Source organism: Enterobacter cloacae complex sp., from assembly GCF_900322725.1.
Taxonomy (GTDB): Bacteria; Pseudomonadota; Gammaproteobacteria; order Enterobacterales; family Enterobacteriaceae; genus Enterobacter; species Enterobacter quasihormaechei.
Map to the genome: position 1 here is coordinate 2,339,418 of NZ_LT991957.1, position 115,343 is coordinate 2,454,760.

96 protein-coding genes, 5 tRNA genes, 3 rRNA genes and 1 riboswitch (2 of these 105 cut by a window edge) are annotated in these 115,343 nt (G+C 55.5%); of the genes, 76 read left to right on the top strand and 28 right to left on the bottom strand.

Going from position 1 to position 115,343, the window contains the following annotated elements:
• Nucleotides 1–1,531: the 3' portion of a molybdopterin guanine dinucleotide-containing S/N-oxide reductase gene (locus DBR02_RS11705; protein WP_107534440.1), read on the top strand. The gene continues 797 nt to the left of window position 1, outside the view; the window shows 1,531 of its 2,328 coding nt (coding positions 798–2,328); its start codon lies off the left edge, out of view; it ends in the stop codon at nt 1,529–1,531.
• Here the strand turns inward: DBR02_RS11705 and DBR02_RS11710 are convergent.
• Together DBR02_RS11710 and tag are read right to left on the bottom strand one after the other, a co-directional pair.
• On the bottom strand, nt 1,500–1,940 hold the full coding sequence (locus DBR02_RS11710) for an N-acetyltransferase (protein ID WP_063868888.1): 441 nt from the start codon (nt 1,938–1,940) through the stop codon (nt 1,500–1,502). The two genes, DBR02_RS11705 and DBR02_RS11710, sit on opposite strands and share 32 nt — an antisense overlap.
• Entirely contained in the window at nt 1,918–2,499 is a 582-nt protein-coding gene (gene tag / locus DBR02_RS11715) for a DNA-3-methyladenine glycosylase I (RefSeq protein ID WP_107534441.1), read from the bottom strand. The genes DBR02_RS11710 and tag overlap by 23 nt, the downstream gene beginning before the upstream one ends.
• Before the next feature lie 160 nt (nt 2,500–2,659).
• Here tag and DBR02_RS11720 point away from each other — a divergent pair, with 160 nt between their 5' ends.
• The 14 genes from DBR02_RS11720 to dppF all read left to right on the top strand — a co-directional run bounded on the left by DBR02_RS11720 (nt 2,660) and on the right by dppF (nt 18,939).
• Complete coding sequence (locus tag DBR02_RS11720; RefSeq protein ID WP_107534442.1) at nt 2,660–3,202, top strand: lipase; 543 nt, start codon at nt 2,660–2,662, stop codon at nt 3,200–3,202.
• A 236-nt stretch (nt 3,203–3,438) separates the two neighbouring features.
• Nucleotides 3,439–4,641 (top strand): L-lactate MFS transporter, encoded by a 1,203-nt coding sequence (locus DBR02_RS11725; protein ID WP_107534443.1) that lies wholly within the window; start codon nt 3,439–3,441, stop codon nt 4,639–4,641.
• A gap of 353 nt (nt 4,642–4,994) precedes the next feature.
• Nucleotides 4,995–5,519 (top strand): long polar fimbrial major subunit LpfA, encoded by a 525-nt coding sequence (gene lpfA, locus DBR02_RS11730; protein WP_199023916.1) that lies wholly within the window; start codon nt 4,995–4,997, stop codon nt 5,517–5,519.
• A gap of 84 nt (nt 5,520–5,603) precedes the next feature.
• Complete coding sequence (gene lpfB / locus DBR02_RS11735; protein WP_107534445.1) at nt 5,604–6,302, top strand: long polar fimbrial biogenesis chaperone LpfB; 699 nt, start codon at nt 5,604–5,606, stop codon at nt 6,300–6,302.
• A gap of 22 nt (nt 6,303–6,324) precedes the next feature.
• On the top strand, nt 6,325–8,853 hold the full coding sequence (lpfC, locus tag DBR02_RS11740; RefSeq protein WP_107534446.1) for an outer membrane usher protein LpfC: 2,529 nt from the start codon (nt 6,325–6,327) through the stop codon (nt 8,851–8,853).
• 17 nt (nt 8,854–8,870) lie between these two features.
• A complete protein-coding gene (gene lpfD / locus DBR02_RS11745) occupies nt 8,871–9,947 on the top strand; it encodes a long polar fimbrial protein LpfD (protein WP_107534447.1) in 1,077 nt (358 codons plus the stop codon).
• 5 nt (nt 9,948–9,952) lie between these two features.
• Nucleotides 9,953–10,480: a long polar fimbrial protein LpfE gene (gene lpfE / locus DBR02_RS11750; protein ID WP_107534448.1), complete on the top strand. Its 528-nt coding sequence runs from the start codon at nt 9,953–9,955 to the stop codon at nt 10,478–10,480.
• A gap of 253 nt (nt 10,481–10,733) precedes the next feature.
• Entirely contained in the window at nt 10,734–12,428 is a 1,695-nt protein-coding gene (gene eptB / locus DBR02_RS11755) for a kdo(2)-lipid A phosphoethanolamine 7''-transferase (RefSeq protein WP_063868894.1), read from the top strand.
• A 92-nt stretch (nt 12,429–12,520) separates the two neighbouring features.
• Nucleotides 12,521–12,597, top strand: a tRNA-Pro gene (locus tag DBR02_RS11760).
• Nucleotides 12,598–13,218: 621 nt separating this feature from the next.
• Nucleotides 13,219–14,826: a dipeptide ABC transporter periplasmic-binding protein DppA gene (dppA, locus tag DBR02_RS11765; protein WP_107534449.1), complete on the top strand. Its 1,608-nt coding sequence runs from the start codon at nt 13,219–13,221 to the stop codon at nt 14,824–14,826.
• Nucleotides 14,827–15,003: 177 nt separating this feature from the next.
• Nucleotides 15,004–16,023, top strand: a complete 1,020-nt coding sequence (dppB, locus tag DBR02_RS11775) for a dipeptide ABC transporter permease DppB (protein WP_022646696.1) — start codon at nt 15,004–15,006, stop codon at nt 16,021–16,023.
• A 9-nt stretch (nt 16,024–16,032) separates the two neighbouring features.
• Nucleotides 16,033–16,935, top strand: a complete 903-nt coding sequence (gene dppC / locus DBR02_RS11780; RefSeq protein WP_063452210.1) for a dipeptide ABC transporter permease DppC — start codon at nt 16,033–16,035, stop codon at nt 16,933–16,935.
• Between the two features lie 10 nt (nt 16,936–16,945).
• The gene (dppD, locus tag DBR02_RS11785) at nt 16,946–17,929 is read left to right on the top strand and encodes a dipeptide ABC transporter ATP-binding protein (RefSeq protein ID WP_063868897.1); all 984 of its coding nucleotides are present in this window, start codon (nt 16,946–16,948) and stop codon (nt 17,927–17,929) included.
• Nucleotides 17,926–18,939: a dipeptide ABC transporter ATP-binding subunit DppF gene (gene dppF / locus DBR02_RS11790; protein ID WP_063452212.1), complete on the top strand. Its 1,014-nt coding sequence runs from the start codon at nt 17,926–17,928 to the stop codon at nt 18,937–18,939. The genes dppD and dppF overlap by 4 nt, the downstream gene beginning before the upstream one ends.
• Before the next feature lie 42 nt (nt 18,940–18,981).
• On the opposite strand, the gene coaA is transcribed toward dppF, so the two are convergent.
• Complete coding sequence (coaA, locus tag DBR02_RS11795) at nt 18,982–19,932, bottom strand: type I pantothenate kinase (protein WP_063868899.1); 951 nt, start codon at nt 19,930–19,932, stop codon at nt 18,982–18,984.
• Between the two features lie 317 nt (nt 19,933–20,249).
• Here coaA and DBR02_RS11800 point away from each other — a divergent pair.
• The 13 genes from DBR02_RS11800 to rpoC all read left to right on the top strand — a co-directional run bounded on the left by DBR02_RS11800 (nt 20,250) and on the right by rpoC (nt 34,312).
• A tRNA-Thr gene (locus DBR02_RS11800) sits at nt 20,250–20,325 on the top strand.
• Nucleotides 20,326–20,333: 8 nt separating this feature from the next.
• A tRNA-Tyr gene (locus DBR02_RS11805) sits at nt 20,334–20,418 on the top strand.
• A gap of 116 nt (nt 20,419–20,534) precedes the next feature.
• Nucleotides 20,535–20,609 (top strand) — tRNA-Gly (locus DBR02_RS11810).
• 6 nt (nt 20,610–20,615) lie between these two features.
• Nucleotides 20,616–20,691: transfer RNA gene (locus DBR02_RS11815), tRNA-Thr, on the top strand.
• A gap of 118 nt (nt 20,692–20,809) precedes the next feature.
• Entirely contained in the window at nt 20,810–21,994 is a 1,185-nt protein-coding gene (tuf, locus tag DBR02_RS11820; RefSeq protein ID WP_022651945.1) for an elongation factor Tu, read from the top strand.
• Nucleotides 21,995–22,221: 227 nt separating this feature from the next.
• Entirely contained in the window at nt 22,222–22,605 is a 384-nt protein-coding gene (gene secE, locus DBR02_RS11825; RefSeq protein ID WP_003862342.1) for a preprotein translocase subunit SecE, read from the top strand.
• Between the two features lies 1 nt (nt 22,606).
• The gene (gene nusG, locus DBR02_RS11830; RefSeq protein ID WP_003862341.1) at nt 22,607–23,152 is read left to right on the top strand and encodes a transcription termination/antitermination protein NusG; all 546 of its coding nucleotides are present in this window, start codon (nt 22,607–22,609) and stop codon (nt 23,150–23,152) included.
• Nucleotides 23,153–23,308: 156 nt separating this feature from the next.
• Nucleotides 23,309–23,737 carry a 50S ribosomal protein L11 gene (gene rplK, locus DBR02_RS11835; RefSeq protein WP_003862340.1) on the top strand — a complete coding sequence of 143 codons (429 nt, stop codon included), beginning with the start codon at nt 23,309–23,311 and terminating at the stop codon, nt 23,735–23,737.
• Between the two features lie 3 nt (nt 23,738–23,740).
• Nucleotides 23,741–24,445 carry a 50S ribosomal protein L1 gene (rplA, locus tag DBR02_RS11840; RefSeq protein ID WP_006810530.1) on the top strand — a complete coding sequence of 235 codons (705 nt, stop codon included), beginning with the start codon at nt 23,741–23,743 and terminating at the stop codon, nt 24,443–24,445.
• Nucleotides 24,446–24,734: 289 nt separating this feature from the next.
• Complete coding sequence (gene rplJ, locus DBR02_RS11850) at nt 24,735–25,232, top strand: 50S ribosomal protein L10 (RefSeq protein WP_003862338.1); 498 nt, start codon at nt 24,735–24,737, stop codon at nt 25,230–25,232.
• Between the two features lie 66 nt (nt 25,233–25,298).
• Nucleotides 25,299–25,664: a 50S ribosomal protein L7/L12 gene (gene rplL, locus DBR02_RS11855; RefSeq protein WP_002445276.1), complete on the top strand. Its 366-nt coding sequence runs from the start codon at nt 25,299–25,301 to the stop codon at nt 25,662–25,664.
• A gap of 319 nt (nt 25,665–25,983) precedes the next feature.
• On the top strand, nt 25,984–30,012 hold the full coding sequence (rpoB, locus tag DBR02_RS11860) for a DNA-directed RNA polymerase subunit beta (protein ID WP_015569976.1): 4,029 nt from the start codon (nt 25,984–25,986) through the stop codon (nt 30,010–30,012).
• Nucleotides 30,013–30,088: 76 nt separating this feature from the next.
• Nucleotides 30,089–34,312 (top strand): DNA-directed RNA polymerase subunit beta', encoded by a 4,224-nt coding sequence (rpoC, locus tag DBR02_RS11865; protein WP_006810528.1) that lies wholly within the window; start codon nt 30,089–30,091, stop codon nt 34,310–34,312.
• Nucleotides 34,313–34,368: 56 nt separating this feature from the next.
• On the opposite strand, the gene DBR02_RS11870 is transcribed toward rpoC, so the two are convergent.
• The 10 genes from DBR02_RS11870 to rsd all read right to left on the bottom strand — a co-directional run bounded on the left by DBR02_RS11870 (nt 34,369) and on the right by rsd (nt 43,155).
• Nucleotides 34,369–34,686, bottom strand: a complete 318-nt coding sequence (locus DBR02_RS11870) for a PTS lactose/cellobiose transporter subunit IIA (RefSeq protein ID WP_003862327.1) — start codon at nt 34,684–34,686, stop codon at nt 34,369–34,371.
• The gene (locus DBR02_RS11875; RefSeq protein WP_010425948.1) at nt 34,686–34,994 is read right to left on the bottom strand and encodes a PTS sugar transporter subunit IIB; all 309 of its coding nucleotides are present in this window, start codon (nt 34,992–34,994) and stop codon (nt 34,686–34,688) included. Before DBR02_RS11875 ends, DBR02_RS11870 begins: the two co-directional genes overlap by 1 nt.
• Nucleotides 34,995–35,174: 180 nt before the next feature.
• Nucleotides 35,175–36,716: a sensor domain-containing diguanylate cyclase gene (locus DBR02_RS11880; RefSeq protein WP_107534450.1), complete on the bottom strand. Its 1,542-nt coding sequence runs from the start codon at nt 36,714–36,716 to the stop codon at nt 35,175–35,177.
• Nucleotides 36,717–37,049: 333 nt separating this feature from the next.
• Nucleotides 37,050–38,183 carry a 2-iminoacetate synthase ThiH gene (gene thiH / locus DBR02_RS11885; RefSeq protein WP_107534451.1) on the bottom strand — a complete coding sequence of 378 codons (1,134 nt, stop codon included), beginning with the start codon at nt 38,181–38,183 and terminating at the stop codon, nt 37,050–37,052.
• Entirely contained in the window at nt 38,180–38,950 is a 771-nt protein-coding gene (gene thiG / locus DBR02_RS11890; RefSeq protein ID WP_028015100.1) for a thiazole synthase, read from the bottom strand. Before thiG ends, thiH begins: the two co-directional genes overlap by 4 nt.
• A 1-nt stretch (nt 38,951) precedes the next feature.
• Entirely contained in the window at nt 38,952–39,152 is a 201-nt protein-coding gene (thiS, locus tag DBR02_RS11895; protein WP_063450072.1) for a sulfur carrier protein ThiS, read from the bottom strand.
• Nucleotides 39,136–39,891: a thiazole biosynthesis adenylyltransferase ThiF gene (gene thiF, locus DBR02_RS11900; protein ID WP_064910945.1), complete on the bottom strand. Its 756-nt coding sequence runs from the start codon at nt 39,889–39,891 to the stop codon at nt 39,136–39,138. The genes thiS and thiF overlap by 17 nt, the downstream gene beginning before the upstream one ends.
• The gene (thiE, locus tag DBR02_RS11905; protein WP_107534452.1) at nt 39,878–40,519 is read right to left on the bottom strand and encodes a thiamine phosphate synthase; all 642 of its coding nucleotides are present in this window, start codon (nt 40,517–40,519) and stop codon (nt 39,878–39,880) included. The genes thiF and thiE overlap by 14 nt, the downstream gene beginning before the upstream one ends.
• The gene (thiC, locus tag DBR02_RS11910; RefSeq protein ID WP_107534453.1) at nt 40,519–42,414 is read right to left on the bottom strand and encodes a phosphomethylpyrimidine synthase ThiC; all 1,896 of its coding nucleotides are present in this window, start codon (nt 42,412–42,414) and stop codon (nt 40,519–40,521) included. Before thiC ends, thiE begins: the two co-directional genes overlap by 1 nt.
• Before the next feature lie 79 nt (nt 42,415–42,493).
• Nucleotides 42,494–42,603, bottom strand: a riboswitch (TPP riboswitch).
• 54 nt (nt 42,604–42,657) lie between these two features.
• On the bottom strand, nt 42,658–43,155 hold the full coding sequence (gene rsd / locus DBR02_RS11915) for a sigma D regulator (protein WP_107534454.1): 498 nt from the start codon (nt 43,153–43,155) through the stop codon (nt 42,658–42,660).
• A gap of 95 nt (nt 43,156–43,250) precedes the next feature.
• On the opposite strand from rsd, the gene nudC reads away from it, so the two are divergent.
• From nudC to DBR02_RS11945, 6 genes are all read left to right on the top strand, one after another.
• Entirely contained in the window at nt 43,251–44,024 is a 774-nt protein-coding gene (nudC, locus tag DBR02_RS11920; RefSeq protein WP_088204570.1) for an NAD(+) diphosphatase, read from the top strand.
• 38 nt (nt 44,025–44,062) lie between these two features.
• Nucleotides 44,063–45,127, top strand: coding sequence for a uroporphyrinogen decarboxylase (gene hemE, locus DBR02_RS11925; protein WP_028015107.1), 1,065 nt, complete (start codon nt 44,063–44,065; stop codon nt 45,125–45,127).
• 9 nt (nt 45,128–45,136) lie between these two features.
• On the top strand, nt 45,137–45,808 hold the full coding sequence (gene nfi / locus DBR02_RS11930; protein ID WP_010425928.1) for a deoxyribonuclease V: 672 nt from the start codon (nt 45,137–45,139) through the stop codon (nt 45,806–45,808).
• A gap of 41 nt (nt 45,809–45,849) precedes the next feature.
• A complete protein-coding gene (locus tag DBR02_RS11935) occupies nt 45,850–46,440 on the top strand; it encodes a YjaG family protein (RefSeq protein ID WP_022646712.1) in 591 nt (196 codons plus the stop codon).
• A 186-nt stretch (nt 46,441–46,626) separates the two neighbouring features.
• Nucleotides 46,627–46,899, top strand: coding sequence for a nucleoid-associated protein HU-alpha (gene hupA / locus DBR02_RS11940; protein ID WP_002445246.1), 273 nt, complete (start codon nt 46,627–46,629; stop codon nt 46,897–46,899).
• An 11-nt stretch (nt 46,900–46,910) separates the two neighbouring features.
• Nucleotides 46,911–47,603, top strand: coding sequence for a DUF1481 domain-containing protein (locus DBR02_RS11945; protein WP_107534455.1), 693 nt, complete (start codon nt 46,911–46,913; stop codon nt 47,601–47,603).
• 93 nt (nt 47,604–47,696) lie between these two features.
• On the opposite strand, the gene purD is transcribed toward DBR02_RS11945, so the two are convergent.
• Nucleotides 47,697–48,989: a phosphoribosylamine--glycine ligase gene (gene purD, locus DBR02_RS11950; RefSeq protein WP_107534456.1), complete on the bottom strand. Its 1,293-nt coding sequence runs from the start codon at nt 48,987–48,989 to the stop codon at nt 47,697–47,699.
• Nucleotides 48,990–49,004: 15 nt separating this feature from the next.
• Nucleotides 49,005–50,594, bottom strand: coding sequence for a bifunctional phosphoribosylaminoimidazolecarboxamide formyltransferase/IMP cyclohydrolase (gene purH, locus DBR02_RS11955; RefSeq protein WP_107534457.1), 1,590 nt, complete (start codon nt 50,592–50,594; stop codon nt 49,005–49,007).
• A gap of 563 nt (nt 50,595–51,157) precedes the next feature.
• Here purH and DBR02_RS11965 point away from each other — a divergent pair.
• The 7 genes from DBR02_RS11965 to aceK all read left to right on the top strand — a co-directional run bounded on the left by DBR02_RS11965 (nt 51,158) and on the right by aceK (nt 62,157).
• Nucleotides 51,158–52,699 (top strand): 16S ribosomal RNA (locus DBR02_RS11965).
• A gap of 198 nt (nt 52,700–52,897) precedes the next feature.
• A 23S ribosomal RNA gene (locus DBR02_RS11970) occupies nt 52,898–55,801 on the top strand.
• A gap of 65 nt (nt 55,802–55,866) precedes the next feature.
• Nucleotides 55,867–55,982: ribosomal RNA gene (rrf, locus tag DBR02_RS11975) — 5S ribosomal RNA — on the top strand.
• The 16S, 23S and 5S rRNA genes sit together here, the layout of an rRNA operon.
• Nucleotides 55,983–56,206: 224 nt before the next feature.
• Nucleotides 56,207–57,136 (top strand): homoserine O-acetyltransferase MetA, encoded by a 930-nt coding sequence (gene metA / locus DBR02_RS11980; protein WP_063865536.1) that lies wholly within the window; start codon nt 56,207–56,209, stop codon nt 57,134–57,136.
• Between the two features lie 270 nt (nt 57,137–57,406).
• Nucleotides 57,407–59,008: a malate synthase A gene (gene aceB, locus DBR02_RS11985; RefSeq protein ID WP_063449887.1), complete on the top strand. Its 1,602-nt coding sequence runs from the start codon at nt 57,407–57,409 to the stop codon at nt 59,006–59,008.
• 31 nt (nt 59,009–59,039) lie between these two features.
• Complete coding sequence (gene aceA / locus DBR02_RS11990) at nt 59,040–60,344, top strand: isocitrate lyase (protein ID WP_063449886.1); 1,305 nt, start codon at nt 59,040–59,042, stop codon at nt 60,342–60,344.
• Nucleotides 60,345–60,393: 49 nt separating this feature from the next.
• On the top strand, nt 60,394–62,157 hold the full coding sequence (gene aceK, locus DBR02_RS11995; RefSeq protein ID WP_107534458.1) for a bifunctional isocitrate dehydrogenase kinase/phosphatase: 1,764 nt from the start codon (nt 60,394–60,396) through the stop codon (nt 62,155–62,157).
• Here the strand turns inward: aceK and iclR are convergent.
• Nucleotides 62,111–62,938, bottom strand: a complete 828-nt coding sequence (gene iclR, locus DBR02_RS12000) for a glyoxylate bypass operon transcriptional repressor IclR (protein WP_129741603.1) — start codon at nt 62,936–62,938, stop codon at nt 62,111–62,113. The two genes, aceK and iclR, sit on opposite strands and share 47 nt — an antisense overlap.
• Nucleotides 62,939–63,131: 193 nt before the next feature.
• Here iclR and metH point away from each other — a divergent pair, with 193 nt between their 5' ends.
• From metH to rluF, 5 genes are all read left to right on the top strand, one after another.
• Nucleotides 63,132–66,815, top strand: a complete 3,684-nt coding sequence (gene metH, locus DBR02_RS12005; RefSeq protein ID WP_107534460.1) for a methionine synthase — start codon at nt 63,132–63,134, stop codon at nt 66,813–66,815.
• A gap of 217 nt (nt 66,816–67,032) precedes the next feature.
• Nucleotides 67,033–68,664 (top strand): Na/Pi cotransporter family protein, encoded by a 1,632-nt coding sequence (locus DBR02_RS12010; protein ID WP_102751035.1) that lies wholly within the window; start codon nt 67,033–67,035, stop codon nt 68,662–68,664.
• A 95-nt stretch (nt 68,665–68,759) separates the two neighbouring features.
• Nucleotides 68,760–69,053, top strand: coding sequence for a type II toxin-antitoxin system CcdA family antitoxin (locus DBR02_RS12015; RefSeq protein WP_063865532.1), 294 nt, complete (start codon nt 68,760–68,762; stop codon nt 69,051–69,053).
• Nucleotides 69,053–69,370 carry a CcdB family protein gene (locus DBR02_RS12020; RefSeq protein ID WP_063865530.1) on the top strand — a complete coding sequence of 106 codons (318 nt, stop codon included), beginning with the start codon at nt 69,053–69,055 and terminating at the stop codon, nt 69,368–69,370. The genes DBR02_RS12015 and DBR02_RS12020 overlap by 1 nt, the downstream gene beginning before the upstream one ends.
• A gap of 54 nt (nt 69,371–69,424) precedes the next feature.
• Nucleotides 69,425–70,303 carry a 23S rRNA pseudouridine(2604) synthase RluF gene (gene rluF, locus DBR02_RS12025; RefSeq protein WP_107534461.1) on the top strand — a complete coding sequence of 293 codons (879 nt, stop codon included), beginning with the start codon at nt 69,425–69,427 and terminating at the stop codon, nt 70,301–70,303.
• Here rluF and DBR02_RS12030 read toward each other — a convergent pair whose 3' ends face one another.
• The 3 genes from DBR02_RS12030 to lysC form a co-directional block, all read right to left on the bottom strand.
• A complete protein-coding gene (locus DBR02_RS12030) occupies nt 70,304–70,576 on the bottom strand; it encodes a DUF3811 domain-containing protein (RefSeq protein WP_017382612.1) in 273 nt (90 codons plus the stop codon).
• A gap of 50 nt (nt 70,577–70,626) precedes the next feature.
• Nucleotides 70,627–71,571: a ketopantoate/pantoate/pantothenate transporter PanS gene (panS, locus tag DBR02_RS12035; protein ID WP_107534462.1), complete on the bottom strand. Its 945-nt coding sequence runs from the start codon at nt 71,569–71,571 to the stop codon at nt 70,627–70,629.
• Between the two features lie 93 nt (nt 71,572–71,664).
• Nucleotides 71,665–73,014, bottom strand: coding sequence for a lysine-sensitive aspartokinase 3 (gene lysC, locus DBR02_RS12040; protein ID WP_063449878.1), 1,350 nt, complete (start codon nt 73,012–73,014; stop codon nt 71,665–71,667).
• A 374-nt stretch (nt 73,015–73,388) separates the two neighbouring features.
• On the opposite strand from lysC, the gene pgi reads away from it, so the two are divergent.
• The 6 genes from pgi (at nt 73,389) to psiE (ending at nt 79,733) form a co-directional block, all read left to right on the top strand.
• Nucleotides 73,389–75,038 (top strand): glucose-6-phosphate isomerase, encoded by a 1,650-nt coding sequence (gene pgi, locus DBR02_RS12045; RefSeq protein WP_107534463.1) that lies wholly within the window; start codon nt 73,389–73,391, stop codon nt 75,036–75,038.
• Between the two features lie 365 nt (nt 75,039–75,403).
• Entirely contained in the window at nt 75,404–75,646 is a 243-nt protein-coding gene (yjbE, locus tag DBR02_RS12050; RefSeq protein WP_003860341.1) for an exopolysaccharide production protein YjbE, read from the top strand.
• 63 nt (nt 75,647–75,709) lie between these two features.
• Nucleotides 75,710–76,348, top strand: a complete 639-nt coding sequence (locus tag DBR02_RS12055; RefSeq protein ID WP_107534464.1) for a YjbF family lipoprotein — start codon at nt 75,710–75,712, stop codon at nt 76,346–76,348.
• Nucleotides 76,345–77,082 (top strand): capsule biosynthesis GfcC family protein, encoded by a 738-nt coding sequence (locus tag DBR02_RS12060; RefSeq protein WP_107534465.1) that lies wholly within the window; start codon nt 76,345–76,347, stop codon nt 77,080–77,082. The genes DBR02_RS12055 and DBR02_RS12060 overlap by 4 nt, the downstream gene beginning before the upstream one ends.
• Nucleotides 77,082–79,178 carry a YjbH domain-containing protein gene (locus DBR02_RS12065; protein WP_063449874.1) on the top strand — a complete coding sequence of 699 codons (2,097 nt, stop codon included), beginning with the start codon at nt 77,082–77,084 and terminating at the stop codon, nt 79,176–79,178. Before DBR02_RS12060 ends, DBR02_RS12065 begins: the two co-directional genes overlap by 1 nt.
• 144 nt (nt 79,179–79,322) lie before the next feature.
• Nucleotides 79,323–79,733 carry a phosphate-starvation-inducible protein PsiE gene (psiE, locus tag DBR02_RS12070; RefSeq protein ID WP_063449873.1) on the top strand — a complete coding sequence of 137 codons (411 nt, stop codon included), beginning with the start codon at nt 79,323–79,325 and terminating at the stop codon, nt 79,731–79,733.
• 96 nt (nt 79,734–79,829) lie between these two features.
• Here the strand turns inward: psiE and malG are convergent, their stop codons facing one another.
• The 3 genes from malG to malE all read right to left on the bottom strand — a co-directional run bounded on the left by malG (nt 79,830) and on the right by malE (nt 83,589).
• Nucleotides 79,830–80,720, bottom strand: a complete 891-nt coding sequence (gene malG / locus DBR02_RS12075; protein WP_063865511.1) for a maltose ABC transporter permease MalG — start codon at nt 80,718–80,720, stop codon at nt 79,830–79,832.
• Between the two features lie 14 nt (nt 80,721–80,734).
• Nucleotides 80,735–82,279: a maltose ABC transporter permease MalF gene (malF, locus tag DBR02_RS12080; RefSeq protein WP_107534466.1), complete on the bottom strand. Its 1,545-nt coding sequence runs from the start codon at nt 82,277–82,279 to the stop codon at nt 80,735–80,737.
• A 119-nt stretch (nt 82,280–82,398) separates the two neighbouring features.
• Entirely contained in the window at nt 82,399–83,589 is a 1,191-nt protein-coding gene (gene malE / locus DBR02_RS12085; protein ID WP_063865508.1) for a maltose/maltodextrin ABC transporter substrate-binding protein MalE, read from the bottom strand.
• A gap of 371 nt (nt 83,590–83,960) precedes the next feature.
• Between malE and malK the strand changes: the two genes are divergently transcribed.
• The 5 genes from malK to ubiA all read left to right on the top strand — a co-directional run bounded on the left by malK (nt 83,961) and on the right by ubiA (nt 89,028).
• Nucleotides 83,961–85,070, top strand: coding sequence for a maltose/maltodextrin ABC transporter ATP-binding protein MalK (gene malK / locus DBR02_RS12090; RefSeq protein WP_063449869.1), 1,110 nt, complete (start codon nt 83,961–83,963; stop codon nt 85,068–85,070).
• 42 nt (nt 85,071–85,112) lie between these two features.
• Nucleotides 85,113–86,423, top strand: coding sequence for a maltoporin (locus tag DBR02_RS12095; RefSeq protein WP_026080558.1), 1,311 nt, complete (start codon nt 85,113–85,115; stop codon nt 86,421–86,423).
• 114 nt (nt 86,424–86,537) lie between these two features.
• Nucleotides 86,538–87,476 (top strand): maltose operon protein MalM, encoded by a 939-nt coding sequence (gene malM / locus DBR02_RS12100; RefSeq protein WP_063449868.1) that lies wholly within the window; start codon nt 86,538–86,540, stop codon nt 87,474–87,476.
• 172 nt (nt 87,477–87,648) lie between these two features.
• Entirely contained in the window at nt 87,649–88,146 is a 498-nt protein-coding gene (ubiC, locus tag DBR02_RS12105) for a chorismate lyase (RefSeq protein WP_063449867.1), read from the top strand.
• Nucleotides 88,147–88,158: 12 nt separating this feature from the next.
• Entirely contained in the window at nt 88,159–89,028 is an 870-nt protein-coding gene (gene ubiA / locus DBR02_RS12110; RefSeq protein WP_107534467.1) for a 4-hydroxybenzoate octaprenyltransferase, read from the top strand.
• Between the two features lie 89 nt (nt 89,029–89,117).
• Here ubiA and plsB read toward each other — a convergent pair whose 3' ends face one another.
• Complete coding sequence (plsB, locus tag DBR02_RS12115) at nt 89,118–91,538, bottom strand: glycerol-3-phosphate 1-O-acyltransferase PlsB (protein ID WP_107534468.1); 2,421 nt, start codon at nt 91,536–91,538, stop codon at nt 89,118–89,120.
• 154 nt (nt 91,539–91,692) lie between these two features.
• Between plsB and DBR02_RS12120 the strand changes: the two genes are divergently transcribed.
• The 4 genes from DBR02_RS12120 to DBR02_RS12135 all read left to right on the top strand — a co-directional run bounded on the left by DBR02_RS12120 (nt 91,693) and on the right by DBR02_RS12135 (nt 94,508).
• Nucleotides 91,693–92,061 (top strand): diacylglycerol kinase, encoded by a 369-nt coding sequence (locus tag DBR02_RS12120; RefSeq protein WP_063449864.1) that lies wholly within the window; start codon nt 91,693–91,695, stop codon nt 92,059–92,061.
• A gap of 108 nt (nt 92,062–92,169) precedes the next feature.
• Nucleotides 92,170–92,778: a transcriptional repressor LexA gene (gene lexA / locus DBR02_RS12125; protein WP_006810486.1), complete on the top strand. Its 609-nt coding sequence runs from the start codon at nt 92,170–92,172 to the stop codon at nt 92,776–92,778.
• Between the two features lie 63 nt (nt 92,779–92,841).
• Nucleotides 92,842–94,179, top strand: coding sequence for an MATE family efflux transporter DinF (gene dinF, locus DBR02_RS12130; protein WP_107534469.1), 1,338 nt, complete (start codon nt 92,842–92,844; stop codon nt 94,177–94,179).
• A 119-nt stretch (nt 94,180–94,298) separates the two neighbouring features.
• On the top strand, nt 94,299–94,508 hold the full coding sequence (locus tag DBR02_RS12135; protein ID WP_003860314.1) for a CsbD family protein: 210 nt from the start codon (nt 94,299–94,301) through the stop codon (nt 94,506–94,508).
• Nucleotides 94,509–94,554: 46 nt separating this feature from the next.
• Here DBR02_RS12135 and zur read toward each other — a convergent pair whose 3' ends face one another.
• On the bottom strand, nt 94,555–95,067 hold the full coding sequence (gene zur / locus DBR02_RS12140; RefSeq protein WP_006810484.1) for a zinc uptake transcriptional repressor Zur: 513 nt from the start codon (nt 95,065–95,067) through the stop codon (nt 94,555–94,557).
• A 116-nt stretch (nt 95,068–95,183) separates the two neighbouring features.
• On the opposite strand from zur, the gene DBR02_RS12145 reads away from it, so the two are divergent.
• The 4 genes from DBR02_RS12145 (at nt 95,184) to pspG (ending at nt 98,608) form a co-directional block, all read left to right on the top strand.
• Nucleotides 95,184–95,672: a cupin domain-containing protein gene (locus DBR02_RS12145; RefSeq protein ID WP_063449861.1), complete on the top strand. Its 489-nt coding sequence runs from the start codon at nt 95,184–95,186 to the stop codon at nt 95,670–95,672.
• Nucleotides 95,673–95,864: 192 nt separating this feature from the next.
• Entirely contained in the window at nt 95,865–97,151 is a 1,287-nt protein-coding gene (gene traF / locus DBR02_RS12150; protein ID WP_233157743.1) for a conjugal transfer protein TraF, read from the top strand.
• Nucleotides 97,152–97,233: 82 nt separating this feature from the next.
• Nucleotides 97,234–98,229, top strand: a complete 996-nt coding sequence (gene dusA, locus DBR02_RS12155) for a tRNA dihydrouridine(20/20a) synthase DusA (protein WP_063449859.1) — start codon at nt 97,234–97,236, stop codon at nt 98,227–98,229.
• Between the two features lie 136 nt (nt 98,230–98,365).
• Nucleotides 98,366–98,608 (top strand): envelope stress response protein PspG, encoded by a 243-nt coding sequence (gene pspG / locus DBR02_RS12160; RefSeq protein WP_017382623.1) that lies wholly within the window; start codon nt 98,366–98,368, stop codon nt 98,606–98,608.
• Between the two features lie 184 nt (nt 98,609–98,792).
• On the opposite strand, the gene DBR02_RS12165 is transcribed toward pspG, so the two are convergent.
• The gene (locus DBR02_RS12165; RefSeq protein WP_063865502.1) at nt 98,793–99,776 is read right to left on the bottom strand and encodes a quinone oxidoreductase; all 984 of its coding nucleotides are present in this window, start codon (nt 99,774–99,776) and stop codon (nt 98,793–98,795) included.
• Nucleotides 99,777–99,836: 60 nt separating this feature from the next.
• Here DBR02_RS12165 and dnaB point away from each other — a divergent pair, with 60 nt between their 5' ends.
• The 6 genes from dnaB to DBR02_RS12195 all read left to right on the top strand — a co-directional run bounded on the left by dnaB (nt 99,837) and on the right by DBR02_RS12195 (nt 105,482).
• Complete coding sequence (gene dnaB, locus DBR02_RS12170) at nt 99,837–101,249, top strand: replicative DNA helicase (protein ID WP_003860298.1); 1,413 nt, start codon at nt 99,837–99,839, stop codon at nt 101,247–101,249.
• Between the two features lie 16 nt (nt 101,250–101,265).
• Complete coding sequence (alr, locus tag DBR02_RS12175) at nt 101,266–102,345, top strand: alanine racemase (protein WP_063449857.1); 1,080 nt, start codon at nt 101,266–101,268, stop codon at nt 102,343–102,345.
• Between the two features lie 109 nt (nt 102,346–102,454).
• Nucleotides 102,455–103,648 (top strand): aromatic amino acid transaminase, encoded by a 1,194-nt coding sequence (gene tyrB, locus DBR02_RS12180; RefSeq protein WP_107534471.1) that lies wholly within the window; start codon nt 102,455–102,457, stop codon nt 103,646–103,648.
• Nucleotides 103,649–103,883: 235 nt separating this feature from the next.
• Nucleotides 103,884–104,597, top strand: a complete 714-nt coding sequence (aphA, locus tag DBR02_RS12185; protein ID WP_107534472.1) for an acid phosphatase AphA — start codon at nt 103,884–103,886, stop codon at nt 104,595–104,597.
• A 112-nt stretch (nt 104,598–104,709) separates the two neighbouring features.
• Entirely contained in the window at nt 104,710–105,126 is a 417-nt protein-coding gene (locus DBR02_RS12190) for a secondary thiamine-phosphate synthase enzyme YjbQ (RefSeq protein ID WP_063865498.1), read from the top strand.
• A 2-nt stretch (nt 105,127–105,128) separates the two neighbouring features.
• Complete coding sequence (locus DBR02_RS12195) at nt 105,129–105,482, top strand: MmcQ/YjbR family DNA-binding protein (RefSeq protein WP_107534473.1); 354 nt, start codon at nt 105,129–105,131, stop codon at nt 105,480–105,482.
• Between the two features lie 3 nt (nt 105,483–105,485).
• Here DBR02_RS12195 and uvrA read toward each other — a convergent pair whose 3' ends face one another.
• On the bottom strand, nt 105,486–108,308 hold the full coding sequence (uvrA, locus tag DBR02_RS12200; RefSeq protein WP_003860287.1) for an excinuclease ABC subunit UvrA: 2,823 nt from the start codon (nt 108,306–108,308) through the stop codon (nt 105,486–105,488).
• A gap of 251 nt (nt 108,309–108,559) precedes the next feature.
• On the opposite strand from uvrA, the gene ssb1 reads away from it, so the two are divergent.
• The gene (gene ssb1 / locus DBR02_RS12210; RefSeq protein ID WP_006810470.1) at nt 108,560–109,090 is read left to right on the top strand and encodes a single-stranded DNA-binding protein SSB1; all 531 of its coding nucleotides are present in this window, start codon (nt 108,560–108,562) and stop codon (nt 109,088–109,090) included.
• A gap of 63 nt (nt 109,091–109,153) precedes the next feature.
• Here ssb1 and DBR02_RS12215 read toward each other — a convergent pair whose 3' ends face one another.
• A complete protein-coding gene (locus DBR02_RS12215; RefSeq protein WP_022646751.1) occupies nt 109,154–109,435 on the bottom strand; it encodes a YjcB family protein in 282 nt (93 codons plus the stop codon).
• 782 nt (nt 109,436–110,217) lie between these two features.
• Between DBR02_RS12215 and DBR02_RS12220 the strand changes: the two genes are divergently transcribed.
• Complete coding sequence (locus DBR02_RS12220; protein ID WP_107534474.1) at nt 110,218–111,783, top strand: EAL domain-containing protein; 1,566 nt, start codon at nt 110,218–110,220, stop codon at nt 111,781–111,783.
• Between the two features lie 6 nt (nt 111,784–111,789).
• Here the strand turns inward: DBR02_RS12220 and soxS are convergent, their stop codons facing one another.
• Nucleotides 111,790–112,116, bottom strand: coding sequence for a superoxide response transcriptional regulator SoxS (gene soxS / locus DBR02_RS12225; protein WP_003860277.1), 327 nt, complete (start codon nt 112,114–112,116; stop codon nt 111,790–111,792).
• A gap of 98 nt (nt 112,117–112,214) precedes the next feature.
• On the opposite strand from soxS, the gene soxR reads away from it, so the two are divergent.
• The 3 genes from soxR to ghxP all read left to right on the top strand — a co-directional run.
• Nucleotides 112,215–112,673, top strand: coding sequence for a redox-sensitive transcriptional activator SoxR (gene soxR / locus DBR02_RS12230; protein ID WP_003860275.1), 459 nt, complete (start codon nt 112,215–112,217; stop codon nt 112,671–112,673).
• 362 nt (nt 112,674–113,035) lie between these two features.
• Complete coding sequence (locus DBR02_RS12240) at nt 113,036–113,707, top strand: glutathione S-transferase family protein (RefSeq protein WP_063449849.1); 672 nt, start codon at nt 113,036–113,038, stop codon at nt 113,705–113,707.
• Between the two features lie 297 nt (nt 113,708–114,004).
• Nucleotides 114,005–115,343 carry the 5' portion of a guanine/hypoxanthine transporter GhxP gene (ghxP, locus tag DBR02_RS12250; RefSeq protein ID WP_063449848.1) on the top strand. It continues 11 nt past the right edge of the window, so 1,339 of the gene's 1,350 nt are visible here — the first part of the coding sequence; it begins with the start codon at nt 114,005–114,007; its stop codon lies off the right edge, out of view.

Consider the following 115,343-nt stretch of genomic DNA (forward strand, 5'->3'; position numbering starts at 1 on the left):
TACGCGCTGCACCACGGGCTTCGATAAATTTGCCGACTACCTGACGGGCCAAACCGACGGTGTTGCCAAAACCGCAGAGTGGGCCGCCGCGGTTTGCGGCGTTGATGCCCTTAAAATCCGCGAACTGGCGGCGTTATTCCATAGCAACGTCACGATGCTGATGTCCGGCTGGGGAATGCAGCGCCAGCAGTTTGGCGAGCAAAAACACTGGATGCTCGTGACGCTCGCCGCGATGCTCGGGCAGATTGGCACACCCGGCGGCGGTTTTGGGCTTTCCTATCACTTTGCTAACGGCGGTAATCCAACGCGTAAAGCGGCGGTGCTGGCGTCCATGCAGGGCTCAGTGCAGGGTGGCGTGGACGCGGTGGATAAAATTCCTGTGGCGCGCATTGTTGAGGCTCTGGAGAATCCGGGCGGGTTTTATCAGCACAACGGTCAGGATCGCCATTTTCCGGATATTAAGTTTGTCTGGTGGGCGGGCGGGGCCAACTTCACCCATCACCAGGATACCAACCGCCTGATCCGCGCCTGGCAGAAGCCGGAGCTGGTGGTGATCTCGGAGTGCTTCTGGACCGCGTCAGCGAAACATGCCGACATCGTGTTGCCCGCCACGACATCGTTCGAGCGTAACGATCTCACCATGACCGGGGATTACAGCAACCAGCACATGGTGCCGATGAAGCGCGTCGTGGCCCCCCGGGATGAAGCGCGTGATGATTTTGACGTCTTTGCTGACCTGAGTGAATTATGGGAAGCGGGCGGGCGCGAGCGTTTCACCGAGGGCAAAACGGATCTGCAATGGCTCGAAACGTTTTACCAGATAGCCAGCCAGCGCGGGGCGGCGCAGGGCGTGACGCTGCCGCCATTTGCTGAATTCTGGGAGGCGAATCAACTCTTCGAAATGCCGGAAAGCGAGCAGAACGCGCGATTTGTGCGCTTTGCTGACTTCCGTCGCGACCCGGAAAATCACCCGCTTAAGACCGAGAGCGGGAAGATTGTGATCTACAGCGAACGCATCGCCAGCTTTGGCTACGCGGACTGCCCGCCGCATCCGGCATGGCTGGAGCCGGACGAATGGCATGGCAATGCGCAGCCGGGGCAGCTTCAACTGCTGTCTGCCCATCCTGCCCATCGCCTGCACAGCCAGCTCAACTATTCGGCTCTGCGCGAGCAGTATGCGGTGGCTGGACGCGAGCCGATCGCGCTGAATAGCGACGACGCAAAGGCGCGGGGAATTAACGACGGCGATCTCGTGCGCGTCTGGAACGCGCGCGGGCAGGTGCTGGCTGGCGCCGTGGTAAGCGACGGGATCCGCCCTGGCGTGTTCTGCATTCATCAGGGCGCATGGCCGGATCTGGCGCTGGACGAGGGCGGTATTTGTAAGAACGGTGCCGTAAACGTGTTGACCAAAGATCTCCCCAGCTCGAAGCTGGGGAATGGCTGCGCGGGGAATACGGCGCTGGCATGGGTGGAGAAATATGAGGGGCCGGCGCTTACCCTTACGGCGTTTGATCCGCCTGCCAGCTCATGATCCACGTCGGGTGTTGGGTATCATCCTGCCAGGCGCTGTCTTCAATGCGAAAACCCTGAGCATGATAGAAATTCACCGCCCGCACGTTTTTTTGATACACCTCCAGAGTTAAATACGGGTAGTGCTGCTGAACGTGGTTCAGCAGCGCACGCCCGATCCCCCTTCCGATGAACGCCGGGGCGACAAACAACGCCCCCACGAACTGGGACTGCATGACGCTGATAAAGCCGCGCAGCGTGCCGTTCTCCTCCCAGACCCAGGTTTCGGCGGCAGGAAGGTATTCATCCCGCACCAGCGCTTCGTTCGCTTTCCAGTAGCCAGCGTCGATAAACGGATGCGCCTCGGTAGTGCTCTCAAGCCACAGTCTCAGGAGCTGAGCGGTATTCTCACTGTGCCATTTGCGGATCATGGTGGCCCTCCGGGTGGCAGATGCAGCCCGTAATATGGTCATTGACCAGCCCGCAGGCCTGCATAAAGGAGTAACAGATGGTGGTGCCCACAAACTTAAAGCCGCGTTTTTTCAGCGCTTTCGACAGGGCATCCGAGGCGGGGGTCGAGGTTGGGATCTCCGCAAGCGTGGCGGCCCGCGTCACCTTTGGCTCGTTATCCACAAACGACCAGACAAATGCTGAGAAGGGTTCGCCGTTTTGCTCCATCGCCAGATAAGCGCGCGCGTTACCAATAATGGCCTGAATTTTACCGCGATGGCGGATGATACCGGGGTCCAGAACCAGCCTTTCCACGTCGTCTTCGGTCATGGCGGCCACCGCAGCCGGATCGAACCGGTGGAAGGCATTGCGGTAGTTCTCACGCTTTTTCAGAACGGTGATCCACGATAGCCCGGCCTGCTGGCCTTCAAGACAAATCATTTCAAACAGTTTTTTACCGTCGGTTTCTGGTACGCCCCATTCCTTGTCGTGATAATCGATATAAAGCTGATCCTGGCTTACCCAGCCGCAACGTTGCATAGGTCATCTCCCTTCCTGATACGGTAAACGCAAAAATTTCAATCTGCCCGGCTTGACGTGTCTGCTAAAGAGACAATAGTTAATACAGGGCTATACGCCCTAATACCTCTTCGAACAATGACATATATCGCCGAACTCGGCTCTTTCTGGAGTCGCTTTGATGATGATAAAAAAAATCAGTGGTCGCCATGCTGCTTCTGGCCTGGTGGGTGTCTCAGCCTGCCTGCTTATAGGTAACACCGCTTTTGCGTGGCAACAGGAATATATCGTTTCAGATGCACAAAGTAATACGACAGAACGCTATACATGGGACGCCGATCACCAACCTCGTTATGAAGATATTCTCGCGGAACGTATTAACCATTCGCAAAATGCTGCGGGCTTTGCCCTGAACGACCCCTCCGGTTCGGATGCGGAAACCGTTCTGAGCGTTGGCTGGAATTTTCCCGTGACGGGACATTTCACGACCGGGCCGGTCATGGCGTGGCGCTCTGATGGCACGCCTCCCGCAACGGTGATTGCGTATGGCGATACAACCACCACGCAGACGCTGACCGACCCCCTCTGGCATGCCAGCGTGAACTCGCTGGGGTGGCGTGTGGATACCCAGTACGGAGATTTACACCCCTGGGCAAAGATCAGCTACAACCAGCAGTCGGAGGAAGAATATTTGTATACCCTGGGCTTAAGCGCCAAATTTTAGGGTTGTTACTTTTTTAAACGCTGCGGTAACATATTTAATACAATAATGGCGCGGGTTGTGGCGATAGTGGTCACTCACCTTTAAGCGTTTTCTTCTCCGGCAAGGTCGTTCATTCCCGCTTCCAGGCATTTCATTCCGTTTCTCCTGCATTTCATGCCGTTTTACCCCTGGTGTTTTGGGGTTTTGTTTATCGTGTCCTCAGCGAATTTCCATAATTTCTCTTGCAGGACACTGCCATGAACACATCAACCTATAACCGCACGCGCTGGCTGACGCTCTTCGGCACCATCGTGACCCAGTTCGCACTGGGCTCGGTCTATACCTGGAGCCTGTTTAACAGCGCCCTGTCTGATAAGCTCGGCGCGCCGATAAGCCAGGTGGCATTCTCCTTCGGCTTGCTGAGTCTTGGATTAGCGATTTCCTCTTCCGTGGCGGGCAAACTTCAGGAGCGCTTCGGCGTGAAGCGCGTGACCATGGCCTCCGGGATCCTGCTGGGCGTGGGCTTCTTCCTGACGGCACACTCTAACAACCTGATGATGCTGTGGCTGAGCGCCGGGGTGCTGGTGGGGCTGGCGGACGGCGCAGGTTACCTGCTGACGCTGTCGAACTGCGTGAAGTGGTTCCCGGAGCGTAAAGGGCTTATCTCCGCGTTTGCCATTGGTTCATATGGCCTGGGCAGCCTGGGGTTCAAATTCATCGACTCCCATCTGCTGGCCTCGGTGGGGCTTGAGAAAACCTTTATGATCTGGGGCGTGATTGTGCTGGTGATGATCCTCTTCGGCGCCACGCTGATGAAAGATGCCCCGCAGCAGGAAGTGAAAACCGTTAACGGCGTGGTGGAGAATGATTTCACTCTCGCACAGTCCATGCGTAAGCCGCAGTACTGGATGCTGGCGGTGATGTTCCTGACGGCCTGCATGAGCGGTCTGTATGTTATTGGCGTGGCGAAAGATATCGCGCAGGGGATGGTAAAACTGGATGCGGCGACGGCGGCGAACGCGGTAACGGTCATCTCCATCGCTAACCTCTCGGGTCGTCTGGTACTGGGTATCCTGTCTGACAAAATCGCCCGCATACGCGTGATTACGCTGGGGCAGGTGATCTCCCTGGTGGGCATGGCGGCGCTGCTGTTTGCACCGCTGAACGAGGCGACCTTCTTTGCGGCGATTGCCTGCGTCGCCTTTAACTTCGGCGGCACCATTACCGTCTTCCCGTCGCTGGTGAGCGAGTTCTTTGGCCTGAACAACCTGGCGAAAAACTACGGCGTCATTTATCTCGGCTTCGGTATCGGCAGTATCTGCGGGTCGCTGATCGCTTCGCTGTTCGGTGGGTTCTACGTGACCTTCTGCGTGATATTTGCCTTGCTGATTATCTCGCTGGCGCTGTCGACCACGATTCGACAGCCGCAGCGCGAGGTGTTAAACGAAGCGCATGCGTAACAAATGATTGACTGACTATAAGCGCCCATCGGGCGCTTTTTTTATTTAAGCACAAATACATAACCGATTCTGACGAAAGAGAGGTTAAATAAGACATGTAATTCATTTAATGAACTTATGAATCCGCCAAAACAATATATTATTTATATTTGAATATTCCTAATAATGCGCGTGGGTACAGATTTTTTTGCGACATGGTTTTGAATTCTCAGAAATTTAATTATACCTAAAAACACCATTAACCTATTCTAATTTTATCTTCTATATTTCAGTCGATATACTCCATTTCTCACAGAATGCAGGTTATTCCTAAGGATGCGTTCTGAAATCTACCGTCATAAATGGAGTTTTTAATGAAAAAGGTTATTTTTGCACTGTCTGCTCTCGCTGTCGTTTCCACTTCCGCTTTCGCCGCTGATTCTGGTGACGGTACCATCAAATTCACCGGTGAAATCGTTGACGCGCCATGCGTAGTTTCTACTGACTCTCAGAACCAGGAAGTTGTGCTGGGTCAGGTTAAGAAATCTATCTTCAAAGCCGTTGGCGATAAGTCTGTTGCTAAACCTTTCCAGATCAAACTGGAAGACTGCGATATTTCCAGCAAAACCAAAGTTAACGTGAGCTTTAATGGCGTTGCGGATGCAGACGACGCAAAACTGGTTTCTGTTAGCACCGAAGCAGGCGCAGCATCTGGCGTAGGCATTGGTATCTACGACAACGCTAACCAGCTGGTTGATATGAACAGCGGTAAATCCTCTACCACCCTGTCTGCTGGCCAGACCGTGCTGTACTACACCGCTAACTACGTTGCGACCAAAGCAGAAGTTTCTACCGGTTACGATAACGCAGAAGTGGACTTCAACCTGTCCTACGAATAATCGACTTTCGTCAGTAGTAGATAATCACAATGGCAACGGAAACCCCGTTGCCTTTTTTTCCAGCGGAGACTCAGGGAGAGAATCATGAACCGCTCACGTTTGATATCTTGCGCAGCACTTGCGCTGGCGCTGATTTCACAAAACAGTTTTGCAGGCGGTGTGGCATTAAGCAGCACGCGTGTTATTTATGACGGTAGCAGAAAGGAAGCTTCCCTGACGGTCAATAACAGAAGCACCACCGATGAATTTCTGATTCAGTCATGGATCGATGATGCGAACGGCAATAAGAAAACGCCCTTCATCATCACCCCACCATTATTTAAGTTAAGCCCGACAAAAAATAACGTCTTACGTATTGTGAATACGTCTAATACGTTACCGCAGGATCGCGAGTCCGTTTATTGGGTTAACGTGAAAGCTATTCCTGCCAAAAGTGAAGGCGCGGAAGGTAAAAACGTGCTGCAAATTGCCGTGCGTACCCGCCTGAAACTGTTCTATCGCCCGGCTGGTCTGAAAGGCAACAGCATGGACGGCTGGAGCAAACTGCGGTTCACCCGCGCAGGGGCTAACCAGATCAAAGTGGAAAACCCGTCCGCCTTTAACCTGACGTTTAATAAATTTTATGCCAGCGGTCGAGATATTGAAAAAGCGGGAATGGTCCCGGCAAAAGGCGCATTGAATATAGAACTGCCCGCCGGCACCGGCAAGGTAAGCGAAGTGAAATACAACATTATTAATGACTTCGGCACGGCTGGCGACATGCTGACACAGCGCGTTAATTAAAACGTTTTAAAGGTTAATTACTATGCCATGGACGCATCTTCCTCTGGTCAATAAGACCCCGCGCTTTTCGCTGTCTGCGCTTGCGCTGATGATCGCGGGCACGCTCTCCGCCCATGCAGGGAAATTTAACCCGCGCTTTCTGGAGGATGTGCCGGGTATTGATCAGCACGTTGACCTTTCAATGTATGAATCCCAGAAAGCCGATCAGCTGCCGGGTAAATACCGCGTGTCGGTAGTGGTCAACGATCAAAAAATGGCGTCTCGCACCCTTGAATTTAAGGCCGCAACAGAGGCTCAGCGCGCAAAAATGGGCGAATCCCTGGTGCCGTGCTTAAGCCGCGTGCAGCTAGAGGAAATGGGCGTGCGTATCGATAGCTTCCCGGCGCTGAAAATGGCGCCGCCGGAAGCCTGTGTCGCTTTTGATGACATTATTCCTCAGGCCGCCAGCCATTTCGATTTTGCAGACCAGACGTTGATCATGAGTTTCCCGCAGGCCGCGATGAAGCAGACGGCGCGTGGTACCGTACCTGAATCGCAGTGGGACGAAGGGGTGAATGCCCTGCTGCTGGATTATAACTTCACCGGGAGCAACGCCAGCTATGACGCGCACGACGGTGAAACCAGCTACAGCAGCGACAGTTACTACCTAAACCTGCGCAGCGGCGTGAACCTTGGGGCATGGCGGTTACGTAACTACAGTACCTGGACGCGAAACGATGGCGATAACAAATGGGATAACATCGGCACCTCGTTGAGCCGTGCCATTGTGCCGCTGAAATCACAACTGACGTTGGGGGATACCTCCACTGCGGGTGATATTTTTGACAGCGTGCAGATGCGTGGGGCGCAGTTAACCTCTGACGAAGAAATGTTGCCTGACAGCCAGCGCGGATTTGCGCCCGTTATCCGCGGTATTGCTAAAAGTAACGCCGAAGTCACCGTTGAGCAGAACAACTACGTCATTTACCGCACGTTTGTTCAGCCAGGTGCGTTTGAAATTAATGACCTGTACCCAACCTCAAACAGCGGCGACCTGACTGTCACCATTAAAGAGGCGGACGGCAGCGAGCAGAAGTTCGTTCAGCCATTCTCCGCGGTGGCGATCCTTCAGCGTGAAGGCCATCTTAAATACAGCCTCTCCGCTGGTGAATATCGTGCGGGTAACTATGACAGCGACGAGCCGAAGTTCGGGCAGCTGGATGCCATGTACGGTCTGCCGTATGGTTTTACCGTTTATGGTGGTTCGATTTTCTCTGAAAACTATTACGCGCTGGCCGGCGGTATCGGTAAAAACTTCGGTTATATCGGTGCGGTCTCCATCGACGTGACCCAGGCGAAAAGCAACCTGGCAAATGATGAAAGCTCGGAAGGTCAGTCTTATCGTTTTCTCTACTCCAAGAGCTTTAACAGCGGCACCGATTTCCGTCTGCTGGGGTACAAGTATTCGACCAGCGGCTATTACACCTTCCAGGAAGCGACGGATGTACGCAGCGATGCGGACAGCTCATATAGCCAGTATCACAAACGTAGCCAGATTCAGGGCAACGTGACGCAGCAGCTGGGCACCTGGGGCTCTGTCTATTTTAACGTCACGCAGCAGGACTACTGGAACGATGAAGGTAAACAGCGCTCGCTGAACGCCGGTTACAACGGTCGTGTTGGTCGCGTGAACTACAGCATTGCCTACACCTGGACGAAAAGCCCGGAATGGGATGAGAGCGATCGTCTGCTGTCATTCTCCATGTCGATCCCGCTGGGACGTATGTGGAGCAACTACCACCTTACGACCGATCAGCATGGCCGCACCAGCCAGCAGCTTGGCGTGAGCGGTAGCGCGCTGGAAGACCGCAACCTGAACTATAGCGTGCAGGAAGGCTACGGCAGCAACGGTGTGGGTAACAGCGGCAGCGTGAACCTGGATTACCAGGGCGGCGTGGGTAGCGCTAGTCTGGGTTACAACTACAACCGTGACGGCCAGCAGGTGAACTATGGTCTGCGCGGCGGTGTGATTGCCCACAGCGAAGGCATTACGCTTTCTCAGCCGCTGGGCGAGTCAATGGCCATTATCTCCGCACCGGGCGCGCGCGGTGCGCACGTGATCAACAACGGCGGTGTGGAGGTGGACTGGATGGGTAACGCGGTTGTGCCTTACCTCACTCCGTATCGTGAAACGGAAGTGTCACTGCGAAGCGACAGCCTGAACAACAAAGTTGACCTGGATACCGCGTCCGTCAACGTAGTGCCGACACGCGGCGCCATTGTACGTGCCCGCTTCGATACCCGTGTGGGCTACCGCGTGCTGATGAACCTGACCCAGGCCAACGGCAAAGCGGTGCCGTTTGGTGCGACCGCCACGCTGCTGGACACCAAAAAAGAGTCCAGCAGCATCGTGGGTGAAGACGGGCAGCTTTATATCAGCGGGATGCCGGATAAAGGGGCGCTTCAGGTGAACTGGGGTAAAGGCCAGGAACAGCAATGCCGCGTGGCGTTTACGCTGCCGGAACAACAGGATAATACCGGCGTAGTGATGGCGAATGCCGTTTGCCGGTAACAGGGAAGGATAATTTCATGTTTAAAAAGTTAATTACGTTTGCTGGTCTGTTGGGGGGAGCAGCATTATTTTCCGGGCAGGCAATTGCGGCGGCAGACTGGGGGCCGTGCTCACCGACTAACGGGACACAGCACTTCAGTGCCGTCATGAATGAGACTGTTACGAACGTTGAAAAAAACGCTACTGGTGAGATCTTCCCTGATTTCTTCACATGGAATCTGGGAGGAATGTATCCTGGCATTTGTGAATGCCCTCCCGGTGATGATACGAGTGTGACCTTCTACAAGTCGGTTTCAACTCTGGCGATTGGGCATATCACTAGCGATCGTACTTTTTACGTTGTTAACAATAATATTCAGATAGCATCTGAAATTTATATTGGTGGAAATTTTGCTAAATACAAAGCAGTACCTTTCGAAAATGCCCCCAACGAGCGATCTGGGCGCTCCTTATGTGATGTGAACAATACAAATCCAGCAGAGGGCTTCTCTACCGGCTCGAAGGGCAAACTGACCCTGTATATCAATCGACCTTTCGTAGGCGAAATGGTCATTCCACAAACCAATATTGTTAGCGTATACGGTACTCGTAAGGAAAATGTTTATGGCACCATCCCTATTTCAGAGGTGAGTATAAGTGGCACAGTTATTGTCCCTCAGGGTTGCGAACTCTCCAACGGCAGCACGCTGGAAATACCGTTTGGTGATTTTAAAGCCAGTGATTTTAAAGATCGTAAAGGCCAAACGCCGCAAGGTTCCTCGAAATACATTAAAGATTTGCAGTTTAAATGCACCAATATTTCTGATGGTGTGAAGATCTCCTTGCGTATTGAGGGGACGCCAAACGCCAATGATTCAAATGCCATTGATATGGGTAATCCAGATATCGGGGTTGTGATTGAAGGCGAGACGGGTAACATTCTTGTACCCAATGATGCCAACTCGAACCAAGTGCTGGTCGTGTCTCCTCTGGTCGATGATATACACCGTGTCGCCAAGACGACGATTACGGCCTATCCGATCAGTACCACCGGTAAAGTGCCGGCGGCAGGAGATTACGAAGGGATCGCCACCATGCGTATTGATGTGGAGTAAGCCGGATGAAAACCATTAATGCGTTTTTACCAGCGTGTTTGCTGCTCACCGCCTCAGCGATGGCGGCACCGGTAAATATCGGTTCCGCAGGGGATATCCACTTTACCCTCACCATTAAGGCAGCCACCTGTGAGCTGGAAAAGGACAGTATTGACGTCGATATGGGTACCGTGGTGCTCCAGCGCCCGGTGAAAGTGGGTAAAGAGTTGAACGAGAAAAGCTTCAGCATCGGCTTAAAAGATTGCGAGTTTGCCACGAAGGCCTACGTCACGATGGACGGTACGGCAGATGCAACTAACCCCTCACTCTTCGCCCTGGAGAGCGGCGGCGCGACCGGCATGGCGTTAAAAATCAAAACGTCGGGTGGGGTGCAGCAATACCCTTCCAGTACCGACTCGACGCCCGTGGGCCATGCCATCTGGTTTGATGGGACGAACAAGCTGAGCTACATCGCCAGCTATGTTCCTGTTAAACCGGATGCCACCGTGGGCGCGGCAAATGCGACGGTGAATTTTAGCGTTGTATACGAGTAATCACTGAGGGCCAGTTCGCTGGCCTTTTACCCGTTTTGCGGGGTTGCATCAGCGCACTGTCTCTCCAGACGCTGATTTTTTGTAAAAATCTTCCTCGATCACACTCTCTGCTGCCACTTTTCTTTCCCGCTGTGGTCTACTTATCGCGCTTGTAGACGTTTCTTATAACGGTTTCGCTCGCACCTACTTACTCTGTCAGCTTTCTCACTGAGATTCGGCGGGTTTTTATACCCCTTCCCCCAGGGTTGTTTGCATGAAATATATTAGGTCTCTTACCCAGCAAAGATTGTGTCTGATGCTGGCTGTCTATATCGGTTTGTTTCTGAATGGCGCGGTACTGTTCAGACGCGTGGAAGGTTATTTCGAACATCTCACCGTAAGAAATGGAATTTTTGCCGTCATTGAAGTGTTTGGCTCTATCCTGGCAACCTTCTTCCTGTTACGCCTGCTCTCGCTTTTTGGCCGACGTACATGGCAAATTCTGGCCTCGCTGGTGGTGATTATCTCTGCCGCCGCAAGCTATTACATGACATTCATGAACGTGGTCATTGGCTACGGTATTGTCGCCTCGGTGATGACCACGGACATCGACCTCTCGAAAGAGGTGGTGGGTCAAGGGTTCATCATGTGGACGATTTTGACCTGCCTGATCCCGCTCTTCTTTATCTGGAGCAATACCTGCCGCTATACCCTGTTACGCCAGCTGCGTACCCGGGGACAGCGCATCCGCAACGTCGCCGTCGTTCTGCTGGCAGGCCTGCTGGTGTGGGCGCCGATTCGCCTGATGGAAAAACAGCAAAAACGCATCGAAAAAGCGACGGGCGTGGATATGCCAAGCTATGGCGGCGTGGTGGCTAACTCGTATCTGCCGTCCAACTGGCTGTCCGCGTTAGGTCTTTACGCCTGGGCACAGGCGGACGAATCCAGCGATGTGAAATCACTGATTAACCCGACCAAAAAGTTCACCTACCAGGCGCCGGCTGACGGGCTGGATGATACATACGTGGTCTTCGTTATCGGCGAAACGACGCGCTGGGATCATATGGGTATGCTCGGCTATGACCGCGATACCACGCCGAAACTGTCGCAGGAGAAGAATCTGGTGGCTTACCGCGGCTATTCCTGCGATACCGCCACGAAGCTCTCGTTGCGCTGTATGTTTGTGCGTGAAGGCGGGGCGAGCGATAACCCACAGCGTACCCTTAAAGAGCAAAACGTGTTTGCGGTTCTGAAGCAGCTTGGATTTAGCTCCGATCTGTTCGCCATGCAAAGTGAAATGTGGTTCTACACCAACACCATGGCGGATAACATCGCCTATCGTGAGCAGATTGGCGCCGAGCCGCGTAACCGCGGTAAGAACGTTGATGACATGCTGCTGCTCTCTGAGATGGAACAGTCGCTGAAAAACCATCCGCAGGGTAAGCACCTTATCGTTCTGCATACCAAAGGATCACACTACAGCTATTATCAGCGTTACACGCGTGATTTCGCCAAATGGACCCCTGAGTGCGTCGGCATTAACAAAAACTGTAGCAAGCAGGAGCTGATTAATGCCTATGATAACTCGATTCTGTATGTGGATACCTTCCTCAGCCGGGTGATCGACCAGCTTCGCGATAAGAAAGCGATTGTGATTTACGCGGCCGATCACGGCGAATCCATCAACGAGAAAGAGCATTTGCACGGCACGCCGCGCAAGCTGGCGCCGCCTGAGCAGTTCCGCGTGCCGATGATCATGTGGATGTCGGATAAGTACCTGGAAAACCCGGACAAAGCCAAAATGTTTGCCCATCTGAAGCAGCAGGCAGAGATTAAGGTTCCGCGCCGTCACGTCGAGCTCTACGACACCATTATGGGCTGTCTCGGCTACACCTCACCGAACGGTGGGATTAACGAAAACAACAACTGGTGTAAACTCCCTGATAACACCACAAAAGCCGCGCAGTAGCTGGTCTGGCGAGAATATCGCCAGTTGAATGGCTTTTTGAAAATAAGGGATTGACGAGGGGCGCACCTCAGCAGTAAGATGCGCTCCGCATTCGGCGAGTAGCGCAGCTTGGTAGCGCAACTGGTTTGGGACCAGTGGGTCGGAGGTTCGAATCCTCTCTCGCCGACCACATTCTAAAAAGGGCTAACCGCAAGGTTAGCCCTTTTTGCATTAACGCGTTACCCCGCCCGAGCCCCCAAAATATCCCTTAGCGCTGCTTCCCCCTGCCTGCTTGCGGTTTTGTGACATAATCCATTGTATTTTTTTATATATAGTTTGATCTTTTTTCGCGTTGCTTATGGATAACCTCAGCATTTTTCGCTGTGCGTTTTAACGTTCGCGGTATTTAGTGCTCAGATAATCACCATTCCGTAAGAAAATTTACCCAATCTGAATAAAACTTAATCACTGAGTGTTGCGAAATATGAAGTTAATTGTGCTGCATCATGGCGAGTAGCATAAATTTCTCTGCTGAAAACTGGCATTCAGGGTTTTTTTAATCTTTGTTTGCGGTTTCTCACACTCCACGTAAATCCCCGCCACCTGTATTGACGTTTTCACATTCTGTTGACAGATTGTAGGGCACGAGGGGCATTTCAGGGAGGATCTGCGCTGCAACTCAAACGCTCTTCTGAAAGGATTCTCTATCCCTTTTAACGCCTTCGGGCATCACCGACCGGACCGGGTAAAAAATAAATAAAGGTCAGGCGGCGTAACACAACAAAGCAAAACATCACATTGGAGCACAATAATGAGTATTTCCTTGAAGAAGTCAGGGATGCTGAAGCTTGGTCTGAGCCTGGCGGCCATGACCGTTGCAGCAAGCGTACAGGCAAAAACCCTGGTTTACTGTTCTGAGGGCTCTCCGGAAGGCTTTAACCCACAGCTCTTTACCTCTGGTACGACTTACGACGCAAGCTCAGTACCGATCTATAACCGTTTGGTTGAATTTAAAACCGGCACCACGGAAGTCATTCCTGGCCTGGCTGAAAAGTGGGATATCAGCGAAGACGGTAAAACCTATACCTTCCACCTGCGCCAGGGCGTGAAGTGGCAGGACAGCAAAGAATTTAAACCTACGCGCGACCTTAACGCCGACGACGTGGTGTTCTCCTTCGACCGTCAGAAAAATGCCCAGAACCCGTACCATAAGGTCTCTGGCGGCAGCTATGAATACTTCGAAGGGATGGGCCTGCCGGACCTGATCGCTGAAGTGAAGAAAGTGGACGATAAAACCGTTCAGTTCGTGCTGACGCGTCCGGAAGCGCCATTCCTGGCTGACCTGGCCATGGACTTCGCCTCTATTCTCTCTAAAGAGTACGCGGACAACATGCTGAAAGCCGGCACCCCGGAAAAAGTGGACCTGAACCCAATCGGTACCGGCCCGTTCCAGCTGCTTCAGTACCAGAAAGATTCGCGTATTCTGTATAAAGCCTTCTCGGGTTACTGGGGCACCAAGCCGCAGATCGACCGTCTGGTCTTCTCCATCACGCCTGATGCATCCGTGCGTTATGCAAAATTGCAGAAAAACGAATGTCAGGTGATGCCGTATCCAAACCCGGCTGACATCGCGCGCATGAAGCAGGACAAAAACATCAACCTGATGGAGCAGGCGGGCCTGAACGTGGGTTATCTCTCCTTCAACACCGAGAAGAAACCGTTCGATGACGTGAAAGTGCGTCAGGCGCTGACCTACGCGGTGAACAAAGAAGCGATCATCAAAGCCGTTTACCAGGGCGCGGGCGTTGCAGCCAAGAACCTGATCCCACCAACCATGTGGGGCTATAACGACGACATCAAGGACTACACCTACGATCCTGAGAAAGCGAAAGCGCTGCTGAAAGAAGCGGGCCAGGATAAAGGCTTCACCGTGGAGCTGTGGGCGATGCCGGTACAGCGTCCATACAACCCGAACGCACGCCGTATGGCGGAAATGGTTCAGGCTGACTGGGCGAAGATTGGCGTACAGGCCAAGATTGTGACCTACGAGTGGGGCGAGTACCTGAAGCGCGCCAAAGCGGGTGAGCACCAGGCGGTCATGATGGGCTGGACCGGTGACAACGGGGATCCGGACAACTTCTTCGCCACCCTGTTCAGCTGTGCGGCAGCGAAAGACGGTTCCAACTACTCTCGCTGGTGCTACAAGCCGTTTGAAGACCTGATCCAGCCGGCGCGTGCGACCGACGATCACAACAAACGTATTGAACTGTACAAGCAAGCGCAGGTTGTCATGCACGATCAGGCTCCGGCGCTGATTGTTGCTCACTCCACCGTGTACGAGCCAGTGCGTAAAGAAGTCAAAGGCTACGTGGTTGATCCACTGGGCAAACACCACTTCGAAAACGTGTCTGTTGAATAACTAAAAGCAACGCCAGGCGGCGCTGCGCTTGCACTGGCCTACGGTATGTAGGCCGGGTAAGCGTAGCGCCACCCGGCAGCAGTGCTTTATTCCCTCTCCATCAGGTGAGGGGATAAGATTTGTGAGCAATACAGACGTCACGCCACTGGGCGTGCGTCATCAGAGAGAATCCGGGTTATGTTGCAGTTCATCCTCCGACGTCTGGGACTGGTTATCCCGACGTTTATCGGTATCACCCTTCTCACTTTTGCCTTCGTCCATATGATCCCGGGTGATCCGGTGATGATTATGGCGGGCGAGCGTGGTATCTCCCCTGAACGTCATGCGCAACTGCTGGCTGAACTCGGCCTTGATAAGCCGATGTGGCAGCAGTACCTCCACTATATCTGGGGCGTCTTGCACGGCGATTTAGGCATTTCACTGAAAAGCCGACTTCCGGTGTGGGACGAGTTCGTGCCGCGTTTCCAGGCGACGCTTGAACTGGGCATCTGCGCCATGATCTTTGCGACCGCGGTGGGGATTCCCGTTGGCGTACTGGCTGCCGTTAAGCGTGGCTCTATTTTCGACCACACCGCCGTTGGCCTGGCACTGACCGGCTATTCCATGCCTATCTTCTGGTGGGGCATGATGCTGATCATGCTGGTATCGGTGCAGTGGAACCTGACGCCGGTCTCCGGGCGCGTCAGCGACATGGTCTTCCTTGATGACACCAACCCGTTAACCGGCTTCATGCTGATTGATACGGCGATCTGGGGCGAAGAGGGCAACTTCATTGATGCGGTTGCGCACATGATCCTGCCCGCAATGGTGCTGGGCACCATACCTCTGGCGGTGATCGTGCGTATGACCCGTTCTTCCATGCTGGAAGTGCTGGGCGAAGACTATATTCGTACTGCCCGCGCCAAAGGCCTGACCCGTATGCGCGTCATCATCATTCATGCCCTGCGTAACGCGATGCTGCCGGTGGTTACCGTTATCGGTTTGCAGGTGGGTACGCTGCTGGCGGGGGCGATCCTGACCGAAACCATCTTCTCCTGGCCGGGCCTCGGACGCTGGCTGATTGACGCGCTGCAACGCCGTGACTATCCGGTGGTGCAGGGTGGTGTACTGCTGGTCGCGACGATGATTATCCTCGTCAACCTGCTGGTCGATTTGCTGTACGGCGTGGTGAACCCGCGTATTCGTCATAAGAAGTAAGGGGCCATCATGTCACAAGTTACTCAAAATAAAGCGGTCTCTGCGCCGGTGCCTATGACGCCAATGCAGGAGTTCTGGCACTACTTCAAGCGCAACAAAGGCGCGGTCGTCGGGCTGGTGTATGTTTCCATCATGATCCTGATTGCGGTGTTTGCGAACTTCCTCGCCCCGTATAACCCGGCGGACCAGTTCCGCGATGCGCTGCTCGTGCCGCCAGTCTGGCAGGACGGCGGCAGCGTTGCCCATCTGCTGGGCACCGATGACGTGGGCCGCGATGTGCTGTCGCGCCTGATGTACGGCGCGCGCCTGTCGCTGCTGGTTGGCTGCCTCGTGGTGGTGTTGTCGCTGATCATGGGCGTGGTGCTCGGCCTGGTGGCGGGCTACTTCGGCGGCATCGTTGATAACGTCATCATGCGTATCGTCGATATCATGCTGGCATTGCCTAGCCTGCTGCTGGCGCTGGTGCTGGTGGCGGTCTTCGGCCCGTCGATAGGTAACGCCGCGCTTGCGCTGACGTTTGTTGCGCTACCGCACTACGTGCGTTTAACCCGTGCGGCGGTGCTGGTGGAAGTGAACCGCGATTACGTTACCGCGTCTCGCGTGGCGGGTGCCGGTGCGATGCGCCAGATGTTCATTAATATCTTCCCGAACTGCCTTGCGCCGCTGATCGTTCAGGCGTCGCTCGGTTTCTCTAACGCCATTCTCGATATGGCCGCTCTTGGCTTCCTTGGCATGGGTGCGCAGCCGCCAACACCGGAGTGGGGCACCATGCTCTCCGACGTGTTGCAGTTCGCGCAAAGCGCCTGGTGGGTCGTCACCTTCCCGGGTCTGGCGATTCTGCTGACGGTGCTGGCATTTAACCTGATGGGTGATGGTCTGCGTGATGCGCTTGATCCCAAACTGAAGCAGTAAGAGGCACGAGATGGCGTTATTAAATGTAGATAAATTATCCGTGCACTTCGGCGACGAAGGCACACCGTTTCGCGCCGTGGACCGCATTAGCTACAGCGTAAATCAGGGCGAAGTGGTTGGTATTGTTGGGGAGTCTGGCTCGGGTAAATCCGTCAGCTCGCTGGCGATCATGGGGCTGATTGATTACCCCGGCCGCGTGATGGCGGAAAGTCTGGCGTTCAACGGTCAGGATCTGAAGCGTATTTCCGAGAAGCAGCGCCGCCAGCTGGTGGGCGCGGAAGTGGCAATGATCTTCCAGGACCCCATGACCAGCCTGAACCCGTGCTACACCGTCGGTTTCCAGATTATGGAAGCCATTAAGGTGCATCAGGGCGGCAATAAGAAAACCCGACGTCAGCGCGCTATCGATCTGCTGACGCAGGTGGGTATTCCCGATCCGGCATCGCGTCTGGACGTTTACCCGCATCAGCTCTCCGGCGGGATGAGCCAGCGCGTGATGATCGCCATGGCTATCGCCTGTCGGCCAAAGCTGCTGATTGCGGATGAACCGACAACCGCGCTGGACGTGACCATCCAGGCGCAAATCATCGAGTTGCTGCTGGAGTTGCAGCAGAAAGAGAACATGGCGCTGGTGCTGATTACGCACGACCTGGCGCTGGTGGCGGAAGCGGCACACAAAATCATCGTGATGTATGCGGGCCAGGTGGTGGAGACCGGAAGTTCGCACGATATCTTCCGCGCGCCACGTCATCCGTATACGCAGGCACTGCTGCGCGCGCTGCCGGAGTTTGCTCAGGATAAAGCGCGTCTGGCGTCGCTGCCGGGCGTGGTTCCGGGCAAATACGACCGTCCGCAGGGCTGTCTGCTTAATCCGCGCTGCCCGTATGCCACGGACAAATGCCGCGCTGAGGAGCCAGAGCTGAATCTGCTGGCCGACGGTCGACAGTCAAAATGCCACTACCCACTCGATGATGCCGGGAGGCCAACACTATGAGTACGCACCAGGCCACCACGCAACAGCCGCTGTTGCAGGCTATCGACCTGAAAAAACATTACCCGGTGAAGAAGGGGATTTTTGCCCCTGAACGCCTGGTGAAAGCGCTGGACGGCGTCTCCTTTAGCCTCGAACGCGGTAAAACGCTGGCGGTAGTAGGGGAGTCAGGCTGCGGGAAATCCACGCTGGGCCGTCTGTTGACGATGATTGAAACGCCCACCGGCGGTGAGCTTTACTATCAGGGCCAGGATCTGCTCAAGCACGATCCGCAGGCGCAGAAGCTGCGTCGTCAGAAAATCCAGATCGTGTTTCAGAACCCGTACGGCTCTCTGAACCCGCGAAAGAAAGTCGGGCAAATTCTGGAAGAGCCGCTGCTGATTAACAGCAGTCTGAGCAAAGAGCAGCGTCGTGAAAAAGCGCTGGCGATGATGGCGAAGGTGGGCCTTAAAACCGAGCATTACGATCGCTACCCGCACATGTTCTCTGGCGGCCAGCGCCAACGTATTGCCATCGCCCGCGGTTTGATGCTTGATCCGGACGTGGTGATTGCCGATGAGCCCGTCTCGGCGCTCGACGTGTCCGTGCGCGCGCAGGTGCTTAACCTGATGATGGATTTGCAGCAGGATCTGGGGCTGTCGTACGTGTTCATCTCGCACGATCTGTCCGTGGTTGAGCACATTGCCGATGAGGTGATGGTGATGTACCTGGGGCGCTGCGTGGAGAAGGGAACGAAAGATCAGATCTTTACTAACCCGCGTCACCCGTACACCCAGGCGCTGCTGTCTGCGACGCCGCGGCTTAATCCGGATGACCGCCGTGAGCGTATCAAACTGACCGGCGAGCTGCCGAGCCCGCTGAACCCGCCGCCGGGCTGCGCGTTCAACGCCCGCTGCCGTCGCCGCTTTGGTCCGTGCACGCAGTTGCAGCCACAGCTGAAGGATTATGGTGGACAGCTGGTGGCCTGCTTCGCGGTCGATCAGGATGAAAACGGCGAAAAGCCGCAGGCATAAAGAAAAAAACCGGCGATAAGCCGGTTTTTTTTCGTCTGAGGACTACTTCCGTAAACGAATCTGGTCGACGGCGTGTTTCTCGCTCTTGGTGAGGATCAGGCTTGCACGTTCGCGCGTCGGCAGGATGTTCTCTTTCAGATTTACGTAGTTGATCTCATTCCATAGGCCTGTCGCCACGTTGATAGCTTCTTCTTCAGAGAGCTGGGCGTAGTTATGGAAGTAGGAGTCCGGGTCGGTGAACGCCCCTTCGCGGAACTTCAGGAAGCGGTTGATATACCAGCGTTGCAGCAGTTCTTCCGGCGCATCCACATAAATTGAGAAGTCGACGAAGTCAGAGACAAACACGTGATGCGGATCGTGAGGATAATCCATCCCGCTTTGCAGAACGTTTAACCCTTCCAGAATCAGGATGTCGGGCTGCACAACCGTTTTGTCGCCATCCGGGATACGGTCGTAAATCAGATGCGAGTAAACCGGTGCGGTGACGTTAGGCACGCCCGATTTTAAATCAGAGACAAACTTCACCAGGCGGTGCATATCATAAGAGAGCGGGAAGCCCTTCTTCTTCATCAGGCCGCGTTCTTTCAACACCTCATTGGGATGCAGGAAGCCATCGGTGGTGATCAGCTCCACGCTGCGGTGCTCCGGCCAGCGGCTCAGCAGCGCCTGTAGCACGCGCGCGGTGGTACTTTTACCCACTGCCACGCTGCCCGCAATACTGATGATATAAGGAATACGTTGACCGTTCGTGCCGAGGAACTGTTCCAGCACGGCCTGACGACGCAAATTGGAGCTGATATAGAAGTTAAGCAAGCGGGAGAGGGGGAGATAGATTTCTGCCACCTCTTCAAGGGAGAGATCTTCGTTTATCCCTTTTAGCCGTGCGATTTCACCTTCCGTCAGCGTCATAGGGACGGAGTCACGCAGGGCTGCCCACTGGCTACGGTTAAACTGAAGATAGGGCGTCATTAACGTTTGCTCTTTTTTGCTCATAAGCATGCTTCTGTGAACCATCACGAAACGGCGGGTGCGGGCTCATCACATAGTTAATTTTGGACAATGGGCAGGAGGTTAACACCAGATGAGAGGAATAATAAGAAAAAATATGGGAAAGCGATGCTTAACCGGATAGGTATCACCTGGGGCTAAAGCGTGCCGAAATCAGCCGTTCATGTTGAATTTTTAACCGTGAGCGGATGAATTTACAGCGGTTAGCCCTGGTTTCGAATAAAATGTGAGCGAAAGAACGTTTTATGCAATTTTTTAGTTGCATGACTGCGCAGGTCTCCATAGAATGCGCGCTACTTGATGCCGACTTAGCTCAGTAGGTAGAGCAACTGACTTGTAATCAGTAGGTCACCAGTTCGATTCCGGTAGTCGGCACCATCAAGTCCGGTGGGGTTCCCGAGCGGCCAAAGGGAGCAGACTGTAAATCTGCCGTCACAGACTTCGAAGGTTCGAATCCTTCCCCCACCACCACTTTCTGGCAGCGTCAACGCCGCCGGAGCTGGTTGGAAAAATTGACCAGCTCGAACAGAAAAGAGAGAAATCTCTTTTTTTGTTACAGAAAGAACTGGGTAGCCGAGTTTCAGGATGCGGGCATCGTATAATGGCTATTACCTCAGCCTTCCAAGCTGATGATGCGGGTTCGATTCCCGCTGCCCGCTCCAATACGTGCTGATATGGCTCAGTTGGTAGAGCGCACCCTTGGTAAGGGTGAGGTCCCCAGTTCGACTCTGGGTATCAGCACCACTTCACTTCTCCCTCCCTTTCTCTCTGTTTCAATGTAAATGTATTCAACAGTTCAGGCATTTTCGCCTGGTTGATGTGGTGATATCACCGATTTATCCGTGTCTTAGAGGGACAATCGATGTCTAAAGAAAAGTTTGAACGTACAAAACCGCACGTTAACGTCGGTACTATCGGCCACGTTGACCATGGTAAAACAACGCTGACCGCTGCAATCACTACCGTACTGGCTAAAACCTACGGCGGTGCTGCTCGTGCTTTCGACCAGATCGATAACGCACCAGAAGAAAAAGCTCGTGGTATCACCATCAACACCTCTCACGTTGAGTATGACACCCCGACTCGCCACTACGCACACGTAGACTGCCCAGGCCACGCCGACTATGTTAAAAACATGATCACCGGTGCTGCGCAGATGGACGGCGCGATCCTGGTTGTTGCTGCAACTGACGGCCCTATGCCTCAGACTCGCGAGCACATCCTGCTGGGTCGTCAGGTAGGCGTTCCTTACATCATCGTGTTCCTGAACAAGTGCGACATGGTTGATGACGAAGAGCTGCTGGAACTGGTAGAGATGGAAGTTCGTGAACTGCTGTCTCAGTACGATTTCCCAGGCGACGACACTCCAATCGTTCGTGGTTCCGCGCTGAAAGCGCTGGAAGGCGAAGCAGAGTGGGAAGAGAAAATCATCGAACTGGCTGGCTACCTGGATTCTTACATCCCAGAACCAGAGCGTGCGATTGACAAGCCATTCCTGCTGCCAATCGAAGACGTATTCTCCATCTCCGGTCGTGGTACCGTTGTTACCGGTCGTGTAGAGCGCGGTATCATCAAAGTGGGTGAAGAAGTTGAAATCGTTGGTATCAAAGAGACTGCGAAGTCTACCTGTACTGGCGTTGAAATGTTCCGCAAACTGCTGGACGAAGGCCGTGCTGGTGAGAACGTTGGTGTTCTGCTGCGTGGTATCAAACGTGAAGAAATCGAACGTGGTCAGGTTCTGGCGAAGCCAGGCTCAATCAAGCCACACACCAAGTTCGAATCTGAAGTGTACATTCTGTCCAAAGACGAAGGCGGCCGTCATACTCCGTTCTTCAAAGGCTACCGTCCACAGTTCTACTTCCGTACAACTGACGTGACCGGTACCATCGAACTGCCAGAAGGCGTAGAGATGGTAATGCCAGGCGACAACATCAAGATGGTTGTGACTCTGATCCACCCAATCGCGATGGACGACGGTCTGCGTTTCGCAATCCGTGAAGGCGGCCGTACCGTTGGCGCGGGCGTTGTTGCTAAAGTTCTCGGCTAATCGCTGATAACATTTGACGCAATGCGCAATAAAAGGGCATCATTTGATGCCCTTTTTGCACGCTTTCACATCAGAACCTGGCTCATCAGTGATTAATTTTGTCATAATCATTGCTGAGACAGGCTCTGCGGAGAGCGTATAATACGAAAAGCGAATAGCATTTCGATTGGTTTGCCTCGCACTCGCGGGGTGAAAATGTTTGTAGAATACTTCTGACAGGTTGGTTTATGAGTGCGAATACCGAAGCTCAAGGGAGCGGGCGCGGCCTGGAAGCGATGAAATGGGTAGTTGTAGCCGTGCTGCTGATTGTGGCGATTGTCGGCAACTATCTTTATCGTGACATGATGCTGCCGCTACGCGCGCTTGCAGTGGTAATTCTGATTGCTGCGGCGGGTGGTGTCGCGCTGTTGACGACAAAAGGCAAAGCGACCGTTGCGTTTGCCCGCGAAGCGCGTACCGAAGTCCGCAAGGTCATTTGGCCGACTCGCCAGGAAACATTGCACACCACGCTGATTGTAGCGGCGGTAACCGCTGTAATGTCACTGATCCTGTGGGGACTGGATGGTATTCTGGTTCGCCTGGTATCCTTTATCACTGGCCTGAGGTTCTGAGATGTCTGAAGCCCCTAAAAAGCGCTGGTACGTCGTTCAGGCGTTTTCCGGTTTTGAAGGCCGCGTAGCTACGTCGCTGCGTGAGCATATCAAATTACACAATATGGAAGAGTTATTTGGCGAAGTCATGGTGCCGACCGAAGAAGTGGTCGAGATCCGTGGCGGTCAGCGTCGCAAAAGCGAGCGTAAATTCTTCCCGGGTTACGTGCTGGTTCAGATGGTGATGAACGACGCGAGCTGGCACCTGGTGCGCAGCGTACCGCGCGTGATGGGCTTTATCGGCGGCACATCTGACCGTCCGGCGCCAATCAGCGACAAAGAAGTTGATGCGATTATGAACCGCCTCCAGCAGGTTGGTGATAAGCCGCGTCCGAAAACGCTGTTTGAACCGGGTGAGATGGTTCGTGTTAATGACGGTCCGTTTGCTGACTTTAACGGCGTCGTCGAAGAAGTGGACTACGAGAAGTCCCGCCTGAAAGTTTCCGTTTCTATCTTCGGTCGTGCGACCCCGGTAGAACTGGACTTTGCCCAGGTAGAAAAAGCCTAAGCAGCGATCAAAAAAGCGACGATTTAATCGTTGCACAGGGCGCGAGATTGGAATACAATTTCGCGCCTTTTGTTTTTATGGGCCCCGGCCCGTAAAACGAATTTTATTCACGGGGAGCCTCTCCGAGGCGTTATTACCCAATCAGAGGATTTTAGAATGGCTAAGAAAGTACAAGCCTACGTCAAGCTGCAGGTTGCAGCAGGTATGGCGAACCCAAGTCCACCAGTTGGTCCAGCTCTGGGTCAGCAGGGTGTGAACATCATGGAATTCTGTAAAGCGTTCAACGCCAAAACCGAATCCATGGAAAAAGGTCTGCCAATTCCAGTTGTAATCACTGTTTACGCTGACCGTTCTTTCACTTTCGTTACCAAAACCCCTCCAGCAGCAGTTCTGCTGAAGAAAGCGGCTGGTATCAAGTCTGGTTCCGGTAAGCCGAACAAAGACAAAGTGGGTAAAATTTCCCGCGCTCAGTTGCAGGAAATCGCGCAGACCAAAGCTGCCGACATGACTGGTTCCGACATTGAAGCGATGACTCGCTCCATCGAAGGTACTGCACGTTCCATGGGCCTGGTAGTGGAGGACTAAGAAATGGCTAAACTGACCAAGCGCATGTCCGTGATCCGTGACAAAGTTGATGCGACCAAACAGTACGACATCAACGAAGCTATCGCTCTGCTGAAAGAACTGGCTACTGCTAAGTTCGTTGAAAGCGTTGACGTTGCCGTTAACCTGGGCATCGACGCTCGTAAATCCGATCAGAACGTTCGTGGCGCAACTGTACTGCCACACGGTACTGGCCGTTCCGTTCGCGTAGCTGTATTTGCTCAGGGTGCAAACGCTGAAGCTGCTAAAGCTGCCGGCGCTGAACTGGTAGGTATGGAAGATCTGGCTGATCAGATCAAGAAAGGCGAAATGAACTTTGACGTTGTTATTGCTTCTCCAGATGCAATGCGCGTTGTTGGCCAGCTGGGCCAGGTTCTGGGTCCACGCGGCCTGATGCCAAACCCGAAAGTGGGTACTGTAACCCCTAACGTTGCTGAAGCGGTTAAGAACGCTAAAGCAGGTCAGGTTCGTTATCGTAACGACAAAAACGGCATCATCCACACCACCATCGGTAAAGTGGACTTTGACGCTGACAAACTGAAAGAAAACCTGGAAGCTCTGCTGGTTGCGCTGAAAAAAGCTAAACCAACTCAGGCGAAAGGCGTGTACATCAAGAAAGTTAGCATCTCCACCACCATGGGTGCAGGTGTTGCAGTTGACCAGGCTGGCCTGAGCGCTGCTGCAAACTAATGCCTTTACGTGGGCGGTGATTTTGTCTACAATCTTACCCCCACGTTTGCTAACAAACGTTAGCGGCTAAAAGAATTGTTCGTTGGAGCCTGGCCTATCCAGGCCTCCGTCGAAGACCGCAGGTGTTTCGCAAGAAACTTAATCCCCTGCGTAGACGGTGACAGAACGCTAAGATTATTTTAAATACTCTGGCTTGTTTCTGCTCACCGTATTAAGACGCTCTTCCCGTTGGGTTGAGTGAAGTGAGTTCCGGAACATGAGTTCCGGCAAACATCCAGGAGCAAAGCTAATGGCTTTAAATCTTCAAGACAAACAAGCGATTGTTGCTGAAGTCAGCGAAGTAGCCAAAGGCGCGCTGTCTGCAGTAGTTGCGGATTCCCGTGGCGTTACTGTAGACAAAATGACTGAACTGCGTAAAGCAGGTCGTGAAGCTGGCGTATACATGCGTGTTGTTCGTAACACCCTGCTGCGTCGCGTAGTTGAAGGTACTCAGTTCGAGTGCCTGAAAGACACGTTTGTTGGTCCGACCCTGATTGCATACTCTATGGAACACCCGGGCGCTGCTGCTCGTCTGTTCAAAGAGTTCGCGAAAGCGAATGCAAAATTTGAGGTCAAAGCTGCAGCCTTTGAAGGTGAGTTGATCCCGGCATCGCAAATCGATCGCCTGGCAACCCTGCCGACCTACGAAGAAGCAATTGCACGCCTGATGGCAACCATGAAAGAAGCTGCGGCTGGCAAACTGGTTCGCACTCTGGCTGCTGTACGCGATGCGAAAGAAGCTGCTTAATCGCAGTTATCTTTATAAAGCATTTGCTTACGTATAAACTTATTCTGATTTTCAGGAACAATTTAAATGTCTATCACTAAAGATCAAATCATTGAAGCAGTTGCAGCTATGTCCGTAATGGACGTTGTAGAGCTGGTATCTGCAATGGAAGAAAAATTCGGTGTTTCTGCTGCTGCTGCTGTAGCTGTAGCTGCGGGCCCGGCTGAAGCTGCTGAAGAAAAAACTGAATTCGACGTAATTCTGAAAGCTGCTGGCGCGAACAAAGTTGCTGTAATCAAAGCAGTACGTGGCGCAACTGGCCTGGGTCTGAAAGAAGCTAAAGACCTGGTAGAATCTGCTCCAGCTGCGCTGAAAGAAGGCGTGAGCAAAGACGACGCAGAAGCACTGAAAAAATCTCTGGAAGAAGCTGGCGCTGAAGTTGAAGTTAAATAAGCCAACTTTTCTGGTTGCAGCCTAAGCAATTAGGCTGATGGCTGGTGACTTTTTAGTCACCAGCCTTTTTGCGCTGTAAGGCATCAGCAGCATTTCACACTGTTTGACTGCTGGTTGTCCTGACAATGCTTGTTTCTATCGACGACTTAATATACTGCGACAGGGTGCTCGCTCTGTGTAAATCGCAATGAAATGGTTTAAGCGTGATAGCAACAGGTATTGCGGAAAGTATTCAATTTTCCGGTCCACAAAATGGTGTTGCACAAACTGTCCCTTCGTCGGACAGATGGGTCGACTTGTCAGCGAGCTGAGGAACCCTATGGTTTACTCCTATACCGAGAAAAAACGTATTCGTAAGGATTTTGGTAAACGTCCACAAGTTCTGGACATTCCATATCTCCTTTCTATCCAGCTTGACTCGTTCCAGAAGTTTATCGAGCAAGATCCTGAAGGGCAGTACGGCCTGGAAGCAGCCTTCCGTTCCGTGTTCCCGATTCAGAGCTACAGCGGTAACTCCGAGCTGCAGTACGTCAGCTACCGCCTTGGCGAACCGGTGTTTGACGTTCAGGAATGTCAGATCCGTGGCGTGACCTATTCCGCACCGCTGCGCGTAAAACTGCGTCTGGTGATCTACGAGCGCGAAGCGCCGGAAGGCACCGTAAAAGACATTAAAGAACAAGAAGTCTACATGGGTGAAATTCCACTCATGACGGACAACGGTACTTTCGTTATTAACGGTACTGAGCGTGTTATCGTTTCCCAGCTGCACCGTAGCCCGGGCGTCTTCTTCGACAGCGATAAAGGTAAAACGCACTCTTCCGGTAAAGTACTGTATAACGCACGCATCATTCCTTACCGTGGTTCATGGCTGGACTTCGAATTCGATCCAAAAGACAACCTGTTTGTCCGTATCGACCGTCGTCGTAAACTGCCTGCAACCATCATTCTGCGTGCACTGAACTATACCACTGAGCAGATCCTGGACCTGTTCTTTGAGAAAGTGATCTTTGAAATCCGCGACAACAAGTTGCAGATGGAATTGGTGCCGGAACGTCTGCGTGGTGAGACCGCGTCGTTCGACATCGAAGCCGACGGCAAAGTGTATGTGGAAAAAGGTCGCCGTATCACCGCGCGCCACATCCGCCAGCTGGAAAAAGATGATATCAAACACATCGAAGTTCCGGTTGAATACATTGCAGGAAAAGTAGCCGCGAAAGATTACGTTGATGAATCAACTGGCGAGCTGATCTGCCCAGCGAACATGGAGCTGAGCCTGGATCTGCTGGCTAAGCTGAGCCAGTCTGGCCACAAACGTATCGAAACGCTGTTCACCAACGATCTGGACCACGGTCCGTACATCTCTGAGACTGTACGCGTCGACCCAACCAACGATCGTCTGAGCGCGCTGGTAGAAATCTACCGCATGATGCGTCCTGGTGAGCCACCAACTCGCGAAGCAGCTGAAAGCCTGTTCGAGAACCTGTTCTTCTCCGAAGACCGCTACGATCTGTCCGCGGTAGGTCGTATGAAGTTCAACCGTTCTCTGCTGCGCGACGAGATCGAAGGTTCCGGTATCCTGAGCAAAGACGACATCATCGAAGTGATGAAGAAGCTCATCGATATCCGTAACGGCAAAGGCGAAGTGGACGATATCGACCACCTCGGCAACCGTCGTATCCGTTCCGTTGGCGAAATGGCGGAAAACCAGTTCCGCGTTGGCCTGGTACGTGTAGAGCGTGCGGTGAAAGAGCGTCTGTCTCTGGGCGATCTGGATACCCTGATGCCTCAGGATATGATCAACGCCAAGCCGATTTCTGCGGCAGTGAAAGAGTTCTTTGGTTCCAGCCAGCTGTCTCAGTTCATGGACCAGAACAACCCGCTGTCTGAGATCACGCACAAACGTCGTATCTCTGCACTCGGCCCAGGCGGTCTGACCCGTGAACGTGCAGGCTTTGAAGTTCGAGACGTACACCCGACTCACTACGGTCGCGTATGTCCAATCGAAACGCCTGAAGGTCCAAACATCGGTCTGATCAACTCCCTGTCCGTGTACGCACAGACAAACGAATACGGTTTCCTTGAGACCCCGTATCGTAAAGTGACCGACGGTGTGGTTACCGACGAAATTCATTACCTGTCTGCTATCGAAGAAGGCAACTACGTTATCGCTCAGGCGAACTCCAACCTGGATGACGAAGGCCACTTTGTAGAAGATCTGGTTACCTGCCGTAGCAAAGGCGAATCCAGCTTGTTCAGCCGCGACCAGGTTGACTACATGGACGTTTCCACCCAGCAGGTGGTATCCGTCGGTGCGTCCCTGATCCCGTTCCTGGAACACGATGACGCCAACCGTGCATTGATGGGTGCGAACATGCAACGTCAGGCCGTTCCAACTCTGCGTGCTGATAAGCCGCTGGTTGGTACCGGTATGGAACGTGCTGTTGCCGTTGATTCCGGTGTTACGGCAGTGGCTAAGCGTGGCGGTACCGTTCAGTACGTTGACGCATCCCGTATCGTTATCAAAGTTAACGAAGACGAGATGTATCCGGGCGAAGCGGGTATCGACATCTACAACCTGACCAAATACACCCGTTCTAACCAGAACACCTGTATCAACCAGATGCCTTGCGTATCTCTGGGTGAGCCAGTTGAGCGCGGCGACGTGCTGGCAGACGGTCCGTCCACCGACCTCGGTGAACTGGCGCTCGGTCAGAACATGCGCGTAGCGTTCATGCCGTGGAACGGTTACAACTTCGAAGACTCCATCCTCGTCTCCGAGCGTGTGGTTCAGGAAGATCGTTTCACCACCATCCACATTCAGGAACTGGCCTGTGTGTCCCGTGACACCAAGCTGGGGCCAGAAGAGATCACTGCCGACATCCCTAACGTGGGTGAAGCTGCGCTCTCCAAGCTGGATGAATCCGGTATTGTTTACATCGGTGCGGAAGTCACCGGCGGTGACATTCTGGTAGGTAAGGTGACGCCGAAAGGTGAAACCCAGCTGACTCCAGAAGAGAAACTGCTGCGTGCAATCTTCGGTGAGAAAGCGTCTGACGTTAAAGACTCTTCTCTGCGCGTACCAAACGGTGTTTCCGGTACGGTTATCGACGTTCAGGTCTTCACTCGTGATGGCGTTGAGAAAGATAAGCGTGCGCTGGAAATCGAAGAGATGCAGCTCAAACAGGCGAAGAAAGACCTGTCTGAAGAATTGCAGATCCTCGAAGCAGGTCTGTTCAGCCGTATCTATGCGGTTCTGGTTGCCGGTGGCGTTGAAGCTGAGAAGCTCGACAAACTGCCACGCGATCGCTGGCTGGAACTGGGCCTGACCGACGAAGAGAAACAAAATCAGCTGGAACAGCTGGCTGAGCAGTATGACGAACTGAAACACGAGTTCGAGAAAAAACTCGAAGCGAAACGCCGTAAAATCACTCAGGGCGACGATCTGGCACCAGGCGTGCTGAAGATCGTTAAGGTCTATCTGGCTGTGAAACGTCAGATCCAGCCTGGTGATAAGATGGCAGGTCGTCACGGTAACAAGGGTGTTATCTCTAAGATCAACCCGATCGAAGATATGCCGCACGATGCTAACGGTACGCCGGTAGATATCGTACTGAACCCACTGGGCGTACCGTCTCGTATGAACATCGGTCAGATTCTGGAAACCCACCTGGGTATGGCTGCGAAAGGTATCGGCGACAAGATCAACGCCATGCTGAAACAGCAGCAGGAAGTCGCGAAACTGCGCGAGTTCATCCAGCGTGCCTACGATCTGGGTACCGACGTTCGTCAGAAAGTCGACCTGAACACCTTCAGCGATGAAGAAGTGCTGCGTCTGGCAGAGAACCTGCGCAAAGGTATGCCAATTGCAACGCCGGTATTCGACGGTGCAAAAGAAGCTGAAATCAAAGAGCTGCTGCAACTGGGTGGTCTGCCAACGTCTGGTCAGATTACGCTGTTTGACGGCCGTACCGGTGAACAGTTCGAGCGTCCGGTAACCGTAGGTTACATGTACATGCTGAAACTGAACCACCTGGTCGACGACAAGATGCACGCTCGTTCTACCGGTTCTTACAGCCTGGTTACTCAGCAGCCGCTGGGTGGTAAGGCTCAGTTCGGTGGTCAGCGCTTCGGGGAGATGGAAGTGTGGGCGCTGGAAGCATACGGCGCAGCATACACCTTGCAGGAAATGCTCACCGTTAAGTCTGATGACGTGAACGGTCGTACTAAGATGTATAAAAACATCGTAGACGGCAACCATCAGATGGAGCCGGGCATGCCAGAATCCTTCAACGTACTGTTGAAAGAGATTCGTTCGCTGGGTATCAACATCGAACTGGAAGACGAGTAATTCTCGCTCAAACAGGTCACTGCTGTCGGGCTAACGCCCGACAGCAGAGTGTGCTAACTCCGACGGGAGCAAATCCGTGAAAGACTTATTAAAGTTTCTGAAAGCGCAAACTAAAACCGAAGAGTTTGATGCGATCAAAATTGCTCTGGCTTCGCCAGACATGATCCGTTCATGGTCTTTCGGTGAAGTTAAAAAGCCGGAAACCATTAACTACCGTACGTTCAAACCTGAGCGTGACGGCCTTTTCTGTGCGCGTATTTTCGGGCCAGTAAAAGACTACGAGTGCCTGTGCGGTAAGTACAAGCGCCTGAAACACCGTGGTGTGATCTGTGAGAAGTGCGGCGTTGAAGTGACCCAGACCAAAGTACGCCGTGAGCGTATGGGCCACATCGAGCTGGCGTCTCCGACCGCTCACATCTGGTTCCTGAAATCTCTGCCGTCCCGTATCGGCCTGCTGCTGGATATGCCGCTGCGCGATATCGAACGTGTTCTGTACTTCGAATCTTATGTGGTTATCGAAGGCGGGATGACGAATCTGGAACGTAACCAGATCCTGACCGAAGAACAGTATCTGGACGCGCTGGAAGAGTTCGGTGACGAATTCGACGCGAAGATGGGTGCGGAAGCTATTCAGGCCCTGCTGAAGAGCATGGATCTGGAGCAAGAGTGTGAAACGCTGCGCGAAGAGCTGAACGAAACCAACTCCGAAACCAAGCGTAAAAAGCTGACCAAGCGTATCAAACTGCTGGAAGCGTTCGTTCAGTCTGGTAACAAGCCAGAGTGGATGATCCTGACCGTTCTGCCGGTTCTGCCGCCAGATCTGCGTCCGCTGGTTCCGCTGGATGGTGGTCGTTTCGCAACGTCAGATCTGAACGATCTGTACCGTCGCGTAATCAACCGTAACAACCGTCTGAAACGTCTGCTGGATCTGGCTGCGCCGGACATCATCGTACGCAACGAAAAACGTATGCTTCAGGAAGCAGTCGATGCCCTGTTGGATAACGGTCGTCGCGGTCGTGCGATCACCGGTTCGAACAAACGTCCTCTGAAATCTTTGGCCGACATGATCAAAGGTAAGCAGGGTCGTTTCCGTCAGAACCTGCTCGGTAAGCGTGTTGACTACTCCGGTCGTTCTGTAATCACCGTAGGTCCATACCTGCGTCTGCATCAGTGCGGTCTGCCGAAGAAAATGGCACTGGAGCTGTTCAAACCGTTCATCTACGGCAAGCTGGAGCTGCGTGGCCTCGCCACCACCATCAAAGCCGCTAAGAAAATGGTTGAGCGTGAAGAAGCTGTCGTTTGGGATATCCTGGACGAAGTGATCCGCGAACACCCGGTACTGCTGAACCGTGCACCAACCCTGCACCGTCTGGGTATCCAGGCATTTGAGCCGGTACTGATCGAAGGTAAAGCTATCCAGCTGCACCCGCTGGTTTGTGCGGCTTATAACGCCGACTTCGATGGTGACCAGATGGCTGTTCACGTACCGCTGACGCTGGAAGCCCAGCTCGAAGCGCGTGCGCTGATGATGTCTACCAACAACATTCTGTCTCCAGCGAACGGTGAACCAATCATCGTTCCTTCTCAGGACGTTGTACTGGGTCTGTACTACATGACCCGTGACTGTGTTAACGCCAAAGGCGAAGGCATGGTGCTGACTGGCCCTAAAGAAGCTGAGCGTATTTATCGCGCTGGCCTGGCCTCTCTGCATGCGCGCGTTAAAGTGCGTATCACTGAATACGAAAAAGATGAAAACGGCGAATTCGTTGCGCACACCAGCCTGAAAGACACGACCGTTGGCCGTGCGATTCTGTGGATGATCGTACCGAAAGGTCTGCCTTTCTCCATCGTCAACCAGGCGCTGGGCAAGAAAGCGATCTCCAAAATGCTGAACACCTGTTACCGCATTCTGGGTCTGAAGCCGACCGTTATCTTCGCTGACCAGACAATGTACACCGGCTTTGCTTATGCAGCGCGTTCAGGTGCATCTGTTGGTATCGATGACATGGTCATCCCAGAGAAGAAACACGAGATCATCTCTGAAGCGGAAGCTGAAGTTGCTGAAATCCAGGAGCAGTTCCAGTCTGGTCTGGTAACCGCAGGCGAACGTTACAACAAAGTTATCGATATCTGGGCAGCGGCGAACGATCGTGTATCCAAAGCGATGATGGACAACCTGCAAACCGAAACCGTGATTAACCGTGACGGCGTCGAAGAGCAGCAGGTTTCCTTCAACAGCATCTACATGATGGCCGACTCCGGTGCGCGTGGTTCTGCGGCACAGATTCGTCAGCTGGCAGGTATGCGTGGTCTGATGGCGAAGCCAGATGGCTCCATCATCGAAACGCCAATCACCGCGAACTTCCGTGAAGGTCTGAACGTACTCCAGTACTTCATCTCCACGCACGGTGCGCGTAAAGGTCTGGCGGATACCGCACTGAAAACTGCGAACTCCGGTTATCTGACGCGTCGTCTGGTTGACGTTGCGCAGGATCTGGTTGTGACCGAAGACGATTGTGGCACCCTCGAAGGTATCACCATGACCCCAGTTATCGAGGGTGGTGATGTTAAAGAGCCGCTGCGCGATCGCGTACTGGGTCGTGTGACCGCGGAAGACATTCTGAAGCCGGGCACCGCAGACATTCTGGTTCCACGCAACACCCTGCTGCACGAACAGTGGTGTGACCTGCTGGAAGCGAACTCTGTTGACTCCGTGAAGGTACGTTCCGTTGTATCCTGTGACACCGACTTTGGTGTGTGTGCGCACTGCTACGGTCGTGACCTGGCGCGTGGCCACATCATCAACAAAGGTGAAGCCATCGGCGTTATCGCGGCACAGTCCATCGGTGAGCCGGGTACACAGCTGACGATGCGTACGTTCCACATCGGTGGTGCGGCATCTCGTGCGGCTGCTGAATCCAGCATCCAGGTGAAAAACAAAGGTAGCATCAAGCTCAGCAACGCGAAGTCTGTTGTTAACTCCGCAGGCAAGCTGGTTGTGACCTCTCGTAACACCGAGCTGAAGCTGATCGACGAATTCGGTCGTACCAAAGAGAGCTATAAAGTGCCTTACGGTGCGGTTATGGCGAAAGGTGATGGCGAGCAGGTTGCCGGCGGTGAAACCGTTGCAAACTGGGATCCACACACCATGCCGGTAATCACCGAAGTAAGTGGTTTCATCCGCTTTACTGACATGATCGACGGCCAGACCATTACTCGTCAGACCGACGAGCTGACCGGTCTGTCTTCTCTGGTGGTTCTGGATTCTGCTGAACGTACTACCGGTGGTAAAGATCTGCGTCCTGCACTGAAAATCGTTGATGCTCAGGGTAACGACGTTCTGATCCCTGGTACCGATATGCCTGCGCAGTACTTCCTGCCGGGTAAAGCGATTGTACAGCTGGAAGATGGCGTACAGATCAGCTCTGGTGACACCCTGGCGCGTATTCCTCAGGAATCCGGCGGTACCAAGGACATCACCGGTGGTCTGCCACGCGTTGCGGACCTGTTCGAAGCACGTCGTCCGAAAGAGCCTGCAATCCTGGCTGAAATCAGCGGTATCATCTCCTTCGGTAAAGAGACCAAAGGTAAGCGCCGTCTGGTTATCACGCCTGTAGATGGCAGCGAGCCGTACGAAGAGATGATTCCTAAGTGGCGTCAGCTCAACGTGTTCGAAGGTGAACGCGTAGAACGTGGTGACGTGGTTTCCGACGGTCCAGAAGCGCCGCACGACATCCTGCGTCTGCGTGGTGTGCATGCTGTTACTCGTTACATCGTTAACGAAGTACAGGACGTATACCGTCTGCAAGGCGTTAAGATTAACGATAAACACATCGAAGTTATCGTTCGTCAGATGCTGCGTAAAGCCACCATCGAAAACGCGGGCAGCTCCGACTTCCTGGAAGGCGAGCAGGTTGAATACTCACGCGTTAAGATCGCTAACCGCGATCTGGAAGCGAACGGCAAAATCGGTGCGACCTTCGCACGCGATCTGTTGGGTATCACCAAAGCGTCTCTGGCAACCGAGTCCTTCATCTCCGCAGCATCGTTCCAGGAAACCACGCGTGTCCTGACCGAAGCGGCTGTTGCGGGTAAACGTGATGAACTGCGCGGTCTGAAAGAGAACGTTATCGTGGGTCGTCTGATCCCGGCCGGTACTGGTTATGCGTACCACCAGGATCGTATGCGTCGTCGCGCAGCGGGCGAACTGCCAGCTGCACCGCAGGTAACTGCCGAAGATGCATCCGCGAGCCTGGCAGAACTGCTGAACGCAGGTCTGGGCGGTTCCGACAACGAGTAATCGTTGATGCCGTAAATAAAAAACCCGCCTCGGCGGGTTTTTTTATATCTGCATTTTCAGTTTACCAGCGGGATGCGTCGATAAAGCTCAATCATGTCGCCCGCCAGATCCTGGATAACCATCGCGTTCATCAGGTGGTCCTGAGAGTGAACGGTGATCAGGTTAACCGGAAGTTTTCCTGTCCCTTCATCGAGCCCGATGAGCTGCGTCTGGATCGTATGCGCATGTTTCACATACTCGCGCGACTCTTCCATCGCTTTTTCGGCTTCGTCAAAGTCGCCTTTTCGTGCCATTTGCAACGCTGTCAGGGCCGCACTGCGCGCCGCACCTGCATTGACCAATAGCTCCATGATGGTGGTTTCTAAGTCTTCCATTATGACTCCAGCAGTTTAAGCGCTTTTTCCAGTACGGCATCACCTTTCATCATGCCGTAATCCATCATGTCGATGACCGCGACCTTTTTCCCGAGCGGATCGGCCTGCGCCTGGAGTTTTGCCTGTTCGTATTTCACCTGTGGCCCCAGTAATACGATATCAGCCGTCGCGATGTTGTCTTTAAATTCCGCGACCGGAACGGCTTTAATGGTTACTTCGACTCCTTTTTTCTGCGCGGCATCTTTCATACGTTGAACCAGCATGCTGGTTGACATTCCCGCTGCACAGCATAAAACGATGTTCTTCATAGTCAGCCTCGATCTACATGTGTTTATTGATAATTATCCCGTTCAGAGCGCTTCAACAACCGCTTTACCGCGATTGTGTGTCAGGCATCACAAAGAAATCGGCATTTTTCTGAAACCGGTTACAATTTAACGCAGGAGAGCATTCTGCCCGTCAGAACGGGCAGAATTTCAGGAGGGAGATTATCGGCTGGCCGTGCTTATGATGCGGTTTTTACCCTGTTGTTTAGCGGTATACAGCGCTTCATCTACGCTACCGACAAATTGTTCCAGCGGTTCGAAGTGCCATTCACCCAGCCCCGCGCTGAAGGTCACCCGCAGGTTCTCTTCCCGCCAGGTCCGTTTTTCCACGGCGGTGCGCCAGGCTTCCAGTAGCGCGTGCGCGGAGTTCATCAGCTCGGCCGGGAAAATCACCCCGAACTCTTCTCCACCGTAGCGATAAACCGAGACGTGGTGCGGCTGCATGATCTGAATGCCTTCGCGCGCCACGTTACGCAGAACGATATCCCCGCTCAGGTGGCCCCAGGTGTCGTTAATGGATTTGAAGTTATCAATGTCGACCAGCGCCAGAGCGAAGGGTTGATGAGCGGCCATCAACGCATCCACATCGTTGTCGAAGGCTCGGCGGTTTTTACAGCCTGTCAGCGCATCATGGGTGGCCTGACGGACATAGGCCAACTCCCGTTCTTTATTGGTTCGAATGGTATGGCTGAGCATCGCCTCAAGACGTGGCGCCTGGTTGACGTCGCCGGTTTTGATGGCGTTGATAATGTTCATCAGCACTGAACGTGAGGCATGACGAAGATACAGTCCGAACAGAATGATGATGATTGCCGCCAGCGCAAATCCCCACCCGACGACGGTGGTTTCATGCCGGGTGATGACGGATAGCGTGGCATCGGAAACCCGATAAATCACAAACCAGTCCGGATTGGTGAACGAGTAGTAGTAATACCAGGTCTTGCTTCTGGAATCGAAGAGATAGCCTTCGCCGCTGGTCATTTTGTCCATCAGCGCTTCGCTGACGTACTGCTTAAAGAGCGCCCCCGTGTCCGGATGAAGCACAACGGCGCCGTCACGTTCGACGACGAAAAACTCACCCTGTACGGGAGCTACCATCTGGCGCAGGGTATATCCCATGGAGGTTAAATCAAGGTGGAAAGCGAGCGTGCCCTTCAGACGGCCTTCCGGTGAAATGACCGGCTTATAGAGGGTGACGGTGGGATGTTGGGTGAAATAGTCCAGATAGGGGCGGGTGTAGTGCGGAAAGTTACTGGCTTCCGCTTGCCCGATAAACCATGGGCGGGTGCGTGCATCGAACGTCTGACTCTTCTCCGTTGGCAGGACTTCCGGCGCGCGCAGATGGCGCCCCTCCGTGTCCGCCAGAGAGATAGACGACACCGTCGGCATCAGATTCTGCAAATGCATTAACATCTGCAAACCGTGTGCCGGATCGATATTTAACGTCTGATTCACTCTGTCATTACGGGCGAAGTACATCGCCGCGCGACCAAGAATATAGTCATTTTCCCGCAGAATGGACTCGGTATAGTTCACCGCCAGATTATGGGTGAAGTTACCATTAATTTTATGATAATCCTCAAGAAAATCCTTTCGCTGTGAAAGGATGACCAGGATCGCGATCAGCACGAAGCTGAAGAGGATCCCCGCGAAGCTGACCATAATGGGGCGGGTAAAAGAGAGCTTTTTACTGTGGAGTGCCATGAGTTGTACATCAGTCCAGATGGTAGGCGCGTAGCGTCTGTCGATATCCTCAGCATAGTCGCTGTCCGGTTGCTGGTAGTAAATTATACAGAAGGCGACTTCCAACGAGATGATTTATCTTAAGAGTAGCTAAGAAAAGTCGCATTTATTTTAACGATTGAAATTTTTTTTAAGAGGCGGAGGGCAGGGCGAAACGAGGAAGAAGCATTTTCACCCTGGTCAGCGTCCGTTGCTGACGGGGTTAATCATAAGAAAACCGGACGGATTTCCTCAATCGCCCGGTTTTGATCTCACGAGCCGCCTCGTAACCTTTTCGCGATTTTGCAGGCGGTTTCAGCGCAAATGCGAGGCTCTTCCCAGCCAGCTGTCCCAGTCTTTCCACACCGGCTGTAGGCCCTGTGCCGCCAGTGCTTCCGCCACCGCTTCGGGCCGTCGTCCGTCGTGAGGCGTAAACTGTTCCAGTTCCGGGCGATCGTCCGCGTAACCGCCTGGCTGCGTTTTGGAAAAGGCGCTGACGTTGTTGATCGCCAGCGGGATCGCGCGGTCGCGAAACGCCGGGGATTCACGCGTGGAGAGCGACAGTTCCACTTCCGGCGCGAACAGGCGAAAGGCGCATATTGTTTGCACCAGCTGGCGCTCATCCATTATCGAGGCAGGTTCAACGCCTCCCGTACACGGACGCAGCCGCGGGAACGAGATGGAATAGCGGCTTTGCCAGTAGTGCTGCTGTAGCCACAGCAGATGCTCCGCCACCATATAGCAATCCACCCGCCAGCTGTCAGACAGACCGATAAGCGCGCCCAGCCCAATTTTGTCGATGCCGGCGCGCCCCAGCCTGTCCGGGGTTTCCAGCCGGAAAAAGAAATCCTGCTTCTTCCCTTTCAGGTGATGCCGGGCATAAGTCGCCTCATGGTAGGTTTCCTGATAAACCATTACGCCGTCCAGCCCGAGGGTTTTCAGCTCCGCGTACTCCTCCTGCGACAGCGGCTGTACTTCCATCTGCAATGAGGCAAATTCGCGGCGAATGGCCGGAAGATGCTGGCGAAAATAGTCCATCCCCACTTTGCTCTGATGTTCACCCGTCACCAGCAAAAGATGTTCAAATCCCATCTCACGAATAGCGTCACACTCGCGGGCGATCTCATGCTCATCCAGCGTTTTACGCTTAATGCGGTTGCTCATGGAGAAGCCACAGTAGGTACAGTCGTTGGCGCACAGGTTCGAAAGATAGAGCGGCACGTAAAAGCTCACCGTGTTGCCAAAGCGCTGGCGGGTAAGGCGTTGAGCGCGCTGCGCCATCGGTTCAAGGTATGCGCTGGCTGCCGGAGAAAGCAGGGCCATCAAATCCTCACGGGTCAGATGGCGGGCATTCAGCGCACGCTCCACGTCAGCGGCCGTTTTGCTGTTAATGCGCAGGGCTATATCGTCCCAGTTAAGCTCGCGCCAGCGCTCGGTAAACGTGCTCATGAGAGCGCCTCCAGAAAACCGGTCAGCGGGCTGGTGGCCTGCGCCTGAAAACTGCGCGAGCCGGGGCCTGATTCTCTGGCCAGCACGCCAGCCTCCACGGCCAGACGGAACGCGCGCGCCATCATCACCGGATCGTCAGCCACCGCAATGGCGGTGTTGACCAGCACCGCATCGGCACCCATTTCCAGCGCCTGCGCGGCGTGGCTGGGTACGCCGATGCCCGCATCCACCACCACGGGCACGGTAGCCTGCTCAATAATGATCTCCAGCATCGCGCGGGTTTCAAGCCCCTGATTGGAGCCAATGGGTGCCCCCAGCGGCATAACGGCGGCACAGCCGACCTCTTCCAGACGCTTACACAGCACGGGATCCGCGCCGCAGTAAGGCAGAACGGTAAACCCCTGCTGCACCAGCTTTTCTGCGGCTTTCAGGGTCTCTATCGGGTCCGGCAGCAGCCAGCGCGCATCCGGGTGAATTTCCAGCTTCAGCCAGCGGGTGCCGAGCGCTTCCCGGGCCAGCTGTGCGGCGAAAATCGCCTCCTCGGCCGTTTTCGCACCGGAGGTATTAGGCAGCAGCGTCACGCCGGCTTCCAGCAACGGTGCAAGAATGGCATCGTTGTGCTGGCGAAGGTCCACGCGCTTCATCGCCAGCGTCACCAGCTGGCTGCCGCTTTCGCGAATGGCATCCACCATCAGCTGCGGGGAGGCGAACTTTCCGGTTCCGGTAAACAGATGTGAATCAAAGACTTTATCGGCAATACGTAACATCTCAGCCCCCTGCGATAACCTGAAACAGCAGGATCTGGTCGCCTTCATTGACCTGCTGACGTTCCCACTGCTCGCGCGGCAGGATCTGTTGATTGAGCGCCAGCGCCGTTCCCGGCTTCAGCTGGCGCAGCGTGTCGAGCAGGGCGGCAACGGTGAGACCGTCGTCGCACGTCATCGGCTCATCGTTAAACAGAATGCGCATTGCGGCCTCCGCATACCGGGCAGTGGCTGGCGCGGCTTAACGCCAGATGGCGCCAGCCGCCGGAACGGGCGTCGAACAGCCGGAGCGTGTTGCGCGCTGTCTCCATGCCGCTGAGCAGCTTGATGGCCTCCAGTGCCTGAAGGGTGCCCATCACGCCCACCACCGGGCCAAGAATGCCTGCCGTGCGGCAGTTACGCTCCGGTTCAGCCTCGTCCGGCCACAGGCAGCGGTAGCAGCCCTGCGCCCACGGCGGCGTAAGCACCATTATCTGCCCGCCGAAACCGACCGCGCTGGCGGTGATCAGCGGCGTGTTCTGTGCAACACAGGCCGCGTTGATGGCCTGACGCGTCGCCATGTTGTCCGTGCAGTCCAGCACCGCGTCGGCAAGGGCAACTTCGCGTTGCAGCTCGTCCCCGCTAAGCCGCGTCTGGAGCGCAACCAGTTCGATATCGGGGTTAAGCTGGTTCAGCCGCTGGCGCGTCACCTGCGCCTTAGGCTGGTTAACATCTTCTGTCGTGAAGAGGATTTGCCGTTGCAGGTTGCTGAGGTGTACTTCATCGTCATCGGCCAGTACCAGCGTACCCACGCCCGCACCGGCCAGATACAGCGCGGCGGGGGCGCCTAATCCGCCCAGGCCGACAATCAGTACCCGGCTGGCGAGCAGCTTTTGCTGCCCGTCAATAGCGATATCCTCCAGCAGGATCTGGCGGCTGTAGCGCATAAAATCACGATCTTTCATCGCCTGCTCCTGCCAGTTGTAAAAGCCGTGCGGTGGCGGCCTGCCAGTCTGCCGCCTGGGTGATAGCGCTGACGACGGCGATACTGCCGACGCCGGTTTCCAGCACGGCGGGCGCGCGTTCAAGGCTGATCCCGCCGATGGCGACGGTAGGATAATCGGCAAGGCGCTTAACGTGCGCCGCCAGCTGCGTCAAACCCTGCGGGGCAGACGGCATCTGCTTGGTTTGCGTCGGGAAAACGTGACCGAGGGCGATGTAAGAGGGACGGGCTGCCAGCGCCACGTCGATCTCCATGTCATCGTGTGTTGAAACGCCAAGGCGCAGGCCAGCCTGGCGGATGGCGTTCAAATCGGTGGTTTCCAGATCTTCCTGACCCAGATGGACGCCGTACGCCCGGTGCTTGACGGCCAGCCGCCAGTAGTCGTTGATAAACAGGCGAGCAGTGTAGCGATGCCCCAGCGCGATGGCGGCGGCGACGTCGGCCTCCACCTCTTCATCGCGCTTATCCTTGATGCGCAGCTGGAGGGTGCGAACGCCGGCCTCCAGCAGGCGGGCGATCCACTCCACGCTGTCCACCACCGGGTAAAGCCCTAAGCGGAAGGGCACGGAGGGGAAATCGGGCTGGTACATTACGCCTCCTCTTTTTTGAGGTAAATTTCGCCGCCTCTGGCGCGGAAGGTTTCCGACATGTCCGCCATACCGACTTCAATGGTCTGCGCAGCGGCGTAGTCCCGCACCTCCTGGCTGATTTTCATCGAGCAGAATTTTGGCCCGCACATGGAGCAGAAGTGCGCCACCTTGCCCGACTCCTGCGGCAGGGTTTCATCGTGATAGGCGCGGGCGGTAAACGGATCCAGCGCCAGGTTGAACTGGTCTTCCCAGCGGAATTCAAAGCGCGCTTTGGACATGGCGTTGTCGCGGATTTGCGCGCCCGGATGGCCTTTCGCCAGATCCGCCGCGTGGGCGGCAATCTTGTAGGTAATCAGCCCCTGCTTCACGTCCTCTTTGTTGGGCAGGCCGAGGTGCTCTTTCGGCGTCACGTAGCAGAGCATGGCGCAGCCGAACCAGCCGATCATCGCCGCGCCGATCCCGGAGGTGAAGTGGTCGTAGCCCGGTGCGATATCGGTGGTCAATGGCCCCAGAGTGTAGAACGGCGCTTCGTGGCAGTGCTCCAGCTCCTCGGTCATGTTGCGGCGGATCATCTGCATCGGCACGTGGCCCGGGCCTTCAATCATCACCTGCACGTCATACTCCCAGGCGATTTTGGTCAGCTCGCCCAGGGTGTGCAGCTCGGCAAACTGCGCCTCGTCGTTGGCGTCGCGGATGGAGCCCGGACGCAGGCCGTCGCCCAGCGACAGGGAGACGTCGTACGCGGCGCAGATTTCGCAGATTTCGCGGAAGTGCTCGTAGAGGAAGTTTTCCTGATGATGGGACAGGCACCACTTCGCCATGATGGAGCCACCGCGTGAGACGATGCCGGTCAGACGTTTCGCCGTCATCGGCACGTAGCGCAGCAGCACGCCCGCATGGATGGTGAAGTAGTCCACGCCCTGTTCCGCCTGCTCCAGCAGCGTATCGCGGAACGCTTCCCAGGTGAGGTTTTCGGCGATGCCGTTAACCTTCTCCAGCGCCTGGTAAATCGGGACGGTGCCGATCGGCACCGGGCTGTTACGCAGGATCCACTCGCGGGTTTCGTGGATGTAGCGGCCAGTGGAGAGATCCATCACCGTGTCCGCGCCCCAGCGCGTCGACCAGACCAGCTTTTCCACCTCTTCTTCGATGGACGAGGTGACGGCAGAGTTGCCGATGTTGGCGTTAACCTTCACCAGGAAGTTGCGGCCGATAATCATCGGCTCCGATTCCGGGTGGTTGATGTTGGCGGGGATAATGGCGCGCCCGGCAGCCACTTCATCACGCACAAACTCCGGCGTGATGTTTTCCGGCAGGCGAGCGCCGAAGCCTTCGCCAGGATGCTGGTGGCGCAATATTTCGCTGCGGATGCGCTCGCGCCCCATGTTTTCACGGATGGCGATGAACTCCATCTCCGGCGTGACGATCCCCTGGCGCGCGTAGTGCAGCTGGGTTACGCATTTGCCCGCTCTGGCGCGTTTTGGCGTCAGCAGGCCGGTAAAGCGCAGCTCGTCCAGGCCGTCGTCGGCCAGACGTTCTTTGGTGTACGCAGAACTGCGCACGCTTAGCTCTTCGCAGTCGTTACGCGCGTCAATCCACGGCTGGCGCAGTTTTGCCAGCCCCTGCTGGACGTTGATGGCGACAGAGGGATCGCCGTACGGGCCGGAAGTGTCGTACACCGGCACGGCTTCGTTGTCTTCATACTGCGGGTTCTCTTTGCTGCCGCCGATAAGCGTCGGGCTGAGCTGGATTTCGCGCATTGGCACGCGAATATCGGCCTGTGAACCGGTGATGTAGATGCGTTTCGAATTCGGGAAAGCGGTGCCTTCCAGGGTATCGATGAAGCGTTGCGCGTGTTCGCGCTGTTCGCGGCGGGTCAGTTTTGTTGTAGACATAGCTCATTCCAGAAGTGAAGGACATGGCTTGTCAGACGACGGATGAAGCAAGAGGAGATCGCCCCAGGGGCGATACAACAGCAGCGTGACTCTTGTTCCCTTCGCAGGTATTAACCTGATCAGGTTCCGCGGATCCCGAATTAACGGTCTCAGCCCGTGCTTACACACTGGGCACTCCGACAAGAAAAATCCCCCTCCGCAGAGGGGCGACTGGTTGTAAATTACTCGTTAACGATTAAGAACTCAAGCAGGGCGCACAACGTTATCGCTGTTGCTGATATTCAGGTTGTTATCCAGCACGAGGACGATGAGCTTGTCTTCCAGCGTGAATCGCTCTTCCAGTGCTTCGCCCAGGTCGGACAGCGCCTGCTGGAACTCAAGATAGTTATCGTGATCGATAGCGTTCTCAAGCGTGGAATCGTAGTAGTCCATGATGTTCTGGGTGTTGGCTTCCAGCTGCGGACAGAGTTTGCTGGCCGCTAAATACGGCGTTGTCCCTTCCATTTCGCGGATAATGCGTTCATAAATGTTGAAATGGCCGTCGGAGAGGTAGTCGACTAGGCTCTGACAAAAATCATCCAGCGCTTTTTCATTCAGCCGCATAAAGGATTCTTTGCCAGGCTTAAGACCGACCAGATTGTAATACGCCACAAGGAGATGCTTGCGCACATGTAGCCAGCGATCCACCAGGGTGTTACTTCCTCCAACGCGCTCAGTCAGGCTTTCCAGCTGGTTTAACATGGTCGACTCCATAAGGTTTAGAATGGGATCTGCTTATCCAAAATGTAACCACAATGCTAACAACATGTCAGTGAAGCGAAGGTAGTGCAATAGATATGGATCGTATTATTGAAAAATCAGATCTGGGTTGGTGGATCGTCAGCCACGAACAAAAATTATGGCTGCCCTCAGGAGAGTTGCCCTACGGTGCCGCGGAAACGTTCGATCTGGTGGGCCAGTCCGCGCTGAAGATCGGCGAGTGGCAGGGCGATCCCGTGTGGTTGATCCAGCAGGCGCGCCGTCAGGATATGGGATCTGTACGTCAGGTGTTAGATCTGGACGTCGGCCTGTTCCAGCTGGCGGGGCGCGGCGTACAGCTGGCGGAGTTTTACCGCTCGCACAAATACTGCGGTTACTGCGGGCACACCATGCACCCAAGTAAAACCGAATGGGCGCTGCTCTGCGGCCACTGCCGAGAACGTTACTATCCGCAAATTGCGCCGTGCATCATCGTCGCCATCCGCCGTGATGATTCCATCCTGCTGGCGCAGCATACCCGTCATCGCAACGGCATTCATACCGTCCTCGCCGGGTTCGTGGAAGTAGGCGAAACGCTGGAGCAGGCGGTGGCGCGCGAGGTGATGGAGGAGAGCAGCATCAAGGTGAAGAACCTGCGCTACGTGACTTCCCAGCCGTGGCCGTTCCCGATGTCCCTGATGACCGCGTTTATGGCGGAATACGACAGCGGCGAGATCGTTATCGACCCGAAAGAGCTGCTGGAGGCGAACTGGTACCGCTACGACAATTTACCGCTGTTACCCCCGCCGGGAACGGTGGCGCGTCGCCTGATAGAAGATACCGTGGCAATGTGTCGGGCCGAGTATGAGTAGTGTTACACTGACGGCCTGACGCAATAAGGAACTGCAAAATGACCGAACTGAAGAACGATCGTTATCTGCGTGCGCTGCTGCGCCAGCCCGTTGATGTCACCCCGGTGTGGATGATGCGCCAGGCGGGACGCTATCTGCCAGAGTACAAAGCCACGCGCGCGCAGGCGGGCGATTTTATGTCGCTGTGCAAAAACGCCGAGCTGGCCTGTGAGGTGACGCTCCAGCCGCTGCGCCGCTTCCCGCTGGATGCCGCCATTCTCTTTTCGGACATTCTTACCATTCCGGACGCGATGGGCCTGGGACTCTATTTCGAAACCGGCGAGGGCCCGCGCTTCACCTCCCCAATTAAAAGCAAAGCCGACGTCGATAAACTGCCGATCCCCGATCCGGAAGGCGAGCTGGGCTACGTGATGAACGCCGTGCGCACCATTCGCCGCGAGCTGAAGGGCGAAGTGCCGCTGATTGGTTTCTCCGGCAGCCCGTGGACGCTGGCCACCTATATGGTTGAAGGCGGCAGCAGCAAAGCCTTCACCATGATTAAAAAGATGATGTACGCCGAACCGCTGGCGCTGCATGCGCTGCTCGACAAGCTGGCGAAGAGCGTCACCCTTTACCTCAACGCGCAGATTAAAGCGGGTGCGCAGTCGGTGATGATTTTCGACACCTGGGGCGGCGTGCTGACCGGGCGTGATTATCAGCAGTTCTCCCTGTACTACATGCACAAAATCGTCGATGGCCTGCTGCGTGAAAACGACGGTCGCCGCGTGCCGGTAACGCTGTTCACCAAAGGCGGCGGCCAATGGCTGGAAGCGATGGCGGCCACCGGCTGCGACGCGCTGGGCCTCGACTGGACCACCGATATTGCCGATGCGCGCCGTCGCGTGGGCGACAAAGTGGCGCTACAGGGCAACATGGATCCGTCCATGCTCTATGCTCAGCCTGCCCGCATCGAAGAGGAAGTGTCGACTATACTGTCTGGTTTCGGCCAGGGTGAAGGCCACGTCTTTAACCTCGGCCACGGCATTCATCAGGATGTGCCGCCTGAACACGCAGGCGTATTTGTGGAGGCGGTGCATCGGCTTTCTGCCCAGTATCACAAGTAAGGAGTGGTTATGGATCTCGCGTCGCTACGCGCTCAGCAAATCGAACTGGCTTCATCGGTGATCCGCGAGGATCGTCTGGATAAGGATCCCCCGCAGTACATTGGCGGGGCGGACGTCGGGTTTGAGCAGGGCGGTGAAGTGACGCGGGCGGCGATGGTGGTGCTGAAATACCCGTCGCTGGAGCTGGTGGAGTACAAGGTGGCGCGTATCGCCACCACCATGCCCTATATTCCCGGCTTTCTCTCCTTCCGCGAATACCCCGCGCTGCTGGCCGCGTGGGAGCAACTCTCGCAAAAACCTGACCTGCTGTTTGTCGATGGGCACGGTATCTCCCATCCGCGCCGCTTAGGCGTCGCCAGCCACTTTGGTCTGCTGGTGGACGTGCCAACCATCGGCGTGGCGAAAAAACGCCTGTGCGGCGCGTTTGAGCCGCTCTCTGCCGAACCGGGCGCGCTGGCGCCGCTTATCCATAAAGGCGAGCAGCTGGCGTGGGTCTGGCGCAGTAAAGCGCGCTGTAATCCGCTGTTTATCGCCACCGGGCACCGGGTGAGCATGGACAGCGCGCTGGCGTGGGTGCAGCGCTGCATGAAGGGCTATCGATTACCGGAGCCAACCCGCTGGGCTGACGCCGTTGCCTCTTCACGTCCGGCATTCATTCGTTGGCAGGAAATTCAGCCGTGATTCAGGTAAACTGCGGCTAATTTTCGATTCGAGACATCATCATGTTACAAAACCCGATTCATCTGCGCCTTGAGAAGCTGGAAAGCTGGCAGCACGTGACGTTTATGGCTTGCCTGTGCGAGCGCATGTATCCCAACTATGCCGCGTTCTGTAAGCAAACGGAGTTTGGCGAAGGCCAGATTTATCGACGTATCCTGGATTTGATCTGGGAGACGCTGACGGTGAAAGACGCAAAGGTGAACTTCGATTCACAGCTCGAAAAGCTGGAAGAGGCGATCCCGGCGGCGGACGATTACGACCTGTACGGCGTTTATCCGGCTATCGATGCCTGCGTGGCGTTGAGCGAGCTGATCCACTCCCGTCTGAGTGGTGAAACGCTGGAGCACGCCATTGAAGTCAGTAAGGCGTCCATCACGACCGTCGCGATGCTGGAAATGACGCAGGAAGGCCGCGAAATGACCGACGAAGAGCTGCGTGCTAACCCGGCGGTTGAACAGGAATGGGACATTCAGTGGGAGATTTTCCGCCTGCTGGCAGAGTGTGAAGAGCGTGATATTGAGCTGATCAAAGGCCTGCGCGCGGACCTGCGTGAGGCCGGCGAGAGCAATATTGGTATAATTTTTAACCAATGAGACAACAAAACGTGATTTAACGCCTGTTTTGTCACTCCTCGACTCTTCCCTTTCGCCCCCCGTCTGGTCTACATTTGGGGGGCGAAAAAAAGTGGCTATCGGTGCGTGTATGCAGGAGAGTGCTTTTTTGGCATTTTCGTCGCACTCGATGCTTAGCAAGCGATAAACACATTGAAAGGATAACTTATGAACAAGACTCAACTGATTGATGTAATTGCGGACAAGGCTGATCTGTCTAAAGTGCAGGCTAAAGCTGCTCTGGAATCTACCCTGGCTGCTATTACTGAGTCTCTGAAAGAAGGCGATGCTGTACAACTGGTTGGTTTCGGTACCTTCAAAGTGAACCACCGCGCTGAGCGTACTGGCCGCAACCCGCAGACCGGTAAAGAAATCAAAATCGCCGCAGCTAACGTGCCGGCATTTGTTTCTGGTAAAGCACTGAAAGACGCAGTTAAGTAAGACGCGTGGCAGTGAACAGTTTTAACGAAGGGGCGGCAACGCCCCTTTTGTCATTCTGGCGTGGAACGCTCGCGCTGGCAGGCGTACTGTTGCTGTCTGCCTGTAGCCATGATTCCTCACTCCCCCCGTTTACCGCCAGCGGCTACGCTGACAACCAGGGCGCGGTCAGGATCTGGCGCAAAGATTCCAGCGATGAAGTCCATATGCTTACCGCGTTCAGCCCGTGGCATAACGGCAACACCTCGACCGCAGAGTACCGCTGGCAGGGCGATGCGCTGTCGCTGATTGAACTGAACATCTACAGCAAGACCCCCGAACACGTGAAGGTGCGTTTCGACGACCACGGCGAGCTGAGCTTTATGCAGCATGAAGTCAGCGGGTTGAAACAGCAGCTTTCCAGCGATCAGGTTGGCCTTTACCGCTACCGCGCCGAACAGCTCCGTCAGACCAGCGACGCGCTGCGACAGGGCCGCGTGGTGCTGCGCCAGGGGCGCTGGCATGCCGATGGCACGGTGACCACCTGCGAAGGGCAGACGGTGAAGCCTGAGCTTGAATCCTGGGCAACCGAACACATTCAGCGCCGTCAGCGGCATTCGTCTATGGAAGTGAGCGTGGCGTGGCTTGAGGCGCCGGAAGGCTCTCAGCTGCTGCTGGTGGCGAACGAAGACTTCTGCACCTGGCAGCCGACGGAAAAGAGTTTTTGAGTTCTGAGGATTAAGCCGGATGGCGCTAACGCTTATCCGGCCTACGAACGATCCCCTCGCCCCTTTGGGGAGAGGATGAGGGTGAGGGGGAAATTACTCCCCCTGCTCCCGCGCAATGGCACGATAACCGATATCCTGACGGCTGAAGCTGCCGTCCCAGTGAATATCCGCCATCAGCGCATAGGCGCGTTTCTGCGCTTCTGCCACGGTCTGGCCCAGTGCGGTCGCACACAGCACGCGGCCGCCGTTGGTGAGCACGCGGTCGTCGTCAGCCAGCTTTGTCCCGGCGTGGAACACCTTCGCGCCGTCAATCTCTTCCAGCGGCAGGCCGTGGATCTCATCTCCGGTGCTGTAGTTCCCCGGATAGCCACCCGCAGCAATCACCACGCCCAGAGACGCGCGCTCGTCCCACTCTGAGGTTTTCTCGTCCAGCTTGCCTTCGCAGGCCGCCAGGCACAGATCCACCAGGTCGGATTTCATGCGCAGCATGATCGGCTGGGTTTCCGGATCGCCAAAGCGGCAGTTGAATTCGATCACCTTCGGGTTGCCCTGCTTGTCGATCATCAGGCCTGCGTAGAGGAAGCCGGTATAGGTGTTACCTTCCGCCGCCATCCCTTTCACGGTAGGCCAGATGATGCGGTCCATGGTGCGCTGATGCACCTCATCGGTGACAACGGGAGCAGGGGAGTAAGCGCCCATCCCGCCGGTGTTGGGGCCGGTATCGCCATTGCCCACGCGCTTGTGATCCTGGCTGGTGGCCATCGGCAGAACGTGCTCGCCGTCGACCATCACGATAAAGCTCGCCTCTTCGCCGTCGAGGAATTCTTCGATCACGATGCGGTGGCCCGCATCGCCAAAGGCGTTGCCTGCCAGCATATCCTGGACTGCCGCTTCGGCTTCTTCGAGCGTCATCGCCACGATAACGCCTTTCCCGGCGGCCAGACCGTCGGCTTTGATGACAATCGGCGCGCCTTTTTCACGCAGGTAAGCCAGCGCGGGCTCGACGTCGGTGAAGTTCTGATACTCCGCCGTCGGAATGTTATGACGCGCGAGGAAATCTTTGGTGAAGGCTTTTGAGCCTTCCAGCTGCGCGGCACCTTCCGTTGGGCCGAAGATTTTCAGGCCAGCGGCGCGGAAAGCGTCTACGACGCCAATCACCAGCGGCGCTTCCGGGCCAACGATGGTCAGATCGATCTTCTCGGTCTGGGCAAAGCTCAGCAGCGCCGGGATATCGGTTACGCCGATGGCGACGTTTTGCAGCGCGGGTTCCAGCGCCGTACCGGCGTTACCCGGTGCCACAAAGACGGTTTCCACCTGCGGGGACTGCGCCGCTTTCCATGCCAGCGCGTGCTCGCGCCCGCCATTACCAATCACTAATACTTTCATTTTCTGCTCCGGGAATTAATGGCGGAAGTGGCGCATGTCGGTAAAGATCATTGCGATGCCGTGTTCGTCGGCAGCGGCAATCACCTCGTCGTCGCGGATAGAGCCGCCAGGCTGGATCACACAGGTGATGCCCACCGCAGCCGCAGCGTCGATACCGTCACGGAACGGGAAGAAGGCGTCAGAGGCCATGGCGGAGCCTTTCACTTCCAGGCCTTCGTCGCCTGCTTTGATACCGGCAATTTTCGCAGAGTAAACGCGGCTCATCTGGCCTGCGCCTATCCCGATGGTCATGTTCTCTTTGGCGTAAACAATGGCGTTAGACTTCACGAACTTCGCCACTTTCCAGCAGAACAGCGCGTCGCGCAGCTCCTGTTCGGTCGGCTGACGTTTGGTCACCACGCGCAGGTCGGCTTCTGTCACCATACCCAAATCGCGATCCTGAACCAGCAGACCGCCGTTCACGCGCTTGAAGTCCAGGCCCGGCACGCGTTCCGCCCACTGACCGCAGACCAGCACGCGCACGTTCTGTTTTGCCGCAGTGATTTTCAACGCTTCTTCTGATGCGGACGGCGCGATGATCACTTCGACAAACTGGCGGGAGATGATGGCCTGCGCGGTTTCGGCATCCAGCTCGCGGTTTAAGGCGATAATGCCGCCGAACGCGGAGGTCGGGTCGGTTTTGTAGGCGCGATCGTAGGCATCCAGAATAGAAGTGCTTACCGCAACGCCGCACGGGTTGGCGTGCTTGACGATAACGCAGGCCGGCTCGCTGAACTCTTTCACGCATTCCAGCGCGGCGTCGGTGTCGGCAATGTTGTTATAGGAAAGGGCTTTGCCCTGAACCTGCTGGGCGGTCGCAACGGAGGCTTCTTTTACCTCTTCTTCTATATAGAAGGCAGCCTGCTGATGGCTGTTCTCACCGTAACGCATATCCTGCTTCTTAATGAAGTTCAGGTTCAGGGTGCGCGGGAAGCGGCCAGAGGGATCTTTGCTTTCTCCGTGGTAGGCAGGAACCAGGCTACCGAAGTAGTTGGCGATCATGCTGTCGTACGCGGCGGTGTGTTCGAACGCCTTAATCGCAAGGTCGAAGCGGGTTTCGAGAGTGAGGGAGCCGTCGTTAACATCCATCTCATTAATAATGGCGCTGTAGTCGCTGCTCTTCACCACGATGGCCACATCTTTATGGTTCTTCGCCGCGGAGCGCACCATGGTTGGGCCGCCGATATCAATATTCTCAACCGCATCTTCCAGAGAGCAGCCTTCGCGGGCGACGGTCTGGGCGAACGGGTAGAGATTAACAACGACCATATCGATAGGCGCGATATCATGCTGTTCCATAATGCCGTCGTCCTGACCGCGACGGCCCAGAATGCCGCCGTGCACTTTCGGATGCAGGGTTTTGACGCGTCCATCCATCATTTCCGGGAAACCGGTGTAGTCGGACACTTCGGTTACCGGCAGACCTTTATCTGCTAACAGGCGAGCGGTACCGCCTGTAGAAAGCAGCTCCACACCCCGTGCGGAAAGTGCCTGAGCGAATTCGACGATACCGGCTTTATCAGAAACACTGAGCAGAGCGCGGCGGACTGGACGACGTTGTTGCATGGTAAATCCCCTGGATTTCACGATTACAGAGAGCGTTAGATGAATTTTCCAGCGAAAAACTCATCTAACACACCTGACGAGGCCTCCTTGTTAAGCGCGAGTATTTTAACGAAAACGTTTGCGCAACGCTCGCATATTTTCACTTTTTCGAAGCGCTGTGGGTAACTCTGTGTGTAAAAGGGTATAAGGCGGGGTTTTGCTGGGGAATGCAGCAGTCAGTCATTTTTCTGTCATTTAGCGGTTGCGGCCTGCGGAGAACTCCCTATAATGCGCCTCCATCGACACGGCGGATGTGAATCACTTCACAGACAACGCGGTCGGCTGAAGAGAAAAAATCCTGAAATAACGGGTTGACTCTGAAAGAGGAAAGCGTAATATACGCCACCTCGCAACGGTGAGCGAAAGCCGCGTTGCACTGCTCTTTAACAATTTATCAGACAATCTGTGTGGGCACTCAAAGTGACATGGATTCTTAACGTCGCAAGACGATAAATGAATACCAAGTCTCAACGAGTGAACACGTAATTCATTACGAAGTTTAATTCATTGAGCATCAAACTTTTAAATTGAAGAGTTTGATCATGGCTCAGATTGAACGCTGGCGGCAGGCCTAACACATGCAAGTCGAACGGTAACAGGAAGCAGCTTGCTGCTTCGCTGACGAGTGGCGGACGGGTGAGTAATGTCTGGGAAACTGCCTGATGGAGGGGGATAACTACTGGAAACGGTAGCTAATACCGCATAATGTCGCAAGACCAAAGAGGGGGACCTTCGGGCCTCTTGCCATCGGATGTGCCCAGATGGGATTAGCTAGTAGGTGGGGTAACGGCTCACCTAGGCGACGATCCCTAGCTGGTCTGAGAGGATGACCAGCCACACTGGAACTGAGACACGGTCCAGACTCCTACGGGAGGCAGCAGTGGGGAATATTGCACAATGGGCGCAAGCCTGATGCAGCCATGCCGCGTGTATGAAGAAGGCCTTCGGGTTGTAAAGTACTTTCAGCGGGGAGGAAGGTGTTGAGGTTAATAACCTCAGCAATTGACGTTACCCGCAGAAGAAGCACCGGCTAACTCCGTGCCAGCAGCCGCGGTAATACGGAGGGTGCAAGCGTTAATCGGAATTACTGGGCGTAAAGCGCACGCAGGCGGTCTGTCAAGTCGGATGTGAAATCCCCGGGCTCAACCTGGGAACTGCATTCGAAACTGGCAGGCTAGAGTCTTGTAGAGGGGGGTAGAATTCCAGGTGTAGCGGTGAAATGCGTAGAGATCTGGAGGAATACCGGTGGCGAAGGCGGCCCCCTGGACAAAGACTGACGCTCAGGTGCGAAAGCGTGGGGAGCAAACAGGATTAGATACCCTGGTAGTCCACGCCGTAAACGATGTCGACTTGGAGGTTGTGCCCTTGAGGCGTGGCTTCCGGAGCTAACGCGTTAAGTCGACCGCCTGGGGAGTACGGCCGCAAGGTTAAAACTCAAATGAATTGACGGGGGCCCGCACAAGCGGTGGAGCATGTGGTTTAATTCGATGCAACGCGAAGAACCTTACCTACTCTTGACATCCAGAGAACTTAGCAGAGATGCTTTGGTGCCTTCGGGAACTCTGAGACAGGTGCTGCATGGCTGTCGTCAGCTCGTGTTGTGAAATGTTGGGTTAAGTCCCGCAACGAGCGCAACCCTTATCCTTTGTTGCCAGCGGTTAGGCCGGGAACTCAAAGGAGACTGCCAGTGATAAACTGGAGGAAGGTGGGGATGACGTCAAGTCATCATGGCCCTTACGAGTAGGGCTACACACGTGCTACAATGGCGCATACAAAGAGAAGCGACCTCGCGAGAGCAAGCGGACCTCATAAAGTGCGTCGTAGTCCGGATTGGAGTCTGCAACTCGACTCCATGAAGTCGGAATCGCTAGTAATCGTGGATCAGAATGCCACGGTGAATACGTTCCCGGGCCTTGTACACACCGCCCGTCACACCATGGGAGTGGGTTGCAAAAGAAGTAGGTAGCTTAACCTTCGGGAGGGCGCTTACCACTTTGTGATTCATGACTGGGGTGAAGTCGTAACAAGGTAACCGTAGGGGAACCTGCGGTTGGATCACCTCCTTACCTTAAAGAACCTGCCTTTGTAGTGTCCACACAGATTGTCTGATGAATGATGAACTTCTGAATGTACTTTCGAGTGCATTAAGAAGTTTTGCTCTTTAAAAATCTGGATCAAGCTGAAAATTGAAACGACACACAGCTCATGTGTGTTCGAGTCTCTCAAATTTTCGCAATCAGAAGTGAAACATCTTCGGGTTGTGAGGTTAAGCGACTAAGCGTACACGGTGGATGCCCTGGCAGTCAGAGGCGATGAAGGACGTGCTAATCTGCGAAAAGCGACGGCGAGGTGATATGAACCCCTGACCCGTCGATGTCCGAATGGGGAAACCCAGTGCAATCCGTTGCACTATCGTTAACTGAATACATAGGTTAACGAGGCGAACCGGGGGAACTGAAACATCTAAGTACCCCGAGGAAAAGAAATCAACCGAGATTCCCCCAGTAGCGGCGAGCGAACGGGGAGCAGCCCGGAGTCTGAATCAGCTTGTGTGTTAGTGGAACGGTCTGGAAAGTCCGACGGTACAGGGTGATAGTCCCGTACACGAAAACACACTTGTTGTGAACTCGAAGAGTAGGGCGGGACACGTGGTATCCTGTCTGAATATGGGGGGACCATCCTCCAAGGCTAAATACTCCTGACTGACCGATAGTGAACCAGTACCGTGAGGGAAAGGCGAAAAGAACCCCGGCGAGGGGAGTGAAAAAGAACCTGAAACCGTGTACGTACAAGCAGTGGGAGCCTCTTTATGGGGTGACTGCGTACCTTTTGTATAATGGGTCAGCGACTTATATTCTGTAGCAAGGTTAACCGTATAGGGGAGCCGAAGGGAAACCGAGTCTTAACTGGGCGTTAAGTTGCAGGGTATAGACCCGAAACCCGGTGATCTAGCCATGGGCAGGTTGAAGGTTGGGTAACACTAACTGGAGGACCGAACCGACTAATGTTGAAAAATTAGCGGATGACCTGTGGCTGGGGGTGAAAGGCCAATCAAACCGGGAGATAGCTGGTTCTCCCCGAAAGCTATTTAGGTAGCGCCTCGTGAATTCATCTTCGGGGGTAGAGCACTGTTTCGGCTAGGGGGCCATCCCGGCTTACCAACCCGATGCAAACTACGAATACCGAAGAATGTTATCACGGGAGACACACGGCGGGTGCTAACGTCCGTCGTGAAGAGGGAAACAACCCAGACCGCCAGCTAAGGTCCCAAAGTCATGGTTAAGTGGGAAACGATGTGGGAAGGCACAGACAGCCAGGATGTTGGCTTAGAAGCAGCCATCATTTAAAGAAAGCGTAATAGCTCACTGGTCGAGTCGGCCTGCGCGGAAGATGTAACGGGGCTAAACCATGCACCGAAGCTGCGGCAGCGACACTATGTGTTGTTGGGTAGGGGAGCGTTCTGTAAGCCGTTGAAGGTGGCCTGTGAGGGTTGCTGGAGGTATCAGAAGTGCGAATGCTGACATAAGTAACGATAAAGCGGGTGAAAAGCCCGCTCGCCGGAAGACCAAGGGTTCCTGTCCAACGTTAATCGGGGCAGGGTGAGTCGACCCCTAAGGCGAGGCCGAAAGGCGTAGTCGATGGGAAACAGGTTAATATTCCTGTACTTGGTGTTACTGCGAAGGGGGGACGGAGAAGGCTATGTCAGCCGGGCGACGGTTGTCCCGGTTTAAGCATGTAGGCGGAGGTTCCAGGTAAATCCGGTACCTTTTAACGCTGAGGTGTGATGACGAGGCACTACGGTGCTGAAGTGATAAATGCCCTGCTTCCAGGAAAAGCCTCTAAGCATCAGGTAACACGAAATCGTACCCCAAACCGACACAGGTGGTCAGGTAGAGAATACCAAGGCGCTTGAGAGAACTCGGGTGAAGGAACTAGGCAAAATGGTGCCGTAACTTCGGGAGAAGGCACGCTGATATGTAGGTGAAGTCCCTGCGGACGGAGCTGAAATCAGTCGAAGATACCAGCTGGCTGCAACTGTTTATTAAAAACACAGCACTGTGCAAACACGAAAGTGGACGTATACGGTGTGACGCCTGCCCGGTGCCGGAAGGTTAATTGATGGGGTTAGCGGCAACGCGAAGCTCTTGATCGAAGCCCCGGTAAACGGCGGCCGTAACTATAACGGTCCTAAGGTAGCGAAATTCCTTGTCGGGTAAGTTCCGACCTGCACGAATGGCGTAATGATGGCCAGGCTGTCTCCACCCGAGACTCAGTGAAATTGAACTCGCTGTGAAGATGCAGTGTACCCGCGGCAAGACGGAAAGACCCCGTGAACCTTTACTATAGCTTGACACTGAACACTGGTCCTTGATGTGTAGGATAGGTGGGAGGCTTTGAAGCGTGGACGCCAGTCTGCGTGGAGCCAACCTTGAAATACCACCCTTTAATGGCTGGTGTTCTAACGTAGACCCGTAATCCGGGTTGCGGACAGTGTCTGGTGGGTAGTTTGACTGGGGCGGTCTCCTCCCAAAGAGTAACGGAGGAGCACGAAGGTTGGCTAATCCTGGTCGGACATCAGGAGGTTAGTGCAATGGCATAAGCCAGCTTGACTGCGAGCGTGACGGCGCGAGCAGGTGCGAAAGCAGGTCATAGTGATCCGGTGGTTCTGAATGGAAGGGCCATCGCTCAACGGATAAAAGGTACTCCGGGGATAACAGGCTGATACCGCCCAAGAGTTCATATCGACGGCGGTGTTTGGCACCTCGATGTCGGCTCATCACATCCTGGGGCTGAAGTAGGTCCCAAGGGTATGGCTGTTCGCCATTTAAAGTGGTACGCGAGCTGGGTTTAGAACGTCGTGAGACAGTTCGGTCCCTATCTGCCGTGGGCGCTGGAGAATTGAGGGGGGCTGCTCCTAGTACGAGAGGACCGGAGTGGACGCATCACTGGTGTTCGGGTTGTCATGCCAATGGCACTGCCCGGTAGCTAAATGCGGAAGAGATAAGTGCTGAAAGCATCTAAGCACGAAACTTGCCCCGAGATGAGTTCTCCCTGAGACTTTAAGTCTCCTGAAGGAACGTTGAAGACGACGACGTTGATAGGTCGGGTGTGTAAGCGCAGCGATGCGTTGAGCTAACCGATACTAATGAACCGTGAGGCTTAACCTTACAACGCCGAAGATGTTTTGGCGAAGAGACACGATTTTCAGCCTGATACAGATGAACAGAATTTGCCTGGCGGCTTTAGCGCGGTGGTCCCACCTGACCCCATGCCGAACTCAGAAGTGAAACGCCGTAGCGCCGATGGTAGTGTGGGGTCTCCCCATGTGAGAGTAGGGAACTGCCAGGCATCAAACAAGAAGAACCCCGTACCGTAAGGTACGGGGTTTTTTGCTTTTGTTTTTCTCCTTTACCCTGTGGCAGAGGGCCGGGGTGAGGCCATCAAACCGCACCATCCCCTCCTTGAAACTTTCTCACCTTCTGCTTGCGGACTCGACATTAAGCCCGTTTCTGGGTATCGTTAGCTGTCTGGATGTCTAAACGTTTATACGTATGCTGTGAGGATTTTAGGTTATGCCGATTCGGGTGCAGGACGAGCTACCAGCCGTCAATTTCTTGCGTGAAGAGAACGTCTTTGTCATGACAACTTCACGTGCTTCTGGTCAGGAAATTCGCCCGCTGAAGGTGCTGATCCTCAATCTGATGCCAAAGAAGATCGAAACGGAGAACCAGTTCCTGCGTTTGCTTTCGAACTCTCCGCTTCAGGTTGATATCCAGCTGCTGCGCATTGATGCACGTGAGTCACGCAACACGCCCGCCGAGCATCTGAATAACTTCTACTGTAATTTTGCGGACATCCGCGATGAGAACTTCGACGGACTGATCGTCACCGGCGCACCGCTGGGTCTGGTGGAATTTAATGACGTTGCCTACTGGCCGCAGATCAGGCAGGTGCTGGAGTGGGCAAAAGATCACGTTACATCCACCTTGTTTGTCTGCTGGGCGGTACAAGCCGCGCTCAATATTCTCTATGGCATCCCTAAGCAAACCCGTAGCGAAAAGCTTTCTGGTGTGTATGAACATCACATCCTTCATCCTCACGCGCTGCTGACGCGCGGCTTTGATGACACTTTCCTTGCGCCTCACTCCCGCTATGCCGATTTCCCGGCACAGCTGATCCGCGATTACACCGACCTGGAAATTCTGGCCGAAACGGAAGATGGCGATGCCTACCTGTTTGCCAGTAAAGACAAACGTATCGCGTTCGTTACCGGCCATCCTGAGTATGATCCCGACACCCTCGCGTCAGAGTATTTTCGTGATGTCGAGGCGGGTCTTAATCCGGATGTCCCGTACAACTATTTCCCGAAAAACGATCCGCAAAACAAACCAGGAGCCACCTGGCGCAGCCACGGAAATCTGCTGTTCACTAACTGGCTCAACTATTACGTCTACCAGATTACGCCGTACGATCTTCGCCACATGAATCCGACGCTGGAGTAATCGTCTGCATTAAACAATCCTAAAGCGTTTCAGCTATTCAGATCAGGCACCTTCGGGTGCCTTTTTTATTTCCGAAATTCTGTTCAACATGTCAGGAAACTTTAACTCTATATTAATCATCAAGTTGCGTTGAAATTAAAATTAAAATGGAAATTGTTTTTGATTTTGGAAAATTTATAGATAGTCTTAATTCTGCTGAGCGAAAACTACACAACGATCTTTCGTTCGCATTGGGGGCGTGATTTTGGATCTTTGATGAGGAGCAGAACGATGACTCAACAGGCAACCACGGTCGATGAATTGACCTTTACCCAGCCGAATGGTGAGCAAGAACAGCAGATTTTGACGGCCGAAGCGGTAGAGTTCCTGACTGAACTGGTGACCCGCTTTACGCCACAGCGCAATAAACTGCTGGCGGCACGCATTCATCAGCAGCAGGAAATCGATAACGGCAAGTTGCCAGGCTTTATTTCGGAAACCGCTTCCATTCGTCATGGTGAGTGGAAAATTCGCGGAATTCCTGAAGATTTACAGGATCGTCGCGTGGAGATCACCGGCCCGGTAGAGCGCAAAATGGTGATCAACGCCATGAACGCCAACGTCAAAGTCTTTATGGCCGATTTTGAAGACTCGCTGGCACCGGACTGGCGGAAAGTGATCGACGGGCAGATCAATCTGCGCGACGCCGTCAACGGCACCATCAGCTACACCAACGAAGCCGGGAAAATCTACCAGCTCAAACCGAATCCGGCGGTGCTGATCTGTCGCGTACGCGGTCTGCACCTGCCTGAAAAACACGTCACCTGGCGCGGAGAAGCGATTCCGGGGAGCCTGTTCGACTTTGCGCTCTACTTCTTCCACAACCACAAAAGCCTGCTGGCGAAAGGCAGCGGCCCTTATTTCTATCTGCCGAAAACCCAGTCCTGGCAGGAAGCGGCGTGGTGGAGTGAAGTATTCAGCTACGCAGAAGACCGCTTCAGCCTGCCGCGCGGCACCATTAAAGCCACGCTGCTGATTGAAACCCTGCCCGCCGTATTCCAGATGCATGAGATCCTCCATGCGCTGCGCGACCATATTGTGGGCCTGAACTGTGGCCGCTGGGATTACATCTTCAGCTACATCAAGACGCTGAAAAACCATGCCGACCGGGTATTGCCGGATCGTCAGGTTGTCACCATGGATAAACCGTTCCTCAGCGCCTATTCGCGCCTGCTGATCAAGACCTGCCACAAACGCGGGGCGTTTGCGATGGGCGGCATGGCGGCGTTTATCCCGAGCAAAGATGCTGAGCGAAACAATCAGGTGCTCAACAAGGTGAAAGCCGACAAAGAGCTGGAAGCGCGTAACGGCCACGACGGAACGTGGATCGCGCACCCCGGTCTTGCCGATACGGCGATGGAGGTCTTTAACCGCGTGCTGGGCGACAACAAAAACCAGCTGTTTGTCACGCGCGAGGATGATGCCCCAACGGCTGAAGAACACCTGCTGGCACCGTGCGCGGGTGAACGCACGGAAGAGGGGATGCGCGCTAACATCCGCGTCGCCGTGCAGTACATCGAGGCATGGATCTCAGGCAACGGTTGCGTGCCGATATACGGCCTGATGGAAGATGCTGCCACGGCGGAAATTTCGCGCACCTCTATCTGGCAGTGGATCCACCATCAAAAAACGCTCAGCAACGGCAAACCGGTCACCAAAGCCCTGTTCCGTCAGATGCTGGCCGAAGAGATGCGGGTCATCCAGGACGAACTGGGCGAGCACCGCTTCAGCAGCGGGCGCTTTGACGACGCTGCGCGCCTGATGGAGCAAATCACCACCTCAGATGACTTAATCGACTTCCTGACCCTGCCGGGCTACCGCTTCCTGGCGTAACTCACCACATAACAATATGGAGCATCTGCACATGAAAACCCGTACCCAACAAATCGAAGAATTACAGAAAGAGTGGACTCAACCGCGCTGGGAAGGCATCCGTCGCCCGTACAGCGCAGAGGAAGTGGTGAAGTTACGCGGCTCGGTAAACCCGGAATGTACGCTGGCGCAGAATGGCGCGGCGAAAATGTGGGATCTGCTGCACGGGGGATCTAAAAAAGGCTATATCAACAGCCTCGGTGCACTGACCGGCGGTCAGGCATTGCAGCAGGCGAAGGCCGGCATAGAAGCCATCTACCTTTCCGGCTGGCAGGTCGCGGCGGATGCCAACCTGGCCTCCAGCATGTATCCGGATCAATCTCTTTATCCGGCTAACTCGGTGCCGTCGGTGGTGGATCGGATCAACAATACCTTCCGCCGCGCGGATCAGATCCAGTGGGCCGCAGGCATCGAGCCCAACGATCCGCGTTTTATTGATTACTTCCTGCCGATCGTGGCGGATGCGGAAGCGGGTTTCGGCGGCGTGCTTAACGCCTTTGAACTGATGAAATCGATGATTGAGGCCGGTGCAGCGGCCGTTCACTTCGAAGATCAGCTGGCGTCGGTGAAGAAGTGCGGGCATATGGGCGGAAAAGTTCTCGTCCCGACCCAGGAAGCGATTCAGAAGCTGGTTGCCGCGCGTCTGGCTGCTGACGTGCTCGGCGTGCCGACGCTGGTGATTGCCCGTACCGATGCGGATGCGGCGGACCTGATCACCTCTGACTGCGATCCGTACGACAGCGAATTTATTACCGGCGAGCGCACCAGCGAGGGGTTCTATCGCACGCATGCCGGTATCGAACAGGCCATCAGCCGCGGTCTGGCCTATGCCCCTTACGCCGACCTGGTCTGGTGTGAAACCTCCACGCCGGATCTGGCGCTGGCGAAGCGTTTTGCCGATGCGATTCATGCGAAATATCCGGGCAAGCTGCTGGCCTATAACTGTTCGCCGTCCTTCAACTGGCAAAAAAATCTGGACGACACGACCATTGCCAGCTTCCAGCAGCAGCTGTCGGATATGGGCTACAAGTACCAGTTCATCACCCTGGCGGGTATCCACAGCATGTGGTTCAACATGTTCGACCTGGCGCACGCCTACGCGCAGGGTGAGGGCATGAAGCACTACGTTGAGAAGGTACAGCAGCCAGAATTTGCAGCAGGAAAAGAGGGCTATACCTTCGTTTCTCACCAGCAGGAAGTGGGAACCGGCTACTTCGACAATGTGACCACGATTATTCAGGGCGGCACTTCCTCCGTCACGGCATTAACGGGTTCAACCGAAGAAGCACAGTTCTAATTTTTCCCCCTCTCCCCTTTGGGGAGAGGGCCGGGGTGAGGGGGAATCTATGTCGCGTGGTCTGGAATTATTGATTGCCCAAACCATTCTTCAGGGCTTTGACGCCCAGTATGGCCGTTTTCTGGAAGTGACCTCCGGCGCGCAGCAGCGCTTTGAGCATGCCGACTGGCATGTGGTTCAGCAGGCCATGAAGCAGCGTATCCATCTTTATGACCACCACGTAGGCCTGGTGGTGGAGCAACTGCGTTGTATTACCGACGGTAAAAGTCCGGATGCGGCATTTTTACTGCGCGTGAAAGAGTGTTACACCCATCTGTTACCCGACTACCCTCGCTTCGAGATTGCGGAGAGCTTTTTCAACTCCGTCTATTGCCGGTTATTTGACCACCGCTCATTATCTCCTGAGCGGTTATTTATCTTCAGCTCCCAGCCTGAGCGCCGCTTCCGTACCATTCCGCGTCCGCTGGCGAAAGATTTCTTTCCCGATCGCGGGTGGGAAAAGCTCCTGCATCGCATCTTAACGGATTTGCCGCTGCGCCTGCCGTGGGAGAACAAACTCCGGGATATCGGCTATATCCACGCTCATCTCAATGAAACCTACGGCGAGGAGGTGCTCAGCCGCAGCCATGTGCAGGTGGCTAACGAGCTGTTCTACCGGAATAAGGCCGCCTGGCTGGTGGGCAAACTGATTACGCCGACGGCCATTGTGCCGTTTCTGCTGCCCATTCACCGTACCGACGACGGCGAACTGTTTGTCGATACCTGCCTGACCACCAGCGCCGAGGCCAGCATCGTTTTTGGTTTCGCCCGCTCCTATTTCATGGTTTATGCTCCGCTGCCGGCCGCCCTGGTGGAGTGGCTGCGCGAGATCCTGCCGGGCAAAACCACCGCCGAGCTGTATATGGCGATTGGCTGTCAGAAGCATGCCAAAACGGAAAGTTATCGGGAGTATCTGCGCTATGTCATCGCGGCGGATGAGCAGTTTATCGAAGCGCCAGGTATCCGCGGCATGGTGATGCTGGTCTTCACGCTGCCGGGCTTCGATCGGGTGTTTAAGGTGATTAAGGATAATTTCGCTCCGCAGAAAGAGATGACCGCCGCCCACGTCCGCGCCTGCTATCAGCTGGTAAAAGAGCACGATCGCGTCGGCCGAATGGCCGATACCCAGGAGTTTGAAAACTTTGTGCTGGATAAGCAGCAGATCGATCCGGCGCTCATGTCGCTGTTAATGCAGGAAGCGCCAACGAAAATCACCGATCTGGGCGATAAAATAGCGATTAGCCATCTCTACATTGAGCGCCGTATGGTGCCGCTCAACATCTGGCTGGAACAGTCAGAGGGCCAGGCTTTGCGTGATGCCATCGAAGAGTACGGCAACGCCATCCGCCAACTCGCCGCCGCCAATATTTTTCCCGGCGATATGTTGTTTAAAAACTTCGGCGTCACCCGTCACGGGCGGGTGGTGTTCTACGATTACGATGAAATTTGCTACATGACCGAGATAAACTTCCGCGACATACCGCCGCCGCGCTACCCGGAAGACGAGCTGTCCAGCGAGCCGTGGTACAGCGTTTCGCCGGGCGATGTGTTTCCCGAGGAGTTTCGCCACTGGCTGTGTGCGGACCCACGCATCGGGCCGTTATTTGAAGAGATGCATGAAGATCTGTTCCACGCCAGCTACTGGCGCGGGCTACAAACGCGGATCAAAAACGGACATGTGGAAGATGTGTACGCTTACCGCCGCAAGCAGCGGTTTTGTGTGCGGTTTAACGAATCCCACCATACGCCAGCGTCACCTCTTTCGCGGCCTTAATCACCAGCGCGCCCAGCTCGGTGACGCGATCGTCGGTCATGCGCGAAATCGGCCCGGAAATCGAGATCGCGGCGAACGGCTCGCGGTGCTCGTCGAAAATACAGGACGCGAGGCAGCGCAGGCCAAGGGCGTGTTCTTCGTCATCAAACGAATAGCCGCGCTTGCGGGTCAACGCCAGATCTTCTTTCAGATGCACCGGCGACACCAGGGTGGCGTGGGTGTAGGCGTGCAGCCCTTTACGGTGCAGCAGCCCCGTCACCTGCTCTTCGCTCAGCTGCGACAGAAACGCTTTACCCGCCCCGGAGGCATGCATCGGCAGCTTGCCGCCAATCGGTGCGGACATGCGCATCAGCTGCGTGCACTGTACCTGGTCGATAATAATGGCCTGATGATCGCTCTGGTCCAGCACCGCAAGGTTGACCGTCTCGCCGGACTCTTCCATCAGCTTGCGCAGGATCGGGTGAACAATCGCCAGCAGGTTGCGGCTTTGCAGAAAACTGCTGCCGACAATAAACGCATGCGCGCCCACTGCCCAGTGTCCCAGCTCGCCCACCTGACGCACGAAACCCAGCTGCTGCATGGTCGTCAACAGACGGTGGGTAGTGGAGTTCGGTAATCCCGCCTGTTGCGCCAGCTCCGTCAGGGCCACGCTACCATGCGATTCGGCTATCCATTCCAGCAGCTTCAGGCCGCGCGTCAGGGACTGAACCTGTCCGCCGGGCTGTGTGGCAGGGTTGGCAGCAGGTTTTCTGCCGCGTTTAGCGGGAACGGTCGTAACCATGACGAACTCCTTTTTCTGTATCGTGGAAATCATTTTCGTTTTATTTGGTGAATTTGCAACCGCTTTCCTGACTGATCGGAGGAGTGATGGTGAACATGTCTCATGTTCCCGCCGTGTGGCTTTTCGGCCCTGCGAGATTATGCCAGTATGGAACGCAGCCTTTTGGCCATGTTGAGCGTTGTCGGGAGCAAGTGTGAGCAGCAAAGTAGAGCAACTGCGTGCGCAGTTAAATGAACGAATTCTGGTGCTGGACGGCGGCATGGGCACCATGATCCAGGGCTATCGTCTGAGCGAAGACGATTTCCGCGGTGAGCGCTTTGCCGACTGGCCTTGTGACCTGAAAGGAAACAATGACCTGCTGGTGTTGAGCAAACCGTCCGTCATCCGGGATATCCACAACGCCTACTTTGAAGCGGGTGCGGATATTGTAGAAACCAACACCTTCAACTCGACAACCATCGCCATGGCGGATTACCAGATGGAATCCCTGTCGGCGGAGATCAACTTTGAGGCGGCCAGGCTCGCCCGCGCCTGCGCCGACGAATGGACCGCCCGTACCCCGGATAAACCGCGCTACGTTGCCGGGGTGCTTGGCCCGACGAACCGCACCGCGTCAATTTCACCGGACGTCAACGATCCGGCGTTTCGTAACATCACCTTCGACCAGCTGGTGGCCGCCTATCGTGAGTCTACTAAAGCGCTGGTGGAAGGCGGTTCCGACCTGATCCTGATTGAAACCGTATTCGACACCCTCAACGCCAAAGCCGCGATTTACGCGGTGAAAGAGGAGTTCGAGGCGCTGGGCGTTGACCTGCCGATCATGATTTCCGGCACCATCACCGACGCCTCGGGGCGCACGCTTTCCGGCCAGACCACCGAAGCCTTCTATAACTCGCTGCGCCACGCTGAAGCCCTCTCCTTCGGCCTGAACTGCGCGCTGGGGCCGGACGAGCTGCGCCAGTACGTGCAGGAGCTTTCGCGCATCGCCGAATGCTACGTCACCGCCCACCCGAACGCCGGTCTGCCGAACGCGTTTGGCGAATACGATCTGGATGCCGACACCATGGCAGCGCAAATCCGCGAGTGGGCCGAGTCTGGCTTCCTGAACATTGTTGGCGGCTGCTGCGGCACCACGCCGGAGCACATCGCCGCCATGAGCCGCGCCGTTTCCGGGCTGCCGCCGCGCAAGCTGCCCGAGCTTCCGGTTGCCTGTCGCCTTTCCGGCCTTGAGCCGTTGACTATCGGTGATGACAGCCTGTTTGTGAACGTGGGTGAACGTACGAACGTCACCGGTTCCGCAAAGTTTAAGCGCCTGATCAAAGAAGAGAAGTACAACGAAGCGCTGGACGTTGCCCGTCAGCAGGTCGAGAGCGGCGCGCAGATTATTGATATCAACATGGACGAAGGGATGCTCGACGCCGAAGCGGCGATGGTGCGTTTTCTCAACCTGATTGCCGGTGAGCCGGACATTGCCCGCGTGCCAATCATGATTGACTCCTCCAAATGGGACGTCATCGAAAAAGGGCTGAAATGCATTCAGGGTAAAGGCATCGTCAACTCCATTTCGATGAAGGAGGGGGTCGATACTTTTATTCACCACGCGAAGCTGGTGCGCCGCTACGGGGCCGCCGTGGTGGTGATGGCCTTCGATGAAGTGGGCCAGGCTGATACCCGCGAGCGCAAAACTGAGATATGCCGCCGCGCCTACAAGATTTTGACCGAAGAGGTGGGCTTCCCGCCGGAAGACATCATTTTCGACCCGAACATCTTCGCCGTCGCGACCGGTATTGAAGAGCACAACAATTACGCCCAGGACTTTATCGGCGCGTGTGAAGACATTAAACGCGAGCTGCCGCATGCGCTGATCTCGGGTGGCGTGTCGAACGTCTCGTTCTCGTTCCGTGGTAACGACCCGGTGCGTGAGGCGATCCACGCCGTGTTCCTCTACTACGCCATCCGCAACGGAATGGATATGGGGATCGTTAACGCGGGCCAGCTGGCGATTTACGACGATCTGCCTGCCGAGCTGCGCGACGCCGTCGAGGACGTGATCCTCAACCGTCGTGACGACGCCACCGAGCGCATGCTGGAACTGGCGGAAAAATATCGCGGCAGCAAGTCGGATGAATCAGCCACCGTTCAGCAGGCCGAGTGGCGCGCCTGGGACGTGAAAAAGCGTCTGGAATACTCGCTGGTGAAAGGGATTACCGAGTTCATCGAGCAAGATACCGAGGAAGCGCGTCAGCAGGCAGCCCGCCCGATTGAGGTGATCGAAGGGCCGCTGATGGACGGCATGAACGTGGTCGGCGATCTGTTCGGCGAGGGCAAGATGTTCCTGCCGCAGGTGGTGAAATCCGCCCGCGTCATGAAGCAGGCTGTGGCTTATCTGGAACCCTTTATCGAAGCCAGCAAAGAGAAGGGCTCCAGCAACGGTAAAATGGTTATCGCCACCGTGAAGGGTGACGTGCACGACATCGGCAAAAACATTGTTGGCGTGGTGTTGCAGTGTAATAACTACGAGATTATTGACCTCGGCGTGATGGTTCCGGCGGATAAAATCCTCAAGACCGCACGCGAAGTCAACGCTGACCTGATTGGTCTTTCAGGGCTGATCACGCCGTCGCTGGACGAAATGGTCAACGTGGCGAAAGAGATGGAGCGTCAGGGCTTCACCATTCCGCTGCTTATTGGCGGGGCCACCACCTCGAAAGCCCACACGGCGGTGAAAATCGAGCAAAACTACAGCGGGCCGACGGTGTATGTCCAAAACGCCTCGCGCACCGTGGGAGTGGTCTCCGCGCTGCTTTCCGATACCCAGCGCGATGAGTTTGTCGCCCGCACCCGCAAAGAGTACGAAACCGTCCGCATTCAGCACGGCCGTAAGAAACCGCGCACGCCGCCGGTGACGCTCGCCGCCGCGCGCGATAACGACCTGGCCTTCGACTGGGCAAGCTATACGCCGCCGGTCGCGCACCGTCTGGGCGTGCAGGAGGTGGGCGCCAGCATTGAGACGCTGCGCAACTACATCGACTGGACGCCGTTCTTTATGACCTGGTCGCTGGCGGGCAAATATCCGCGCATCCTGGAAGACGAGGTGGTAGGCGAAGAGGCGAAACGCCTGTTTAAAGATGCCAACGACATGCTCGACAGGCTGAGCGCAGAGAAAGCCCTCAATCCGCGCGGCGTGGTGGGGCTGTTCCCGGCAAACCGCGTGGGCGACGACGTGGAAATCTATCGCGATGAAACCCGCACCCACGTGCTGGCCGTGAGCCATCACCTGCGCCAGCAAACGGAGAAAGTGGGCTTTGCCAACTACTGCCTGGCGGATTTTGTTGCGCCAAAGCTGAGCGGGAAAGCCGACTATATCGGCGCGTTTGCCGTCACCGGGGGTCTGGAAGAAGATGCGCTGGCGGATGCGTTCGACGCACAGCATGATGATTACAACAAAATCATGGTGAAAGCGATTGCCGACCGTCTGGCGGAAGCCTTTGCTGAATACCTGCACGAACGCGTACGTAAGGTGTACTGGGGCTACGCGGCGAATGAGAACCTCAGCAACGAGGAGCTGATCCGCGAAAACTACCAGGGCATTCGTCCGGCACCGGGGTATCCGGCCTGTCCGGAACATACCGAGAAGGGCACTATCTGGAAACTGCTGGACGTAGAAGCGCATACGGGCATGAAGCTCACCGAGTCATTTGCTATGTGGCCGGGCGCGTCCGTTTCCGGATGGTACTTCAGCCACCCGGACAGCAAGTACTTCGCCGTGGCGCAGCTTCAGCGCGATCAGATTGAAGATTACGCCCAGCGTAAAGGCATGAGCGTGTCAGAGGTAGAACGCTGGCTGGCGCCGAATTTAGGCTACGACGCAGACTAACGTCACTTTTCCTTACAACAAACAGGGCACCTCCAGGGTGCCCTGTCTCTTTCTTACGTTTAAACCCTTATACTGGAAGAAGGTTCTTACCACATTGCCCGGTGGCGCTGCGCTGACCGGGCCTACGCGTAGGCCGGATAAGGCGTAGCCGCCATCCGGCAAGACAACGCGCAACAAACCTCAGGAAAACAGATAACGATAAGGAGGAAAACCAACCGTGTTGACGTTGTTACACCTGCTCTCCGCAGTCGCACTGCTGGTATGGGGCACCCATATCGTTCGTACCGGCGTAATGCGCGTGTTTGGCGCACGTTTACGTACCGTTCTCAGCGGCAGCGTTGAGAAGAAGCCGCTCGCCTTCTGCGCGGGTATTGGCGTCACGGCGCTGGTGCAAAGCAGTAATGCTACCACCATGCTCGTCACTTCGTTTGTGGCGCAGGATCTGGTCGCCCTCGCTCCGGCGCTGGTGATCGTTCTCGGCGCTGATGTGGGGACCGCGCTGATGGCGCGTATCCTGACCTTCGATCTCTCCTGGCTGTCGCCGCTGCTGATTTTTATCGGCGTCATTTTCTTCCTCAGCCGTAAGCAAAGTCGTGCCGGGCAGCTCGGACGCGTCGGCATCGGCCTCGGGCTGATCCTGCTGGCGCTGGAGCTGATTGTGCAGGCGGTTACGCCGATCACCCAGGCCAACGGCGTGCAGGTCATCTTCGCCTCGTTAACCGGCGATATTATGCTGGATGCGCTGATTGGCGCGGTGTTTGCCATCGTCAGCTACTCCAGCCTGGCAGCCGTTCTGCTGACGGCGACGCTCACCGCTGCGGGGGCCATCTCTTTCCCGGTGGCGCTGTGCCTGGTGATCGGCGCCAACCTCGGTTCTGGCCTGCTGGCGATGCTCAACAACAGCGCCGCCAATGCTGCCGCCCGCCGCGTGGCGCTGGGAAGTTTACTGTTTAAGCTGGTGGGCAGCCTGATCATTCTGCCGTTTGTGCATCCGCTGGCCAACCTGATGGATAACATCTCTCTGCCGAAAGCGGAGCTGGTGATCTACTTCCACGTCTTCTATAACCTGGTGCGCTGCCTGGCGATGGTGCCGTTTGCTGCTCCAATGGCCCGCTTCTGCGAACGTCTGATTCGTGATGAACCGGAGCTGGACGCGCGCCTCAAGCCGAAGCATCTCGATACCTCGGTGCTGGACACGCCCGCGCTGGCCATCGCCAACGCCGCCCGCGAAACGCTGCGCATGGGCGACGCGATGGAAACCATGCTCGAAGGGCTGAAAAAGGTGATGCACGGCGAGCCGCGCGAGGAGAAGGAGCTGCGCAGGCTGGCGGACGATATCAACGTGCTGTACACCGCCATCAAGCTCTATCTGGCACGCATCCCCCAGGACGAGCTGGCGGAAGAGGAGTCCCGCCGCTGGGCGGAAATCATTGAGATGTCGCTTAACCTGGAGCAGGCCTCGGACATCGTCGAGCGTATGGGCAGCGAAATCGCGGACAAATCCCTGGCTGCGCGTCGGGCGTTCTCCGTAGAAGGGCTGAAGGAGCTGGAAGCGCTGCACGAAAAGCTGGTGAGCAACCTGAAGCTGGCGATGTCGGTGTTCTTCTCCAGCGACGTGCCGAGCGCGCGCCGCCTGCGTCGCAACAAGCATCGCTTCCGCATTCTTAACCGCCGATACTCGCACGCCCACGTTGAGCGTCTGCACCAGCAGAACGTTCAGAGCATCGAGACCAGCTCCCTGCACCTGGGGCTGCTGGGGGATATGAAGCGTCTTAACTCGCTGTTCTGCGCGGTGGCGTATAGCGTGATGGAACAACCGGATGAAGACGACGAGCGGGATGAGTATTAATCTCTGAAAGCGCCTCGCAAAACCCATTTGCGAGGCGTGACACACTCTAAAGAGCATTTTACTCTTCAGACCTTACATTTTTAAGGGAATAGAAAATGCTCGTTTATTACGCTACACTTCGCCAATTCATGCGCATTCCAATGGGGGTTATCATGCGCACTACTAACGGCATAAAAAAATCCGTCAATGTTTCGTTAGCACCTGACATTCTTGAAGAAGCGCGACGTCTCAAACTTAATCTCTCTGCTGTACTCACTGCCGCCCTACAGGAACAGTTTCGTGCGCACCAGCGCGCAGAGTGGTTAGCAGAAAATAAAGCGTCTATAGAGGCCATCAACCAGTGGGTTGATGAAAACGGCTCTTTCAGCGACTTTCAGAGGTCATTCTGATGGAGCAATATTTTGCTTATGAGAATGCAGGGAATGGGAAAAATGCCTATCCATGGCTTATCAATATGCAGCACCCTGTTGCTAATGTGATGAAACATGTACTGGTTGCTCCCGCCGTAGAATTAAGCCAGCTGGGCGGCATTCGTCCGCCTGCGAAAGTGTGCCCTGTCGTTGAAATCGCGGGTAAGCCCTGCGTGGTCATGATGCATATGCTGTCAGGCATCTCTTCAAAAGAGTTAGGTGAACGCGTTTCCGATCTCACTGACAGCAGTGCTTCATTGCGTGATGCACTCGATTTTCTGATCAACGGTTACTAGGTCTTTTTTGTCAGCCGCAAGGTAAGGTATATTTCGCCCTTCACAGGAGAAACTATGCTGCCAACTCAATCAACCCGATTAAACAAATACATTAGCGAGAGCGGGATCTGCTCACGTCGCGAGGCTGACCGTTACATTGAACAGGGTAACGTGTTTCTCAACGGCAAACGCGCCACCATCGGCGATCAGGTGGTGCCTGGCGATGTGGTTAAAGTGAATGGTCAGGTCATCGAACCGCGTGATGCCGAAGACCTGGTGTTTATCGCGTTGAACAAACCGGTTGGGATTGTCAGCACCACGGAAGATGGCGAGCGGGACAACATCGTTGATTTCGTTAACCACAGCAGCCGTATCTTCCCGATTGGTCGCCTGGATAAAGACTCTCAGGGGTTGATTTTCCTTACCAACCACGGCGACCTGGTGAACAAAATTCTGCGTGCCGGTAACGACCACGAGAAAGAGTACATCGTGACGGTGAACAAGCCGGTGACGGACGAGTTCATTCGCGGGATGGGCGCAGGCGTGCCGATTCTGGGCACCGTGACGAAGAAGTGTAAGGTCAAAAAAGAAGCGCCGTTTGCCTTCCGTATTACCCTGGTGCAGGGCTTAAACCGCCAGATCCGCCGCATGTGCGAGTATTTTGGTTATGAAGTGACGAAGCTGGAACGCACGCGCATCATGAACGTCAGCCTGACCGGGATCCCGCTGGGCGAGTGGCGCGACCTGACGGACGACGAGCTGATTGAGCTGTTCAAGCTTATCGAAAACTCCTCGTCCGAAGCGAAGCCGAAAGCCAAAGCCAAAGCCAAACCGAAAACGCAGGCGATTAAACGTCCGGTGGTTAAGGCACCGCAGGCGGAAGAGAAAGGGCGAGGCAAGCCGGGCAACGGAAAACGCTTTACCCAGCCGGGGCGCAAAAAGAAAGGGCGCTGATTAGCGCCTTCCACGGGTTGATGTGCTGGCGGACCAGGAAAAGGTTGCCTCTGCATCCGGTTTATAAGCCTGCTCTTTTTTCAGCTTGCGGGCTTTTTTCGCCGCGGCATCACGTTGTGCCATCAGCTTATCGATGTACTCTTTTTTAACCTGATTGGTTTCGGCATTCGTCAGCGTGCGGCCATGCGCGATGCGGGCGCGGTCAAGAAGCGTTTTCAGTTCGCGCTGCTCGGCTTCCGTCATGTCTTTCTGGGTCAATCGTGGTGTCGCCATTGCTGAAGCCTCCTGATGGGGAGGCTCCAGTGTAAAGCAAGCCGGGTTAATTAACCCTGTTTCAGCGCATCTTTTTTCGGTTGTTCATCAATCGGCTTACCGGACCAGTAGCCCGCCAGCAGCGAACCAGACAGGTTGTGCCAGACGGAGAACAGCGCGCCCGGCAGGGCTGCAAGCGGCGAGAAGTAAATTTTTCCGAGCGCCGCCGCCAGGCCGGAGTTCTGCATTCCCACTTCGATCGCCAGCGTGCGGCAGGTGGATTCGTCAAAGCCAAACAGCTTCCCGCCCCAGTATCCGCCCAGCAGGCCGATGGTGTTGTGCAGCACCACCGCGACGATCACCACAAAGCCCACCGAGGCAATGTGCGAGGCGGAACCGGCTACCACGGCGCTGATGATCGCCAGAATGCAGACCATCGAAAACGCGGGCAGGTACGGCTCAACCGCTTTCACCACGCGTGGGAACAGATGGTGGATAATCAGCCCCAGCGCAATCGGGATCACCACGATTTGCAAAATGCTGAGCAGCATGCCCATCACGTCCACCTGAATATGCGCGTCCACGTACAGGCGGGTTAATAGCGGTGTGGCAATCACGCCCACCAGCGTGGAAACGGACGAGATGGTGACGGACAGCGCCACGTCGCCTTTCGCCAGGAAGATCATCACGTTAGATGCCGTACCGCTGGCAACGCTGCCCACCAGCACCATCCCGGCGGAAAGGTCCGGTGGCATTTTGAAGGCCATCGCCAGCAGCCACGCCGCGAGCGGCATCACCAGGTAGTGCAGGAAAATACCCGCGGCAACCGGCGCCGGGCGAGACAGCACGCGTTTAAAATCGTCGATTTTCAGGTGTACGCCCATGCCGAGCATAATCAGCATCAGCAGCGTGGTGACCCACGGACCAATGCCCGTGAACGTGCTAGGGGTGTAATACGCGAGTATGGAGAGCAGCAGCGCCCATAGCGGGAACAGCCGGGTGATAGCGGATAACATAGTGAATTCCTTGCAGTATTGTCGTGTTGTTTTGTAATAAAAAAGCCGGGTCTGTGCCCGGCTTATTGGTATTGTTTATCGTGCTAACGAATTTTATTCAAACAAATTCTGATGAAGTTTCTGCACGACCTGCTCGGCCTGATCGGCAGGGACCAGGAAGCAGAGGTTATAGCTGGAGGCGCCGTAGCAAATCATGCGGATGCTGAACGGGTCGAGCACGCCGAAGACCTCTTTGCCCACGCCGCAGGCGCGCGACAGCTTGTTACCGATGATGGCAACCAGCGCCAGATCTTCTTCCACTTCCACGCGGCACAGTTCGGACAGCTCAATCAGCAGCGATTGCGTCAGCAGGGTATCGCCGGTAGAGGTGGAGCCGGTGGTGTCGAGCGTCAGTGCGATGCTCACTTCCGAGGTGGTGATCAGATCCACGGAGATATTATGGCGCGCCAGGATACCAAACACTTCTGCCAGGAAGCCGCGGGAGTGCAGCATATTATGGCTGTGCAGGGTAACCAGCGTCTGCTTGCGGCGCAGGGCCAGCGCGCGGAACAGCGGTGGGTTCTCGGTTTTCTTGCAGACCAGCGTCCCGCCCGCCTTTGGATCTTTACTGGAACCAACGAAAACCGGAATGTCGCTGCGCACGGCAGGCAGCAGCGTGGCCGGATGCAGCACTTTCGCGCCGAAGGTGGCCATTTCCGCCGCTTCTTCAAAGGCGATCACGTCAATACGTTTTGCCGCAGACACCACGCGCGGGTCGGTAGTGTAAATACCCGGCACGTCCGTCCAGATATCCACGCGGGTCGCGTGCAGGGCTTCGCCCAGCAGGGCGGCGGTGTAGTCGCTGCCGCCGCGGCCCAGCGTAGTGGTGCGTCCTTTGGCTTCGCTACCGATAAAGCCCTGGGTGATCACAATGCCTTCATCAAGGCGCGGGGCAAGCTGCTGGCTGGTCAGCTCGGCCAGCGCTTCCACGTCCGGCTCGGCGCGGCCAAAGCGGTCGCTGGTGCGCATCACTTTGCGCACGTCAAACCACTGCGCCTGAATATTGCGCTCGCGCATGATCTCAACGAACAGCAGGGTGGACATCAGCTCGCCGTGGCTGACCAGCTCGTCGGTCAGCGCGGTTGAGGTGGCCAGCGACGCGGCTTCTGCCAGGGTGGTAATATTTTCCAGCAGGCGTTCCACTTCCTCACGAATGACGTTCGGGTTTTGCAGACGCTCAAGGATGTCGAACTGAATTTTGCGTAGCGCATCCAGCTTCACGAAACGCTCGGTCGCCTCCAGTCCTTCAGACAGCGAAACCAGCAGGTTCGTCACGCCGGCTGAGGCGGACAGCACCACCAGGCGGGTATTCGGATCGGCCAGCACCACATCGGCGCTGCGGTTCATGGCAGCGTAGTCTGCCACACTGGTGCCGCCAAACTTGGCGACCACAAAACTCGTCATAACAACCTCGTGTCAGGGAATGAATAGAGCGACCTTGGCACAAGAGTGAAGCGAGGACAGGTGCAGGCGCAAAATACGGCCCTATAAATAAAATGCGGGGGAGGTCCTGTCAATGCTGGGATTATGCGGATTTTTCATGGGGGGGTACCCCTCAGAAACAGGACTTATAACAGGCCCATATTTTATGCTCCTTTTTACCCCCTTTTGACCGACATTTCGCCACGCCGGAAGGGCGCGACAGCAGCTATACTTTTCGGGTCTTTTCACCTGCGTTTGATGCAGACCAGGGCAATGGCATAAAAACCATCACAATTTTTATTTGCAGGCGCTACAATCGACCGTAGTCACAATTCTCAAATCAGAAGAGTATTGCTATGAAAAACATCAACCCAACGCAGACCGCTGCATGGCAGGCACTACAGAAACATTTTGATGAAATGAAAGACGTCACCATCGCGGATCTGTTCGCGAAAGATGCCGATCGTTTCAGCAAGTTCTCCGCCACCTTCGATGACCTGATGCTGGTGGATTTCTCCAAGAACCGTATCACCGAAGAGACGCTGGCGAAGCTGCAAGATCTGGCGAAAGAGACCGAGCTGGCTGATGCCATCAAATCCATGTTCTCTGGTGAGAAGATCAACCGCACCGAAGATCGTGCCGTACTGCACGTGGCGCTGCGTAACCGTAGCAATACTCCAATCATCGTTGACGGCAAAGATGTGATGCCGGAAGTGAACGCGGTGCTGGAAAAGATGAAAACCTTCTCTGAAGCGATCATCTCCGGCAGCTGGAAAGGCTACACCGGCAAAGCAATCACCGACGTGGTGAACATCGGTATCGGCGGCTCTGACCTCGGCCCGTTCATGGTGACCGAGGCGCTGCGCCCTTACAAAAACCACCTCAACATGCACTTCGTCTCTAACGTCGATGGGACTCACATCGCCGAAGTGCTGAAAAAAGTGAACCCGGAAACCACCCTGTTCCTGGTGGCGTCCAAAACCTTCACCACCCAGGAAACCATGACCAACGCCCACAGCGCGCGCGACTGGTTCCTGAAAACCGCGGGTGATGAAAAGCACGTCGCGAAACACTTCGCGGCGCTCTCCACCAACGGTAAAGCGGTAGGCGAGTTCGGCATCGATACAGCGAACATGTTCGAGTTCTGGGACTGGGTTGGCGGCCGCTACTCTCTGTGGTCTGCAATCGGCCTGTCCATCATTCTGTCCGTCGGCTTCGATAACTTCGTTGAGCTGCTCTCCGGTGCGCACGCGATGGACAAACACTTCTCCACCACCGCGCCTGAGAAAAACCTGCCGGTGCTGCTGGCGCTGATCGGTATCTGGTACAACAACTTCTTCGGTGCTGAAACCGAAGCGATCCTGCCGTACGACCAGTATATGCACCGCTTTGCGGCCTACTTCCAGCAGGGCAACATGGAATCCAACGGTAAGTACGTTGACCGTAACGGCAACGCGGTGGATTACCAGACTGGCCCAATCATCTGGGGCGAGCCGGGCACCAACGGCCAGCATGCGTTCTACCAGCTGATCCACCAGGGTACCAAAATGGTACCGTGCGATTTCATCGCCCCGGCGATTACGCACAACCCGCTGTCCGACCACCATCAGAAGCTGCTGTCTAACTTCTTCGCCCAGACCGAAGCGCTGGCGTTCGGCAAATCCCGCGAGGTAGTTGAGCAGGAGTATCGTGACCAGGGTAAAGATCCGGCCACGCTGGACCACGTTGTGCCGTTCAAGGTGTTCGAAGGCAACCGTCCAACTAACTCCATCCTGCTGCGCGAAATCACCCCGTTCAGCCTGGGCGCGCTGATTGCGCTGTACGAGCACAAGATCTTCACCCAGGGCGCTATCCTCAATATCTTCACCTTTGACCAGTGGGGCGTTGAGCTGGGCAAACAGCTGGCAAACCGCATTCTGCCGGAGCTGGACGACGATAAAGCAATCGACAGCCACGACAGCTCCACCAACGGTTTGATTAACCGCTATAAAGCATGGCGTGGGTAATAAATATGTCATGAAAAATGCCGGCGCTATGCCGGCATTTTTTTATCGGATAATTCCTGATGTCTGTTAGTTAACTCAAATTTCGGGTCTGAGTTTAATCCGAAAAACGTGTCTAACCCGTTAATTGCTGCGGTTTATTTTAAGAAAATACGCAGAAATACTTTAGCGTGTTTATATTATAACTAGCTGATTTATAGTGGTTATATATTTTATCTATTCTTCTTTCGTTTCATTTTTATCCATTAGTCCGAAAACCCTTTCCCTATTTCCCCGTACGGTAAACCCTCAGCGTTAGTTGTGTATACTCGAATCCGCCTGAATTTCTTTCGGGCAAATCTCCATTCATTCATTGAAGGGAAATTGTTATGAAGAAAGTACTGTATGGCATTTTTGCCATATCTGCACTTGCGGCGACGTCTGTCTATGCAGCTCCGGTCCAGGTCGGGGAAGCAGCAGGGTCGGCAGCGACGTCTGCGTCTGCGGGAAGTTCTACCGCAGCCAGCACCAGCGCCGTAAGTTCAGCCGTGGGTGTCGCGCTGGCGGCAACCGGTGGCGGTGATGGCTCCAATACCGGAACCACGACCACTACGACGACCAGCACCCAGTAATACCGGGTGTTTTAATCATAACCACACTTCGGTGTGGTTATTTCGCCCCTTCGGAGAAGAGTCGTGAAGCGACCTGCAATCATCCTGATTTGCCTGCTGTTGCAGGCGTGCTCAGCTACCACTAAAGGGCTGGGCAACTCACTGTGGGACAGCATGTTCGGCACGCCGGGCGTGCATCTGACCGATGACGAACTTCAGAACATGCCGTATGCCAGCCAGTACATGCAGCTAAACGATGGTCCGCAACTGTTTGTGGTGCTCGCTTTCGATGAAAACGGGCAGCAGAAATGGGTGACGCAGGATCAGGCCACCATCGTCACGCAGCATTCCCGAATCGTGAAAACGTTGCTCGGCGGCGACAACCTGATCGAGGTGAACAACCTGGCTGAAGATCCGCTCATTAAGCCGAATCAGATTGTCGATGGCGCAAGCTGGACGCGCACGATGGGCTGGACCGAACACAAACAGGTGCGTTATGCCACGGCCCGCTCCACTTTCCGCTGGGACGGTACGGACAGCGTAAAGGTGGGCAGCGACGAAACGCAGGTTCGCGTGCTAGATGAAGAGGTGACAACCGACCAGGCCACCTGGCATAACCGCTTCTGGGTGGACGAAGAGGGGCAAATCCGCCAGTCCTTGCAGTATCTCGGTGCCGGTTTCTTCCCGGTGAAGACCACCCTGATCAAGGCGGCGAAATCATGAAAACGCTCATCCACGTTGCGCTTCTCGCCAGCCTTGCCTCGCCGCTGGCGTGGTCTGCGGGAACGGTACAGGTCTACACCCCGGACAGCGAAAAACCCAAAACCTTAACCAATGCCGGGCATCTGCTCGATCTGGTGGGTCAGCCGAGACTGGCGAAAAGCTGGTGGACCGGGGGCGTTATCAGCGAGCGTCAGGCGACGATTGTCGCGGAACAAAGACATCAGGCGCTGCTCGCCAGATTATCCGGGCTGGCACAGCAGGAAGACGCCGACGATGCCGCGGCCATCAACAGCCTGCGCCAGCAGCTTCAGGCCCTGAAGGTGACGGGCCGGCAGAAGGTGAACCTCGATCCGGATGAGGTGCGCGTCGCGGAAAACGGCAATCCGTCGCTGGAGGGGGGCTATACCCTGTGGCTTCCGGCTCAGCCTTCCACCGTCACCGTGATGGGGCTCATCAGCAGCCCTGGCATTAAGCCGTTTACGCCGGGCCGGGACGTCGCGAGCTATCTTGACGAACAAAGCCTGCTCAGCGGTGCCGATAACAGCTATGCCTGGGTGGTCTATCCGGACGGGCATACGCAGAAAGCGCCGGTGGCTTACTGGAATAAACGCCATATCGAACCCATGCCGGGCAGCATCATTTTTGTCGGTTTTGCCGACCATTTCTGGACGAAAGCGTATGACGGGCTTAATGCCGATATCCTTCGCTCCCTGATACAGCGGATACCGGAATAATGAAAAAAACCTATCTCTACAGCATGCTTGCACTGTGCGTGAGTGCCGCCTGTCATGCAGAAACGTATCCGGCACCGATTGGCCCGTCGCAGTCCGATTTTGGCGGCGTGGGCTTACTGCAAACCCCGACCGCGCGGATGGCGCGCGAGGGGGAAATCAGCCTTAACTATCGCGATAACGATCAGTACCGCTACTATTCTGCGTCCGTGCAGCTGTTCCCCTGGCTGGAGACCACGCTGCGCTACACCGACGTGCGAACGAAACAGTACAGCAGCGTCGACGCCTTCTCCGGCGATCAGACCTATAAAGACAAAGCCTTCGACGTGAAGCTGCGCCTGTGGGAAGAGAGCTACTGGATGCCGCAGGTCTCCGTCGGTGCAAAAGATATCGGCGGTACCGGCCTGTTTGATGCGGAATACATCGTTGCCAGTAAAGCCTGGGGGCCGTTTGATTTCTCGCTGGGTCTCGGCTGGGGTTATCTTGGTACCAGCGGCAACGTAACCAATCCGTTCTGCTCCTACAGCGACAAATACTGCTACCGCGATAACAGCTACAAAAAAGCGGGCTCCATCAACGGCGACCAGATGTTCCACGGCCCGGCCTCGCTGTTTGGCGGCGTAGAGTATCAAACGCCCTGGCAGCCGCTGCGCCTGAAGCTGGAGTATGAAGGCAATAACTACAGCGAAGATTTTGCCGGCAAGATTGAGCAGAAGAGCAAGTTTAACGTCGGCGCCATTTACCGCGTGACCGACTGGGCCGACGTTAACCTCAGCTACGAGCGCGGCAATACCCTGATGTTTGGCTTCACGCTGCGCACCAACTTTAACGATATGCGTCCGCGCTACAATGACAACCCGCGGCCTAAATACCAGCCGGAGCCGCAGGATGCGATCATTCAGCACTCCGTGGTGGCGAATCAGCTGACGCTGCTGAAATATAACGCGGGGCTGGCGGATCCGAAGATCCAGACCAAAGGCGATACGCTGTACGTCACCGGCGAGCAGGTGAAATACCGTGATTCCCGCGAAGGGATCGAGCGTGCCAACCGGATCGTTATGAACGATCTGCCGGAGGGGATCCGCACGATCCGCGTGACGGAGAACCGTCTCAACATGCCGCAGGTCACAACCGAAACCGACGTTGCCAGCCTTAAGCGTCATCTTGAAGGCGAGCCGCTGGGACATGAAACCGAGCTGGTGCAAAAACGCGTTGAGCCGGTGGTGCCGGAGAGTACCGAGCAGGGCTGGTATATCGATAAGCCCCGCTTCGATTTCCATATCGATCCGGTGCTGAACCAGTCCGTCGGCGGGCCGGAAAACTTCTACATGTATCAGCTGGGCGCGATGGCGACGGCCGATCTGTGGGTGACCGACCACCTGTTGACCACCGGTAGCCTGTTCGGCAACCTTGCCAACAACTACGACAAATTTAATTACACCAACCCGCCGAACGATTCAAAACTGCCGCGCGTGCGTACCCGCGTGCGTGAATACGTGCAGAACGATATCTACGTGAATAACCTCCAGGCCAACTACTTCCAGTACTTCGGCAACGGTTTCTACGGCCAGGTTTACGGTGGCTATCTGGAAACCATGTTTGGCGGCGCGGGGGCGGAAGTGTTGTATCGTCCTGTCGACAGCAACTGGGCCTTCGGGATTGACGCCAACTACGTGAAACAGCGTGACTGGCGCAGCGCGCAGGACATGATGAAGTTCACCGACTACAGCGTCAAAACCGGTCACCTGACCGCCTACTGGACGCCGTCGTTCGCGCAGGACGTGCTGGTGAAAGCCAGTGTCGGGCAGTATCTGGCGGGCGATAAGGGCGGCACGCTGGATATCTCCAAACACTTCGACAGCGGCGTCGTGGTGGGCGGCTACGCCACCATCACCAACGTTTCGCCGGACGAATACGGGGAAGGGGACTTCACCAAAGGGGTGTACGTGTCGATTCCGCTGGATCTGTTCTCATCCGGTCCGACCCGCAGCCGTGCGGCAGTGGGCTGGACGCCGCTGACGCGTGACGGTGGTCAGCAGCTTGGACGTAAGTTCCAGCTGTATGACATGACCAGCGATAAGAACATTAACTTCCGCTGATGCTTGTTTGCCCGGCCTACGGTTTTTGTAGGCCCGGTAAGCGCAGCGCCACCGGGCGAATGCGCCAAACATAAACAAAAAATATAGATCCCCGTCACATTTTTGCGTTATACAGGAACCTCGCCCTGGAGAATGAGGTGCTGTATGACATCCCTGACTCGCCCGCGCGTTGAGTTCATCTCAACGATACTCCAGACCGTGCTGAACCTCGGTCTGCTGAGCCTTGGCCTGATCCTGGTCGTCTTTCTCGGCAAAGAGACGGTACATCTGGCTGATGTGCTATTTGCCCCTGAGCAAACCAGCAAATATGCGCTGGTGGAAGGGCTGGTGGTCTACTTCCTCTACTTCGAGTTTATTGCCCTGATTGTGAAGTACTTCCAGTCCGGCTTTCACTTCCCGCTGCGCTATTTCATCTACATTGGCATCACCGCCATTGTGCGGCTGATCATCGTCGATCATAAATCCCCGCTCGACGTGCTGATCTACTCGGCGGCGATCCTGCTGCTGGTGATCACCCTCTGGCTGTGCAACTCGAAGCGGCTGAAACGCGAATAAAAAAAGGGCGCTCCGAAGAGCGCCTAACAACAGTCACAAGTTGGTTCAATACAATACGTCTAAAGTTGAGGGTTGCAGTGGCATAACAGATGAAACTTAACCTTTCACACCGCCCGCCGTCAGGCCGTTGACCAGCCAGCGCTGGGCCAACAGGAACACTACGGTAATCGGGATGGCAGAGAGTACCGCCGCCGCGGCAAAGTCGCCCCACAGGTAGTTTTGCGGGTTGAGGTATTGCTGCATGCCAACGGCCAGGGTGTAGCTGTTCACATCGCGCAGCAACAGTGAGGCGACCGGTACTTCGGTGATCGCCGCGATAAACGACAGGATAAACACCACCGCCAGAATCGGCACAGACAGCGGCAGCAGCACCAGACGGAACGCCTGCCACGGGGTGGCGCCATCCAGCGCGGCGGCTTCTTCCAGCGAACCGTCGATGGTTTCGAAATAGCCTTTAATGGTCCACACATGCAGGGCGATACCGCCAAGATAGGCGAAGATCACGCCGCCGTGGGTGTTCAGACCGATAAACGGCACATACTGACCCAGACGGTCAAACAGGGCGTACAGCGCCACCAGCGACAGCACCGCCGGGAACATCTGGAAAATCAGCATCCCTTTCAGCAGCGTCGCTTTGCCCGGGAAACGCATGCGGGCGAAAGCGTAAGCGCAGGTGGTGGAGAGCGTGACGATGCCAATCGCGGTGATGGTCGCCACTTTCACCGAGTTCCACAGCCACAGCAGCACCGGGAACGGCGGCGGAGTAACGCGGCCATCGGCGTGCTCAACGCTGAAGCCCAGCGCGAGCTTCCAGTGCTCCCAGGAGATTTCATCCGGGATCAGGCTCCCGGTCGCAAAGTTACCCGAGCGCAGTGAGATGGCGATAACCATCAGCAGCGGGAACATGATGGCTGCGATGAACATCAGCAGGCCTAAGTGCGTCGCGAGGAGGCGCAGCTTCTGAGATTTGGGTTGTACCATAGCCATGATCGATGCCCTCCTTAGTCAAATTTCATACGTGTGGCTTTCAGGTTCACAATCGCCAGGGCGCCAACCAGCAGGAAGATCAGGGTGGCAATGGCCGCTGCCAGACCAAAGTCCTGGCCGCCGCCGCCTTCAAAGGCGATACGGTAGGTGTAGCTCACGAGCAGGTCGGTATAGCCCGCCGGCGTGGTGGTGCCGAGACGGTCCGGGCCACCGTTGGTCAGCAGCTGAATCAGCACGAAGTTGTTAAAGTTAAAGGCGAAGCTGGCGATCATCAGCGGCGTCAGCGGCTTAATGAGCAGCGGCAGCGTGATCTTGAAGAAGTTCTGGAACGGGCCCGCGCCGTCCATTGCCGAGGCTTCGTACAGGTCGTCCGGAATCGCCTTCAGCAGCCCCATGCACAGGATCATCATGTACGGATAACCCAGCCAGGTGTTCACGATGATAATCATCGAACGGGCGGTGGTCGGGTCGCTGAACCAGGCCGGTTTGATGCCGAACAGCGCGCTCAGCATCATGTTGATTTCACCGAAGCTCTGGTTAAACAGCCCTTTGAAAATCAGAATCGAGATAAACGACGGTACGGCGTACGGCAGAATCAGCAGCACGCGGTAAATCGCTTTCCCTTTCAGGGATTCCCACTGCACGAGGCAGGCCAGCACCATGCCCACGGCAACGGTCAGGATCACGGTCAGGATGGAGAAGACTACCGTCCAGACGAAGATGGCGAAGAACGGCTTCTGGATGCCTTCGTCGGTAAACACGCGGGTAAAGTTATCCCAGCCGATGGTGACGGTATAGCCCGGGCTGAGCTTGTCGTCTCCCCAGCTGCCGTCGGCATTCACAGACTGATAAAAACCGATATCGTTGTTCGGACGATACTTCACACCGCTCTGGTTGTTGGTCAGCGTGCCGTCATCCGCCAGGGTGTAAAGCGGCTGCGTACCGGAGAACTGGCGCAGCGAGCTCATGGTTACTTTGCTGTCATCGGGCAGCACGGCGGTGAGCTGCGTCAGCGCCTGGCGATTCTGGGTAATGATACGCAGGTTCGCGCGTTCGCCTACCGGCAGGGCTTCGGCCTCTTTTAAGACCAGCTCTTGCTCGCCGCCAAATTTGAACGCGTCGGAAAGATAGTTTTTGCCGCTCTCACCGTCAGTGAGCGCTAACTTCCACTCGTCTCCCTCAGGATACAGACCGAAGTTAAAGGTCTTACCGGCCTGATAAGAACGATCCAGAAGCACCTGGGTGGCGCGCTCTTGCGCGAGCTGGTTGGTGCTGCTGTAGTTGGTAAAGGCAATGGCAATGGTGCAGATCAGCGGAAAGAGGACAAACAGCCCCATCCCGGCCACGCCAGGGTAAACATAGCGCCACGCGTACGCTTTACGGTTGGCGAAAATATACAGGCCAACCGAGCTTAAAATCAGCGTCATGATGGCAAAAAGGTATTCCCCTTGCACGTACATTAAAACAACAAGGTAACCCACCAGCAGACACAGCAGACCTATCGCTGACCACTTCAGCGCGTCGCTTTGCCACCAGCGTTTCTTTTTAATGACATCCATGGGGTTCTTCCTCTACAACGGTGGAAACTTTTCGTCAGGTGGCGCTGCGCTTACCTGACCTACGGATCGTGCCGTAGTTGTAGGGCGGGCAGCGTACGCGCCACCCGCCGTTCTTCTGCTTACTTGGTAATACGACCCTGAGCATCTTTCAGCGCGGCATCAACAGTCTGGCGACCGCTGGCAGCATTGATGACGGCGGTACGGGTGGCGTACCAGAACGCGGCCATCTGTGGGATGTTCGGCATGATTTCGCCTTTCTGGGCGTTATCCATGGTGGCCGCAATGCGCGGATCTTTCGCTAACTGATCCTGGAATGATTTCAGCGCCACGGCGCCCAGCGGTTTGTCCTTGTTCACATCACCCAGACCTTCATCGGTCAGCAGGTAGTTTTCCAGGAACTCTTTCGCCAGCTCTTTGTTCGGGCTGGCGGCGTTGATACCCGCGCTCAGCACGCCAACGAACGGTTTAGACGGCTTGCCGTTAAAGGTTGGCAGCAGGGTCACGCCGTAGTTGATTTTGCTCTTGTCGATGTTGGTCCAGGCCCACGGACCGTTGATGGTCATCGCGGTTTCGCCTTTGTTGAACGCCGCTTCCGCGATGGAGTAGTCGGTATCCGCGTTCATGTGTTTGTTCTTGATCAGGTCAACCAGGAAGGTCAGGCCTGCTTTCGCGCCCGCGTTGTCTACGCCCACGTCCTTCACGTCATATTTGCCGTTTTCAAACTTGAACGCGTAGCCGCCGTCGGCAGCAATCAGCGGCCAGGTGAAGTACGGCTCTTGCAGGTTGAACATCAGGGCAGATTTACCTTTCGCCTTCAGCTCTTTATCCAGGGCAGGGATCTCTTCCCAGGTTTTCGGTGGGTTTGGCACCAGGTCTTTGTTGTAAATCAGTGACAGGGCTTCAACCGCGATTGGGTAAGCGATCAGCTTGCCGTTATAGCGCACGGCGTCCCAGGTGAACGGGAACAGTTTGTCCTGGAAGGCTTTATCTGGCGTGACTTCAGCCAGCAGGCCAGACTGCGCGTAGCCCCCGAAACGGTCATGCGCCCAGAAGATAATGTCCGGACCGTCGCCCGTGGCCGCAACCTGCGGGAACTTCTCTTCCAGCTTGTCCGGGTGCTCTACGGTCACTTTGATACCGGTGTCTTTCTCGAATTTTTTGCCCACTTCGGCCAGGCCGTTATAGCCCTTGTCGCCGTTAATCCAGATAACCAGCTTACCCTCTTCAATTTTGGCGAGAGCCGGTGCGGAAATCATCATTGCTGCGAGGGCGGACAATGCGAAAACGCGTGCGCCAGTCTTGATCTTCATATCTGCCATCCTTTATTGGTGATGTGCTCGTGGATACATAAGGTGGTTCAACGTGACTCAGTCTCCTTATTTGACATCCTCTTTCCATCCTCCCAGTCCCTACGCCCCACCCCCCGTTTGTGTGATCCCTGTAACATAAATTTAAGTTATGAGTGCTGGCGCACATAAAAACCCACTGAATTTTGCAGGCCGCTTCACGATTTTCGCCTCAGCCCCTCCGCTGCGGTCGCAGAGCCTGCTCTCTCATCCTCCCGCCTCCTCCCCCACAAAAAAGCCGGGGGGTGGAGGATTCACGAAAGTAATGGAACACGCATAGTGAACTTATCTTGAATGTTTCTGTCGGTGACAGGTTGTAACGAAGGGAGAAGGGCATGGCGAGCGTACAGCTGCGTAATGTAACGAAAGCCTGGGGCGACGTAGTGGTGTCAAAAGACATCAATCTGGACATCCACGAAGGTGAGTTTGTGGTGTTCGTGGGTCCATCAGGCTGTGGTAAATCGACTCTGCTGCGTATGATTGCCGGTCTTGAAACCATCACCAGTGGCGATCTGTTTATTGGTGATACCCGAATGAACGACATCCCGCCTGCCGAACGTGGCGTAGGCATGGTGTTCCAGTCTTATGCGCTTTATCCGCATCTTTCCGTTGCCGAGAACATGTCCTTTGGCCTGAAGCTGGCCGGCGCGAAAAAAGAGATTATTAACCAGCGCGTCACTCAGGTGGCGGAAGTGCTCCAGCTGGCGCACCTGCTGGAGCGTAAGCCGAAAGCGCTTTCCGGCGGTCAGCGTCAGCGCGTGGCGATTGGCCGTACGCTGGTGGCCGAGCCGCGCGTCTTCCTGCTCGATGAACCTCTCTCTAACCTGGATGCCGCCCTGCGCGTCCAGATGCGTATCGAAATCTCCCGTCTGCACAAGCGCCTTGGCCGCACGATGATTTACGTCACCCACGATCAGGTCGAAGCGATGACGCTGGCCGACAAAATCGTGGTGCTGGACGCCGGTCGCGTGGCGCAGGTGGGTAAACCGCTGGAGCTGTATCACTACCCGGCAGACCGCTTTGTAGCGGGCTTCATTGGCTCGCCAAAGATGAACTTCCTGCCCGTCAAAGTGACCGCGACGGCGATTGAACAGGTACAGGTGGAGCTGCCAAACCGTCAGCAGGTCTGGCTGCCGGTCGACAGCGCCAACGTACAGGTGGGGGCCAATATGTCCCTTGGTATCCGTCCTGAGCATCTACTGCCAAGCCACATTGCGGATGTGACGCTGGAAGGTGAGGTTCAGGTCGTCGAACAGCTTGGTCACGAAACACAGATTCATATCCAGATCCCCGCCATCCGTCAGAACCTGGTCTACCGCCAGAATGACGTGGTGTTGGTAGAAGAGGGTGCCACATTCGCTATCGGTTTGCCGCCAGAGCGTTGCCATCTGTTCCGTGAGGATGGCACAGCATGTCGTCGGCTGCACAAAGAGCCAGGCGTTTAAGCATTCCAATTACAAAGAAAAGCAATGATCTCAGGAGATAGAATAATGATTACTCTGCGCAAAGTCCCTCTGGCTGTCGCCATTGCGGCAGGCATCCTGTCTGCCCAGGCGGGCGCCGTAGACTTTAAAGGTTATGCTCGTTCCGGCATCGGCTGGACCGGAAGTGGCGGTGAACAACAATGTTTCCAGGCAACAGGTGCACAAAGTAAATACCGTCTCGGTAACGAATGTGAAACCTACGCCGAGCTGAAGCTGGGCCAGGAAGTGTGGAAAGAAGGCGACAAGAGCTTCTATTTCGACACCAACGTAGCGTACTCCGTTTCTCAGCAGAACGACTGGGAATCCACCAGCCCGGCCTTCCGTGAAGCTAACGTGCAGGGTAAAAACCTGATTGAATGGCTGCCAGGCTCTACCATCTGGGCCGGTAAGCGTTTCTATCAGCGTCATGACGTACACATGATCGACTTCTACTACTGGGATATCTCTGGTCCTGGTGCCGGTATTGAAAACATCGATCTGGGCTTTGGTAAGCTCTCTCTGGCCGCCACCCGTTCTTCTGAGTCCGGCGGTTCTGCAACCTTCGCCGATCGTGACGCGAACGGTGACCGTATTTATGACAACGTGGTACCAAACGACGTCTTCGACGTTCGCTTAGCCGGTCTGGAGACCAACCCGGGCGGTACGCTGGAGCTGGGCGTTGACTACGGTCACACCAACATTCCTGACGACTACTATCTGCAACCTGGCGCCTCTAAAGATGGCTGGCTGTTCACCGCTGAACACACCCAGAGCATGATGAAAGGCTTCAACAAGTTCGTGCTGCAATACGGTACGGACTCCATGACCTCTAACGGTAAAGGTATTCCGCAGGGCGGCAGCATCGATAACGACGGCTCTATGTGGCGCGTGCTGGACCACGGTGCAATCACCCTGGCAGACCGTTGGGACCTGATGTATGTCGGTATGTACCAGAACATCGATCGTGATAACAACAACGGTACCGAGTGGTGGACCGTGGGCGTTCGTCCAATGTTCAAATGGACGCCGATCATGAGCACCCTGCTGGAAGTGGGCTACGACAACGTTAAGTCTCAGAAAACTGACGACAAAAACAGCCAGTACAAAATCACCCTGGCGCAGCAGTGGCAGGCAGGCGACAGCATTTGGTCCCGTCCGGCTATCCGCGTCTTCGCAACCTACGCGAAGTGGGATGAGAAATGGGGCTACGCGAACAACGACTCAGGTGCAGGTTACACCTCTGGCGTAGCGTATAGCGACACGTCCGCGAAAACCTTCAGCCGTGGCGACAACGATGAGTGGACCTTCGGCGCCCAGATGGAAATCTGGTGGTAATTCGTCAAGCCTGACGTAATAACCTGAAAAGAGGGGCGTAAGCCCCTCTCTCCTTAGGGTGCTGCGCGCTATTGCCTGGCCACCGCAGCGCTCACGCTATCAGAGGTAATAACAATGAAAATGAAGAAAAGTCTCGTCGCGCTGTGCCTCTCTGCGGGGCTGCTGGCCTGTGCGCCTGCGGTCACCTTTGCAGATGTGAATTTTGTTCCTCAAAATACCAGCGCTGCGCCAGCGATTCCGGCGGCGGCGCTTCAGCAGCTGGTGTGGACACCAGTCGATCAATCAAAAACGCAAACCACTCAGCTTGCTGCGGGCGGCCAGTCGCTGAACGTTCCCGGCATCAGCGGCCCGGTTGCGGCGTTCAGCGTGCCCGCTAACATCGGCGAGCTGACCCTGACGTTGACCAGCGAAGTGAATAAACAGACCAGCGTTTTTGCGCCGAACGTGCTGATCCTCGATCAGAACATGACGCCATCGGCCTTCTTCCCGAGCACCTACTTTAGCTATCAGGAGCCGGGCGTAATGAGCGCTGACCGGCTGGAAGGCGTTATGCGCCTGACGCCAGCCCTGGGCCAGCAGAAGATCTACGTTCTGGTGTTCACAACCGAAAAAGATTTGCAGCAAACCACGAAGCTGGTCGATCCGGCAAAAGCCTATGCGAAAGGCACCGGTAACGCCGTCCCGGATATTCCAGACCCGCATGCCCGTCATACCACCGATGGCCTGATTAAGCTGAAAGTCTCTACCAACAGCGCCTCCAGCGTACTCGTAGGCCCGCTGTTTGGTTCATCTGGCCCGGGCCCGGTAACGGTGGGCAATACTGCCGCGCCTGTTTATGCCGCACCAGCCGCAGCGCCTGCCGCAGCCCCGGCTCCGACGAAAAAAGCCGAGCCGGTGCTTAACGATACTGAAACGTACTTTAACAACGCCATCAAGCAGGCGGTCAAAAACGGCGATGTCGACAAAGCGCTGAAGCTGCTTGATGAAGCCGAGCGTTTAGGTTCAACCACTGCCCGTTCCACCTTTATCAGCAGTGTAAAAGGCAAGGGGTAACCGTCTCCCCACAGTGCTGATTTTGTCAGTAGTTTAGTGCGCCTTAACGGGCGCACTTTTTTTGGCTTAGTTGCATCATTGTTGCGATAGTGATCGCTAAATTTGGTTTGCTCGTCCTCATTTCGCCAATCTGCGATACAATGCCTTTACGTTATGTATCGGAGAGTCTGGCATGTCACACCCCGCGCTAACGCAGCTGCGTGCGCTACGCTATTTCGACCAAATACCCGCGCTTGATCCGGAGCAGCTTGACTGGCTGCTGCTGGAAGATTCCATGACAAAACGTTTTGAGCAACAGGGTAAAACGGTCACGGTGACGATGATCCAGGAAGGATTTGTCTCGCCTGAGGAGATTGCCAGCGAGTTGCCGCTCCTGCCGCAAGAAGAACGCTACTGGCTGCGTGAAATTTTACTGTGTGCGGATGGCGAGCCGTGGCTTGCCGGGCGAACGGTGGTTCCCGAGTCTACACTTTCCGGGCCGGAGCTGGCACTGCAACGCCTCGGCAAGACGCCGCTTGGGCGTTATCTGTTCACCTCGTCTGAACTGACCCGTGATTTTATTGAAATTGGTTGCGATGCCGATTTATGGGGGCGCCGTTCCCGTCTTCGTTTGAGTGGCAAGCCGTTAATACTGACGGAACTCTTTTTGCCTGCATCGCCGTTGTACTAAGAGGGAGAGAAAATGGAGTGGAGTCTGACGCAGAATAAGCTGCTGGCCTATCACCGCTTAATGCGTACCGATAAACCGATTGGCGCGCTGCTGCTGCTGTGGCCGACCTTATGGGCGCTGTGGGTTGCCACGCCGGGCATACCGCCGCTGTGGATCCTGGCGGTGTTTGTGGCGGGCGTCTGGCTGATGCGCGCTGCGGGCTGCGTGGTAAACGACTATGCTGACCGAAAATTTGATGGGCATGTTAAGCGCACCGCGAATCGTCCTCTGCCGAGCGGTCAGGTGACCGGGAAAGAGGCGCGCATCCTGTTTGTCGTGCTGGTGCTTCTCTCTTTCATGCTGGTGTTAACGCTTAACACCATGACTATTCTGCTGTCCGTTGCGGCTCTGGCGTTGGCCTGGGTCTACCCGTTTATGAAGCGATACACCCATCTGCCGCAGGTGGTATTGGGTGCGGCATTTGGCTGGTCGATCCCCATGGCATTTGCTGCGGTCAGCGAGTCTGTTCCGCTCAGCTGCTGGCTGATGTTCCTGGCAAATATTCTGTGGGCCGTTGCGTACGACACCCAGTACGCGATGGTCGATCGCGATGACGATCTCAAGATCGGCGTTAAATCGACGGCGATCCTGTTTGGCCGTCACGACAAACTGATCATCGGCATATTGCAGGTGGCGGTGCTGGCGCTGATGGTGGCGATTGGTCGCCTGAACGGGCTGAACTGGGAGTTTTACTGGTCCGTGCTGGTGGCGGGGCTGCTGTTTGCGTATCAGCAGAAGCTGATCGCGAAGCGCGAGCGTGAAGCCTGCTTTAAAGCGTTTCTGAATAACAACTACGTCGGGCTGGTGCTGTTTATGGGGCTGGCGATGAGTTACTGGTCATAAAAAAGCCGGGTGGCGGCTTCGCCTTACCCGGCCTACGATTTAGCAGAACATGTAGGCCGGGTTAGCGTTAGCGCCACCCGGCTTTAACATCATTCGCCCTGCGTCGAACTCTCAATCGTCAGACGCACATCCGAGGTAATCAGCTCTGCCAGCATCTGGTAAACCTTTATCGTCTCTTCCGGCTCGGCATCGCCCGTATCGCTAATATACCCTTCGTCGCGCAGCGTCAGCACCAGGGAGCTGAATACCGCTTTGTCGAAGAATTCCGGAGCGTTAATGCCGTGCAGAACGGAGAGGCGCTGAGCCAGCGTCCGGCTCTCTTTTTCCAGCGTACCGCGGTTGATTGACGGATTTGCACTCAACAACCAGAAGGTGATGGCGTAGCGCTGCAACGTCTCACGCGCGCCGGATGCCAGTAGCTGCAAGGTACGAGAACGTGACGGATTGATATGCAGTTCATCATCACTGATGGTAATCAGCCCCTGACGATGCATTTCTGCGGTCATTTTATCGAGCTCTGCCGCCAGCTCATCTTCACCCCAGCGCAGGAACAGCTCCGCTTTCAGCATCGGATAGATGGTCTGAATATGGCGCAGCAACTCCTGACGCGAAATGCGGCGGTGCTGGGTAATGATGGCTGCCATCAGCGACGGCAACATCAGCATATGCGTGATGTTGTTACGGTAGTAGGTCATCAGCACGGCCTGCTCACGCGGCAGAATGATGATGTCACCGATGGTATCTTTCTCCACTTCGAACTTGTTCATCTGCAACGCGTGATCGATAAGCTCGCTGGCGGTAGCAGACGGCACGGTCGAATCCACGGAGTACGGCACGTTACGCATGATATAGAGGTAGCAATCAATCTGCTCGGTCAGCTGCTCGCGGGTCAGTGAACGCTGGCGAGAAGCCAGAAGCGCGGTACAGCACAGGTTCATGGCATTCGCCGCACCGGCATTGTTGATGCGTACCATCAGTTCGGATGCGATGCCGTTGACCGTCGGCGTCAGCCAGGCCGGACGCACCGCTTCGATAGGATCGATAGATTCGCGCCACTCCGGAACATGATGGTTCAGATACGTCATCAGCGGCAGGGGCTCGCCAAAGTTCACGTAGCCCTGACCGAGGTTGCGCAATTTGCTCAGCCCACGCAGCATCTGCGGCAGACTCTCTTTCTCTTTGGTCGCACCGCGCAGCTCTTTCGCATAGGTACCCACTTCCATCACGTGTTCATAGCCGATGTAGATAGGCACCAGCGTGATAGGACGCGTACCGCCGCGCAGCATCGCCTGAATGGTCATCGACAGCGTGCCGGTCTTCGGATCGAGCAGTCGGCCCGTACGGGAGCGCCCGCCCTCCACGAAGTACTCAACGGAATAGCCGCGGCTAAACAGTTCGCCAAGGTATTCACGGAACACGGTGGAGTAGAGCTTGTTGCCCTTGAAGGTACGACGAATGAAGAACGCCCCCAGACGGCGGAAAATCGGGCCTGCTGGCCAGAAGTTCAGGTTGATACCGGCGGCAATGTGTGGCGGCACCAGCCCCTGGTGATAGAGCACGTAAGAGAGCAGCAGGTAGTCCATGTGGCTGCGGTGGCAGGGCACGTAGACAATCTCGTGGCCGTCATGCGCGAGCTGACGCACGCGCTCGGCGTTGTGGACGTTAATCCCCTGGTAGAGGCGGTTCCACGTGAAGCCGAGGATACGGTCTGAGAGACGAATCATCTCGTAGGAGAAGTTCGCGGCGATCTCTTCCATCAGCGCGATCGCGTTCTGCTGCGCTTTCTCGTGTGAAATTTTCTTGCTGCGCGCTTCGTCTTCTACGGCACGGGCAATCGCTTTGGAAGCGAGCAGCTTGTTGAACAGATCCTGACGTGCCGGGAGACGTGGACCAACGGCCGCCAGGCGCTGACGTGCAAAGTGCATACGCGCAACGCGCGCCAGCTTTTGCGCAATGATCTTATCGGTGCCGTGTTCATCCGCCATGCGGCGCAGTGAAACGGAAGGCGAGAAGCGGACAAAGCTGTCGCGTCCCAGCCAGGAGACGGCGAAGAACTTCTGAATGCCGTTGAGCATACGCAGAGGCGGGTTCTCTTCCCCTTTTTCGCGCCCCGGACGACGACCAAACATCACCGACACCGGCACCATCTGTACGTCCAGATCGGGGTTGCTGCGGTGCAGATCGAGGTAATCATGGAACAGCTTAATGGACTCTTCTTTCGGCGTGTAATAGGTGAACACGCGCGGCCCGCCATGGATGAACACGTAGCGCGGCAGTAGCGTACCGTCGACTTCCAGGGGTTCAAGCGGGTCAGGTAAATCGTGCGCCAGACATTGAGCGCGAAGCGTAAGCAGGTCTGCCTTCGAGTTATAAGGCAAAACGTACATAATAGGGCGTGACGTATCGAGCCCTAATTCCAGCGCGGGTTCTGCTGGGATAGACTTACTTTTTACCAGTACGCTTAATGGTAAATTAAGTAATTTGTAGTAAATTCGTGGCCAGCCGGACATAAACGATGTAAAGCCTCTGGTTAATAATGCAATTGCGGCGCAAGGATAACAGAAAGCGCGCAAAATTTCTGTTGTTACCCGTCATACTTCAGGTTGCAGCAAAACGCGCTGAAGCTTTAGTTACTGACGCTATTTCTCATAAAAGGTTCTTTAGATGGCCAATAATACCACTGGGTTAACCCGAATCATTAAAGCTGCCGGTTATTCATGGAAAGGCTTTCGCGCCGCATGGGTTAATGAAGCCGCCTTCCGCCAGGAAGCGGTTGCCGCGATCGTTGCAGTTATCATCGCCTGCTTCCTTGATGTTGATGCTATCACCCGCGTGCTTCTCATCGGTTCTGTCCTTCTGGTGATGATAGTGGAAATTCTTAATAGCGCTATTGAGGCCGTTGTTGACCGGATAGGGTCGGAATTCCATGAACTGTCTGGCCGGGCGAAAGACATGGGTTCCGCTGCCGTGCTGCTGTCGATTATCACCGCGGCGATCACCTGGGTCACGCTGCTTTGGTCGCATTTCCGATGAGCCTCGAGGAATAATTAAGTCCCTGGTTTTTTGTGCAGTTTTTGGTTCCAAAATCGCCTTTGACTGTATATACTCACAGCATAACTGTATATACACCCAGGGGGCGGTATGAAAGCGTTAACGACCAGGCAGCAAGAGGTGTTTGATCTCATTCGGGATCATATCGGCCAGACGGGTATGCCACCCACGCGTGCAGAAATTGCACAGCGTCTGGGCTTCCGTTCTCCTAATGCTGCCGAAGAGCACCTTAAAGCGCTGGCGCGTAAGGGCGTGATTGAGATTGTTTCCGGTGCCTCACGCGGTATTCGTCTGCTGGTGGAAGAAGAGACCGGTATTCCGCTGGTGGGCCGCGTCGCCGCAGGTGAACCCCTGCTGGCACAGCAGCATATTGAAGGGCACTATCAGGTTGACCCAGGCATGTTCAAGCCGAGCGCCGATTTCCTGCTGCGCGTTAGCGGAATGTCCATGAAAGATATCGGTATTCTGGATGGCGATCTGCTTGCGGTACACAAAACGCAGGACGTGCGTAACGGGCAAGTCGTGGTAGCGCGCATTGATGATGAAGTGACGGTTAAGCGCCTGAAAAAACAAGGTAATACCGTTCAGCTTCTGCCAGAAAACAACGAATTCTCCCCAATTGTGGTGGATCTCCGCGAGCAGAGCTTCTCCATTGAAGGCCTGGCGGTAGGCGTTATCCGCAACGGTGAATGGCTGTAATCTCTTCCTGACAGGCTGTAGCTCCTCTACAGCCTGGCCTATTTTCTGATTCCGGTAATTTCCATGGCATTGCTAACTTCTGCCGATAAGGCGTTGTGGCGTCTTGCGCTACCGATGATTTTTTCCAATATTACCGTTCCCCTGCTGGGGCTGGTGGATACGGCGGTAATCGGGCATCTGGATTCGCCGATTTATCTGGGCGGCGTCGCGATCGGCGCAACGGCGACCAGCTTCCTCTTTATGCTGCTGCTCTTTTTGCGCATGAGTACAACAGGCCTGACGGCCCAGGCGTATGGTGCAAAAGATCCCCTGCGTCTGGCGCGTGCGCTGGTTCAGCCGCTCATGCTGGCGTTCGGTGCCGGCGCGTTAATCGTCCTGTTGCGTACGCCGCTCATTGATCTGGCGCTCCATATTGTGGGCGGCAGTGATGCCGTGCTGGAGCAGGCCCGGCGCTTCCTCGAAATTCGCTGGCTCAGCGCGCCCGCTTCCCTGGCAAACCTGGTCCTCCTGGGCTGGTTACTGGGCGTGCAGTACGCCCGCGCGCCGGTGATCCTGCTGGTGGTGGGCAACCTGCTTAACATTGTGCTCGATCTCTGGCTGGTAATGGGACTGCACATGAACGTTCGCGGCGCGGCGCTGGCCACGGCGATTGCTGAGTACGGTACGCTGCTGATCGGTTTGTGGATGGTCTGGCGCGTGCTGACGATGCGCGGCATCACCCTCGATCTTCTGAAAACGGCCTGGCGCGGCAATATGCGTAAGCTGCTGGCGCTTAATCGCAACATCATGCTGCGCTCGCTCCTGCTGCAACTCTGTTTTGGTGCGTTAACCGTTTTTGGTGCGCGGCTTGGGCCAGAAATCGTCGCGGTCAACGCAGTGCTCATGACCTTACTGACCTTTACCGCTTACGCGCTGGATGGTTTTGCTTACGCCGTGGAGGCGCATTCCGGGCAGGCATACGGCGCGCGTGAAAGCGGCCAGCTACGCGAGGTGTGGCGGGCTGCCTGCCGTCAGGCGGGTCTGGTGGCGCTGATCTTTGCCCTGGTTTACGCCTGTTTTGGTGGGCATATTGTCGCGCTACTTACCTCGCTGCCCGCGCTTCAGGCGCTTGCCGATCGCTACATCCTCTGGCAGGTGGTATTACCGGTGGTGGGCGTGTGGTGCTATCTGCTGGACGGCATGTTTATTGGCGCCACGCGAGGGGCGGAGATGCGCAACAGCATGGCCGTCGCGGCGGCGGGCTTCGGCCTTACGTTGCTGTCCGTGCCGTATCTTGGCAATCATGGCCTGTGGCTGGCGCTGGCGGTTTTTCTCGCATTGCGTGGCCTTTCGCTGGCCGTTATCTGGCATCGTCACTGGCGAAACAATACCTGGTTTCCTGCCCGACACGATATATCGTAGCGGTTAAAGATTCCGAATATAAAAATAACTTCCGAATCCTTAACTACAATAATAATCACGTCCAGCAGAAAAGAACGAAGCGGACGATACTCATAGACGCTTAACACGAGGACACGATTATGAATAAAGACGAAATCGGCGGCAACTGGAAGCAATTCAAAGGTAAAGCGAAAGAACAGTGGGGTAAGCTGACGGATGACGATATGACCGTCATTGAAGGTAAGCGCGATCAGCTGGTAGGTAAAATCCAGGAGCGCTACGGTTACGAAAAAGATCAGGCGGAAAACGAAGTCAAAGACTGGGAAACCCGTAACGACTACCGCTGGTAACCGGCACTATCCCCAAGGGCGGCCATGAGCCGCCTTTTCTTTGGCCTTAACGCGGCTTTTTCTTCACCAGGATTGAGTGATCGTGCTGACAGGCATCCTGATGGCGGCATGACTCCACCTCCACGCAGGCAGAACATAAACCGTGTGCTTCGATTACGTTATGGCGCAGGGCAAAGCCCATTCTGGCCGCCAGCGTATGCATAATATCTTCCACCCCTTCCGCACACTCCTCCTTCACCACGCCACAGCGATCGCAGATAAACATGGCGGACGTGTGGGTCGGCTGGTCAAAAAGATGGCACAGCACATAGCTGTTTGTTGACTCCACCTTATGCACAAACCCTTGTTCCAGCAGAAAATCCAGCGCCCGATAGACGGTTGGCGGTTTTGCCTGCGGCTCGCTTTCACGTAACAGGTCGAGCAGGTCGTAGGCGCTGATGGCACCCTGTTGCAGGCTCATCAGACGCAGGACCTCAAGGCGCTGTGGGGTCAGGCGCACATTGCGTTGCGCGCACAGCTTTTCAGCTTGCGCTAACAGCTCTTTTGTGGACTTGTCCATCGGTCACCTCGGATGTGGTAAGGGGTTAAACCCTCACTTTATCATGTTCTGGTAAAAACACCGAGATCCGCCAGGCTGTGCTATACCTGACGCATCGTAAATCGGGAGATCGCGCAATGAAAAGACCTGACTGTATTCGGCACTGGCGGGACGTGGAAGGTGCCGATGACGCCACTTATCCTGACAGCAACGAACGTTTCTCAATTGGCGCGCCGCTGGCCCGCAAGCTGGGTCTCGGCCGCATTGGTATTCACCATGAACGGCTGCCGCCCGGACGCCGTACGTCTTATCCGCATGCGGAAAGTGATGAAGAAGAGTTTGTATACGTTCTGGAGGGTTATCCTGAGGCCTGGATCAATGGCTATCTGTGGAAGCTCGAACCTGGCGACAGCGTCGGGTTTCCTGCCGGCACGGGTGTGTGCCATACCTTTATCAACAATACCGAGGAAGAGGTGCGCTTACTGGTAGTGGGCGAGGCCAATAAAAAGCACAACCGCATCTACTATCCGCTTAATCCGGTTTATGCCGCAACGCGCGAAGACCGCTGGGTAGACCATCCGCCTCAGTTTTTTGGGCCGCACGATGGAAAACCTGGGCGAAAATAATTTCCTCTTCTATAAATATTGATGGTCGTCACACATTAGAACAGGCCGGGATGGAATTTAACTTAGGGAAATAGCGGGTCTTTTTGTACTTATTCACAGCAATAGTTCGTTCCTGTTTGGGTGATAACAGACAGGGTTAACTAATAACAAACTATTTACGAGCACACTGTGAAAAAACATTTTGAATTTTCGATGGTTAGCATCGCTGTCTCCTTTTTTATGGCAAATCAGGCGGGAGCAGCCAATACCTGGACGGAAGCGCGTAGCGACGCAATGGGTGGCACGGGCGTAGCGGCCGGAAGTTATGGCAGCGGCGCCTTGATCAACCCGGCGCTGCTGGCAAAGTCAAAACCTGAGGATGACGTGACGGTTATTTTGCCGTCCGTCGGCGTGCAGGTGACCGATGAGGACAATCTTCAGGACGAGATTGATACCATCAATGACAAAATCAATCGCTATCAGGACGTGGTGGATAGCCTGACGCCGATTGAAATCATCACCAACCCGTTAGGCTCAATCAACCAGTTCCAGGGCGCAGCGAAAGATCTCGCGGATGAGCTGGACTACCTGAAAGGCAAAACCGCGCACGCCACCGCAGGGGCGGGGATTGCCGTCAGCATTCCTAACGACGTGCTTTCCGTGGCCTTTATGGCGAAAGGCTATGCCCACGGGCGCGTGAGCACTTCTATCGACCAGCAGGACATTGATTATCTGCGTGGCATCCAGCGAAGCGACGCGGTGGCGGCCGGTGTGGCGCTTGACGCTGCGCTAAACGGTACCGATCAAATCACCAAAAACCTCAACTCGACGGCCTCTGGCCGGGCGGCGATTGTGTCCGACTACGGTATTGCGGTGGCCCGCCAGTTCGATCTTGGCGGCGTTCCGGTTTCCGTTGGCGTTATGCCAAAGCTGCAAAAAACCTGGCTCTATAACTACACCACCTCAATCTACGATTACGACAGTAATAAGTGGAACGACAGCCGCTACCGTACCGACGACACCGGCTTCAACGTCGATGCCGGTATTGCCGCTGATTTCGGTGAAAACTGGACGGTCGGCGTGAGCGGGCAAAACCTGATGTCCCGCGATATCGATACCAAAGATATCCGCATCCGCAACGGGCGCACGGGAGAGGTGGTGAGTTATAAAGACACCTACCAGATCCGTCCGCTGGTGACCGCCGGAGCGGCCTGGCATAACGATCTGGTGACCCTGACCGCAGACGGCGACCTGACCGAGACCAAAGGCTTCAAAAGCGAAGATACGTCCCAGTACGCTGGCATTGGTGCAGAAGTCACACCGCTGAGCTGGCTGGCGGTGCGCGCCGGTTATCGTGCGGACATGAAAGGTAACGACAGCAACGTCTTTACCGGCGGCCTCGGTTTTGCGCCGTTCAGCTCCGTTCATGTTGACCTGATGGGGCTTTATGGCGAAGACGAGACCTGGGGCGCAGGGGCACAGTTGAGTATGACGTTCTAAAGTACACCGGAGGCGCTGCGCCTCCGGCTTTTCTTTGTGCTATAGTAGCGCCCCTTTTCCACCAGATGCTTAAAAGTTCGCCATGTCGTCAGAATTCCAGACCGCTTTCCCTGCGCACCGTTTCTCCATCGCGCCGATGCTCGACTGGACGGACAGACACTGCCGCTATTTCCTGCGTCAGCTCTCCCGCCATACGCTGCTCTACACCGAAATGGTCACTACCGGCGCAATTATTCACGGCAAGGGAGACTATCTGGCGTACAGCGAAGAAGAGCATCCGGTTGCGCTGCAACTCGGTGGCAGCGATCCGGCTGCGCTGGCGCAGTGTGCGAAGCTGGCTGAAGCGCGCGGCTATGACGAGATTAACCTCAACGTTGGCTGCCCGTCCGACCGTGTGCAAAACGGTATGTTCGGCGCGTGCCTGATGGGTAATGCAAACCTGGTGGCGGACTGCATCAAAGCGATGCGCGACGTCGTCTCTATTCCGGTCACGGTCAAAACCCGTATCGGCATCGACGACCAGGACAGCTACGAATTTCTGTGTGATTTCATCAACACGGTGTCCGGGAAGGGCGAGTGCGAGATGTTTATCATCCACGCCCGTAAAGCCTGGCTCTCTGGCCTTAGCCCGAAAGAGAACCGCGAGATCCCGCCGCTGGACTACCCGCGCGTGTATCAGCTGAAGCGCGACTTCCCGCACCTGACTATGTCGATCAACGGCGGCATTACCTCGCTGGACGAGGCCAAAGCGCATCTTGAACATATGGATGGCGTGATGGTCGGACGCGAGGCGTATCAGAATCCGGGCATTCTGGCGACGGTCGACCGGGAAATTTTCGGCATTGAAGGTGCCGATACCGATCCGGTGGCCGTGGTGCGCGCTATGTATCCGTACATTGAGCGCGAGCTGAGTAAGGGTACGTACCTGGGCCATATTACCCGCCATATGCTTGGCCTGTTCCAGGGCATTCCTGGCGCGCGCCAGTGGCGTCGTTACCTCAGCGAGAACGCGCATAAAGCCGGTGCGGACATTGAGGTTCTGGAACACGCGCTGCGTCTGGTTGCGGATAAACGTTAAATTTCGCTAAAAGATGGTCAATTACGCCACGCCCTGCAAGAGATTGCAGGGCGTTTTGCTTTCAGAACAATAACTTATTTTTGGCACGTTTCTTGTAATGATCGCAGCATCATTCGGGAACTCGTGGGAGAGCACCATGCTGGAACTACTTTTTGTGATTGGCTTTTTTATCATGCTGATGGTCACGGGCGTGTCGCTGCTCGGTATTCTGGCCGCGCTCGTTGTGGCCACGGTGGTAATGTTTGTCGGCGGCTTATTTGCCCTGACGATTAAGCTCCTGCCGTGGTTACTTCTGGCGATTGCGGTGGTATGGGCGATACGGGCGATTAAATCACCAAAACTGCCCACTTATCAGCGTAATAACCGCTTCCGTTACTAAGGTATTGAGGGGTTCGTCACATACCTGCAACTTTTCCGGCAGCAATCCTTAGAACAGAATAGGATTTACTTATCGAATCTGTCACTATGGCTGCCGCTAAAGAATTCATCGAGCTGTACCCTACATACAGCCGAACTAAAAAAAGAAAGGGCTTCCCACGGGAAGCCCAATTTCTTTTTATGGCTCAGGGAATTAACAGGCTTGATCCCTGCGTTGCCCGACTCTCCAGCACTTCATGCGCGCGTTGTGCATCGGTTAGCGCGAATTTCTGCGCATCCGCCACGTCTACTTTGATGACGCCGCTGGCAATCAGCGAGAACAACTCATTGCTGGCTTCCTCAAGTTCTTCCCGGTTGGTGATGTAACCTTGCAAGGAAGGGCGTGTGACGTACAGCGACCCTTTCTGATTCAGAATGCCGAGATTGACGCCGGTGACAGCGCCAGAGGCGTTACCGAAGCTCACCATCAGCCCGCGACGTTGCAGGCAGTCCAGCGAAGACTCCCACGTATCTTTCCCCACCGAGTCATACACGACGCGCACCTTTTTGCCGCCGGTGATCTCTTTTAGCCGCTCAACGATGCTCTCTTCCCGGTAGTTGATCACCTGCCAGGCGCCCGCGTCCAGCGCACGCTGCGCTTTTTGCGCGCTGCCCACGGTGCCGATCAGCTTCGCGCCCAGTGCTTTCGCCCACTGGCAGGCAATCAAGCCCACGCCACCAGCGGCAGCATGGAACAGAAACTGCTCATCGGGCTTAATTTCATAGGTTTTGCGCAGCAGATAATAGACCGTCAGCCCTTTGAGGAATGAGGCGGCGGCCTGCTCGAAGCCAATCGCATTCGGCAGAAGCGCCGCTTTCTCGGCCGGAACATTGTGGACGGAGCTGTAAGCGCCCAGCGCAGACTGCGCGTACACCACGCGATCGCCTTCTTTGATGTGCTTGACCCCGCTACCCACTTTGCTGACGATACCGGCCGCCTCGGTGCCCAGCCCGCTCGGCATCGACGGAGGCGGATAGAGGCCGCCGCGAATATAGGTATCGATGTAGTTAATGCCAATCGCTTTGTTTTCAACCTGGATTTCATTTTCACCAGGCGCGGCGGGGGTGAACTCCACCGCGTTGAGTACGTCAGGGCCACCATGCTTGTGAAATTCAATACGTGTTGCCATGCTTCCTCCAGAATGTGGTAATCTTTCGACCCACTCTTTATCTCGGTAACTCCATTCACTATGGCAGGAAACAAACCCTTCAACAAACAGACTGAACCCCGTGAACGTGATTATCAGGTCGCCGGGTTAAAAGTCCCGCCGCACTCGATTGAAGCGGAACAGTCGGTGTTGGGCGGTTTAATGCTGGATAACGAACGCTGGGACGATGTTGCCGAGCGCGTCGTTGCAGAAGATTTCTATACCCGTCCGCACCGTCATATCTTCACGGAAATGGCGCGTTTGCAGGAGTCGGGCAGCCCGATTGACCTGATTACGCTCGCAGAATCGCTGGAGCGCCTGGGGCAACTGGACAGCGTCGGCGGCTTTGCCTATCTGGCAGAACTGTCAAAAAACACGCCAAGCGCCGCGAACATTAGCGCTTATGCTGACATCGTCCGCGAACGCGCGGTTGTCCGCGAGATGATTTCGGTGGCGAACGAGATCGCCGAGGCCGGTTTCGACCCGCAGGGCCGCACCAGCGAAGATCTACTCGACCTGGCGGAATCCCGCGTCTTTAAAATCGCCGAAAGCCGAGCCAACAAAGACGAAGGCCCGAAAAACATTGCCGACGTGCTCGACGCCACCGTTGCGCGTATAGAGCAGCTTTTCCAGCAGCCGCACGATGGCGTGACGGGGGTGAACACCGGCTATGACGATCTCAACAAAAAAACGGCGGGTCTTCAGCCATCGGATTTGATTATCGTCGCGGCGCGTCCGTCGATGGGTAAAACGACATTTGCGATGAACCTCGTCGAAAACGCGGCGATGTTGCAGGATAAGCCGGTGCTTATCTTCAGTCTTGAGATGCCCTCGGAACAGATTATGATGCGTTCTCTGGCATCCCTGTCGCGCGTGGATCAGACCCGCATCCGTACCGGCCAGCTGGACGACGAGGACTGGGCGCGTATCTCCGGCACCATGGGCATTTTGCTGGAAAAACGGAACATCTACATCGATGACTCCTCCGGCCTGACGCCGACGGAAGTGCGCTCCCGCGCGCGCCGCATCGCCCGTGAACACGGCGGCATCGGCCTTATCATGATCGACTACCTTCAGCTGATGCGCGTCCCGTCGCTCTCCGACAACCGTACGCTGGAGATCGCCGAGATTTCCCGCTCGCTCAAGGCGTTAGCTAAAGAGCTGCACGTTCCGGTGGTGGCGCTGTCGCAGCTTAACCGCTCCCTGGAACAGCGTGCAGACAAACGCCCGGTCAACTCCGACCTGCGTGAATCCGGCTCCATTGAGCAGGATGCCGACTTAATCATGTTCATCTACCGTGATGAGGTCTATCACGAGAACAGCGACCTGAAAGGGATCGCCGAAATTATTATTGGTAAGCAACGTAACGGCCCCATCGGTACGGTGCGTCTCACCTTTAACGGCCAGTGGTCGCGTTTCGACAACTATGCCGGTCCTCAATATGATGATGAGTAATTTCTAAGGAATTCAAATGCAAGCGGCAACTGTTGTGATTAACCGCCGCGCTCTGCGACACAACCTGCAACGTCTGCGAGAACTGGCGCCCGCCAGCAAGCTCGTTGCAGTCGTGAAAGCGAACGCTTACGGACACGGTCTTCTTGAGACCGCGCGAACGCTCCCCGATGCCGACGCCTTTGGTGTCGCCCGTCTCGAAGAAGCCCTTCGCCTGCGCGAAGGCGGCATTACGCAACCGATTCTGCTTCTTGAAGGCTTTTTTGAAGCCTCGGATCTGCCGACCATTGCAGACCAGCAGCTGCACACGGCGGTCCATAACGAAGAACAGCTGGCCGCGCTGGAAACGGCTGAACTGAGCGAGCCGGTCACCGTCTGGATGAAGCTCGATACGGGCATGCACCGTCTGGGCGTGCGCCCGGAAAACGCGGAGGCGTTTTATCAGCGTTTGTGCCAGTGCAAAAATGTGCGTCAGCCAGTCAATATCGTCAGCCACTTTGCCCGTGCCGACGAACCTGAATGCGGCGCCACCGAGCAGCAGCTTGATATCTTCAACACCTTCTGCGAAGGCAAGCCGGGAATGCGCTCCATTGCGGCGTCCGGCGGCATTCTGCTGTGGCCGCAGTCCCACTTCGACTGGGCGCGTCCGGGCATTATCCTGTATGGCGTTTCCCCGCTTGAGAACAAACCCTGGGGACCGGACTTCGGCTTTAAGCCGGTGATGTCGCTGGTTTCAAAGCTGATTGCCGTGCGTGAGCACAAAGCAGGCGAGCCGGTAGGTTACGGCGGCACCTGGACCAGCGAGCGCGACACGCGGCTTGGCGTGGTGGCGATGGGCTACGGCGACGGCTATCCCCGCGCCGCACCAACGGGCACGCCGGTGCTGGTTAATGGCCGCGAAGTGAAGATTGTCGGCCGCGTGGCGATGGACATGATTTGTGTCGATCTGGGACCCGACGCGCAGGATAAAGCGGGCGACGATGCGGTGATGTGGGGTGAAGGGCTGCCCGTCGAGCGCATTGCTGAGATTACAAAAGTGAGTGCTTACGAACTTATTACGCGTCTGACGTCGCGGGTGGCGATGAAATACATCGACTGAGCTTTAACGGGATGCGATGCATCCCGCTTCTGTTAACATCCCCTCGATCTTCTCCTGCTTCCGGTTTATTGTTGAAAACCCTGCCTCATAATAATCCGGAGAACATCGCGTGTTTCAGAAAGTAGACGCCTACGCCGGCGACCCTATTCTCTCCTTGATGGAGCGTTTCAAAGAAGATCCTCGCAGCGATAAAGTGAACCTCAGCATTGGTCTTTATTACAACGAGGACGGCATCATTCCTCAACTGAAAGCCGTTGCCGAAGCCGAAGCGCGTCTTAACGCAACCCCGCACGGGGCTTCGCTTTATCTGCCGATGGAAGGGTTAAATACCTACCGTAATACCATTGCGCCGCTGCTGTTTGGTGCGGACCACGCGGTGCTCGCGCAAAAGCGCGTGGCGACTATCCAGACGCTGGGTGGCTCGGGTGCGCTGAAGGTAGGCGCAGATTTCCTGAAAAAGTATTTCCCGGATTCAGGCGTGTGGGTCAGCGACCCGACGTGGGAAAACCACGTGGCCATCTTTGAAGGCGCGGGCTTTAAGGTTGCGACCTATCCGTGGTTTGACAGCGAAACTAACGGCGTGCGCGTTGACGCGCTGCTGGAAAAACTGAACACCCTGCCGGCGCGCAGCATCGTGCTGCTGCACCCGTGCTGCCATAACCCGACCGGAGCCGATCTCACCAATCCACAGTGGGATGCCGTAATTGAGGTACTGAAGTCGCGTGACCTTATCCCGTTCCTCGACATCGCCTATCAGGGCTTTGGCGCGGGCATGGAGGAGGACGCCTACGCCATTCGCGCGATTGCCAGCGCGGGTCTGCCGGCGCTGGTCAGCAACTCTTTCTCAAAAATCTTCTCCCTTTACGGCGAGCGCGTCGGCGGTCTGTCCGTGGTGTGTGAAGACGCCGAAGCCGCGGGGCGCGTACTCGGCCAGCTGAAAGCGACGGTCCGCCGTATCTATTCCAGCCCGCCGAACTTTGGCGCGCAGGTGGTGGCGACCGTTCTGGGCGACGAACAGCTGAAAGCCACCTGGCTTGCGGAAGTGGAAGCGATGCGCAAGCGCATTCTGTCGATGCGTCAGGAGCTGGTTAACGTGCTGAAAGAGGCGGTGCCGGGGCAGAACTTCGACTATCTGCTTAAGCAGCGCGGGATGTTTAGCTACACCGGACTGAGCGCTGCACAGGTCGATCGCCTGCGTGACGAGTTCGGCGTCTACCTGATCGCCAGCGGACGTATGTGCGTGGCGGGGCTAAATGCTGGCAACGTCCAGCGCGTGGCGCAGGCCTTTGCATCCGTAATGTAAGTATTCACCTACTTGCATGCTATATGTAGGCCGGGTAAGGCGCAGCCGCCACCCGGCTTTTTTGTTCGCGCCGGTGCCAGTCATGTCCCGTCCACGCTTTGTGATCGTCTTCTTTTTATTCAGCTTCATAACTAAAAACTCCTTTCCTTCCCCTCCCGCTGGGGTTATGGTCGGATAGTTTTTTGACCATCCGCTCAAAATAAAACGATAACAAACTGAATATTCAGGGGAAAATATGCGCAAGATCACACTGGCGCTCAGCGCCGCCTGCTTATTGTTCTCGCTTAATAGTACCGTTGTTGCGCGGGCTTCTGCCCCGACGCCGCTTTACACCGGAACCACCGCCGCCATTCTTGCCGAACAGGCGCCCATTCACTGGGTTTCCGTGGCACAAATCGAAAACAGCCTGACGGGCCGCCCGCCCATGGCCGTGGGCTTCGACATTGACGATACCGTGCTCTTCTCCAGCCCCGGTTTCTGGCGCGGCAAAAAAACCTACTCGCCGGACAGCGAAGCCTATCTGAAAAACCCGGAATTCTGGGAAAAGATGAACAACGGCTGGGATGAGTTCAGTATCCCGAAAGAGGTTGCCCGCGCGCTGATCGCCATGCACGTAAAGCGCGGCGACAGCATTTACTTCGTGACCGGACGTAGCCAGACCAAAACGGAAACCGTCTCGAAAACGCTCCAGGATGATTTCCTGATCCCGGCCTCCAGCATGAACCCGGTCATTTTTGCCGGCGATCGTGAAGGGCAAAACACCAAAACCCAGTGGCTGGAAAAGAAAAACATCAAAGTGTTCTACGGGGATTCCGATAATGACATCACGGCGGCGCACGACGTGGGGGCCAGAGGCATCAGGGTGTTACGCGCCTCGAACTCTACCTACCGGCCGCTGCCGATGGCCGGAAAATTTGGCGAAGAGGTGATCGTTAACTCCGAATACTGATGCGTTAACGGCGGGATGGGTGCTTTTTTAAGCAAATCTCGCCGCGCGGGTTTTACCTTTCGCTTTCTTGCTGCACACTTAGAAAGATTCACCTTTCATAATGGAGCAGCATATGTGGTATCAACAGACCCTGACCTTAAGCGCAAAATCACGCGGTTTTCACCTGGTGACGGACGAAGTCATCGGGCAAATCCGCGACCTGTCGCGCGTCAAAACGGGTTTGCTGCATCTGCTGCTCCAGCACACGTCTGCTTCTCTCACGCTCAATGAAAATTGCGATCCCACCGTCCGGTCTGACATGGAGCGGCATTTTCTGAAAGCCGTCCCGGATAACGCCCCGTATGAGCATGATTACGAAGGGGCGGATGATATGCCTTCGCATATCAAATCCTCTTTGCTGGGCGTCTCGCTGACGCTGCCGGTTCACAACGGGCGGTTACTGCTGGGCACGTGGCAAGGGATCTGGCTGGGAGAACATCGCATTCACGGTGGTTCGCGTAAAATTATCGCAACGCTACAAGGGGAATAAAGATGACAATTTCGGAGATACTTCAGTACTGCATGAGCAAGCCGGGCGCGGAACAAAGCGTTCACAGCGACTGGAAAGCCACGCAGATCAAAGTGGGTGATGTTCTGTTTGCGATGGTGAAAGAGGTGGAGGCGCGGCCTGCGGCATCACTGAAAACCAGTCCGGAACTGGCCGATTTACTGCGCCAGCAGCACAATGATGTCAGGCCAAGTAAGCATCTTAACAAAGCGCACTGGAGTACGGTGTTTCTCGACGGCTCGCTGCCAGATTCGCAAATTTACTACCTGGTGGATGCGTCGTATCAACAGGCGGTGGAACTGCTGCCGGAAACGATCCGACAGCAGCTCTCCGTGTGACGATTACAGCAACGGTTTAAGGAAGCGCGCGGTGTGCGAGGCTTCGCACTCTGCAACGGTCTCTGGCGTACCGGAGACGAGAATTTCACCGCCGCCGCTGCCGCCTTCCGGGCCGAGATCGACAATCCAGTCCGCGGTTTTAATCACGTCCAGATTGTGCTCAATCACCACGATGGTGTTGCCCTGATCGCGCAGCTGGTGCAGCACGTCCAGCAGCTGCTGGATATCCGCAAAGTGCAGGCCGGTGGTCGGTTCATCCAGAATGTACAGCGTCTGGCCGGTGCCGCGTTTGGAGAGCTCACGCGCCAGCTTCACGCGTTGCGCCTCACCGCCGGACAGGGTTGTTGCTGACTGCCCCAGGCGAATGTAGGTCAGGCCCACGTCCATCAGGGTTTGCAGCTTACGCGCCAGCGCAGGGACGGCGTCAAAGAACTCGCGCGCCTCTTCGATGGTCATATCCAGCACTTCGTGGATGGTCTTGCCTTTGTACTTAATTTCCAGCGTTTCGCGGTTATAGCGCTTGCCTTTGCACTGGTCGCACGGCACGTAGATATCCGGCAGGAAGTGCATCTCAACCTTGATCACGCCGTCGCCCTGGCACGCTTCACAGCGGCCGCCGCGCACGTTAAAGCTGAAACGACCTGGCGTATACCCGCGTGAACGCGCTTCCGGTACGCCAGCGAAGAGTTCACGTACGGGCGTAAAGACGCCGGTATAGGTCGCCGGGTTGGAACGCGGGGTGCGGCCAATCGGGCTCTGGTCAATGTCGATAACCTTGTCGAAATGCTCCAGCCCCTGAATGTCGCGGTACGGTGCAGGCTCGGCCAGCGTCGCGCCGTTCAGCGCCGTCTGCGCTATTGGGAACAGCGTATCGTTGATCAGCGTCGATTTACCGGAACCGGACACGCCGGTAATGCAGGTAAACAGCCCGACAGGCAGCGTCAGGGTGACGTCCTTCAGGTTGTTGCCGCGCGCCCCGGTCAGCTTCAGCACTTTTTCCGGGTTCGCCGCGACGCGCTGTTTTGGCACTTCAATCTTGCGCTTGCCGCTCATGTACTGGCCGGTCAGCGACTCGGGCACCGCCATAATGTCCTTCAGCGTCCCTTCCGCCACCACCTGACCGCCGTGCACGCCCGCGCCCGGGCCGATGTCGATCACGTGATCTGCCGCGCGAATGGCGTCTTCGTCGTGTTCCACCACGATCACCGTGTTGCCGAGGTTGCGCAGGTGTACCAGCGTGCCGAGCAGCCGCTCGTTGTCGCGCTGGTGCAGGCCGATAGAGGGCTCATCGAGCACGTACATCACGCCCACAAGACCGGCGCCAATCTGGCTCGCCAGACGGATACGCTGGGCTTCACCGCCGGAGAGCGTTTCCGCCGAGCGGGAAAGCGTCAGGTAGTTCAGGCCGACGTTCACGAGGAACTTGAGGCGGTCGCCGATCTCTTTCAGCACTTTTTCGGCAATTTTCGCGCGCTGGCCGGAAAGCTTCAGGTTGTTGAAGAAGTCCATCGCGTGGCCGATGCTCATGTCTGAGATGGTCGGCAGCGCCGTATTTTCAACAAACACGTGGCGCGCTTCGCGACGCAGACGCGTGCCCTCACAGGTGGCGCAGGAGCGATTGCTGATGAACTTCGCCAGCTCCTCGCGCACCGCGCTGGATTCGGTCTCTTTGTAGCGGCGCTCCATATTGTGCAGCACCCCTTCGAACGGGTGGCGACGCACGGAGGTATCGCCGCGATCGTTCATATATTTGAACTCAATGTTCTCTTTACCGGAACCGAACAGGATCACTTTGTGCACGTTCGCGCTCAGGCTGGCCCACGGCGCTTCAACGTCGAATTTGTAGTGCTCCGCCAGCGACTTCAGCATCTGGAAGTAATAGAAGTTACGCTTATCCCAGCCGCGAATCGCACCGCCCGCCAGCGACAGCTCCGGGTTCTGGATCACGCGGTCCGGATCGAAATACTGCTGAACGCCAAGGCCGTCACAGGTCGGACACGCGCCCGCCGGGTTGTTGAATGAGAACAGGCGCGGTTCCAGCTCGCGCATGCTGTAGCCGCAAATCGGGCAGGCAAAGTTGGCGGAGAAGAGCAGCTCTTCCGCTTTGGCGTCGTCCATATCGGAGACCACCGCCGTGCCGCCGGAGAGCTCCAGCGCCGTTTCAAAGGATTCCGCCAGACGCGTCGCCAGATCTTCACGCACCTTAAAGCGGTCAATCACCACTTCAATGGTGTGCTTCTTTTGCAGCTCCAGCTTTGGTGGATCCGACAGGTCACACACTTCACCGTCGATACGGGCGCGGATATAGCCCTGGCTTGCCAGGTTTTCCAGCGTTTTGGTGTGCTCACCCTTACGCTCTTTAATGATTGGCGCCAGCAGCATCAGGCGCTTGCCTTCCGGCTGCGACAGCACGTTATCCACCATCTGGCTGACAGTCTGAGCCGCCAGCGGGACGTCGTGGTCCGGGCAGCGCGGCTCGCCTACGCGCGCATACAGCAGGCGCAGGTAGTCGTGGATTTCGGTAATGGTACCGACCGTGGAACGCGGGTTATGCGACGTGGATTTCTGCTCAATGGAGATAGCAGGGGATAACCCTTCAATGTGGTCGACATCCGGTTTTTCCATCAGCGACAGGAACTGACGCGCGTACGCCGAGAGCGATTCAACGTAACGACGCTGTCCTTCGGCATACAAGGTGTCGAAAGCCAGTGAGGATTTGCCAGACCCCGAAAGCCCGGTCACGACGATGAGTTTGTCGCGAGGGATTATGAGGTTGATATTCTTGAGATTGTGGGTGCGGGCGCCCCGAACTTCGATCTTATCCATTCACCTTTCCCGGTTGGAACACGGATTGCCTGATTTGTTTGAAGGACAAACGGCTGTCAGAAACGGCTAATTATGACACAAAATGACCTGTTTGAATATACAGTATTGGAATGCATTTTCTGATTCACTGTGTAACAATGTCGAGTCCGCGAGAGAACTCTGGAACATGCTACGCAACTATCAAAGTGTCGCATGGAAATGGTACACTCGCGCGTTTACACTATTAAGAAACGTATTCAGGAGACACGAACATGGCCAGCAGAGGCGTAAACAAGGTGATTCTCGTCGGTAATCTGGGCCAGGACCCGGAAGTACGCTACATGCCGAGTGGTGGCGCAGTTGCCAACATTACGCTGGCTACTTCCGAATCCTGGCGTGATAAAGCGACCGGTGAAATGAAAGAGCAGACCGAATGGCACCGCGTTGTGCTGTTTGGCAAACTGGCTGAAGTGGCCGGGGAGTATCTGCGTAAAGGTTCTCAGGTCTATATCGAAGGCCAACTGCGTACCCGCAAATGGACTGACCAATCCGGTCAGGAAAAATACACCACGGAAGTGGTGGTGAACGTGGGCGGCACCATGCAGATGCTGGGTGGCCGTCAGGGCGGTGGCGCACCGGCAGGTGGCGGTCAGAACCAGCAGCAGGGTGGTTGGGGTCAGCCTCAGCAGCCTCAGGGCGGCAACCAGTTCAGCGGCGGCGCGCAGTCTCGTCCGCAGCAGCAGTCTGCTCCGGCACCGTCTAACGAACCGCCAATGGATTTCGACGACGATATCCCGTTCTGATATCCAGACGCGTAAAGCACAAAAAAACCCAGACACCAGTCTGGGTTTTTTATTAACAGGCGATCAGGTAATCACCATCGGCCAGTCTGGTGGGGTATGGCTCATGGCTTCAACCATCACTACTTTGATGTTTTCCCAGACGGCGGCCATATCCACCAGCGTAATGCCGAGCAGACCTGTCGCGAACCAGCATGCGGCGCCCAATCCCAACAAGGTGCTAATTACAGCAAGACCTGCATAGTCGGACTTTCGGAACTGAATGTTTAACGTGCTGGCCAGGAACATCAAAACCGCGCTCAACAACGGCCAGCGCAGGAGCACCATGCTGGTGGTAATGGTTGCCATATAACCCATCCTCGACAAAACAGACGAACTGAAATGAAACAATGTTTCTCGTTACATAAGATGTGTGAACTATATCACATTTGCTGTTTTATTCGCCAGTGTCTGCGTGGAGTAAAAGTGGTTTTATAACTCAGGAAAATATATCGTCGACGCTCACTTCAGCGTCTGCGGTGAATTTTTATATTTAATTCATTCAGATAGCAAAACCTTTGCAATACACGATCGGCTGTAAAGGGTTTACAGCAGTCAGTCTATCGATTAATGACCTGTGAAAGATAAAGGCGCGAGATGACTAACGACAGCATGCTGGCCCTGGCGAAGCTGACGTCGCAACGCAACGTGCACTGGGGGCAAGCCCCTCCTGAGTCAGTGTTGAGTCCGCTGACGAGCCGCGCATGGCTGAAGTGTGTCAGGGGCAACGGGATACTTCAGCCATAGTGATGCGTGCCGATAAACCATTATATGACGCCAGGCGTACGGGAAGAGGAAAATCGATTCTGGCATCTGATTATTTATAAATCAGCAAAAGAAAAAATAGCAGGCTATTTCAGTTAGGGAACTTTAACGCCCATCGCGAAGAATTATTCTTCTTATCGAAAACGAAACCAATACTTTTAGTTTGGCTTACGGGAGAATATTATCGGCATCACGAATTTTAGGATTTTTAATAGCAAAAGTCAGTTGCTAACTTCCTGTGATTCATGCAACGTAATCGCCTGTTTATCAAAGCAGCCGGCCTTCATTGCTACAGGCGTACATCATGCAGGGATACAGAGCGGGAAATGAATCGTAGCGCGCAGCGCAAGATGCTCAAAGTGGCAGGGATTATCATGGTAGTTATGCTGCCGGTGATGCTTGCGCTATGGTTTGCCCAGCTAAGAGCCGAGTCGGAAATCAGCTCCCAGCTGCGCACGTTCGCTGAACTGGCTTTAAACAAAACTGAACGGGTTATTCAACAGGTTGATCTGGCCCGGGAAGACGCGGAAAAATATCAGGGCAAAGTTTGTACGCCAGCGCATCGTCAATATATGTTGAACGTTTCCCGCGGTCGTCTTTTTGTTGCTGATTTAATATATGCTGAAGGTCAGAATTTTCTCTGTTCAACCATTTATACACCGGACCATCCTTACACCATCCCCGCGGCCAATTACACACGGAAACCTGACGTTTCCATCTATTATTTTCGCGATACGCCATTTTTTAATGGCTATAAAATGATATATGTGCAGCGCGGAAATTATGTCGTCGTGGTCAATCCGCTATCGTACAGTGAGGTGATGTCAGACGATCGTTCCCTGTCGTGGGGAGTATATGACACCGTCAGCAATGCATTCTTTTCCGTTAGCCAGAAAACCAATATCCCTTTATTGCATTCGATGATTCGGCATGAGGAAACGACTTTTCAGCAGGATGACCGTTTTTATACGATCGTGAAATCCGGGCAGCGGCCCATTGCGGCCATCGTTTCAACGTCCAGTGCCCGTTTTTATGAAACGCTTTATCATCAGGCTACCCTGACGCTACCGTTGGGGATGATTTGCAGCATAATTATTCTGCTGGTGTGGTCGCGTACACACCGCGAACTCAATTCGCCTGGTCGTCTTCTGCACCGGGCGCTGAATAATCGCCAGCTGTGCGTACATTATCAGCCCATTATTGATATTAAAAATAATCAGTGCGTCGGGGCGGAGGCGCTATTGCGCTGGCCTGGATTTAACGGGCAGGTCATGAGCCCGGCCGAATTTATTCCGCTGGCAGAAAAAGAGGGCATGATCGCGCGCATCACCGATTACGTCGTGGAGGAGGTGTTCAGCGATCTTGGGTATTTTCTTGCCGCTCATCCCGAGCTGTATGTCTCGATTAACCTGTCGGCTTCGGATTTCCACTCTTCGCGTCTTATCGCCCTGATCTCAGATAAAGCCCGCTTTTACTCGGTTCGCGCCCAGCAGATCAAAATAGAGGTGACGGAGCGGGGGTTTATCGACGTGCCAAAAACCACGCCGGTTATCCAGGCGTTTCGCCAGGCGGGCTATGAGGTGGCAATCGATGACTTCGGAACCGGCTACTCAAACCTGCATAATCTCTATTCCCTGAATGTCGATATTCTGAAAATCGATAAATCTTTTATCGATACCTTAGCCACTAACAGCACCAGCCACCTTATTGCTGAGCACATCATTGAGATGGCGCAAAGCCTGCGGTTGAAAACCATTGCGGAAGGGGTGGAGACCGCCGAGCAGGTCAGCTGGTTGCTGAAGCGAGGCGTGCAGTATTGTCAGGGATGGCACTTCGCGAAAGCGATGCCGCCCCAGGCATTTATGGCCTGGCAGCAGCAATCCTCGCGTTAACGCGCATTAATTAAGCTGGTGGCGGTAGTCGCTCGGCGTCCGGTCAAACTCGCGGCGGAAGACGCGGGAAAAGGTCTGCTGCGACACATAGCCCAGATCCATTGCGATATCAAAAATGGGCCGCTGCGTTGAGCGTAACGCCTGCGCCGCCAGCAGTAGCCTGCGCTGGCGAATGTAGTCACCCAGCGTTTGATGCATCACGGTGCGGAACATTCTCTGTAAATACCATTTCGAATAGCCCGACTTCTTAGCGACCACATCAATGTTCAACGGCTGGTCGATATGTTCATCAATCCATTCAATAAGCGTCTGAATAATTTGCTGATGCGACATAAGGTTGCCCCTCTGTAGATACAACTTTCTCGGTTGATTCGTCGTTTTCTCTGCGGGGGAGTATAATTCCTCAAGTTAACTTGAGGTAAAGAGGTTTTATGGAAAAGAGATTACCGCGCATCAAAGCACTGTTAACCCCCGGTGAAGTGGCGAAGCGAAGCGGCGTGGCGGTGTCGGCGCTCCACTTCTATGAAAGCAAAGGATTAATAAAAAGTATCCGTAACGCCGGAAACCAGCGGCGCTACACCCGCGACGTGCTCCGCTACGTGGCGATTATCAAAATTGCGCAACGTATCGGTATCCCCCTGGCCACCATCGGCGACGCGTTCGGCGTATTGCCGGAAGGACACTCGCTGAGCGCGAAAGAGTGGAAGCAGCTGTCGTCCCAGTGGCGTGAAGAGCTTGATCGTCGTATTCACACGCTGGTGGCCCTGCGCGATGAACTGGACGGCTGCATTGGCTGCGGGTGTTTATCACGTAGCGACTGTCCGCTGCGTAACCCGGGCGACAGGCTGGGCGAGCAGGGAACGGGGGCGCGTCTGTTGGAGGAGGATTGAGATTCTGCGGCCCCTTCGCGGGGTGGCGCTTTGCTTACCCGGCCTACAAGTCCGGGAATGTAGGCCGGGTAAGCGCAGCGCCACCAGGCAACAAGCATAAAGAACTAAAGCGCCACTAAGGGCGCTTTAGTTTTTTCCGGTCTTTGTCTTTCTCTCTATCCCGCTGGTTCACGGGAGGGTTTCCCCCGACATCAGTACCCCTCGTGTCGAGCTTGTGGAGGAGGTTCCGGTTTGTACTGACACTTTAATTTTATGTCTGGCCGCCGTTTTTGCCACCGCAGACGATCGGATTTTAGCCGAATTTTTTTCGTGAAGTTGTTCAGTTTTCTATAGTTAAAAAGTAGCAATCACCGGAGAACATCATGCTAACGGTCCACCACCTTAACCAGTCTCGTTCCCATCGCGTCCTCTGGGCGCTGGAGGAGCTGGGTCTGACGTACGACATCGTGCGCTACCAGCGCGAAAAAACCATGCTCGCGCCAGACTCGCTCAAAAAAGTGCATCCGCTGGGAAAATCCCCGGTACTCGAAGATAACGGACTGGTTCTGGCCGAATCAGGGGCGATTCTGGAATATCTTCAGGAAACGTACGATCCGGAATCACGATTCAAACCGTTAGATCCCGCCAGCAAGGTGCAGTACCGTTTCTGGCTGCATTACGCCGAAGGATCACTGATGCCGCTGCTGTTAATGAAGCTGGTGTTTAACAGCCTCGGTAAGCCTCCGGTACCATTTGGCCTGCGCACGCTGGGCAAAGCGCTGGGGCAGGGAGTGCAGAAAGCATATCTCAACCGCCAGCTGGAAACGCACGCGCGCTTTATTGACGCGCATCTTGCCGAAAACCCCTGGTTTGCCGGCGACGCGCTGTCCATGGCGGATATCCAGATGAGTTTTCCGATCTTCGCCCTGCTGGCGCGGGGCGGTATCGACAATCTCAGCCACATAGCGGCATGGAAACAGAACGTGGAGGCGCGCCCGGGCTGGCAGACCACGCTGGAGAAAGGCGGCCCGCTGACCATCCCCGGCGAGGCGTGAAATGTAACGAAATTGCGCATGGACGATAACGTTTGCGCATCCTCTGCTTAATTCTTCATCGCCATGAGGTGATTTTAGCGAAAAACGAGAAAGTTCAGTTGAAAAGGGCGGGTATTAGGCTAGATAATCGTTTGCCTACATTTGACCACCCGTTTTGTAAGCGCGGAGCTAAACGTTTGCTTTTTTTGTGACGCCCCTTTCGTCGCAAACGCAGCACAAGGATTTGACGTTTCGCTGGCAGTGGAGTCTCCACCACGCTTACGGACTTTCAATAAAAATTTTCAGGGGATGTTTTCTATGTCTACGCCATCTGCGCGTACCGGCGGTTCACTTGACGCCATGTTTAAAATTTCTGCTCGCGGCAGTACCGTGCGCCAGGAAGTTGTTGCCGGTCTGACCACGTTTCTGGCGATGGTGTACTCCGTCATCGTGGTGCCGGGCATGCTCGGCAAAGCCGGCTTCCCGCCCGCTGCGGTCTTCGTTGCCACCTGTCTGGTAGCGGGCGTTGGCTCCATCGTGATGGGGCTGTGGGCGAACCTGCCGCTGGCGATCGGCTGCGCCATCTCCCTGACCGCGTTTACCGCTTTCAGCCTGGTGCTGGGCCAGCAGATCAGCGTCCCCGTAGCGCTCGGCGCGGTGTTCCTGATGGGCGTGCTGTTCACCGTGATTTCTGCCACCGGCATCCGCAGCTGGATTTTGCGCAACCTGCCGCAGGGTGTGGCGCATGGCACCGGTATCGGTATTGGCCTGTTCCTGCTGCTGATTGCCGCCAACGGCGTGGGTCTGGTCATCAAGAATCCGCTGGACGGCCTGCCGGTTGCGCTGGGTAACTTTGCGAGCTTCCCGGTGATCATGTCGCTGGTGGGGCTGGCGGTGATTATCGGCCTGGAAAAACTGAAGGTGCCGGGCGGCATTCTGCTGACCATTATCGGCGTGTCCATCGTCGGGCTGATCTTCGACCCGACCGTTCACTTTTCCGGTATTTTCGCCATGCCGTCGCTGAGCGACGACAACGGCAACTCCCTGATCGGCAGCCTGGATATCGTGGGCGCGCTGAACCCGGTGATCCTGCCAAGCGTGCTGGCGCTGGTGATGACGGCGGTGTTTGACGCCACCGGCACCATCCGCGCGGTGGCGGGGCAGGCTAACCTGCTGGATAAAGACGGCCAGATTATCGACGGCGGCAAAGCGCTGACCACCGACTCCCTGAGCAGCGTCTTCTCTGGTCTGGTGGGGGCGGCGCCTGCTGCGGTGTACATCGAATCCGCAGCGGGTACGGCGGCAGGCGGTAAAACCGGCCTGACGGCCATCACCGTTGGTGTGCTGTTCCTGCTGATCCTGTTCCTCTCTCCGCTCTCCTACCTGGTGCCTGCGTATGCGACCGCGCCAGCGCTGATGTACGTCGGTCTGCTGATGCTGAGCAACGTGGCGAAAATCGACTTCGCGGATTTTGTCGACGCCATGTCCGGCCTGATCACCGCAGTATTCATCGTGCTGACCTGTAACATCGTGACCGGCATCATGATCGGCTTCGCCTCGCTGGTGATTGGCCGCCTGGTCTCCGGTGAGTGGCGCAAGCTGAACATCGGCACCGTGGTGATCGCCGTTGCGCTGGTCGCGTTCTACGCGGGCGGCT

Excerpts from the sequence above, each read along its gene's own strand:
- DBR02_RS12165 (WP_063865502.1), bottom strand. The coding sequence starts at position 99,776 with ATGGCAACACGTATTGAATTTCACAAGCATGGTGGCCCTGACGTACTC.
- DBR02_RS11720 (WP_107534442.1), top strand. The coding sequence starts at position 2,660 with ATGATGATAAAAAAAATCAGTGGTCGCCATGCTGCTTCTGGCCTGGTG.
- rplJ (WP_003862338.1), top strand. The coding sequence starts at position 24,735 with ATGGCTTTAAATCTTCAAGACAAACAAGCGATTGTTGCTGAAGTCAGC.
- thiF (WP_064910945.1), bottom strand. The coding sequence starts at position 39,891 with ATGAAAGATCGTGATTTTATGCGCTACAGCCGCCAGATCCTGCTGGAG.
- aceK (WP_107534458.1), top strand. The coding sequence starts at position 60,394 with ATGTCGCGTGGTCTGGAATTATTGATTGCCCAAACCATTCTTCAGGGC.
- purD (WP_107534456.1), bottom strand. The coding sequence starts at position 48,989 with ATGAAAGTATTAGTGATTGGTAATGGCGGGCGCGAGCACGCGCTGGCA.
- dppC (WP_063452210.1), top strand. The coding sequence starts at position 16,033 with ATGTCACAAGTTACTCAAAATAAAGCGGTCTCTGCGCCGGTGCCTATG.
- panS (WP_107534462.1), bottom strand. The coding sequence starts at position 71,571 with ATGTTATCCGCTATCACCCGGCTGTTCCCGCTATGGGCGCTGCTGCTC.
- nfi (WP_010425928.1), top strand. The coding sequence starts at position 45,137 with ATGGATCTCGCGTCGCTACGCGCTCAGCAAATCGAACTGGCTTCATCG.
- dppA (WP_107534449.1), top strand. The coding sequence starts at position 13,219 with ATGAGTATTTCCTTGAAGAAGTCAGGGATGCTGAAGCTTGGTCTGAGC.
- pspG (WP_017382623.1), top strand. The coding sequence starts at position 98,366 with ATGCTGGAACTACTTTTTGTGATTGGCTTTTTTATCATGCTGATGGTC.
- dinF (WP_107534469.1), top strand. The coding sequence starts at position 92,842 with ATGGCATTGCTAACTTCTGCCGATAAGGCGTTGTGGCGTCTTGCGCTA.
- DBR02_RS12020 (WP_063865530.1), top strand. The coding sequence starts at position 69,053 with ATGGAGCAATATTTTGCTTATGAGAATGCAGGGAATGGGAAAAATGCC.
- dusA (WP_063449859.1), top strand. The coding sequence starts at position 97,234 with ATGTCGTCAGAATTCCAGACCGCTTTCCCTGCGCACCGTTTCTCCATC.
- DBR02_RS12135 (WP_003860314.1), top strand. The coding sequence starts at position 94,299 with ATGAATAAAGACGAAATCGGCGGCAACTGGAAGCAATTCAAAGGTAAA.
- thiH (WP_107534451.1), bottom strand. The coding sequence starts at position 38,183 with ATGAGCACGTTTACCGAGCGCTGGCGCGAGCTTAACTGGGACGATATA.
- DBR02_RS11870 (WP_003862327.1), bottom strand. The coding sequence starts at position 34,686 with ATGGAAGACTTAGAAACCACCATCATGGAGCTATTGGTCAATGCAGGT.
- ubiC (WP_063449867.1), top strand. The coding sequence starts at position 87,649 with ATGTCACACCCCGCGCTAACGCAGCTGCGTGCGCTACGCTATTTCGAC.
- psiE (WP_063449873.1), top strand. The coding sequence starts at position 79,323 with ATGACATCCCTGACTCGCCCGCGCGTTGAGTTCATCTCAACGATACTC.
- DBR02_RS11935 (WP_022646712.1), top strand. The coding sequence starts at position 45,850 with ATGTTACAAAACCCGATTCATCTGCGCCTTGAGAAGCTGGAAAGCTGG.
- malM (WP_063449868.1), top strand. The coding sequence starts at position 86,538 with ATGAAAATGAAGAAAAGTCTCGTCGCGCTGTGCCTCTCTGCGGGGCTG.
- soxS (WP_003860277.1), bottom strand. The coding sequence starts at position 112,116 with ATGTCGCATCAGCAAATTATTCAGACGCTTATTGAATGGATTGATGAA.
- lpfD (WP_107534447.1), top strand. The coding sequence starts at position 8,871 with ATGTTTAAAAAGTTAATTACGTTTGCTGGTCTGTTGGGGGGAGCAGCA.
- aceA (WP_063449886.1), top strand. The coding sequence starts at position 59,040 with ATGAAAACCCGTACCCAACAAATCGAAGAATTACAGAAAGAGTGGACT.
- DBR02_RS12215 (WP_022646751.1), bottom strand. The coding sequence starts at position 109,435 with ATGGCAACCATTACCACCAGCATGGTGCTCCTGCGCTGGCCGTTGTTG.
- traF (WP_233157743.1), top strand. The coding sequence starts at position 95,865 with ATGGTTAGCATCGCTGTCTCCTTTTTTATGGCAAATCAGGCGGGAGCA.
- aphA (WP_107534472.1), top strand. The coding sequence starts at position 103,884 with ATGCGCAAGATCACACTGGCGCTCAGCGCCGCCTGCTTATTGTTCTCG.
- hupA (WP_002445246.1), top strand. The coding sequence starts at position 46,627 with ATGAACAAGACTCAACTGATTGATGTAATTGCGGACAAGGCTGATCTG.
- tuf (WP_022651945.1), top strand. The coding sequence starts at position 20,810 with ATGTCTAAAGAAAAGTTTGAACGTACAAAACCGCACGTTAACGTCGGT.
- rsd (WP_107534454.1), bottom strand. The coding sequence starts at position 43,155 with ATGTTAAACCAGCTGGAAAGCCTGACTGAGCGCGTTGGAGGAAGTAAC.
- rluF (WP_107534461.1), top strand. The coding sequence starts at position 69,425 with ATGCTGCCAACTCAATCAACCCGATTAAACAAATACATTAGCGAGAGC.
- aceB (WP_063449887.1), top strand. The coding sequence starts at position 57,407 with ATGACTCAACAGGCAACCACGGTCGATGAATTGACCTTTACCCAGCCG.
- eptB (WP_063868894.1), top strand. The coding sequence starts at position 10,734 with ATGAAATATATTAGGTCTCTTACCCAGCAAAGATTGTGTCTGATGCTG.
- ubiA (WP_107534467.1), top strand. The coding sequence starts at position 88,159 with ATGGAGTGGAGTCTGACGCAGAATAAGCTGCTGGCCTATCACCGCTTA.
- rplA (WP_006810530.1), top strand. The coding sequence starts at position 23,741 with ATGGCTAAACTGACCAAGCGCATGTCCGTGATCCGTGACAAAGTTGAT.
- DBR02_RS11725 (WP_107534443.1), top strand. The coding sequence starts at position 3,439 with ATGAACACATCAACCTATAACCGCACGCGCTGGCTGACGCTCTTCGGC.
- hemE (WP_028015107.1), top strand. The coding sequence starts at position 44,063 with ATGACCGAACTGAAGAACGATCGTTATCTGCGTGCGCTGCTGCGCCAG.
- thiG (WP_028015100.1), bottom strand. The coding sequence starts at position 38,950 with ATGTTACGTATTGCCGATAAAGTCTTTGATTCACATCTGTTTACCGGA.
- pgi (WP_107534463.1), top strand. The coding sequence starts at position 73,389 with ATGAAAAACATCAACCCAACGCAGACCGCTGCATGGCAGGCACTACAG.
- lpfA (WP_199023916.1), top strand. The coding sequence starts at position 4,995 with ATGAAAAAGGTTATTTTTGCACTGTCTGCTCTCGCTGTCGTTTCCACT.
- DBR02_RS12145 (WP_063449861.1), top strand. The coding sequence starts at position 95,184 with ATGAAAAGACCTGACTGTATTCGGCACTGGCGGGACGTGGAAGGTGCC.
- thiC (WP_107534453.1), bottom strand. The coding sequence starts at position 42,414 with ATGTCTACAACAAAACTGACCCGCCGCGAACAGCGCGAACACGCGCAA.
- soxR (WP_003860275.1), top strand. The coding sequence starts at position 112,215 with ATGGAAAAGAGATTACCGCGCATCAAAGCACTGTTAACCCCCGGTGAA.
- uvrA (WP_003860287.1), bottom strand. The coding sequence starts at position 108,308 with ATGGATAAGATCGAAGTTCGGGGCGCCCGCACCCACAATCTCAAGAAT.
- metA (WP_063865536.1), top strand. The coding sequence starts at position 56,207 with ATGCCGATTCGGGTGCAGGACGAGCTACCAGCCGTCAATTTCTTGCGT.
- lpfE (WP_107534448.1), top strand. The coding sequence starts at position 9,953 with ATGAAAACCATTAATGCGTTTTTACCAGCGTGTTTGCTGCTCACCGCC.
- lpfC (WP_107534446.1), top strand. The coding sequence starts at position 6,325 with ATGCCATGGACGCATCTTCCTCTGGTCAATAAGACCCCGCGCTTTTCG.
- malG (WP_063865511.1), bottom strand. The coding sequence starts at position 80,720 with ATGGCTATGGTACAACCCAAATCTCAGAAGCTGCGCCTCCTCGCGACG.
- plsB (WP_107534468.1), bottom strand. The coding sequence starts at position 91,538 with ATGTCCGGCTGGCCACGAATTTACTACAAATTACTTAATTTACCATTA.
- iclR (WP_129741603.1), bottom strand. The coding sequence starts at position 62,938 with ATGGTTACGACCGTTCCCGCTAAACGCGGCAGAAAACCTGCTGCCAAC.
- DBR02_RS11880 (WP_107534450.1), bottom strand. The coding sequence starts at position 36,716 with ATGGCACTCCACAGTAAAAAGCTCTCTTTTACCCGCCCCATTATGGTC.
- nusG (WP_003862341.1), top strand. The coding sequence starts at position 22,607 with ATGTCTGAAGCCCCTAAAAAGCGCTGGTACGTCGTTCAGGCGTTTTCC.
- DBR02_RS12240 (WP_063449849.1), top strand. The coding sequence starts at position 113,036 with ATGCTAACGGTCCACCACCTTAACCAGTCTCGTTCCCATCGCGTCCTC.
- zur (WP_006810484.1), bottom strand. The coding sequence starts at position 95,067 with ATGGACAAGTCCACAAAAGAGCTGTTAGCGCAAGCTGAAAAGCTGTGC.
- dppB (WP_022646696.1), top strand. The coding sequence starts at position 15,004 with ATGTTGCAGTTCATCCTCCGACGTCTGGGACTGGTTATCCCGACGTTT.
- lpfB (WP_107534445.1), top strand. The coding sequence starts at position 5,604 with ATGAACCGCTCACGTTTGATATCTTGCGCAGCACTTGCGCTGGCGCTG.
- DBR02_RS12065 (WP_063449874.1), top strand. The coding sequence starts at position 77,082 with ATGAAAAAAACCTATCTCTACAGCATGCTTGCACTGTGCGTGAGTGCC.
- alr (WP_063449857.1), top strand. The coding sequence starts at position 101,266 with ATGCAAGCGGCAACTGTTGTGATTAACCGCCGCGCTCTGCGACACAAC.
- lexA (WP_006810486.1), top strand. The coding sequence starts at position 92,170 with ATGAAAGCGTTAACGACCAGGCAGCAAGAGGTGTTTGATCTCATTCGG.
- DBR02_RS12030 (WP_017382612.1), bottom strand. The coding sequence starts at position 70,576 with ATGGCGACACCACGATTGACCCAGAAAGACATGACGGAAGCCGAGCAG.
- DBR02_RS12190 (WP_063865498.1), top strand. The coding sequence starts at position 104,710 with ATGTGGTATCAACAGACCCTGACCTTAAGCGCAAAATCACGCGGTTTT.
- DBR02_RS11710 (WP_063868888.1), bottom strand. The coding sequence starts at position 1,940 with ATGATCCGCAAATGGCACAGTGAGAATACCGCTCAGCTCCTGAGACTG.
- lysC (WP_063449878.1), bottom strand. The coding sequence starts at position 73,014 with ATGACGAGTTTTGTGGTCGCCAAGTTTGGCGGCACCAGTGTGGCAGAC.
- purH (WP_107534457.1), bottom strand. The coding sequence starts at position 50,594 with ATGCAACAACGTCGTCCAGTCCGCCGCGCTCTGCTCAGTGTTTCTGAT.
- rpoB (WP_015569976.1), top strand. The coding sequence starts at position 25,984 with ATGGTTTACTCCTATACCGAGAAAAAACGTATTCGTAAGGATTTTGGT.
- dppF (WP_063452212.1), top strand. The coding sequence starts at position 17,926 with ATGAGTACGCACCAGGCCACCACGCAACAGCCGCTGTTGCAGGCTATC.
- DBR02_RS12195 (WP_107534473.1), top strand. The coding sequence starts at position 105,129 with ATGACAATTTCGGAGATACTTCAGTACTGCATGAGCAAGCCGGGCGCG.
- nudC (WP_088204570.1), top strand. The coding sequence starts at position 43,251 with ATGGATCGTATTATTGAAAAATCAGATCTGGGTTGGTGGATCGTCAGC.
- rplK (WP_003862340.1), top strand. The coding sequence starts at position 23,309 with ATGGCTAAGAAAGTACAAGCCTACGTCAAGCTGCAGGTTGCAGCAGGT.
- rplL (WP_002445276.1), top strand. The coding sequence starts at position 25,299 with ATGTCTATCACTAAAGATCAAATCATTGAAGCAGTTGCAGCTATGTCC.
- coaA (WP_063868899.1), bottom strand. The coding sequence starts at position 19,932 with ATGAGCAAAAAAGAGCAAACGTTAATGACGCCCTATCTTCAGTTTAAC.
- DBR02_RS12120 (WP_063449864.1), top strand. The coding sequence starts at position 91,693 with ATGGCCAATAATACCACTGGGTTAACCCGAATCATTAAAGCTGCCGGT.
- DBR02_RS11875 (WP_010425948.1), bottom strand. The coding sequence starts at position 34,994 with ATGAAGAACATCGTTTTATGCTGTGCAGCGGGAATGTCAACCAGCATG.
- DBR02_RS12015 (WP_063865532.1), top strand. The coding sequence starts at position 68,760 with ATGCTCGTTTATTACGCTACACTTCGCCAATTCATGCGCATTCCAATG.
- tag (WP_107534441.1), bottom strand. The coding sequence starts at position 2,499 with ATGCAACGTTGCGGCTGGGTAAGCCAGGATCAGCTTTATATCGATTAT.
- malK (WP_063449869.1), top strand. The coding sequence starts at position 83,961 with ATGGCGAGCGTACAGCTGCGTAATGTAACGAAAGCCTGGGGCGACGTA.
- malE (WP_063865508.1), bottom strand. The coding sequence starts at position 83,589 with ATGAAGATCAAGACTGGCGCACGCGTTTTCGCATTGTCCGCCCTCGCA.
- thiE (WP_107534452.1), bottom strand. The coding sequence starts at position 40,519 with ATGTACCAGCCCGATTTCCCCTCCGTGCCCTTCCGCTTAGGGCTTTAC.
- secE (WP_003862342.1), top strand. The coding sequence starts at position 22,222 with ATGAGTGCGAATACCGAAGCTCAAGGGAGCGGGCGCGGCCTGGAAGCG.
- DBR02_RS12060 (WP_107534465.1), top strand. The coding sequence starts at position 76,345 with ATGAAAACGCTCATCCACGTTGCGCTTCTCGCCAGCCTTGCCTCGCCG.
- thiS (WP_063450072.1), bottom strand. The coding sequence starts at position 39,152 with ATGCGCATTCTGTTTAACGATGAGCCGATGACGTGCGACGACGGTCTC.
- dnaB (WP_003860298.1), top strand. The coding sequence starts at position 99,837 with ATGGCAGGAAACAAACCCTTCAACAAACAGACTGAACCCCGTGAACGT.
- ssb1 (WP_006810470.1), top strand. The coding sequence starts at position 108,560 with ATGGCCAGCAGAGGCGTAAACAAGGTGATTCTCGTCGGTAATCTGGGC.
- dppD (WP_063868897.1), top strand. The coding sequence starts at position 16,946 with ATGGCGTTATTAAATGTAGATAAATTATCCGTGCACTTCGGCGACGAA.
- DBR02_RS12220 (WP_107534474.1), top strand. The coding sequence starts at position 110,218 with ATGAATCGTAGCGCGCAGCGCAAGATGCTCAAAGTGGCAGGGATTATC.
- malF (WP_107534466.1), bottom strand. The coding sequence starts at position 82,279 with ATGGATGTCATTAAAAAGAAACGCTGGTGGCAAAGCGACGCGCTGAAG.
- yjbE (WP_003860341.1), top strand. The coding sequence starts at position 75,404 with ATGAAGAAAGTACTGTATGGCATTTTTGCCATATCTGCACTTGCGGCG.